This window comes from Ensifer sp. NM-2 (genome assembly GCF_003024455.1).
Taxonomy (GTDB): Bacteria; Pseudomonadota; Alphaproteobacteria; order Rhizobiales; family Rhizobiaceae; genus Ensifer; species Ensifer canadensis.
Map to the genome: position 1 here is coordinate 113,836 of NZ_PVZR01000012.1, position 98,558 is coordinate 212,393.

Consider the following 98,558-nt stretch of genomic DNA (forward strand, 5'->3'; position numbering starts at 1 on the left):
AAGACACGTCCCCCATGATCACAACCCCAGTTTGAAGTGACACTCTAACCCAGACGTGGGCATCGGTCAGTCTATTTCAAGCGGTCGTCGCAGATTTCGGCTTCAAAGCCAGCCGCTTAGCTCCCGGCGGACGACATGCTCGAGAACCATCATGCCCTCGGCCCTGTCGTTGAGACAGGGGATATGTGCAAACTTCTCACCGCCATTGTGATGGAAGCTCTCGGCCGCCTGCTCGGCGATTTCCTCGAGCGTTTCCAGACAGTCGGAAACGAAGCCTGGGTTGATCACGGCGATGCGCTTGACGCCATCCTGCGCCAGCTTCTCGACCGTCTTGTCGGTATAGGGCTGCAGCCATTCTTCCGGCCCGAAGCGGGACTGGAAGGTTACCTGCAGCTTGTCCTTGGACCAGCCGAGCTTTTCGCGCAGCAGGCGCGCGGTCTTCTGGCACTGGCAATAGTAGGGGTCGCCTTTTTCGAAGTAGCTTTTCGGGATGCCGTGGAAGGAGGTCAGCACCACTTCCGGCTCCCAGTCGAGCGTCGCCAGATGCTGCGTGATCGAGGTCGCCAGCGCGTCGATATAGACGGGATCGTCATGATAGGGCGGGACGGTGCGCAGCGCCGGCTGCCAGCGCATCTTGAGCAGGGCTTCGAATGCCTTGTCGTTGACGGTGGCTGTCGTTGCCGCGGCGTATTGCGGATAGAGCGGGAATAGCAGGATGCGCTCGCATCCGGCCTTCTGCAGGGCCTCCATCCGCGAGGCGATCGACGGCTGGCCGTAGCGCATGCCCCAATCGACGACGATGTGCGGCTGCTCGGCGAAGGCTTCCGCCATCAAGGTCGCCTGGTTGCGGGTGTAGGTGCGCAGATAGCTCTCGTTCAGATCCTTGTTCCAGATCATTTCATAGGCCTTGCCGACCTTGCCGGGGCGGGTGTTGAGCACGATGCCGTAGAGGATTGGATACCAGAACAACCGCGACCATTCGATGACGCGGCGATCGCTCAGGAACTCCTTGAGATAGCGGCGCATCGAGGTGTAGTCGGTGCCATCGGGCGTGCCGAGATTGACCAGCAGAACGCCGACCTTTCCGGATTTAACGGTCGGGTGATCGCTTTGGGCGGTCGCGGCGGGCGCGTTGGTCATCTCGGTCCTCGTGGTCACGTATAAGCAGGTGCATGCACTTTTCGTCACGTCCTTCTAAGAAGAAAAGCCGGCGCGGGGAAGCCCGCGCCGGCTCTCGAAGGAGAGGCAAATTGTCTTACTTTGCCGGAATCTCCAGTTCGGTTCCGACATGCAGGTGGCGCGGAGCCGGCTTGCCGTTGGCCGCCGAGATCTTTGCCCAGAGTGCGCCATCGCCGTAGAACGCCTTGGCGAGATCCCAAAGCGTGTCGCCCTTGGCGATGACGTGCTTCTGCGGACCGGAGGCCGTCGTGCTCGCGGCGGCGTCGGCTGCAGGCTGCGTTGCCGGTTCGGCAGTCGTGGCGCCGGCGGCTGCAGCAACTTCGGTGATGCGGCCATCCGTGTAGGGTTTGAACGGCTGGTGCGCGGCGAGATAGTCGGCCAGAACGGTTTCGAGGCCCGGACCGTAGTCGTAGGCGTTCTCACCCTTGTCCTTGAAGATTGCGTAGCCGTCGCCGCCATTGCGCATGTAGTTGTTGGTGACGATCGAATAAGTCTTTGCCGGATCGAGCGGCACGAAGCCTTCGCCTTCCTTTACCTCGACCGAGACGACGCGGCTGCCCACTTCCTTCGACTTGTCGAACGAATATTTCATGCCGGCCACCTGCGGGAAACGGCCGCCGGGTTCTTCAAGCTTGCTAAGACCGTTCTCAAGCGCGGCACGGATGCCGTCACCCTTGAGCTGGAAGGTCGCAACCGTGTTCTGGAACGGCAGCACGGTGATGGCTTCGCCCATCGAAACGTCGCCGGCATCGATGGAGGCGCGCAGGCCGCCGCCATTGGTGATGGCGATCGTCACGCCCTGGCCTTTGACGCGGTCGAGCATGGCGTCGGCAACGAGGCTGCCCATTTCGCATTCCCTGGCCCGGCAATTGTCACGCGAACCGTCGATCGGGGCCTCGGTCTTGCCGATGATCTTGGAGCGCAGCTCCTCGATCGGCTTGGCGAGTTCGGCCACGCGCGTCAAAACGGACTGATCCGGCTTGATGGAAGAATCGACCAGGATCGGATCGCCCTTGGCAGCCTTCACCACGCCCTTGTCGTCGAAGGTGACGACGAGATCGCCGAGGTACTTGCTATAGGAGGCGGCCTGGACGACCGGAACCTTGTAGCCACCCGGGTTGTCGACCATCGTCGGGTAGGGGCCTTCGGCCTTTGCGTCGGTGTTCGACAGCAGGCTGTGGGAGTGGCCGCCGACGACGACGTCGACATCGGGGATCTTTGCGATCGCGGCGAGGTCACGCGGGTAGCCGACATGGGTGAGCGCGATGATCTTGTCGACGCCCTGCTTCTTCAGCTCTTCGACCGCGGCGGTCGTGGTGGCGACGTCGTCACCGATCAGGATGTCCGGGCCGGGGGAGGAGAGTTCGGGCGTGTCGTTGGCGACGGCGCCGACGATGCCGATCTTCTGGCCGCCGACTTCGAGAACGATCGACGGCTTGATGCGGTCGCCGATCTTCGACTTGTGACTGGGCAATACGTTGGCGGTGACGACGGGGAACTCGATCTTATCGAGGAAGCCGACAAGGCCATCTTCGCTCTCGTCGAATTCATGGTTGCCGACCGTCATCGCGTCGAACTTCATCAGGTTGAGGAATTCGGCTTCGGCCAGACCCTTGTAGGTGGTGAAGAACAGCGAACCCTGGAAGTTGTCGCCGGCATTCAACAGCAAGACGTTCTTGCCGGACAGATCCTGGCGTTTCTGGTCGATCAGAGACTTCAGGCGGGCGACGCCACCGAAGCACTCGTTCTTGCCTTCCTCTTCGGCCGAGCAGGTCGAATCGAACTTGTTGATCGATTCGATACGGGAGTGGAGATCGTTGATGTGCAGGATGTTCAGTTCATAATCGGCGAAGGCTGCGCCCGAGGAGAGGGCAAGAATGGACGCGGTCATCAGGCCGGTCCGTATGTGTCTGATCATGATGTTCTCCTGTTTTGCCTGTTGTTTGCCGGCCGCTTTCAGACCCGCCGAAGCGGGTCCGGTCCCCGCGGCCGGGGTGGCTTTGCCGGTGCGAATGTTTTCATCACTTCAGGGCGACTTCAAGCACTAAAACCATCCTCCGGTTGCCGGATCTGCAACCACAGCGCCGCGCGCCTTTTCAGGCGCGCAAAGGTCGCTGTAGCGCTTTGAATTGCTGCATGTTTTTCCCCCTAAATCGGCTTCGATTTAGGGAAACATGCAGTAGGGTTAAGTCATACGAATGCACAAAAAAAGCCCCCTTGCGGGAGCTTTGATCCGTGCTCGAAGCTTGTCTCAGCCGCGTCGCGCCAGCGAGAACTGGGCGCCGGCATCGGTGGTGCAATTGAGCTGGCTCTGTGTGACCAGCGCGCAATTGACCTTGGACTGGGTATTGCGCACCAGCGAGGTCATGTTGATCTCGACGAGTGTCGGGCTGAGCTTCACGTAGTTGCCGGAAGCCAGCAGCTGGTTGCTGTCGGTGGTGCGGGTCGAGAAGGTTCCGCCTGCAAAGGTCGAAACGATGCCGTTCGGATCCGTCCATGAGCCTTCGACACCCGTTGCCTGGCGAGCGGGCTGTGCCCCTCCGGCTTCCCGGGGCGACGACTGGCAGGAGGCCAGGGTCGCGGCGGTCGCGAGAAGGGTCAGAATTGCGAATGGCTTCATTGGCGATTTCCCTCGCTTTGTGCCGAGCGTCCGTTTCATTTCGCCGAACCATGCCGCGATCAAGAGTTGAAAGCAAGAGTGGTCGGGCCGGCGCGCCGGGCTTTTCCCATATGAACAAAAAAAGCCCGGGGCAGAAATGCCCCGGGCCGGATGCTTCGCAATGTCAGCGGTTTAGCGAACGAGGATGTTCTTGAACTGCCAGGGATCCTTCGTGTCGATGTCTTCCGGGAACAGGCCCGGGCGACCGTCGAGCGGGGTCCAGTCGGTGTAGTGTCCTTCGACCGGGCCGAGATAGGGCAGCTGCACTTCGAGGCAGCGCTTGTAGTCCATCTCGTCGGCTTCGACGATGCCGGCCTTCGGGTTTTCGAGCGCCCAGACCATGCCCGCGAGCACGGCAGAGGTGACCTGCATGCCGGTGGCGTTCTGGTAGGGGGCGATGCGGCGGGTCTCTTCCAGCGACAGGCGCGAACCGAACCAGTAGGCATTCTTGTCATGGCCGTAGAGCAGGACGCCCAGTTCGTCGACGCCTTCAACGAGTTCCTTCTCGTCAAGAACATGATGGACTGGCTGCGAATTGCCGCCGTTGCCGAACATTTCGTGCAGCGAAAGGACGGCGTCATTGGCCGGATGGTAGGCGTAGTGGCAGGTCGGGCGATAGGTAACTTCGCCGTCCTTGTCGCGGACGGTGAAGAAGTCGGCGATCGAGATCGACTCGTTGTGGGTGACGAGGAAGCCGTATTGCGGGCCAGGCGTCGGGCACCAGGTGCGCACGCGGGTGTTGGCACCCGGCTGCTCCAGATAGATGGCCGCCTTGCAGCCCTTCTTGTGCTTCTTGGCGTTCTTCGGCATCCAGTTCTCATGGGTGCCCCAGCCGAGTTCAGCCGGCTGCAGACCTTCGGAGATGAAACCTTCGACCGACCAGGTGTTCCAGAAGACGTTGAGCGGCTTCGGCTTCTTGGTCAGCTGGGTGTCGCGCTCGGCGATGTGCACGCCCTTGACGCCGACCTTCTTCATCAGCTTCGCCCAGCCTTCGCGGTCGTCCTGATGTGGTTCGTCGTATTTCACGCCGAGGTCGTTGGCGAGGTTGAGGAGTCCCTGCTTGACGAACCACGAGACCATGCCCGGGTTGGCGCCGCAGGTCGAAACGGCCGTGGTGCCGCCCGGGTTCTTTTCCTTTTCCTTGCGCATGGTTTCGCGCAGGGCATAGTTGGTGCGCGAGGCGTTGTCCATTTCGGCATCGAAGTAGAAGCCGAGCCACGGTTCGACGACGGTGTCGATGTAGAGAACGTCGAGCTTGCGGCACATCTTGATCAGGTCGAGCGAGCCGGTATCGACCGACAGGTTGACGCAGAAGCCCTGGCCTTCGCCTTCGGTCAGGAGCGGCTTCAGCAGCTCCTTATAGTTGTCCTTCGTCACATGGGCGCGAACGTGGCGGACGCCATGACGCTCGAAGATCTCGTTGTCGGCAGCATCCTCACGCGGCTCGACCACGATCAACCGGTTCTTGTCGTATTTGAAGTGGCGCTCGATCAACGGCAAGGTGCCGCGGCCGATCGAACCGAAGCCGATCATGACGATCGGGCCGGTGATCTCGCCGTAAACCGGATAGGTGGTGTCTGCCATTTTGGTCTTAACTCCTGAGGAAACTTTCCCAGTGACGGTGTTGAAAGTGTCTGAAAATGAGGCTCGCGCCGTGTGATAGGCCCTAGAGCATAGTTTGCTGTCACAATAAAGGGCCGCCGGGTCAACGCTGATCTGCGATATTGTTTAACCAGCGATGGAAATGAGGGCCGAATTGAGAGCGTCCCGCTTGCTGACGAGGCCCTTGTAGGCCGCCTGCGGCAGGTCGAGAGAGCGCAATTGCTCGATGAAGGAAAGGGCCAAAATCCCCGCATCCGCCCGCTGTCGCAACAGCGCCAAGGGATCGGAATAGATCCGGATGGTGAAGACGATCGCGCCGCTTCGCGGCAGCTTGCGCAACGTCTGGCGCTCGATGCGGATGAAGGTGCGCTCTTCGGTCAGCTCGATCGCGCCGGCCGACACCCCTTCCGATTTGGACTTCGGCAGATGCAGGGAGCCGTCGACATTGACGGCCCAGTTGAAGCGTTCGACGAAGCGGCCAGGCGGCAGGTTATCGAACATGCGGCTGATGAGTTCGGCGTTGCGCGTGCCGTCTCCGAAGCCGGGGACCGGGGCGTGGATCTCGTCCATCGTGCGCCCGAACTTTTCGGCGAGCGACCAGGACGAGGGGAAGGCGATGTAGGCGGCGCCAAGGCGCCAGCCGCGGTCGTCGCGCTGCATGATCGCCAGGTCGTCCTGAACGAGCGAGCCCGCTAGCACAAGCGCGTCGTCGCCGGACAAGGGTACCCGTCGCCCGCCGACCATCATTGTTTCGTCCTGCCGACTGTAGATGTCGGGATACCGTGTCGGCAGATAGTCGGAGAGGATCTGCAGCAGCTCGCTTTGCGCATCCTGCGTCCGGTCGTCGGCGGCAAAAACCACGTCGCGGGACTGTGCGAGCAACTGGGCCTTCTGGTCGAGATAGTGCTGCAGCTGGTCGTCCGGCTCGATCCAGCGATCGGGATCGAGCTGCGTGAGGCCGATGGTAAAGGGCTTGGAGGAGCCGTCGTAGGGCGTGTGTTTCATGCGGGATGACCGGATCATTCTCGCGATTTAACCATATTCCCTTTCGTTTCGCATGGGCCGAAGCTTGTCACAAGGACTTCGTGCTATAGCTTTGATACAATCATCCGCTACGCGCCATGATTGTTGTTTCCTTCCCCGACCTGGAGGCGTCGCAGACTGAACGTGACCGGCGACCATATAAAGACCTTGATGGGCCTGCAGGCCCAAACACCCGTGCTGATGGCGCTCTACGATCAGCACGACCGGCTGCAATTTGCCAATGATGCCTTTCGCGCCGCCTATTTCATCGAGTCGGACGAGGCGCCGACCTGGGCGGAAATCATGCGGCGCAACCATGCCGCCGGTCGCGGAACCGTGCTCTCGACCAGCGACATCAATGCCTGGATAGCCTCAACGATCAATCGGCGCGGCAAGATCCCGTTTCGCGCGATGGAGACCGACCTGCATGACGGCCGCTGGCTGTGGATGACGGAAACGGTCGATGCCAGGGGATGGATGCTGTGCGTCGCCGTCGACATCACCACCATTCGCGTCGAGGAGCGCGCGCTGCGGCAGGATCGCGATTTCGCGCTGCGCGCCTCGCAGGTCGATGAACTCACCAATGTGCCCAACCGGCGCTACACCATGGGGCGGCTCGGCGAATTCATCGCCAATTGCGCCCAGAACCCGCATATGTGGGGCTGTGTCGCCATCATCGACATCGACTATTTCAAGGCGATCAACGATCGCTATGGTCACCATCAGGGCGATGAGGTCCTGCTCGACTTCGCCCGCCAGATGCAGGAGTTCGTGCGTCGCTCCGATTGCTTCGGCCGCATCGGTGGCGAGGAGTTCATGCTGATCCTGCCAGACACCACGATCAGCGAAGGCAACATGATCCTCGACCGCTTGCTCGACAAGGTGCGCAGCGCCAGGCCGCTCGCGAGTATCCCGGAGTTCTACTACACCTGTTCGGTGGGGCTGGCCGAGTATCGGGAAGGCGACGGCGTCAAGGACATTTATGCCCGCGCCGACGAGGCGCTCTATCTCGCCAAGCGCGACGGGCGCGACCGGGTGAAGCGGTACACCTTGCCGGGTTCAGACCCAGAGCTTCGCCCGGATCAGGCCCCGTAGCGAATTCCCGACATAGAGCTCGCCTTTTGCCAGATCGTCGAGCGACAGGCGGGCGGCGCGCGCCCGTCGCTGGCAGATGAGTTCGGTTCGGAGCACGCCGGCCAGAAGCCCGCAGGCGATCGGCGGCGTTTTCAGCGTCCCGCTGCCATCGTCGAGGAAGATTGAGGTGATCGTTCCCTCGCAGACCTCGCCCTTTTCGTTGAGGAGAAGAACTTCGTCGACCTCGGTTGCCGGGTATTCAGCGCGTGCCGTCTCGTAGATGTCGCGCCGGGTGGTCTTCACCCGCACCAGCTTGTCTTCGGAAGAGAGCCGCGTTTCCGCAAAACGCACGCGCCAGACAGTGTCTTCTGCAAGGGGCGTGAAAGTCGCCGTGGTCACGGCGACGGCGCCGTTGCGGTCAAGCGTCAGGCGGACACGCAGCGGGCCTGTTGCACCCTGGACGGCGGCTTGCAGCTCAGCCTGCGCCCGCTCGGCGCCGGCAAATCCCAATCTTCGCGCCGATCGTTTCAACCGGGCGAGATGTAACCTCAAGCGAACGAATCCAATATCGGGTTCGTAGCGCAGGGTCTCGATCAGGGAAAAATCCGTCATCGGGCGATCTCGGCATCGCCGATGGCAAAGCGCGCCTTGAGCAGGCATTCGTCATATTCGGACTGGGCGCCGGAATCAAAGACGATGCCGCCGCCGACATTGAAGACGGCTTCGCCGTCGGCAAACAGCGAGATGGTGCGGATCGCCACGCTGAAGCGCATGATGCCGTTCGGCGCGATAAAGCCGATTGCGCCGCAATAGGCGTCGCGCGGACCGTCTTCGAGATCGTGCAGGATTTCCATCGCCCGCATCTTCGGCGCGCCGGTGATCGAGCCGCAGGGAAAGAGTGCGGCGAAAATATCGGTGATGCCGACATCCGGCCGCAGCTTGGCCCTGACATGGCTGACCATCTGGTGAACGGTCGGATAGGTCTCGATGTCGAACAGTTTCGGGACGTCGAGCGTTCCGACCTCGGTGATGCGCGAGATGTCGTTGCGCAAGAGGTCGACGATCATGCGGTTTTCGGCCTGGGTCTTCTCGTCAGTGCGCATGGCAGCAATGATCTCGGCGTCCTCCTCAGCCGACGCGCCGCGCTTTGCGGTGCCCTTCATCGGATGCGTCTCAATCCATCGGTCAGCGTCGACCCGGAAGAAGAGCTCGGGCGAGCGCGAGACGAGGAACGGACCATCCAGCGCGACGAGCGCGCCGTATTTTACCGGTTGCCGTTCGATCAGTGACCAGAAGGCGGCGCGCGGATCGCCGGTCCAGCGGGCGCGGATCGGCATTGTCAGGTTCGCCTGATAACAATCGCCCTGGCGCAGATGCTGATGCAGGCGGTCGAACCGCTCGCGATAGGTGGGAAAATCCCAGGCGGCACGCGGCTCGGCAAGGAAAGGCTCGTTCTCCATCCGACGTTGCGGCTCGCCAAGCGGATGGTCGTCGCTCGGTGCGTCGAAGATGCCGAAGGACATCAGCGGCGTTTCGCGCCCCTCCTCGGCAAAGGGGCTCAGCTTCTCTTCGAAGATATGGCCCGCCTCATATGCCATGAAGCCGGCAATCCATTTGCCGGCCGCATGTGCACGCTCAAGCTCGGCGAGGCCGCGGCGGAATTCGGCTTTGGTCCGCGCCGTGACGACGCGCTCCGGATCAGTGAAAACCGTGGTCCGATTTTCGCTGTCGTCCCGGAAAAGCACAAAAGGTGCGTTTTCGTTCATCGATGCCGCTTCGCACTTTTCCTTGAAAGTCTCTGGAGCGCGGGCTCGGCCCGCGCCGGATCACGCCTTATCAAGCGCCTCGAGTTCGTCGATCAGCCCCTCGATCATCGACAGACCCTGTGCCCAGAACGACGGATCGGTGGCATCGAGGCCGAAGGGAGTGAGCAATTCCGAATGGTGCTTGGTGCCGCCGGCTTTCAGCAGCTCGAAATACTTTGCCTGGAAGCCCTTTTCGGCGTTCTGGTAGACGGCATAGAGCGAGTTGACCAGGCAATCGCCGAAAGCATAGGCATAGACGTAGAACGGCGAGTGGATGAAGTGCGGGATATAGGCCCAGTAGGTCTCGTAGCCCTCGGAAATCCGGATCGCCGGCCCGAGGCTTTCCGCCTGCACCGAAAGCCACAGATTGCCGATATCCTCGGCGGTCAGTTCGCCTTCCTTGCGGGCCGTGTGCAGCTTGCGCTCGAATTCGTAGAAGGCGATCTGGCGCACGACCGTATTGATCATGTCCTCGACCTTCTGGGCGAGCATGGCCTTGCGCTCGCGCTTGTCTTTGGTCTGGTCGAGAAGCGCACGGAAGGTCAGCATTTCGCCGAACACCGATGCCGTCTCGGCGAGGGTCAGCGGCGTGGAAGCCATCAGCGCGCCCTGCTCGCCGGCGAGCACCTGGTGCACGCCGTGACCGAGTTCGTGGGCAAGCGTCATTACGTCGCGCGGCTTGCCCATATAATTGACGAGCACATAGGGGTGCGCGGAGGGAACGGTCGGGTGGGCGAAGGCGCCGGGGGCCTTGCCGGGGCGCACCGGCGCATCGATCCAGCGGTCATCGAAGAAGCGGCGGGCAATTGCGGCCATCTCTGGGGCGAAGGCATGGTAGGCCGAAAGCACCGTATCCTTCGCCTGGTTCCACGAGATCAGCGCATTCGGCGTTTCCGGCAGCGGCGCGTTGCGATCCCAGAACTCCATCTGTTCCATGCCGAGCCACTTCGCCTTCATGGCATAGTAGCGGTGCGAAAGGCGCGGATAAGCTGACTTCACCGCTTCCGCGAGCGCATCGACGACCTCGCGCTCGACGCGGTTGGCGAGGTGCCGGCTGTCGGCGATATCCTCGAAACCGCGCCAGCGATCCGAGATTTCCTTGTCCTTGGCGAGCGTATTGGTGATCAGCGTGAAGGTGCGGATATTGGCCCTGAAGGTTTCGGCAAGCGCCATCGCCGCCTTCTTGCGCACCTCGGTCGAGGGATCCTGCAGCAGGTTCAGGGCCATTTCGAGCGGCATCGTCTCGCCGTCGACGGTGAAGGTCAGCGACGTCATGGTCTCGTCGAACAGGCGGTTGAAGGCGGCTGGCCCGGTCATCGATTTCTCGAGGAACAGCTGCTCGAGCTTGTCATCAAGCTGGTAGGGCTTGTCCTTGCGCAGGTCGAGTAGCCAGGGCTTGTAGTGCGCCGCCAGGCCGTCGTTGGTAAGCGCTGCGTCGATCACCGCATCGTCGATGCGGTTGAGTTCGAGCGAGAAGAACAGGAGATGCGCCGACATATCGGTCAGCTTCGACTGCACGTCGCCGTAGAGCTTGCCGTTTTCCGGCTTGGAGGTGTCGGAGAAATAGGTCAGGCCGGCAAAGGACGCGATGCGCCCCATGATGTCTTCCAGCGCTTCGAATTCTTTCACGGCAGCACCGATGCCTTCGTCGCCGGCCTTCGTCGCGGCGGCGGCAAGCTTGCCTTTCCACTTGGCCTCAAACGCAATCGAATCCGCCTCGGCCTTCTTCATGTCGGAACGGAAGGCGTCAGAGGTTGCGGACGGATAGAGATCCTCCAGCCGCCAGGAGGGCAGATCGCCGAGCTCGGCCACAGCGCCTTGGGCGGGGCCGGTGGCGGCACGGACGATGGTTTTCTCGAGGGCGAAGGTGCGGAAGGTCATCGTCGGATTTCTCTCGTTCGTGGCAGGAAGAGGCAAGCGATACGGGTTCCATTGCTATCGCCGCCAATGGATAAAATGCAAGCATTTCTCAAAAGATGATGTTCAGCCCTTTATGGCACAGATGCCTGACGTGATTTGGCACATGACGTTGGCCAAAAAGTACCGCGTGTCCAAAGCAGGAGGCTTCCGTGACATCACACATTCTTGTCATCGATGACGATCCGGTGCAGCGCCGGTTGCTGACGAACATGATCGAGCGTCTCGGTCATGTCGCGCATCTCGCCGACAATGGCCGCAGTGGCCTGGAGCTGCTCGAGCGCAAGGGCGGCATCATCAACGTCATCCTTCTCGATCTGCTGATGCCCGAAATGAACGGCCACGGCTTTCTCGATGCGCTGGCGGAACGGGGCGTCGATACGCCCGTCATCGTGCAGACGGGGCAGGGCGGTATCGAAACCGTCGTCCATGCGATGCAGGCCGGTGCCTTCGACTTCCTGGTCAAGCCGGTTTCTCCGGAGCGGCTGTCGGTGGCGCTCGGCAACGCGCTGAAGATGGCGAGCCGCGACGGCAAGGTCAAAACCTCGCGCCGCCCGCGCGGCGGTGCCGTCGGTTTCGATGACGTCGTTTCGGCCAGCCCGGCGATGATCCGGGTGATCGATCTCGCTCGCCGGGCTGCGCAGTCCAACATTCCGATCGTGCTCGAGGGTGAATCCGGCGTCGGCAAGGAAATGGTGGCGCGGGCGATCCAGTCGGCCAGCGACCGTTCGGGCAAGCCGTTCATCACCGTCAACTGTGGCGCCATCCCGCACAATCTGGTCGAGAGCATTCTCTTCGGCCACGAGAAGGGCGCCTTTACCGGTGCCACCGAAAAGCACAGCGGCAAGTTCGTCGACGCCGACGGCGGCACCCTGTTCCTCGACGAGATCGGCGACCTGCCGCTCGAAGTGCAGGTGAAGCTGCTGCGTGCGGTCCAGCAGGGCGAGATCGAGACGATCGGCGCGCGCCATCCGCATCGGGTCAACGTGCGATTGATCTCGGCCACCAACAAGGACCTCATCAACGAGGTGCGCGAAGGCCGGTTCCGCGAGGATCTCTATTACCGCCTCAACGTCTTCCCGATCACCATTCCGGCGCTGCGCCGGCGCAAGGAGGACGTCCCGGTCCTGGTGCGCTCGTTCGTCGACCGGTTTGCGTCCGAGCAGAGGCTCAGCACGCCGCTCACCGTTTCGAGCGGTGCGATGGCGCTGCTCACCGCCTATGACTGGCCGGGCAACATCCGCCAGCTGGAGAACGCGATCTTTCGTGCGGTCGTTCTGGCCGACGGCAACGAGCTGACGGTCAAGGACTTCCCGCAGATCGCCACGCAGATCCCCGGCTACGTCGTTTCCGACCGCAGCGGTTTCTCCTGGGGCGATGCCGGCCCCGAGCGCACCGCCGCTGCCGATCCGGCCGCAAGCGTCTATCCCGATTTTGCCAGCACGGCGAAATCGATGGAGGCCGATGCCACGCATGATGGCCGTATGGAGAACGCAATTGCCAGCGTCGACGAGGGCGGAGACGTGCGCAAACTCGCCGAAGTCGAGGAGGAACTGATTCGTTTTGCGCTGAAATTCTATCGGGGCCAGATGAGCCAGGTGGCGCGCAAACTCGGCATTGGCCGGTCGACGCTCTACCGCAAACTCAAGGATTACGGCATAGATCCGGACAATCCCTTGCGCGAGGCGGCATAAAATCGACGCATTCACGCCTCACTAGCCGTGCGATTCCGTCACCGCCGTTTAGACCTTGTTAGTGAAGTGTTCACTATATTATAAGGGGCGGTGACGACTGTGGCATATATGCCATCCTGTCACCTTATTTGACAGTCATCTGAGACAGCGAAGCACGGTTGTCCGTCGGACGGGGATTGAATGCCAAATTTGTTCAGTTTTAAGAAGCCTCTCGGCTCCTTAGCTAGCAGACTCTGCTCGGCGATGACCCGTAAGGTGCCGCAGGTTCTGACATCCATCGCCCTTGCGGTGTCTCTGGTTACGCCTGGCATGGCACCTCCCGTCGAGGCCGCCGGCCAGACGCGTACGCTCAAGCTCTATTTCATCCACACGCAGGAAAAGGCGCAGATCACCTTCAAGCGCAACGGCCGCTATGACCCGAAGGGCCTGCAGCAGATCAACCGGTTCCTGCGCGACTGGCGTCGCAACGAGCCGACCAAGATGGATCCGCGCCTGCTCGACCTCGTGTGGGAAGTCTACACCAAGAGTGGCTCGCGCGATTATATCCACGTCGTTTCGGCCTATCGTTCGCCGGCCACCAACGGCATGCTGCGTTCGCGTTCCAAGGGCGTTGCCAAGAAGAGCCAGCACATGCTCGGCAAGGCGATGGACTTCTACATTCCCGACGTGAAGCTGAAGACGGTGCGCGAAATCGGCATGAAATTCCAGGTCGGTGGCGTCGGCTACTACCCGACCTCAGGCTCTCCGTTCGTTCACATGGATGTCGGCGGCGTTCGCGCCTGGCCGCGCATGACCCGCAACGAACTGGCCCGTCTCTTCCCCGACGGCAAGACCATGCACGTTCCGTCCGACGGCAAGCCGCTACCGGGCTATAACCAGGCTGTTGCCGACTACAAGCGTCGCGTCGGCGCCTCGGCGATCGAAGTTGCCGGTGGTGGTGCCAAGGGTGCGGGCGATGCCGAGGGCGGCAAGCGCCGCGGTAACCTGTTCGCCATGCTCTTTGGCGGTGGCGGCGACGAGGATGAAGAACCCTCGGCAATCGCGGCCGGCCCCGGCGATGAAGAAGCCGCTCCGGCAAAGGTCCAGACGGCGTCGGCTCCTGCCGCCCAGGAAGCACTTCCGGGTGTTGCCGGTTCGGTCGCAGCCGAGACCACCACAGCCGAGACCACCACAGCCGATCAGAACATCAATGCTCCGGTTCCGGCCGTTCGTCCGGCCTTCAAGGATGCGCCTGAAAATGGCGGCGTAGCCGTGGCCCTGGTCGCGCCGCAGAAGAACGCGGCCCAGGACGCGCTTGCTGCCGCCCTGCCGCAGACGCCGGAAATGCCGAGCGAATTTGCGGATCTGACCTCGGTCAAGGTGCCGGTCCCGCAGATGCTCGATCGGGGTGGCGTGAACGCTGCTGCCGGCGAGACGCTTGTGGCATCGGTCGATCCGCTGGCAACGGACATGCAGGCGCTTGGCTTCGTGCCGGTTCCGGCCATGCGCCCGGCGGGTGATGCGGCTCTTGCCGCTGTCGCGGATGCCAAGGTTGCCGTGCCTGCCTTTGCAGAGCGCCCGGTTCTGGCTTCGGCCGAGCCGCCGCGTGACACCACGGCTCAGGCATCGACACGCGTCGCGCTTGCCGCGCCGACACAGGCAGAGCGCGAGCCAGTCGCCCAGCCAGTCGAAATGGCCGCCTATGCGCCGCAGGCCTCGACGAATGGCCGCGCCAATGCCTTTGATGGCGCCTTCGACACCCAGGCCGAAGCCCCGGCAAAAGGTGGTCGTCCGAAGAAGCATGATGCCGACGCCGCGACCCGTTCGTCGGTTCGCACCGAGCCGAAGCTGACGCAGAAGATCATCTCCGAATGGGCCCTTTCTGCCGGCCGCGTCGCGACGCTTTCCAAGCCCGTGAAGGCACCGCGCTTCGTCAGCAAGACGCTGCGCACGGCCCCGACGACTGTTTATGCTGCGGGCTTCAACAGCACGGCCGGAACAACGGTCGATACGGCCCGCTTCAGCGGCAACGCCGTCAACTTCATGGAAGTGAAGAAGTTCAGCACCAACTGAGTTTCGAGCAAATAAGACTCAACACAAAAAAAGCCCGCCGGTGATACCGGCGGGCTTTTTGCTGTCTATGGCAGGAGAAATTATTCTTCTTCAGCCGCGGCCGGGATCATGCCGAGCGCCTGCAGGTAGGTGTCGAGGATCGCTTCCTGTTCCATGCGCTCATCGGCGTCCTGCTTGCGAATGGAGATGACCTTCCGCAGGATCTTGGCATCGAAGCCGGTGGACTTGGCTTCGCCGTAGACGTCCTTGATGTCGTCGGCGATGGTCTTCTTTTCTTCTTCCAGGCGCTCGATCCGTTCGATGAAAGCGCGGAGTTGGTCGCGTGCGACGCCGTGTGCATCTGACATGGTCTTCTCCTTTTGCGGGGAATGAAATTCTTGGGTGCCGTGACGTGCCGCGAACGGCGGCCAAGGTCAAGGGCCATTGCGCAACAACGCTGGCATTTCCGTGGCGGTGGCCCGGCGCAGAGGTTTATTCCTTGGGGCGGTTGGTTTCGAAGGCGGCTTTCTGCTCGCTCGAGGCTTCCCTCTGATGCAGCGCCCGCCATTCCTCATAGGGCATGCCGTAGACGATCTCGCGGGATTGCTCCTTGTCGAGTGTCATGCCGGCCTCGTTGGCCGCGTCCCGATACCAGTTGGACAGGCAGTTGCGGCAGAAGCCGGCAAGGTTCATCAGGTCGATGTTCTGCACGTCGCTGCGCTCGCGCAAGTGCGCGACCAGACGCCGGAAGGCGGCGGCCTCGAAGGCGGTCTGCTGGTCCGGGGTGAGCTCGGTCATGATCTTGTCTTTCCTGGTCTCAAATGTCGTAGGCGCCGGTGCGCGACGGGTGCTGCTCATAGCGATGCAGGTCGGGCCGGGTATTGAGATCAGCAAGGATCGGGGCGAGCCGATCGGCCCATGCGGCGACGCCCGCCTCGTCTGCGATCAGATCCTGTCGAACCTCGATCAGGGCATGGGGAATGCCCGGTGCCATGCAGTGCCGGAACATCGTATCCCCGCGCAGCGCCCCGTCATAGGGCTCGTTGTTGCCGACGACGATATCGCCCGATGCTTCGAGCTTTTCGATCAGCGGCAGCACCGCGCGCGGGTCGTTGTCCCAGAGCACGGCCGCGTGCCACGGACGGACGGCACCCTTCCAGGCGGGCGTAAAGGAATGGATGGAGATGACCAGCGGGGCGCTGCCCGTGGCCACGGCACTGCGCTCCAGTGTCTCGGCGACTGCGCGGTGATAGGGCCGATGGAAACGGTTCAGCCGGTTGTCCCATTCCTCCTCGCTGATCGGGTGGTTTCCCGGAATGATCGCGCCGTCGGAAATCTTCATGATCAGGGTCGGATCGTCCTCGCCGCGATTGGGGTCGATCAAAAGTCGCGAGAAGCACCCTAGAACTGCCGGTGCGTCGAGTGCGGCCGAGAGCCGGCGGACGAGATGTTCGACGCCGATGTCATAGGCGATGTGACGTTGAAACGCGGCTGCCGACAGGCCGAGGCTGCCATATTCTTCCGGCAGGCGGTTCATGGCGTGGTCGGCGAGTAGTACGAGGCCGGTTGTGGGGTTGGCTTCGATAATCTCATAGGGCGAATAGTGCTGCATGCCGTTCCAGTCTGCTTTTGGGGGGGGGTATGCTTTTGATTGCACGCGTCGGCGACATTCACAAGAAAAACGCAACTGTTTTGCGCAATCGACACCTAATTAGCCCGATGTAATCGATTAGAGTTACGTTGACTTTCCGGGCTGGTCGTCGCAAGAAAGGCCACGCAAATCAAAACGGAGTTCCATCGGAAACCGTGTCCAGATATCCATTTTCCAAAGCGAAGCCGGGGCTGTCGACATTGGGGGGGATCCTCCTGTTTTCCCTGGCTATTTCAGGCTCATTTCTATTTGCCGGTGAGGCTCGCGCCGATTTTCGCGTCTGCAATGGCACGCAAAATCTGGTCGGCGTGGCGATCGGTTACCGCGCCAAGGAAGGCTGGGTAACCGAGGGGTGGTGGCAGGTTCCCGCGACCACCTGTGCGACCCTGATCGAGGGCGAGCTCGAATCGCGATACTATTATCTCTACGCTGAAGACGCGGCCCGGGGTGGCCGTTGGACCGGCGACGTCAACATGTGCGTCGCCGAAAACGAATTCAAGGTTTCGGGCGTGCAGGACTGCTTTGCCCGCGGCTTCCAGCGGATGGGATTCAAGGAATATGACACGGGGCGACAAGGAAGCTGGATGGTTCAGCTCTCCGATACGCCCGGCACGCAGGAAAGCCAGAATTGATGAAGCGGAACAGAAAAGTCAAAATCCTCGCCACGCTCGGACCGGCGTCTGCCGACGAGCAGATGATCCAGAAGCTGCACGAGGCGGGGGCTGATCTGTTCCGTATCAACATGAGCCACGCAAGCCACGAAGTGATGCGCACGCTGGTGCAGCGCATCCGCGCGGTCGAAGCGCGCTGTGGCCGCCCGATCGGCATTCTCGGCGACCTGCAGGGTCCGAAGCTGCGCGTCGGCAAGTTTGCCGAAGGCAAGGTCGACCTCAAGGTCGGTCAGACCTTTACCCTCGACAACAAGGACGAGCCTGGCGACAGCACCCGTGTGTTTCTGCCCCATCCGGAAATCCTCGAAGCGGTCAAGCCTGGCCATCGCCTGCTGATCGATGACGGCAAATTGCACCTGCGCGCCGAAAAGACCGACGGCAAGAGCATCGTCACAACGGTTGTTGCCGGCACGAAGATTTCCGACCGCAAGGGCGTCAGCCTGCCCGACACGCTGCTGGCCGTCGGCGTCCTGACCGACAAGGACCGCTCGGACCTCGATGCGATTCTGGCAACCGGAGAGTTCGACTGGGTGGCGCTGTCCTTCGTCCAGCGTCCCGAGGACCTGGCCGAGGTTCGCAAGATCGCCCGCGGCCGCGTCGGTCTGATGTCCAAGATCGAGAAGCCGCAGGCGCTCGAGCGCATCGACGAGATCATCGAGCTCTCCGACGCGCTGATGGTTGCACGCGGCGACCTTGGCGTCGAAATGCCGCTCGAATCTGTGCCTGGCCTGCAGAAGCAGCTGACGCGCGCCTGTCGCCGCGCCGGCAAACCGGTGGTCGTGGCCACGCAGATGCTGGAATCGATGATCTCCGCGCCGGTGCCGACGCGCGCTGAAGTCTCCGACGTGGCGACTGCCGTCTTCGAAGGCGCCGACGCCATCATGCTGTCGGCTGAATCCGCCTCCGGCGAGTATCCGGTGGAAGCCGTCTCGACCATGGCGTCGATCGCCAGCAGCGTCGAGCGCGACCCGCACTATTCCAGCATCATCTACGCGCAGCGCACGCCGCCCGAGGCGACCGGTGCCGACGCGATTTCGCTGGCCGCCCACCAGATCGCCGAGACGCTGCGGTTGTCTGCAATCGTCTGCTACACCTCGTCCGGCACAACGGGCCTTCGCGCCGCGCGCGAGCGCCCGCAGGTTCCGATCATCGCGCTGTCGCCGATCGTCCAGACGGCTCGCCGGCTTTCGGTCGTCTGGGGCCTGCATTGCGTCGTCACCGAGGATGCGACCGATCTCGACGACATGGTCAACCGTGCCTGCCGCATCGTTGCTCATGAGGGTTTCGGCAAGCCCGGCGAACGGGTCATCATCTCGGCCGGTGTGCCGCTCGGCACCCCCGGCGCCACCAACATGCTGCGCATCGCCTATATCGGCTCGGACGGCCTGAGCGGTATCTGAGGCTCGCCGCTCGTTTCAGAATGCCAGGAGGCCATGGGAGCAGTGAACCTGCTCCCGTGGCCTCTGTCTTTCTATTGGGCCAGGCCGATCTGCTTCATGAAGCCCTGAGTGTCCCAAAAGAGGTATTCCTCATCCATCACGCCTTCCTTGGTCCAGTGACCTGTTCACAGAGCCGGGCCAACTCTTCTACGAACGTGCCCGGCAGATACTCGCCGACATCAGCGAGGCCGAGGCGCTGGTGGGCGAACACGTGACCGTGCCCACCGGGCTGCTGCGCATCAGCGCGCCGCTCTCCTATGGGATCGGGCCGCTCGCCCGCGTCTTGCCGGGCTTCCGGGCGAAGCATCCCGGCCTGCGTCTCGACATCGATTTGACCGACATGCTCGTCGATCTCGCCCACTCCGGTGTCGATGTCGCCTTGCGTATTGCCCGCGCGCCCAGCGCCAGCCTTATCGCGCGTGAAATCGCACCGGTGCGGATGATCGTTTGTGCTTCGCCAGATTACCTCGCGCGCCGCGGCACGCCGCAGCAACCGTCCGATCTCGGCGGCCATGAAACGTTTAGCTATTCCTATCTCTCGCTCGGGGATAGCTGGATGTTTTCCGATGTCGAGGGGCGCGAGACGCAGGTTCGGATTCATCCGGTCGTGCATGCCACCAATGGCGATCTGCTGCGCGCGCTGGCACTCGTCGGCGGCGGGGTCATCGTACAGCCGGACTTCATCGTCGGAGACGATATCGCCTCCGGTCGGTTGGTCCCCTTGCTGGAAAGCTGGCATATGAGCGCGTTCAACCTCTATGCCGTCTACCTCAGCCGACGTCACCTTTCGCCCAAGGTTCGCGTGTTCATCGATTATCTCGTCGAGACGCTGGGAAGGCCGACGGCTCAGGTCGGTTGAGATAAAACTTCCGCTCCTATCAATGCGCCTTGCCGTCGGTGAGCCTCTCTTCGGCGAGCTTCACCGCTGCGCGGAGATCGCCGGGTTTGCCCACCAGTTTCTCCACTGCGGCGACAATCACGTCGGTGACGACATAATCGGGCTTGTGGCCGAGGTTGCCGATCCACAGCAGTTCCGATCCGGCAATGTCGCGCGCCAGGCTGCGCGAGTGAATATCGGCCAGCACGATGTCGTCGCTGTCGCCGCTGACGATGATCGTTGGTGCGGCGATCTCCTGATATCGCGGCGCGACCTCGGTGACATAGGCATGCAGATTTGCGACATCGACGGCGTTGTTGCGGAAGGCCAGCGGCCGCAGCACGAGGTGCGGCGCGGTCTTGTCGATATAGTCGGCAGGCCGCGGATTGGGATGGAAGACCGAACGCGTGCCGCTTTCGATGCGTCTCAGTCCGACCGGTGCGGCAACCGTATGCGCGAACAGCCAGCCGACATAGGGCAGGGCCGTTAGCCGATAGTACCAGTCGATGCCGCCCGGCCAGGGATGGGTCGCGGGCGCCAGCAGGATGAGGCCCGCCGTCTTCGCCGGATGGCGAAGAGCGAAGCTCGCGGCGATCGCGCCACCGAAGGAATGGCCGACGATGATCGCCCGGGTTATGCTTCTCTTCTCCATCAGCTTTGCAATCGCATCCGCCTGGCCATCGGGGCGATCATTCGCCCGCCCGCCGCGCTCGGAGTATCCGTGGCCCGGCCGGTCGACGAAAAGCATCTCTGCGCGGCCTTCGAAGACAGGAGCAAAGGCATGCATCTGATCGAGCAGGTTGCCGCTCGCACCGTGGATGAAGACGAGAGGAGCTAGGTCGGCCCCGGCTGTCGCCTGCAGGTGGACGCTGTTCATGCGGAAGCCGCCGACGTCGATCAGTTCGCCTGTGTTCGGGAACCGCGCGCTGATGTTTTGTGCGCTACGCAGGCTGTAGGCAATACCTGCGAGGGTGAGGGCAACGATCAACACGACGGCTAGAACCATTGTCTCGGCGGCTCCTCTTACTCGGCAGTGTACACGAACATCCCAGGGATAGGGTCAATGGTCTTCTGCTATTGCAGAGCCATCGTGGCCAGATTTCGTTCAGCGCGCGCTGACGGGTCAGAATGAACTCAGGCAATGCAGTGACGCGGTCGCCCTTGCCGTAGCGGCGATCGTGTCGATCGACGATGTGCACGGGCGGAGCGCCGAACTGGTCGGCCGTAATATCGACGATGACGTTGCCGCACTCGACCCGGGCGTGGCTTTGCCAGCCGGCGTCGCCAAGGAAGCCGAAATCGCCCAATTCCGGCCCGGAAGATGACAGGCGGGGCGTGCCGCTTGCCCATGAAGCCTCGAAACCTTCAGCCGCCAGGGCACGCGACAGAAACAGACTTGTGCGCCCGCATGTCCATTGAGAGGGCGTGACCGGCGCATCGCCGTTCCAGGCGCTATGCCATTCCAGCCAGATCGGCTCCATGAACTGGCGCGCTGCCGTGGCAAGGTTGCGGATAGCGGCCAGTTCCGTGGGAGGCGTCATCGCGGGGCCTGCGCTTGCTTCGGCATCCGGCCGGTTTACGTCTTGCTGCCCGCGAGCTTTTCGGTCAGCTCGCCCAGTTGCTCCTGTGCCTTGCGATCGGCTGGATAGATTGCCAGGAACTGCTCCCAGGCCCTGAGCGCCAGCTCGTCCTTGCCGGCGGAGCCGAGGATTGCGGCCATGCCGGCGAGCGCGCCGAAATGCCGAGGCTCGAGCGACAGGACATGATTGATGTCCGACATCGACTTGCGATAGTTGCCCATCGTGTAGTGCAGGGTCGCGCGGCGGTTCCAGCCTTCGACGTAGCTCGGGGCCAGCGTGATCACCTGGTCGAGGATATCGAGGGCTGCCGCCGGCTTATTGTCGGTGATGGACTTGTCGGCCCACTGCATCAGCAGGTTGACCGTCGCGCTGCCGGAATCCTGCCATTCCAGGCGGATCTGGTTGGCGAGTTCGCGCGCCTTGTCGGCGTCCCGTTCCTTCTTGAGGTCGGAGAACAGGGCGTCGAGGCGTTGCTTTGGGGTGGTGAGGCTGGCGGCCTCGGTTTCCGGTGCCGTCTCTGCGGCGAAAGTCAGGGTGCCGGCTCCAACTGAGGCGGCGAGAAGGGCGGAACACGCCAGAATCAAGGGTACAAAAACTCGCATGGCGAGCATGTTAGCTCGCCACGGAATAAGATCAAAATCAATTTTGGGACATCGCCGAAGCGAGACGCCAAACAGAAACCAGTCTGGGCCTCAGCCCTGACGTGCCTTGAAGCGCGGGTTCTGCTTATTGATGATGTAGATACGGCCCTTGCGACGAACCAGACGGTTTTCGCGATGGCGGGTCTTCAGCGACTTGAGCGAATTCTTGATCTTCATTTTCCTGATCCGCAGGTTTCGGGGAAACAAAATTCGCCCGGTATTTCTAACAATCAAAAGCGCGCCATTCAGCGCGCTCCATAAGGTGGGATGGCAAATACCGTGTCACCCCTGTTGTGTCAACCGCAAGACACCGGATTTTGGCGCCTTGCCCCGCATTTCTGTGGCTTTGAGGCTCACGTCAAGCGGGTGAGGTGACCCATCTTGCGGCCCGGTCGCGCTTCCGTCTTGCCGTAGAGATGGACGAAAACGTTATCCTTGGCAAGCCAGGCCGGCACATCGTCGATGTCGTCGCCGATCAGGTTCTGCATCACGCAGTCGGAGTGGCGAACGGGATTGCCGAGCGGCAGGCCGGCCACGGCGCGAATGTGCTGCTCGAATTGCGAGACGATGCAGGCCGCCTCCGTCCAGTGGCCGGAATTATGCACGCGCGGCGCCATTTCATTGGCGACGAGGCTACCGTCGGCAAGCACGAAGAACTCCACGCCGATGACGCCGACATAGCCGAGCGCATCGAGGATCGCCTTGGCCGCAGTGCGCGCGGTCTCGGCGGTGGCAGGGCCAATGGCGGCGGGTACGGTGGAGGTATGCAGAATGCCGTTGCGGTGAACGTTCTCTGCCGGATCGAAGCAGGCGACGGCGCCATCAACCGAGCGGGCAGCAATGATGGAGATTTCCCGTTCGAACGGCACGAAGCTTTCGAGGATCAGCGGCACGGAGCCGAGCGCCGCGAAGGCGCCTTGCGGGTTGTCCTGCCCGGAGCGGAACACGCGTTGGCCCTTGCCGTCATAGCCGAGGCGGCGGGTCTTCAGGACGCCGGAACCGCCGAAATCGGCAAGTGCTGCTTCAAGATCGGCCTGGCTGTCGACGGCATGGAAACGGGCGGTGACGATGCCGCTGTCGTTGAGGAAGCGTTTTTCGACCAGGCGGTCCTGGGCGGCTTCCAGTGCCTTCGGCGGCGGGAAGACAGGTCGGGCACGGGCGAGCCTCTCGGCGGCCGCAACCGGCACATTCTCGAATTCGTAGGTGACGATGTCGCAGGCGGCCGCCAGCGCATCGAGCGCGCGCTCATCGTCATAGGCGGCAACGATCTGTTCGTTTGCCAGCTGCGCTGCCGGACAGTCGGACTGCGGCTCGAGGATGATGGTGCGGAAGTTCAGCCGTGCAGCAGACATGGCCAGCATGCGGCCGAGCTGGCCGCCGCCAATGATGCCAATGGTTGTCATGCGTCGTCCACCGGATACTCGGCGACGGCGACGGTCTGCTGTTCGCGCCAGTCGTCGAGACGGTCGGCAAGGTCGTTGTCGCTGAGCGCCAGTACGGCTGCGGCGAGTAGTGCCGCGTTGACCGCGCCGGCGCGTCCGATCGCCAGTGTTCCGACGGGAATGCCGGCCGGCATCTGGACGATCGACAGCAGGCTGTCCTGCCCGGACAGTGCCTTCGACTGCACCGGCACGCCGAACACCGGCAACGGCGTCATCGAGGCGCACATGCCCGGCAGATGGGCGGCACCGCCGGCACCGGCGATGATGACCTTGAAGCCTTCGTCGCGCGCGCCCTTGGCGAAGCTTACCAGCCGATCAGGTGTGCGGTGTGCAGAAACGATGCGAGCCTCATAGGCAATGTCGAGCGCGTCGAGCGTATCGGCGGCGTTCTTCATCGTCTCCCAGTCGGACTGGCTTCCCATGATGATGGCGACGGGTGGGGTCGTGGTGTCGAGCACGTCTTTAAAGTTCCGCTTCAGGCGATGATGTCGGGGATGATCTGGTCTTCGAGCTTGGTGATTTTGTCCTTGATGACCAGCTTCTTCTTCTTCATGCGCTGAATTCTCAGCGCATCGCAGCCGGTCTGAATCATGGCGTTGATCGCAGCATCATAATCTTCATGTTCCTGCCTCAGCCGCGCGGCGGTCAATCTGAGTTCGGCCTGGTCCTGGTCCGGCATGCAAAGCGATCCCCATCAGCCCGGTTGCGAAGTCCTCCTCGAACCGGAATTTCATGCGCCGCTCTATCACATCTTGGGCGGTAACGGGAAGTTATCCGTCGTCATCATTTCGCCTTCGACAAATGAAAAATGGCATGGCACAGTAGTAAGGTTACAACCATGGAACATCCGGCATTTACCTGCCGGATGCAAGCAAAAGGAAGGGACTGCCAATGACCATTGAGGCTCATCTTGCAACGCTTGAGAAAAAACATGGCGCACTGGAGCAGGAGCTCCATGCAGCAATGAACCAGCCGTCCATCGAGGACGAAATGATCAGCGACATCAAGCGAAGGAAGCTGCGCATCAGGGACGAAATCGAAAGGATTCGCTCCTCGACTCACTGATTATAAACGGTATTTCCCAGTAACAACGGGAGGTGTCCTCTCCGCGGAGACGACGCAACAAGGTTCACAACCAATCCCCTCAACGGAAGATACGGATCGCTCGACCGGGTTTGAGACCCGGTCGATTTGTGTCAGGCCGCGGTTACGCTTCCGTCCGGCTGTCAGGCCCAGAATTGATCCAACCATAGGTTGAGCCTGTCGAAGCCAGGGCGGTTGATCGCATATATCCGCCGCGTACCGTTGGCCGAAACCGAAACCAGATTGCAGTCGAGCAGGGCCTTCAGGTGCTGTGATACCGCGGGCCGGCTGATCGGCAATCCTTCGGCCAGTTCGTTGACCGTTTTCGGCGCGCGCCGCAGTTCCTCCAGCAGGTAACGCCGGTTGGGATCCGCGATGGCATCGAAAGGGTCCGCAATGGTCATGACCGGACGTTAAGCGAAATCACCGCGGGCGGCAAGAAATTTGTGCGCTGCGGCATTTTCGTTTTGCTTTGCAATATGATCGATCGCTTGAATGCAGTCAGGCGCCGGCCAGCAGGCTGTTGAGGCTGTCCCACAGCAGCTTCAGCCCGGCGATGAAAGCCATGCTATACATGAACGGATAGAAGATCTGCGGCTTCATGCGGCGAACGATGAAGGCACCGCAGACGGTGGCAACGATCGCCAGCGGAAACAGCGTCGCGGAGATCTTGAGATTGCTCATGTCGAGCTGGCCAAGCGCGAAATAGGGAATGAGCTTGACGGCATTGAGGATGGCGAAGAAGCGCACGATGGTGCCGGTGTATTCGCGCGGATCGAGCTGAAGCGGCAGGGCGTAGATCTGAAAAGGCGGGCCGCCGGCGTGGGCGACAAAGCTGCCATAGCCGGCAAACGAGCCCCAGAGTGTTGCGGGACCAGCCCGCTGCTGCTTGGGCGTGATCGTTATTCCGTTGCGCATGCGCCAGACATTGTAGACATAGCGCAGGACGAACAGCACGGTGATGAGGCCGATGATCAGGCGCAGATAGTCGCGCGAGACATAGGCCGACGTCGCCCAGCCGATGAGAATGCCGGCGATGGCGCCGGGCAGGAGCATGAACAGGGTTTTGCGATCGCCGTGCTTGCGCCACATCCAGAGCGAGACGAGGTCCATCGCGATCAGGATCGGTAAAAGCAGCGCGGCCGCCTGAACCGGCGAGACGGCCATCGACAGGATCGGCACGCCCATCAACGAAAGGGCCTCGCCCATGCCGCCCTTGCTGAGGCCAACGAGAAGAACCGCCGGGATGGCGATGAGATAGAAGTCCAGGTCGGGAAGCATCGGTGGCGGTTGATCCTTTTGACGTCTCCGTCTATCGGTTTTCCCAAACGAAATCGAGCGCTGGTTTCCGCCGACATGCGGGCACAGCTAGAAATGGATGTCATGAGCAACACAATAGAACGCTGCCGCCTGGTGCTGATTGCGCCGGATATCGCTGATCCGGCGGATCGCGCCAAGGTGCTTGCCGACGCCTTGAAGGGCGGCGACGTCGCTTCGGTGATCGTGCCGCAATATGGCCTCGATGACGCCGAGTTCCAGAAACACGCCGAGCGCCTCGTGCCGATCATCCAGGAGGCTGGAGCCGCTGCGCTGATCGAGGGCGATTCCCGGGTCGCCGGACGCGCCAGGGCCGATGGCCTGCATATTTCCGGCAATGCCGAAGCACTTGGCGAGGCGGTCGAGAAGCACACGCCGAAGCTTATCGTCGGCGGCGGCAATGCGGCCGATCGCCATCACGCGCTTCAAATCGGCGAAGTGCGTCCGGACTACGTGTTCTTCGGCAAGACGGATGGCGACATCAAGCCGGATGCGCATCCGAAGAACCTGGCGCTCGCCGAATGGTGGGCCTCGATGATCGAGATCCCCTGCATCGTCATGGGTGGCACGGATCCGCAGTCCGCATTGGCGGCGGCCGAGACCGGCGCCGAATTCGTGGCGCTTCGCCTGGCCGTCTTCGGCGAGCCCGAGCAGGCGCCGTCGGTGGTCGCCGCCGTCAACGCGCTTCTTGACGAAAAAGCGCCACGGTTTGAAGCTTAAGACGTGTCGATGTTGAACCGCCTGTCGTCAAAGCTCAGTTGGGGCGTTGCCCTCCTTGCCGCCACCGCTGCCGTGGCGACGCCGGTGCGCGCGCAGGAAAAGCCGGCTCCAGTGCCGGAGCTGGGCGTCAACGCCGATGATAGTGGCGCTGCAAAGCGCGGCCGCATCACCCCCTTCAATGGCGCGGCGCTGCCTGAAGAAGGCACTGGCAAGCCTGGGGCCAAGCCGGCTCATCCGGCGGACAAGAAGAAGGCTGGTGATGGCACGGTGCCTTCGCAGGGCGTCAATGTCTTTGACCGCATGGGCGCCGAACTGCCGGCACTACCTGCGGAAAAGCCATTCGCCGGCAAGGTCGACGACGCCTACGGCGCTTTCCAGCGCGGCTATTATCTGACGGCGATGGATCTCGCACTTCCGCGCGCGCAGCTCGGCGATCCTGCCGCGCAAACGCTTGTTGCCGAAATCCTGCAGCAGGGCCTCGGCGTGGTGCGCAATGCCAAGCAGGCGGCGTTCTGGTACGGACAGGCGGCTGAAAACGGCGACCCGGCCGCCATGTTCAAATACGCGCTGATCCTGATGGAGGGGCGCTACGTCAAGCGCGACCGCAAGAAGTCCGAAGAACTGATGAAGAAGGCGGCCGATCTCGGCAATGGGTCGGCCCAGTTCAACTATGGCCAGACGCTCGTGGCCGACAGCCCCGGACCGAAGGGTCTGAAGGCCGCTATGCCCTACTACGAAAAATCGGCCGAGCAGGGGATCGCCGACGCGCAATATGCGCTGTCGCAGATCTATCTCAACGTCGATGGCATTGACGAAGGCAAGCGGGCGCGGGCCAGGGAATGGCTGCTTCGGGCGGCCCATGCCGGCTACGATACGGCGCAGCTTGATATCGCCATCTGGATGATCGAAGGCATTGCCGGCGATCGCAACCTGGAGGACGGTTTCGGCTGGATGAAGCGGGCGGCGGAAGGCGGCAATGTCGTGGCGCAGAACCGGCTGTCGCATCTCTATGTCAACGCCATCGGCACCCGGCCCAATCCGGTCGAGGCGGCGAAGTGGTATGTGCTGTCGCGCCGGGCCGGCCTCAAGGACGATGCGCTGGAAGACTTCTACCTCGGTCTCAACGAGCAGCAGCAGAAGGCGGCACTCAGCGCAGCCAACAAGTTCCGCTCGAGCTGACCGGCATTCCACTGCATGTATCCTTAAATCCTATTCGATTTAAGGATAAAAACATGCAGCAAAAATCAAAGTGCTACAGCGACCTTTGCGCGTCTAATAAGACGCGCGCCGCTGTAGGCGCCTGAATCTCGGCTGTTCGGCCGAGCCAGGCGCTATTTCTCTTGAACTTCCGGGATTTTTGTGGTCTTGAAGCCCCGGTTTTTGCCCCTGGCGCCATGGTTTTCCGGCACGCCCCGGGCGGAGTGATCTTCACTCGGTTTTTTGACGATGGGACTCGATGACAGGCATTGCCCGATCGGCAGGTGCTATCCCCGTGTTCCGTCACACAGGTTCAATGTCCGATCGAGAAGGCTCGATCGGCCTTCGCTTCACAAGGATCGCCAGATGGCCCGTTCAGCTCTCCTCAATGTCATGGTCCAGGCCGCCTTCAAGGCCGGCAAGTCGCTGGCGCGCGATTTCGGTGAAGTCCAGAACCTGCAGGTCTCGCTCAAGGGACCGGGCGACTACGTGTCCCAGGCCGACCGCAAGGCCGAAAAGCTCATCCGCGAAGAACTGCTGAAGGCGCGTCCGACCTATGGCTTCCTCGGCGAGGAAGGCGAGGAGATCATCGGCACCGATGGCGCCCATCGCTGGATCGTCGATCCGCTCGACGGCACCACCAACTTTCTGCACGGCATTCCGCATTTTGCTGTCTCGATTGCGCTAGAGCGCCAGGGCGAGATCGTCGGCGCTGTCGTGTTCAACCCGGCAACCGACGAACTGTATACCGCCGAGCGTGGTGGCGGCGCCTTCCTCAATGACCGTCGCCTGCGCGTCGCTGCGCGCAAGGCCTTATCGGATGCAGTGATCGCCACCGGCACGCCGCATCTCGGTCGTGGCAATCACGGCAAATACCTGATCGAACTGCGCCACGTGATGGGCGAAGTCGCCGGCATCCGCCGCATGGGCTCGGCGGCACTCGATCTCGCCTATGTTGCAGCCGGCCGTTTCGACGGCTACTGGGAGCGCGACTTGGCCGCCTGGGACATTGCGGCCGGTGTGCTTCTGATCCGCGAAGCCGGTGGCTGGTCGACGGATATCGATGGCGGAGCCAAGCCGGTCGACGAGGGTTCGATCGTTTGCGGCAACGAATACATCACCAAGGCGCTGCGCGACGTCGTTCACCGTCCGATCCCGTCGAAATAATCGACGGCCCGTCCGTTTCCTGCTTGCCAAGCCTCCGGCGCTCCATGTGTCGGAGGCTTTTTGTTTTTTCCTTCAATTCGGCGCAAAGCTCCACTACAGCGCCACACGTTAAACAGGACGCGCGATGGATGCTGCAGCGCGTTAACTTGCTGCATAACTTTCTCTTAAATCGATTCCGATTTGAGGAATTATGCAGTAGGCTCCGACGCGTCGCGGCACCGTTCCGCCAAATGCAACCGGGAGAATGGTATACCCATGACGAAACTGCATCTGTCCGGGTGGGACGGTCGGGAAGGGGTGGAAGCAGACTACAATCCGCATAAGCTTTCGAGCCCCATGCATTTTTTCTGGACCATGGTGATTTTCCTGATCATCGTCGGTTTCGTCGGCGCGATCCTCTTTCGGCAGGCACACAATGCCTTCCTCGCCAATCCCGGCCTGAACGGCCTGATCCTCGGGGTGCTGCTGATCGGCATCCTGCTGGCGTTCAACCATGTGCTCGGGCTTCGTCCAGAGGTGCGCTGGTTCAATTCTTTCCGCGCCGCCGGCAGCGCCGACAAGGTCGGGCGGGATCCGGTCCTGCTGTCGCCGATGCGCGCGCTGATCGGTGGCCGCCAGACGGCGATCTCGACGACGGCGCTGCGGTCGATCCTGGATTCGATTGCAACACGGCTGGATGAATCGCGCGACACGACGCGGTATCTGACCGGTCTGCTCGTCTTCCTCGGCCTGCTCGGCACCTTCTGGGGTCTGCTCGGCACGATCGGCTCCATCAACACCGTCATCCAGTCGCTGGATGCCGGTTCCGGCAGCACCGAGGACGTGCTGGGCGCTCTCAAGAACGGCCTGTCGGCGCCGCTGACCGGCATGGGAACGGCGTTCTCGACGTCGCTCTTCGGCCTTTCCGGCTCGCTGATCCTCGGCTTTCTCGATCTGCAGGCGGGTCGGGCTCAGAACCGTTTCTATACCGAGCTTGAAAACTGGCTCTCCTCCGTCACCGATGTCGGATCGGAACTCTCGATTGCCGGCGACCTGTCGACCGGCGCGCCGGTCGAGGAGCTGAAGCGCCTGACGGACCAGCTCGTCCGCCTCAACCATGAAGGCGGTTCCAACCAGCGCACGACGGCGGCAATGGCGAGCCTGGCTGAAGGTATTCAGGGTCTGGTCAAGAACATGCGCGGCGAGCAGCAGATGCTGCGCGACTGGATCGAGGCGCAGCAGGAAGAGGCGAAGGCGATGCGCAAGACGCTGGACAAGCTCACGACGCGCATCGGCCACTCCGAGCGCATTTCAGTGAACAGCGAGAAGTCCGGATCGCAGGCCAAGCTCAGCCATGCGGACGATACCGGAGGGGAATGATCCATGGCGCTTGCCCGAAAAGGCCGTTCACAGCGCACGATCGACTATTGGCCCGGTTTCGTCGACGCATTGTCGACCCTGCTCCTGTCGATCATGTTCCTGCTCAGCGTCTTCGTGCTGGCGCAGTTCCTGCTCAGCCGCGAAATCAGCGGCAAGGACGAGGTTCTGACCCGGCTGAACAGCCAGATCAACGAGCTGACACAGCTGCTCGCGCTCGAAAAGAGCGGCAAGCAGGATCTGGAGGATTCACTCGCCAATCTCCAGGCCTCCCTCTCCCAGTCGGAAGGCGAGCGTTCTCGCCTGAAAGCCTTGCTCGACCAGGGCGCCGGCAGCACGGATGCCGCCAACGAGAAGCTTGGGCGTGTCGGTGCCGAGCTTGACGCCGAACGCCAGACCAGCGCCCGTGCCATGAGCCAGATCGAGCTTCTCAACCAGCAGATCGCGGCGCTGCGCAGCCAGATCGCGGCGATCGAAGAGGCATTGCAGGCGTCGGAAGCCAAGGACCAGTCTTCGCAGACGAAGATCGCCGATCTCGGTCGCCGGCTGAATGTCGCGCTGGCGCAGCGGGTGCAGGAACTAAACCGCTATCGTTCCGATTTCTTCGGACGGCTGCGCGAAATCCTGTCCGATCGCGAAAACATCCGCATCGTCGGCGACCGCTTCGTCTTCCAGTCGGAAGTGCTTTTCCCCTCCGGCGGCAACGAACTCAATCCTGAGGGCCAGACTGAAATGGCCAAGCTCGCCTCGGCGCTGCTCGACCTTGCCAAGGAAATTCCGGCGGAGATCAACTGGGTGCTGCGCGTCGACGGGCACACGGACAATGTACAGCTTTCAGGCACCGGCCGTTTTGCCGACAACTGGGAGCTTTCGTCCGCCCGTGCCACATCCGTCGTCAAGTTCCTGATCTCCAAGGGCGTGCCGGCCGACAGGCTGGTCGCCGCCGGTTTCGGCGAGTATCAGCCGATCGCCGAGGGCGAGAGCGTCGAAGCGCGGTCGCAGAACCGTCGTATCGAGCTGAAGCTGACCGAGAAATAGGCTCAAGGATAGCCCTCGGTCCGACGCCCTTGAATTGACCTTGACGTGCGCGTAACACTTGCATCCACAACATGCAGGGGGAAGCTTGCATCTTGGCGGATGCAGGGGAGGGCGCCGTTAATGGATTGCGATGTACTGGTCGTCGGTGCTGGGCTTGCCGGTCTTGTGGCCGCGTCTGAGGCAGCAGCGCTTGGCCGCAAGGTGATCGTTCTCGATCAGGAGGGGGAGCAGAACCTCGGCGGTCAGGCCTTCTGGTCGCTAGGCGGTCTCTTTTTCGTCGACAGTCCCGAGCAGCGGCGCATGGGTATCAAGGACAGTCGCCAGCTCGCCCGCCAGGACTGGATGGGCTCGTCGCAATTCGATCGTCCCGAGGACCACTGGCCGCGATTGTGGGCCGATGCCTATCTCGATTTCGCTGCCGGCGAGAAGCGCAGCTGGCTGCATTCGCTCGGCATGCGCTGGTTCCCCGTCGTCGGCTGGGCCGAGCGCGGTGGCGGCCTTGCGCATGGGCATGGCAATTCTGTTCCGCGCTTCCACGTCACCTGGGGCACCGGCCCGGCTGTTATCGAGCCGTTCGTGCGGCTGACGCGCGAGGCGGAAAGCCGCGGCCTCGTGCGTTTTCGCTTCCGCCACCGCGTCGACGAACTGGTGACGACGGATGGGGCGGTCACCGGCGCGCGCGGTTCGGTGCTCAAGGCCGATCCGGTCGGCCGCGGCCAGCGCAGCTCGCGTGATGTCGCCGGCGATTTCGAGATTTCGGCGGGCGCGGTGATCGTGACATCGGGCGGCATCGGCGGCAACCATGAGCTGGTACGGCGCAACTGGCCACGCAAGCGGCTGGGCCAGCCGCCGGCGACGATGGTCTGCGGCGTGCCGCATCATGTCGATGGCCGCATGCTGGAGATTGCCGGCCGCGCCCGCGGCTCGGTCATCAATTCCGATCGCATGTGGCACTACACCGAAGGCCTGAAGAATTTCGATCCGATCTGGCCGGATCACGGCATCCGCATCCTGCCCGGTCCGTCGTCCTTCTGGTGCGATGCTGACGGCAATCGCTTTTCAGCGCCAGCGATGCCCGGCTTCGATACGCTCGGCACCTTGCAGGCCATCCGCGAAAGCGGCCATGACTACAGCTGGTTCATCCTGACGCGGGCGATCATCAAGAAGGAATTTGCCCTATCCGGTTCCGAACAGAACCCTGATCTGACCGGCAAAAGCATCTCTCTCCTGCTCAAGCGGCTGGGCAAGAACCCGCCCGGACCGGTGCAGGCTTTCATGGACAGGGGAGAGGATTTCATCGTTCGCGATCGGCTCGACGATCTCGTGCCGGCGATGAATGCGCTGACGGCTGAGAACCGGCTGTCGGTCGATCACCTGCGCGAGCAGATCGAGGCGCGCGACCGCGAGATCACCAATCCCTTCTCGAAGGATGCGCAGGTGACGGCGATCCGCGGGGCACGGTCCTACCGCGGTGACCGGCTGCTGCGTACCGCCAAACCGCACCGCCTGCTCGACCCCAAGGCCGGGCCGCTGATTGCCGTCAGGCTGCATATCCTGACGCGCAAGACGCTCGGCGGCCTGCAGACCAACCTGGCCGGCCAGGTGCTGGAGCAGTCGGGCGAACCGGTGCCGGGCCTTTACGCTGCAGGTGAAGTCGCAGGCTTCGGCGGCGGCGGCATGCATGGCTACAACGCGCTGGAAGGCACGTTTCTCGGCGGCTGCATCTATTCCGGCCGTGTCGCCGGGAGGCATGCGGGTGCGGTCTAAGCGGGCTGAATCGGCTATCGTTGTCCGCGTGTCGGGCCCCTCACCCTAGCCCTCTCCCCGCAAGCGGGGAGAGGGGACGCATGCTGCAGTCGGCCCAGCGCTTGTTATGGCCAGAGCTTCCCGGAAAAGTGCGAAGCGGTTTCGGCCAGGGAATGCGAAATACATGAGCGTTTTGATGGCCCCGCCTAAGACGGAGACGCTCGAGATCGGCGAGCGCGTGCCACATATCCCTTCTCCCCGCAGGCGGGGAGAAGGCGGCGGCAGCCGGATAGGGGCCGATCCGGCAGATGGGGTCAAGTAACTCTGATCAATCCATCTGGATGTTGGCGTCGCGAACGACAGGCGTCCATTTTGCGAGCTCGGCCTTCACATGCGCGGCAAGCTCCTGCGGCGTAGAGCCGACGATGGTTGCGCTGAATTCCTTCATCCGCTCGACCACGGCCGGGTCCGCAAGCGCTTTGTTGGCGGCTTCGTTCAGGCGGGCGACAACCGGCTCGGGCGTGTTGGCCGGTGCAAACAGCGCGTTCCAGGTATAGGTTTCGTAGCCCGGAATGCCTGCCTCCGCGACCGTCGGAACGTCGGGGAAGGATGGCGCGCGTTCGGCGGTCGTTACCGCAAGCGCCCGCAAGGTGCCGGCCTTGATGTGGCTGGAGGAGGACGGCAGGTTGTCGAACATGATCGGCACCTGGTTGCCGATGACGTCGTTGAGCGCCGGTCCGGCGCCCTTGTAGGGGATATGCTGCATGTTGACGCCGGCCATCTTCTTGAAGAGCTCGCCGGAGAGGTGCAGCGGCGTGCCATTGCCGGAAGAAGCGTAGGCATATTCATCGGGCTTGGCCTTGAGCAGTGCCAGAAGCTCCTCGACGGTCTTGGCCGGCAGCTCCGGATTGACCACCAGCACGTTCGGAACGACGACCAGAAGCGAGATCGGAGCGAAGTCCTTTTCCGGGTCATAGGGCTTGGTCTTGAGGATCAGCGGGTTGAGGGCGTGCGTCGCCACCGTGCCCATGAGGATCGTATAGCCGTCCGGGTCGGCGCGCGCGACATTGTCGGCACCGAGGTTGCCACCGGCGCCGGCGACATTCTGGACGATGACCTGCTGGCCGAGATCCTCCGACATCTTCTGCGCCACGATCCGCGCGACCACGTCGGTCGAGCCGCCGGCGGCAAAGGGAACGACAAGGGTGATTGCGCGATCCGGAAAGTCCTGGGCATTCGCCTGGATGCCGGAGCCGAGAACGGTGAGTGCGGTGAAGCCGAGGGCAAGCGCCGCCCGGCGGGTCAACTTCGAAAATGTCATTAGGTTCCTCCCTGAACAATCCACATCGGTCGTGGCGGCCGAAAAAAGCCGGCACCTATAGAATAGGGTCCGGCTTTCCAGCTGCAATGGCATGCCGGACATGCCGGCATGCGACTATGGTAGTGGTCGTCTTACTTCCCCGGGTTCAGGAACAGCTCCTCGGCGCCGTGGTTGAACTGCAAACGGGCCAGCTTGGCATAGAGCCCGTCCTGCCGGATCAGCGAGGCATGGGTTCCCTCTTCGACGATCCGGCCGTGTTCCATCACGAGGATGCGGTCGGCCTTCAAGACGGTTGCGAGCCGGTGGGCGATGACAACAGTCGTGCGTTCATGCAGCAAGCCTTCGAGTGCCTTCTGCACCAGTGTCTCGCTTTCGGCGTCGAGCGCCGAGGTCGCCTCGTCGAGCAAAAGGATCGGCGCGTTGCGCAGGATGGCGCGGGCAATGGCGATGCGCTGGCGCTGGCCGCCCGAGAGCGTGATGCCACGCTCGCCGACAAGCGTGTCGTAGCCCTTCTCCATCCGGCCGATGAATTCGTCGGCCTGGGCGGCGACGGCAGCGGCGCGCACCGCCTCACGGCTTGCACCCGGCAGGCCGAAGGCAATGTTGTCGTGGACGGAGGAGGCGAAGATGGTGACGTCCTGCGGCACGATCGCCAGGCGGTCGCGCAGATCCTTCGGGTCCACGGTGCGGATATCGACGCCATCGACCGTGATGGCACCCTTTGCCGGATCGTAGAACCGCAGCAGCATCGAAAAGACGGTGCTCTTGCCCGCGCCGGATGGGCCGACAATGGCGACGGTTTCACCCGGTTTGATCGCAAAGCTCAGGCCGTTCAGGCTCTTGTAATCAGGGCGCGCGGGATAGGCGAAATAGACTTCGTCGAAGCTGATGGCGCCGAGCGCCGGCGCCGGCATGGCGACGGGGGTTTCGGGCGCCTCGATTTCCGGGACTTCGGTCAAGAGCTCGTTCAACCGCTCGGCGGCACCGGCTGCCTGCGAGAGCTCGCCCCAGACCTCCGATAGCGATCCGAGGCTACCGGCGGCGAAGACCGAATAAAGCAGGAACTGGCTGAGGGTTCCGGCCGAGAGATTGTCCGCCAGCACGTCGCGCGCGCCGAACCACAGGACGGCGACAACGCTGCCAAACACCATGGTGATGGCGAAGGCTGTCAGCACCGAGCGGGCCTTGATGGCCGCGCGTGCCGCGCCGAAGGCATCTTCGACGGCGTTGCCGAAGCGGTTGTTGGCGATGTCCTCGCTGTTGAAGGCCTGAACCGTGCGCGAGGCGGCGATCGCCTCGCCGGCATAGGCCGATGCCATCGCCAGGGTGTCCTGTGCCTCGCGCGAGCGGCGGCGGACGGAGCGGCCGAAGCCGACCAGCGGAAACACGATCACCGGGATTGCCGCCAGCACCAGGCTCGACAGCTTCGGGCTGGTATAGACCATCATGCCGATGGCGCCGAGACACAGGATCAGGTTGCGAAGTGCTACCGATGCCGTCGCGCCGACGGCGGACTTCAGCTGCGTGGTATCGGCGGTCAGCCGCGAGACGATCTCGCCCGACTGGTTCACGTCGAAGAACGACGCGGAAAGGCGGGTGACGTGCTGGAAGACGTTGCGCCGGAGATCCGCGACAATGCGCTCGCCAAGGGTGATGACGAAATAGTAGCGGGCCGCACTGGCCAAAGCCAGGATGATGGCGAGCATCATCAGCATCGAGAAATAGGTATTGATGAAGCCGCTGTCGGAATTGGAGAAGCCGTTGTCGACCATGCGCCTGACGGCGAGCGGCAGCGTCAGGGTCGTCACCGCAGCGATAACGAGCGAAATCCCGGCGCCGATGACCAGATGGCGGTAGCGCTTGAGGTAGGGCAGCAGCGTGGCGAGAGGGCGAATGGATTTACGCGCTGGTGACTGGTTTGCTCGTTCGGACACATGACCCCCGTTCGCCAATCACGGAGGGGGCGGGTTTGCCCATGAGTCTTCCGCGCGGCACTTGTTATCCCGCGGACCTTGATGTATAGGCACGGCATCGAATTGGGAAGCCGTGGCCCATCAGCCGGTCCGCGGCTTCATTTACGTGTTCGGTCTCGAAGTCGCAATGCCTTGCGACAATTGGACCCTGGAACTCTAGGAAGATCGTTATGAAGGCAGACATCCATCCCGACTATCACCTGATCAAGGTGGTCATGACTGACGGCACCGAATACGAAACCCGCTCGACCTGGGGTTCGGCAGGCGCCACCATGAACCTGGAAATCGACCCGAAGTCGCACCCGGCTTGGACGGGCGGCAACCAGCAGCTCATGGACCGCGGCGGCCGCGTCTCCAAGTTCAAGAAGCGTTTCGAAGGCCTCGGCCTCTAATCGCACGCTCTCTTGGCGCGTTTTCGAAGCCCGGCTCTGCCGGGCTTTTTGTTGTGCGGATTTCCGTTCCGACTTAAGGCCGATCTTTGATCGTGCGAGCCGGCTCAAGCCGCGCATGAAAAAACCCGGCTAGAGGCCGGGTTCGTTTCGTTGGCAGCGAACTGCCGAATATCTTGAAATCAGTTGGTGCCGAAGGCCGTCTGCAAGAGCTTAATCTGCGCCTTGACGCCGTTCTGGTTATCAGGAACGAAGGTCGAGGCTTCCTGCGGACGGTAGATCTCGCGATCGAGCAGGGCGACGCGGTTCTGCAGGCGCAGTGAGCGCTCGATGAGGTCGCGGAATGCTTCCGGCAGCTCACTCCAGCCGGGCGCGCTGCGGTCGACGTTGAAGCTGTCGAGGCGAACCTTGCTCTTTTCCGACAGCACCTGGTCGCGGCTCATCTCGCCGTTGTTGACAGCGCGTTGAAGCAGGAGCCATGATGCCATCTGCATGAGACGCGTGGTCAGACGCATGGATTCTGCTGCATAGAGGACCGATGCCATGCGCGGCAGGACCTTGGAGGCCAGGCGACCGGGGCCGTCGAGATAGCTCGCGGTTTCTTCGACCAGACCCATGCCTTCCGAATAGAGCGCCTTGAACTGCGCCGACGCCGCCGCGTGTCCCGCGAAACTGACGGTATTCAATCCTCTTTCGGACATGACCTGTTTTCCCTGGTTCAAACGCATCACGACAGTCGGGTAACGGGCGGTTTTGGGAAAAGTTTCCTTGCCGCCTCTATGCCTGAAGAATGATGCCATAGCGCATTTCGCGCAAGAGCATTCTTAAGAAAGGGTTAATCTCCACAATTCTTTGCAGCGACATATATCAAAACAAAAAAAGAGCCGCGGAAAGCGGCTCTCAAGGTAAAACAGGGAGAAAAATCAGACCCATTCGCCAGTCGGAGAAATTGTCTGAGTCCGGAAAGCTCCGGATAAACAGACAATCGCAGAGAATGCTTAATATACCGTTAAGAAAGCGCCGTTTCGGGCCGTTTGTCCTTGTGCGATCGTCAGCGGAACAGGCCTTCGGCCGCAGATCGGCTTGCGGATTTGCGCTCGCGCTCCGCCTCGAGCCGGGCGATTTCCTCCTTCAGCAGCGCGATGCGCTGTGTGAGCTCGTCGACGGACAGAAGCGACAGGTCGCTGCCGATCTCATGCGCCAGCTTCTTCTTGGGTTGGTCTTCGTCAAACAGGCCCATTCGACTTCTCCTCCTGTTCGGGGTCGATATCGCCGTCGTCGTCATCATGTGTTTCATCGAACGGTGCTGCGCGCGGCGAGAGCTGCAAGCTCTCGGGCGTCATCGCCGTTCCGGCGTTGATCGGCGAGAAGGCATCGCGCTCGGCGACCGGAACCGGCGCGCGCATGCGGCTGCGGATGATGGCGTAGGCGGTGATGAGGATATGGGCGCAGGCGGTGATCATGAACAGCCCGTAGGGGCCGGTCGCAGTCATCACCGGGCCGCCGATGGTCGGGCCGATAATGGTGCCGATGCCGTAGAGCAGCAGCAATCCGCCGGAAACCTTGACGAAATCCTCTGCCGTCGCAAAGTCGTTGGCATGCGAAACGGCGATCGGGTAGAGCGCGTTGGCCGCCGCGCCATAGATCGCAATCAGGGTAAGCACGATCCAGACCTGGCTCGGTTCGACCAGAAAGATCAGGAGCCCCGCCAGCGCACCGACACCGGCAAGGGCGGCAAGCACGTAACGCCGGTCGATGCGATCGGACAGGCGCCCGGCCGGCAGCTGCATCACCGCGCCGGCAAAGATCGCCACGCTCATCATCGCCGCGACAGTGCTGTCGGAGAGGCCCGCCTGGCGGCCGAAGACGGCGCCGAGCGTGCCGAAAGCGCCGTTGGCGATGCCGACGAGCAGGATGCCGAGGAACGAGACCGGGGAATTGCGATAGAGCCCGCGCAGGTCGAGCTGGACCTGCTTCAGCGGCTGCGGCGAGGCGGCCTTCGAGAGCAGGGTCGGCAGCATAGCGACGCAATAGAGAATACCGCAGATCATGAAGAGGGTGCTGGTGGAGGTATCGCCGAACGGGATCATCATCTGGCCGCCGACGACGCCGAAGAGCGTGATGGCGATATAGAGGGAAAAGATGACGCCGCGGCTCTCATTGGTGGCGCGCTCGTTGAGCCAGCTTTCGATGATCATCGAGGTGCCGGCAGTGGAAAAACCGGTCAGCGCACGCAGGATCAGCCACCAGGTCGGGTCGATCAGGATGCCGGTCATCAACGCGACGATGGCAATCATCGAGGTAAAGACGCTGAAGGCGCGCACATGGCCGATGCGCTTGACGACATTAGGTGCAAAGAAGCAGCCAAGCACGAAGCCGGCCGCCCAGGACGTGCCGATCAGGCCAAGGATGGTGGTGGGATAGCCCTCGGCCGTGCCTCTGACCGGCAAAAGCAGGCCCTGCAGGCCGTTGCCCAGGAAGAGAAACAGCGTGCCCAGCAGGAGCGAGGCGACGGGGAGCAGGTTTTTTCTCATCATCCATCCGAAAATCGTTCTGCCGTCAGCAAGTTAGGGCGGTGTGCCCGGAATTGCCAGCCGGATTCTGTCCGGCCGGTCATTGCAAATCGGCGGCGGAAACAATAGCCCTCTAATGCATCATCCCAAGAATCGATATCGAATTTCGGGATCATAAGCAGTTGCGCGTGCTGACGGCCTGCGCTGCTACGACGACAAGGTGACGGCGGCGTGACAGTTCCGCCGAGTTGCGGGAATTTACCCGGGGATAGGCTGGATATGTCGAAGGCGCTGGCGCTCATTCTGCTTCTGGCGATGGCCATCCAGCTGATCTGGCCGATCGGCCTGCCCGGTCTGAGGCAGCGTCGCGATTTCTGGAAGATCGCAGTGTTTGCGATCGTCATGATGATGATCACGGTTCTTATTCGACCGTGATACGGCGAACGAAGTAATCCCATAGTGTTAGGATGGTGGTTTCCTTGGAAACTTCGCCATCTGGCCTAGTGTGTTATCCGGTTCTTCGGTCATTCGTCGTACCCAGAAAAGCGCGCAGGACAGATGATGAAGAACGCGCTAGATTGTATACTTCACCCAGGAGATGAAATCGGGGGTTACTTGGAACGCCGCCTTGCTGCCATCCTTGCTGCCGATGTCGTGGGCTACAGCCGCCTCATAGGCGCTGATGAGACCGGCACGCTGGCCGCCATGAAGCGGCACAAGAACGAGCTGGTCGATCCCAAGGTCAGCCGACACAAGGGTCGGATTGTCAAACTGACCGGCGACGGCATTCTGGTCGAGTTCGCGAGTGTCGTGAACGCGGTTGCTTGTGCCGTCGACATTCAGCGCGGCATGCTTATCCGCAACGAAGACGTGCCGCAGTTGAAGCGTATCGAACTGCGCATCGGCGTGCATCTGGGCGACGTGATCGTCGAGGACGGCGATATCTTCGGCGACGGCGTCAATGTCGCAGCCCGGCTCGAAGGCCTGGCCGAGCCCTCCGGCATTGCCGTCTCCGCCTCCGTTCGCGACCATGTCGGCTCGAGGCTGGATGTCGGCTTCGTCGACAAGGGACAGCACGCGCTGAAGAACATCGCAGCGGGTGTGCATGTCTATTCGGTGGCGCTGGGGGCGCCGACCAAGATCGCCAAGGTGTTGAATGGGTCCCATACGGTAACGGTGGACGATGGTTACGGGCTTTCCGTCGCCGTGCTGCCCTTCACCAATATGAGCCATGACCCGGAGCAGGAATATTTCTCCGACGGCATCACCGAAGACATCATCACCGACCTGTCGAAGATCTCGCAGTTGCACGTGGTCGCCCGCAACACGGTCTTTACCTACAAGGGACGGTCTGTCCGGGTCAAAACCGTGGCGCAGGAACTGGGCGTTCGGTTCATCCTCGAAGGCAGTGTGCGCAAGGCCGGCGCGCGGGTGCGCATCACCGGGCAGCTGATCGATGCGCTGACAGGCACGCATCTTTGGGCCGACCGCTACGACCGCGATCTCACCGATATCTTCGCCATCCAGGACGAGATCACTCACGCCATCGTCGACCAATTGCGCATCAAGCTGTTGCCTGAGGAGAAGAAGGCGATCGAGAGCGATCCGACGACGAGCGTCGAGGCCTACACTTACTATCTGCGCGGGCGGCGATTCTCGCACGCCTGGACCCGTTCCTATCTGCTGCTCGCCCGACGGATGTTCCTGAAGGCCGTCGAGCTCGACCCGAATTTTGCCCGCGCCTATGCCGGCATCGCCGATTGCGAATCCGCTCTTCGCGACTGGCACGAGCACGAATTCCCGCTCGAGAGCATTCTGAGCACGAGCGAGCGGGCGCTGGCGCTCGATCCGAACCTGGCGGAAGCGCACGCTTCCCGGGGATTGGTCCTGCACCAGGACGGGCAAAGCGAAGAGGCCGTTGCCGAGTTTGAGCGCGCCTTGACGCTTGATCCGCAGCTCTACGAGGCAAACTTTCACTATGGCCGCTTTCTCTTCATGCGCGGCGAGTTCGAGACGGCGATCCAGTTCTTCAAGCGGGCCGCGGAAATCAGCCCGGATGACTATCTCTCGCCGATCCACCTGATGAGCGCCTACAAGTCGCTGGGCCAGGAAACCGAGCGGGGACACTGGGCGAAGATTGGTATTTCCCGGGCCGAGCGGGCGCTGGAGCTGCATCCGGAGAATTCCGGTCCGGCCCATCGCGGCGCCCTGGCGCTGGCCCATATGGGCGAAGCAGAGCGCGCGCGTGAATGGGCGGCGTGTGCGATCGCCATCGATCCGGATGATGTTGTCGCACGCTACAACACGGCCTGCGTCCATTCGATCCTCGGCGATGTCGACACGGCGCTCGACATGCTCGAGAGCCTGTTGCCGCAAAGTTCCTGTTACCAGCTGCTTTGGTTCAAGCAGGACTCCGACCTGGACGCCGTTCGCCACCATGTGCGTTTCGAGGCGATGGTGGCAGCGATCGCCCAGTGCGAGGCAGCAAAGCACTGACCACCTGAAATCAGTGCGCCCGGTAGGACCCGACCGGCGCGACTGCACGTTTCCTTAAATCGCATTCGATTTAAGGATAAAGACATGCAGCAATTCAAAGTGCTACGGCGAACTTTGCGCGTCTAATAAGACGCGCGGCGTTGTAGGCGATTGCCGCGCGTAAACCACCAGATGCCGGCGCCGGTGGCAAACAGGAGGCCTGTTGCCAAAAGGACGACGGCGACGAACGCCTTCTCGAAGGCCGCTTTGGCGAGTGCCACTAGATTTTCGGCATCATTCGACGACAGTTTTTCCGCCAATATCAACGCCTCGTCCAGGCTGTCGCGTGCGATTGCCGATATGCCCGCCCCTTCCGGCAGCATGACGAAGGCGGTGTAGACCGCCGACATCACGCTGCCGAGCACGGCGATGCCGATGGCGCCGCCAAGTTCGAAGGAAACCTCCTCGATGGAGGCGGCCATGCCGGCGCGTTCCGGCGCGGCGTTGGACATGATGGCGCTGGAGGCTGCCGTCATCGAAGCGCCAATGCCAAGGCCGAGCACGATGAGGCTGACGATCTGAGCGAGCACGCCGGCTTCGTGCACGGCAAGAAACGCGCCGAGGCCGGCGGCTGCGGTGATAAGGCCGGTGCGCAGCACCATCTCGGCGCCGAGGCGCGGCAGCATCATGCCGGTAAGCGGACCGGCGACGAAGGCCGCAAGCGGGATCGGCAGGATGAAAATGCCGGCGTCAAGCGGCGAATACCCGGCGACAAGCTGCAGCCGCTGGCTGAGCACGAGCTCGGCGCCGACGATGGCCGCGGATGCGACAAGGGCTGCGGCGACGCCCGAGGAGAAGGCGGCGTTGCGGAACAGGCCGAAGTCGATCATCGGGTGCGGGCTGCGCCTCTGTCTGCGCACAAAGAGGAGAAGCGCTACGACGCCGATGGCGGCGGCGATGAGCCCGGCTTCAGCCGAGGGTTCGCGCTTGCTCATCTCCTTGATGGCATAGGCAAGCCCGACCAGGCCGACCATGATCTGGACGGAGCCGAGCGGATCCCACGGGTGATCCTTGTTGCCCTTGCTGTCGGGAAGCACGACAACGCCGAGCAGCAAGGCCACGGCGACGATCGGCACGTTGATGAGAAAGACCGAGCCCCACCAGAAGTATTCGAGCAGGAACCCGCCGAGCACCGGGCCGATCGCCGCGCCACCCGAGGCGATGGCAGCCCAGACGCCGATCGCCAGCGCCCGCTCACGTTCGTCGGTGAAGGTCAGCCGGATGATCGAAAGCGTTGCCGGCATCATCAGCGCGGCGCCGACGGCAAGAAGCACGCGGCCGGTAATCAGGATCGACGGGTTCGAGGCATAGGCCGCCAGCAGTGAAGCGAGGCCGAAGACGGCAAGACCGGCAATGAACGGCCGCTTGTGGCCGAGCCGGTCGCCGAGCGTGCCGAGCCCCGGCAGCAGGCCGGCAACGACCAGCGCATAGGCATTGACGATCCAGAGCTTTTCCGACGCGGACGCGCCAAGATCGTGGGTCAGCCGGGGCAGCGCCGTGTAAAGCACGGTCATATCGACAACGATCAGCAGCAGCGCGCTCGACACGATGGCAAGAATGAGCCAGCGATTATGCGGGGACATGGTACACCTCTGTGGCCGACCCTGCCTGCGGGACCTTTGGCCTTGTTGACGTCAGAGCGATTATATAAATACATACGTATGGAATTGAAAGTGGGAATCTGAAATGGGACGACGCCGGACGATCGATCGCGACAAGGTGCTGGATGCGGCGGAGGCGACCGTCAGCGCCATCGGTGCTGCCGGCCTGACGATCGACGCGGTGGCCAAGGCGGCGGGCATCACCAAGGGCGGGGTTCAATATTGCTTCGGTAACAAGGACGGCCTGATCGACGCGATGATGGAACGCTGGTTCAACGAGTTCGACAGCGCGGTCGCCGCCGAAGTCGGAGACGAGACGGATCCGGTAACGGCGATGCGTGCGCACGCGGAGGTGACAGCGCGCATGAACACGGCGGAGAATGCCCGCACGTCCGGGATGATGGCAGCGCTCCTGCAGCGCGAAGACCATATGGAAAAGAACCGGGCCTGGTATCGCGGGCGCCTCGACAGCCTCGATCTGTCGACCGAGGAGGGGCGCCGGGCGCGTCTTGCCTTTCTCGCAACGGAAGGCGCCTTCCTGCTGCGCAGTTTCGGTTTTGCCGAAATGGACGATACCGAATGGCAGGATATTTTTGCCGATATCGTTGCCCTGGTGCCGAAAGAAAACGCCTGACTGCGACCCCTCGACCGCCGGGCACGATCCGGCAAGCGACAGGGCTTCGAGCAAAGGGAAGAGCATGCCGACGCTGGTCGAAGTCATCGCCTACGACGATGCGTGGCCGCAGGCGTTTGCGGAGATGTCGAAGCATCTGGCGAGCCTGCTTGGCTCCGCCACGATCGCAATCGACCATATCGGCAGCACTGCAGTTCCCGGGCTCATCGCCAAGCCGATCATCGATATCGATGTGACGCTGTGCAGGCCGGAAGCGATTGCCGCCGGCGGCGCGGCGCTCGTCGCCGACGGCTTTATGTCACGGGGGAACAGATATGACGATGGTGTCTGGGCATTCGCCAAGCAGGGATCGCCGGGACAGCGCGTCTATCTCTGTCCGCCACACAACGACACCCATCGCCGTCGCCTGATCTTTCGTGATCAGCTTCGTCAAAGCCGCGAGACGGTCGACGCCTACGCAGCGCTGAAGCGAAGCCTTGCCGCGACATTTGCCTTCGATGGCGACGGCTATACCGCGGCCAAGACGCAGTTTATCGAGCAGGTGGTCGAGTGCGCCGGCCGGAGTTGAACGGCCCTCTCCCCCTCGCGTGGCGTCAGCTACGGGCTGCCGCCAGTTGGGCAAGGTGGCCGGGCAGGTCGGTCCCGCGACCGGCGGCGTTGATCGTTTCGAAATAGTCGTGCCAGCCGGCCGCCGCGATGCCCGAGACCAGGGCATCAAGCGCTGCTTCATCGGGGAAGCGTCAGATGGCGAAATAGGACTGCGATGCGGCATGAAGCTTGCCGGCATCCACCTCGCCAAAGGCGATAGGCTCGACCCCGAGATCCGATAACTTGGCCATGCCATGGCCGACGGTCTCGAAAAACTGCTGCCGCGCGACGGCGTCAAGCGACAGCCATGTTCGCTTCGAGGTATAGAGTTCGCTCAGATAGTGGGGCATGCATTCTCTTTTCAGGATCAATCGATGGACCGAAGTGCGCGCTTGCAGATCCGGGCGGTGGCGGCGCTGTCTTGCTTGCGTTGCCAGGAGGCGCAGAGATCGCGAACCCAGTCGGGCCGGTCCTTGGCCGCGTCGTTCAGCCAGTTGCCGACGGAGTCCTGAACGTAGCGCGAGGGGTCGGCGTTCAACGGTTCGAGGATGATTAGTGCCATTTCCGGATTGTCTTTGAGCGTCGGGATATGGCTGCACCAGACCCCGCGGGGGCGCGTCGCTTCGCTTGCAAACCGGCGCAGACGGTCGGAGCGGGAGGCGGTCCAGCGGCCAAGAAGCGTTATCGCCGCTTTGAGATCGGCGGCGAGATGCGGCCGCACGGCCATCCAGGCCCATTCACGCACGCCGAAGTGCGGGTCGTCGGCAAGCGGCCGGATCGCTTCGAGGCGTTGTTCAAGCGTGAGCGCTGGATTTGCGCCGATCACGAAGCACGCCCAGCCCCTGACCGTGTCGGACTGGTGTTGCTGCAGCCTTGTCACTGCGCCATCGCCAAGCCGGCCGCGGATCAATCCTGCTGCGAGCGCCATGCGTTTGGAAATGCCGGTGCCGGCTATGGCGCCGATGCTGGCGAGTGCATCGTCGCCGACTTCCGGTACGGCCGACCGCATCAGCGCCGCGAAATCGACCGCGAGGCATTGGGTCAGCGTCGAGGTTTGCGCCGCTCCCGCATTCAACAGCGCGAGCCGTTGCGGGTCGATATCCTGCACGCGCCGTGGGGCAGGGCTCACGGCTCGATCTCGCTTCCAGCCGTCGTCAATACGGCCTTTCGGCCGGCGTCGGTGTTGCGCCACGCGCGCTGGATGAGCGTACTTAGCGTCTGTCGGTCGCGCTCGTCGAAACCGGCAAACAGCGATGCAATCCAGCGCGTGTGCGTGTCGAACAGCTCGCGCGCTGCATGCTCGCCCTTCGGCGACAACTGCACCAGCACCTTTCGGCGATCGTCCTTGCTCTGCTGCCTCGCGAGAAAGCCGTCCCGCTCCAGCCCGTCCAGAAGTCCGGTAACGGTTGCGCGTGTGACGCCGGCCCGATCGGCAAGCTCATATGGTGACAATCCCTGCGGCAGCTGGTGCAGCAGGAAAAGCAGAACGAACTTTCCCTCTGAGAGATTGTGTGGCGCGAGGCGCGCAGCACAGTCGCGATCGATGGCGGCGGCAAGTGCCATGACTTCGAAGCACAGACGCAGGTTGGCGGTTGGTAGGTGTCCGCGCTGTTCGGCTTCGGTGATCAGGGCGAGGTGCTTTTGCTCAAGTATATCCATAAGGCGCCATATAGTATGGCGCCAAATTAAGAGTCAATGGGTTCGCCGAAGGCACGCATGCGGGTTCGCTCGCGCCGCCGGTCAGCGTCTTGCGGGTGTTTAGAGCGCGATGGAACCGCGCATCGCAGTCATGCAGGCGCCGGCAATGCTGGTTTTGCCTACGGTGCCGCGTTGCTTGCTGACGCTGACCTCGATGATGCTTCGGCGCCCCATCTCGAAGCCTTGCTCGATCGTCAGATCGACGTCGATGGTCTCCTCGGGCAGAAGCGAGACGAGATAGGCGCCAAGGGCGGCTGAGGCGCTGCCGGTCGCCGGGTCCTCAATGACGTTGTCGAGCGGCGCAAACATGCGGGCGCGCAGCTGCCATGGATTTTCGGCCGAGCGGGCATAGAGGAACAGGCTGAAGCTGTCTTCGTCTGGCTTGTAGCGCCGATTGGCGGCCTCGAAGGCGGTGACGTTGGGACGCGCCGCCGACAGCGCGGCTACGTCTTTCAGTTCCGCGACCGCGAAGGGCAGGCCAACGGAAACGCGCACCGGTGCATGGTTGGCGGTGCTGACGACATCGGGTGCGACCATGGCGCAGGCGGCGATCGTCTCGACATCGATGCTGGGTCCGATGCTCAAGGCGCGCGGCACGACGATACGCGCCTCCTTCACCGCGCCATCGGCGCGCGACAGGGCGACCTCGACCAGGCCGGCGAGCTCTTCAAACCGCAGGTGATCGCCGGGCGCCCGGCCGAAAATCTCCGCCTGCTGGCCGAGCACGAAGGCGGTGCCGACATTCGGGTGTCCGGCGAAGGGGATCTCCATCGTCGGCGTGAAAATGCGCACCCGCGCGCTGTTGGCAGGATCCTCCGGCGGCAGCACGAAGGTGACTTCGGAATAGCCGAACTCGGTTGCGATCGCCTGCATCTGCGCATCGTTTAAACCCCGTGCGTCCGGGATGACGGCAAGCTGGTTGCCGGCGAAACGATTTTCAGTGAAGACGTCGACGGTGATGTAGTCGACGGAGTGCACGGGGGCAAAAGAAGTCATGAACGCTCGCTTCCGCTGGATGCGGCGGCGATCAGCGCCGCCTGATGGCCTGGATCGAAAGGCTTAAGGCAGGCGGCGAAACCGGCAAAGACACCAACTTGTCTTGGTGACAAGATCGGCATTTACACTCTACGGCGAGCGGCAAACCATGCGGGGGCCGCACGAAAAGGGGCCAATAAATGGCCCCTTGCGTCGTCTTCGACTTGGCTGACGGCGGCGCTCAGGCGGCCTTCTCCAGGTCCTTCTTCCAGCTGCCCTTGGCGGCCAGGCTGCACATTTCGGCGCGGTGCGAGAAGGCCCGCTGGCCGGCAGCGACGTTCTCGGCCTTGCCGTTCCAGGCGGACAGCGCTTCCTGCTGCAGGGCGCGGCCGTAGGAGAAGGTGAGCTTCCAGGGCAGATTGTGGGTCGCATTCATGGCCGAGAGATGGGCCGTCGCCTCCTCGGTCGTCTGGCCACCGGAAAGGAAGGCGATGCCGGGAACGGCTGATGGCACCGTGCGTCGCAGCACCTTGATCGTGCGTTCGGCGACTTCGGCGACGGACGCCTTGCGCGCCTTCTTGCCATCGATGACCATGCTCGGCTTCAGGATCATGCCTTCGAGCTTTACACGCATCTCGGCGAGCGCCTCGAAAGTGACGCGCAGCGTCCATTCGGTGACCTCCTGCGACCGGTCGATCGAGTGATCGCCCGGCGCGCCATCCATCAGCACCTCCGGCTCGACGATCGGAACGATGCCGGCTTCCTGGCAAAGGGCGGCGTAGCGCGCGAGCGCATGGGCGTTAGCCCTGACGGCACCTGGGCTCGGCAACGTGTCCGAAATGGCAATCACGCCACGCCATTTGGCAAAGCGGGCACCGGCCTCGTAATATTTCGTCAGGCGTTGTGCGAGCCCGTCGAGACCTTCGGTGATCGTTTCCGCCGGAAAATTGGTCATCGGCTTGGCACCGGCATCGACCTTGATGCCCGGGATCGACCCGGCGGCGCGGATGACGTCCACCAGCGGCGTGCCGTCGGCCGCCTTCTGGAACAGTGTCTCTTCGTAGAGAATGACGCCGGAAATGTACTTGCGCATCGCCTCGTCGGCGCGAACGAGCATTTCGCGATAGTCGCGCCGCGATGTCTCGGTCGATTCCAGACCGATGCCGTCGAAGCGCTTCTTGATCGTCGCCGTGGACTCGTCGGCGGCAAGCAGACCCCGGCCGTTTGCGACCATGGCAACTGCGATGTCTTCCAGTCTTTCGCTCATGTTTTTCTCCCTAGGTCACGATGATTTGGGCCGGGCCGGACCAAATCATAACCGTGATCGTTCCCAATAAGTAGAGCGGGATACGGACGGAAAAAGCAGGCGTTTTCCTCATCCCGCTCAGCGCCGATCAGCAAGGATCAGGCAACCACTGAAACCGTTTCGGGGCAATCGGTGCGCACGTGACCGCCACGCCCCCAAACAGGGCGTGAGTAACAGGGGAAATTGTCCGGGAAAAAGGCAGGAAAAGCGACTGAAACGATTTAAATAATTTTAATCGTTTGAATTATCTTGGTTTTTTCTGTGTCTCAGGCGCGCGGGTAACCCGCGCGCCTGAGCGCCTGACTTACTTCTGCTGCTTGAGGATGTCGACGCCCGGCAGCGGCTTGCCTTCCATCCACTCGAGGAAGGCGCCGCCGGCGGTCGAGACATAGCTGAAATCGTCCGTGACTTCGGCGTGGTTGAGGGCTGCAACCGTATCGCCGCCGCCGGCGACCGACACGAGCGATCCCTGGCGGGTGCGGGCAGCCGCATGCTTGGCAACGGCGACCGTCGCCTTGTCGAAGGGGGCGATTTCGAAGGCGCCGAGCGGACCGTTCCAGACCAGTGTCTCGGCCTTGGAGATCCAGTCGTTGACCGCAGCGATCGACTTCGGACCGACGTCCAGCATCATCGCATCCGCCGGGATGGCGTTGATCTCCACCACTTCATTGTCGGCGCCGGCCTTGAATTCGCGGGCGACAACGCCGTCTTCCGGCAGGACGATGGCGCAACCGGCTTCAGCCGCTGCAGTGATGATCGCCTTGGCGGTATCGGCGAGATCGTGCTCGCAGAGCGACTTGCCAACATTGACGCCCTTTGCGGCGATGAAGGTATTGGCCATGCCGCCACCGATGACGAGGGCGTCGACCTTCTTCACGAGGTTCTGCAGCAGATCGATCTTGGTCGAGACCTTGGCGCCGCCGACGATGGCAACGACCGGGCGCTTCGGCTGGCCGAGACCCTTTTCAAGTGCCTCGAGCTCGGCCTGCATCGTGCGGCCGGCATAGGCCGGCAGGTGGTGGGCAAGGCCCTCGGTCGAGGCGTGGGCGCGGTGCGCGGCCGAGAAGGCATCGTTGACATAGATGTCGCCGTTGGTGGCGAGTGCCTTGACGAAGTCTGGTTCGTTCTTCTCTTCGCCCTTGTGGAAGCGGGTGTTTTCGAGCAGCAGCACGTCGCCGTCGTTCATCTCGGCAATGGCGTTTGCGGCCTTGTCGCCGATGCAGTCGGCGGCAAAGTGAACGCGCTGGTCGAGGATGTCTTCCACTGCCGGTGCAATGGTCTTCAGCGACATTTCGGCGACCGGCTCACCCTTCGGGCGGCCGAAATGCGCCAGCAGAATGACCTTGGCGCCCTTTTCCGACAGTTCGCGGATAGTCGGCGCGACGCGTTCGATGCGGGTTGCGTCGGTGACCACGCCGTCCTTGACCGGCACGTTGAGGTCGACACGCACAAGCACGCGCTTGCCGGCAATGTCGGTCAGGTCGTCGAGGGTCTTGAAAGTCATCAGATTGTCTCCGGTGATAGTCTCTGGAAAAGGGTGGGGTAGTCGATGACGAGGCCGTCCTCGTCCACGGGCAGGTCTGCGGCAAAGCTGCGGTCCTCGGCCCCGTAGCGATAGAGCCTGCCATCATCGAAGCAGGTATAGTGCTGGCCGTCGACCACCGGTTCAAAGGTGTCGAACGGCACGTACAGCATTTTCAGCCGCGCCTTGCCGGCCTTGCAATCAAGGCCGAGACGGCGGATCGGCAGGGTGTTGGTGAAGGGCGTGCCGGCAAGGTCGATGTCGATGCATCCGTCGAATTCGGGCAGCGCCGTGCCTCCCGACGTCGCCCATTGGCCCGGAGCATCCGAGCGCAGATGAAGGCTCCGGCCATCGGTCGTATCGACCATGAGCTTTCGAACCAGCCATCCGGCATCGCAATCGATCCGGTAGCGCACACCGTAGGGCGTGCCGCCGCGGTTGCCGATCAGAACGCCAACGGCGCGGATGACCGCGCCGTTGGCTGTGTCGATTTGCGTCAGCGTCAGATGTTCGAGCCCTTCCCCCTCCAGCGGACGCCAGCGGACCGTCGTTTGGGAAAGGGCGCGAAACATCGGAGTTAGATGAGCTTGCTGAGCGCAACCGCAGTGTCGGACATGCGGTTGGAGAAGCCCCACTCGTTGTCGTACCAGGTCAGGATCGACACGAACTTGCCTTCCATCACCTTGGTCTGGTCCATGTGGAAGACCGAGGAATGCGGGTCGTGGTTGAAGTCGATCGAGACGTTCGGAGCGAGCGTGTAGCCGAGGATGCCCTTGAGCGGGCCGTCAGCAGCTGCCTTGATCGCAGCGTTGATCTCTTCCTTGGTGGTTTCGCGCTTGGCGACGAACTTGAGGTCGACGACCGAGACGTTCGGGGTCGGAACGCGCATGGCGAAGCCGTCGAGCTTGCCCTTCAGTTCCGGCAGAACCAGGCCAACGGCCTTGGCAGCACCGGTCGAGGTCGGGATCATCGACAGGGCTGCAGCGCGAGCGCGGTACAGATCCTTGTGCATCTGGTCGAGCGACGGCTGGTCGTTGGTGTAGGAGTGGATCGTCGTCATCATGCCGTGGTCGATGCCGATGACGTCGTTCAGGACCTTGGCGACCGGTGCAAGGCAGTTGGTCGTGCACGATGCGTTGGAGATGACGAGGTGATCCTTCGTCAGCTTGTCGTGGTTGACGCCGTAAACGACGGTGAGATCGGCGCCCTCGGCCGGAGCCGAAACGATGACGCGCTTGGCGCCGGCTTCCAGGTGTGCGGCTGCCTTGTCGCGGGCGGTGAAGATGCCGGTGCATTCCATCGCGACGTCGACGCCGAGTTCCTTGTGCGGCAGTTCGGCCGGGTTGCGGATCGCGGTGACCTTGATCGGCTTGCCGCCGTTGATGATGATCGCATCGCCTTCGACCTTCACATCAGCCGGGAAACGGCCGTGGATGGAATCGAAACGCAGCAGGTGTGCGTTGGTCTCGACCGGGCCGAGGTCGTTGATGGCAACGACTTCAATATCCTTGCGGCCGGATTCAACGATGGCGCGCAGCACGTTGCGGCCGATGCGGCCAAAACCGTTAATGGCGACTTTCACTGTCATATCGGGTCTCTCCCTGTCTGAATGGCATGGTCGGAAAAAAGCGGGGCGCGCTTTCACGCGCGCCCCGCGGCTTGATCAGGAAAGCTTGGCTTCCGCAGCGGCGACGACCGCCTCAGGCGTGATGCCGAAGTGCTTGTAGAGTTCCTTGTAGGGACCGGAAGCACCGAAGGACGACATGCCGATGAAGGCACCGTCGCTGCCGATGAAATGATCCCAACCCTGGCGGATGCCGGCTTCGACGGCGATCTTGACCGGCGAGTTGCCGATGATCGCCTGCTGGTAGTCTTCGCTCTGCTCGGCAAAGAGTTCGAAGCAGGGGACCGAGACGACGCGGGTCGCGATGCCCTTGGCGGTCAGCGCCTGGCAGGCCTTGACGGCGATTTCGACTTCCGAACCAGTGGCGAAGATCGTCACCTTGGCGTCGCTTGCCGAGATCAGGTCGTAGGCGCCGCGAGCGCAGAGGTTCTCTTCCTCATACTCGGTGCGCACGGCCATCAGGTTCTGGCGGGTGAGCGCGATGCCGGACGGACGGTTGTGGCTTTCAAGCGCCAGCTGCCAGCACTCGGCCGTTTCCGTGGCGTCGGCCGGGCGGAACATCAGGAGGTTCGGGATGGCGCGCAGCGCCGCCATGTGCTCGACCGGCTGATGCGTCGGGCCGTCTTCGCCAAGGCCGATGGAATCATGCGTCAGCACGTGGATGACGCGGATGCCCATCAGGGCGGCCAGGCGGATCGACGGACGGCAGTAGTCCGAGAAGATCAGGAAGCCGCCGGAGTAGGGGATGATGCCGCCATGCAGTGCCATGCCGTTCATCGCTGCCGCCATGCCGTGCTCGCGCACGCCGTAGTGGATGTAGCGGCCGGAGAAATCGTCCGGGGTGATCGACTTGGTCTGGCTGGTCTTGGTGTTGTTGGAGCCGGTCAGGTCGGCCGAGCCGCCGATCGTTTCGGCCAGAACGCCGTTGATGACTTCGAGCGCGTCTTCGGAAGCCTTGCGGGTTGCCGGCGACGGCTTGGTCTCGGCCAGCTTGCGCTTGTAGTCGTCGATGGCCGACGACAGGCGGCCTTCGAGTTCGCCGGAGAAGCGGCGAACGAACTGTGCCTTCTTCTCGGCGTCGCTCTTGTCGAGGCGCTCTTCCCAGTCCTTGCGGGTCTTGGTCGAACGCAGGCCGGCCAGGCGCCAGGCGTCGAGCACGTCGGACGGAACGACGAAGGCTTCGGATTCCCAGTTCAGTGCCTTGCGGGTGGCGGCGATTTCCTCGGCGCCGAGCGGCGAACCGTGAACCTTGTGGGTGCCGGCCTTGTTCGGCGCGCCGAAACCGATCGTCGTCTTGCACGCGATCATGGTCGGCTTGTCGGACTTCTGCGCCTGTTCGATCGCAGCGGCAATGGCTTCCGGATCATGGCCGTCGACGGCAATGGTGTTCCAGTTCGAGGCGCGGAAGCGGGCGTGCTGGTCGGTCGAGTCGGCGATCGAGATCGGGCCGTCGATCGAAATGTTGTTGTCGTCCCAGAAGACGATCAGCTTGTTGAGCTTGAGGTGGCCGGCAAGCGAAATCGCTTCCTGGCTGATGCCTTCCATGAGGCAGCCGTCGCCCGCGAGCGCATAGGTGTAGTGCTCCATCAGGTCGGCGCCGAACTCGTCGCGCAGCTTGCGCTCGGCGATCGCCATGCCGACGGCATTGGCAATGCCCTGGCCGAGCGGGCCGGTGGTCGTCTCGATGCCGGCGGCGTGGCCATATTCCGGGTGACCGGCGGTGCGGGCGCCGAGTTGGCGGAAATTCTTGATCTCTTCGATGGAGATGTCTTCGTAGCCCGTCAAATAGAGCAGCGAATAAAGCAGCATCGAGCCGTGACCGGCCGACAGCACGAAGCGGTCGCGGTTCGGCCAGGAGGGGTTTTTGGGATCGAAGCTGAGGAAGCGCGTGAAGAGGACTGTCGCTATGTCAGCCGCACCCATGGGCAGGCCGGGGTGACCTGAATTTGCCTTCTCGACGGCGTCCATGGAGAGGAAACGGATCGCATTCGCCATCCGGTCGTGTTTTTCGCGAGAGATCATGACTGTTCCGTTTTGAGTTCGGTGGTCAGGGGACGGTCTCTATCCTCCAAAGACCGTGCAAGAAGCGGCAGACAAATAGCATCTGCGCCGCGCGAGTCAACAAATACAGGCCTTTTGCGGCCATTGGCAGCATGGTTTTCAAGGGGTGATATCGCGTCGCAGCAGAGTTTTTGCGCTGCGGCCGGATGAGCCGGCTATACAAACCATCCACAGCTTCCGTAATGCTTTGCTACAGTTGGCATTGTTGAGATTTGCGTAATAGGTTTAAAAAGGAGTGAGCCGAAGCGGCGGACGGGATGCTGGCGATTCGGCCTCACGGGCGAGGTATCGAAAAACATGCCGGCAAAGACGGTCAAAGCGGCGATCGACGAACTGAAGAACGCGGTTCAGTCCCTGGAAAACGCGATCGACAGCCGTTTTGACAGGGAACGCGATCTCGGCGAGTTCGAGGGCGAGGTCCGGCGGGTCAATTCGGACCGGTCGCGACTGGCACAGGAACTCGACCAATCCCAATTCCGGGCAAACCGACTTGAAGAGGTCAACCGCGAGGTTTCCCGACGCCTCGTGACGGCGATGGAAACCATTCGAGCGGTGCTCGACCGCTGAGGTTTAAGCGACATGGCGCAGGTGACAGTATCGATCGACGGCAAGGCCTATCGCATGGCCTGCGAAGAGGGACAGGAAGATCATCTGATCGAACTGGCCACCAACTTCGATCAGTATGTCGGTCATTTGAAGACGCAGTTCGGCGAGATCGGCGATCTGCGGCTGACGGTCATGGCCGGCATCATGGTCATGGACGAACTCAGCGAAGTGAACCGCCGGCTGAAGGCGCTCGAAGCGGAAGTCGACACCCTCAAGCGGGGGCGCGACAGTACCCTCACCGACCAGGCAAGAAGCGAGGAGCTCCTGGCCTCGGCGCTGAGCGAAGTCACCTCGCAAATCCACACCATTGCCGCCAAGCTCAATGGCCGGGCAACGTCTTCGACAAACTGAGCTCTTTCGTCGGGCTGCCACTGGCGCGAAGCAGGGATAGGCTCTATATGTCGGATGCGGTCTGCGCTTCCCGACAGGATCCACAATCCCCGGGGCCTTACTCGATCTCAAGGGAGCTGTCCCTGGCCGGGCTTGTGGGCTCGGACATATGGCGCCCACCTACTTTGTAGGCACCCGGGATCGTAAAATATCCATCGGTTGGGTGGATCGCACCTCTTCCCTCTTCTCCATCAGTCTTAACCGGCGGCAAAAGCGCTGCGGATGGCGTCGGCCATCGCGTCGACGGTCTGCGAGCGCTTGCCGGGTCGGGTGCGCAGTACGACGTTGGAAAAATCGATGACGCTGAAGCCGTCTTCTTCGGTCAGTTCGCGGCAACCGGCCGGTATGGCGCTGCGCGACAACGGCGCAATGGCAAGCCCCGAGATCACGGCGGCGATCAGGCCGTTGCTGGTCCGGCTCGCATAGGCGACGCGGCTTTCGTGCCCACGATTCCACAGGCTCTTCATCGCAAGGTCATCGCACCACCCTCCTGCCAGATAGGTATAGGTGGCGATCGGCAGGGGCTGGCGTTCATGGGCCGCGTGCTGGTCCGAGGTCACCCATACAGTGGGATCGATCATGAGGACTTCGTTTTTCGTCGGTCCGCCAGGCTCGAAAACCACGGCGATGTCGATTTCGCCGGCAGCAAGGGCGTTGACGTTCGACATCGACACACCCTGCTGTACCGTCACCTCCACGCCGGGATGAACGGCGGCGAAGGCGCCCAAGGCTTTCGGAAGCGTGGAGTTGATGTATTCCTCGGAGATGCCAATCCTGACCGTTCCGTCGAGCGCCGGCTGGCGCATCGATGCCGCGGTATCGTCGAGCAGAGCCACGATCCGCCGGGCGTTGTCGACGAGACGCAAGCCCTGCGCCGTCGGCACCACGCCGCGCGAATGACGCTCGAACAGCGGGTCGCCGAGCATGTCCTCGAGTTTCTTGAGTTGCATGCTGACGGCGGACTGTGTGCGGCCGATGCTGTCGGCGGCGCGTGTCAGATTGCCGGCGTCGGCAACGGCGAGAAAGGTTCTGAGCAGATCGCTGTCGAGGGGGACGGACATTGTCTCTACCATCAGAGTTTCTGATGGCAGTCATGCTTGCAATTCGTTTGTCAGATGTCAACGAGGCGAGGACAATTAGCCGGTCCTATAGACATCAAGGCTGTCCCCGATGAGCGTTCTTGCTCTTGTCTTCTTCTCCGATCTTCACACCACCATCCGTGCCCGGCTCGTGTCATCAAGTCGCTGGATGCTAATAGCCGCTTCCGTGGAGCCGCGGCCTGCGATCCCACGCGACAAGCCGCATCTGCTGCACGATGCAGGGCGCCGTGAGCTGCGGTTCGACGACCGCTGGCGGGAGGGTTTGGGCAGGGATGCGGTCTATCGGTCGCTCTGGATGTTATGAAATAATATCGAGACGGGCGGCGCGGAAAATCGCTTCTGCAAGATTGCCCGCCTGCAGCTTGCGCATGGCGTCCTGCAAGGCCCTGTCGATGCGGTCGAGGGGAATGTCGGTCTCGCGCATCATGTCCTGACGGGTGCGGCCGCGGGCGGCCAGCGTCAGGCAACGCAATTCCAACGGATCGAGTTCGATCATCTGGTCCTTCATGGACGTCGGCTTTTCCACTGCTGCCTGCAGGAGCGCGTCCATACATCGAACGCGGGCATTAGTTCCTGCTAATTATTTGAAATCACGACTGTATTTGCACGCGGCCCCACTCATGAGAAAGCGGAACCGTTGTCCATGATGAACGGAACGCTAACTCTGTGCCGTTGCGGGAATGCGCTGTTCGACTGTCGCAAACTGTTGCAAAACCGGCGGTGACGTGGTTCGAGCTAAAGGCCGCAACGCGCTATGCCACAGGCGTCGAGGCGGGAAATCGATCGGTCCACGATGTTCTGTTTCATTTTGGGAAAAGAATGTGCGGGCGGTCGAATATTTGCGCGCAGTCTGTCGGAGGGGAATGATGTCACCAAAGGATCTGAAGGCCGCTCTGCGCAAGGAGAAGCTGGCGCTTCGCGACGCGATGGCGCCGGAGAGCCGCATCGAGGCAAGCCTGACCATGGCCGATCACGCTGGCGACGTCATTGCGCTCGATCCCGGCCATATCGTTGCCGGCTTTTGGCCGATCCGTTCCGAGATGGACATCCGGCCGCTGATGGCGCGCCTTCGGGATCGCGGCGCGCGGCTCTGCCTGCCCGTAATCATCGACAAGAAGACGATCGTGTTCCGCGAATTGCTCAATGGCGCTTCCGTCATCGAGACCGGTTTCGGCACGACGGGGCCTGGCCCGGATGCGCCGGAACTCGACCCCGATATCATGCTCGTGCCACTGTCGGCCTTCGATGCGACCGGTCATCGCATCGGCTACGGCGCCGGATATTACGACCGCGCCATCGACAAACTGCGCAACAAAGGGCATCTGCCGAAGCTGATCGGGATTGCATTTGACTGCCAGGAAGTGGCATCAGTGCCCGCTGAACCGCACGACGTCGCGCTGGACGCCGTCCTCACGGAGAGCGGATTTCGACATTTCTAGAGGGTTTCAGGCAATCTACGGATTCGTGGAAACGCTCTATCTCTTTGTTGTTTTACGCAGTTCCGGACGCAAAACCTCCTGGAACTGCTCTGGTGGGATTGAACGGGCATGAGGCTTTTGTTTCTGGGAGATATGGTTGGCAAGACGGGCCGCACGGCGGTCTGGGAGCGTCTTCCGGGGCTGGTCGGTGACCTCAAGCTGGACTTCGTCATCGTCAACGGCGAGAACGCCGCCGGCGGCTTCGGCATCACCGAAGATATCTTTCTCGAGACGATCAATGCCGGTGCCGATGTCGTCACCACAGGCAACCATGTCTGGGACCAGAAGGAGGCGGTCGTCTTCTGCGAGCGGCATGACCAGTTTTTACGGCCGGCCAACTATCCGGCGGGCACGCCCGGGCGCGGATCGAACCTGTTCTTTGCCCGCAACGGCGCACGCGTGCTGGTTGCCAATGTCATGGGTCGCGTCTTCATGCACCCCGAACTCGACGATCCCTTCAAATCGGCCGAAGCGATCCTCGATGCCTGCCCGCTCGGCGAGCAGGCGGATGCCATCGTCTTCGACTTTCATGCCGAGGCGACGAGCGAGAAGCAGTGTTTCGGCCATTTCGTCGACGGACGGGCAAGCCTCGTCGTCGGCACCCACACCCATGTACCGACGGCCGATCATCAGATCCTCAACGGCGGCACCGCCTATATGAGTGACGCCGGCATGTGCGGCGACTATGATTCCTCGCTCGGCATGGACAAGGAAGAACCGCTGAACCGGTTTATTTCGAAGATGCCGAAGGGGCGTTTCGAGGCGGCATCGGGGCCGGCGACCATCTGCGGCCTCGGCGTCGAGATTTCCGACCGCACCGGCCTTGCCGAAAAGATCGCGCCGCTGCGCCTCGGTCCGAGATTGACCGAAACGATCCCGGATTTCTGGGCCTGAGCCATCCTCAGGTTGACGATTTTTGGTTGCCTGATCGTCTCGCCCGCGCCTGACCAAGGCGCGGGTTTGCACACGTATCACCTTCCCGGAATTGATTTTTTTCAAGGTGACAAGCCGGCGAAATGATGGCAGGGTAACGCCACGTCAGCGCCGTTCGGACACGGCTGACGCTCGCAAGTCTTCCATACTGAGTACCATCCGCAGCACAGGATTGCGGGTTCGAAATGTCGCCGCAGGTACTCGGACGACCAATGTCCCGTGCCGGGCGTTCTCGATTTTACTGCATAATTCCTTGGATCGGCGTCGATTTGAGGAGCAAATTATGCGGCGAGTTTCAAGCGTGACAGCGTCCTTTTGCGCTTCATATATGACGCGCGGCGCTGTCGGTGCATTCGGAGAGCGTGCATGTATTCAAGATGGCATTTGCCGATGATTTTCGGCGTTTCGATTTCCCTTTTCTCTGCAGCCAACGTCGTCGCGCAGGATGCGCAGCTTCCCACCGTCACTGCCGCCAAGCCGGTCGTTCGCGATGTGATCGACAGCGACGAGTTCATCGGTCGCTTCGAGGCAGTCGATGAAGTTTCCGTCCGCGCCCGCGTCGGGGGCTATCTCGACGAGGTCAACTTCACCGACGGTGCCCTGGTGAAGAAGGGCGACAAGCTCTTCGTCATTGACCAACGCCCCTATCGCACCGCGCTATCGCAGGCGGAGGCGACGCTCGAGTCGACGCGTTCGTCTCTCGCCTTTGCCGAGACACAGTTCAAGCGCACGGAATCCCTGACTGGAACCGGCACGCTCTCCGTCTCGACGCTCGATGACCACCGCCGGGAATTGCTTTCGGCGCAAGCCGCCGTGCGCGGAGCGGAAGCCGCGGCCGAGCGCGCCAAGCTCGATCTCGACTATACGACGATCATCGCACCGCTGACCGGCCGCGTCGATCGCCGCCTGATCTCGACCGGCAACCTCGTTCAAGCGGACCAGACCGTGCTGACGACGATCGTTTCGCTCGATCCGATCGACTTCTATTTCGACGTCGATGAGCGTCGCCTGCTTTCCTATGCGCGTGTTGCTCGCGAACGCGGCAGCGCACTTCAGGAGGGCGGCGGCGCGCTCGATGTCATGGTCACCATCGCTGATTCCAACGAGGCGCCGTTCAAGGGCAAGCTCGATTTCGCCGAGAACCGGCTGGACCAGGCAAGCGGCACGATGCGGGTGCGTGCGCGCTTCGACAATCCCAACTACGTGCTGCAGCCGGGTCTCTTCGGTCGCGCCGAACTCGAGGGCTCGAACACCTACAAGGCTGTGCTCATTCCTGATGAAGCGATCGGCGCCGACCAGAACGAACGCATCGTTTATGAGGTGCGCGAAGACGGCACCGTTGCGACCAAGCCGGTGCGGCTCGGACCGAAGCTTCATGGCTATCGTGTCATCCGCAGCGGCATGACCGGCGACGAAACCATCGTGGTCAACGGCTTGATGCGGGCACGTCCGGGCACGAAGGTGAAGCCCGAGATCGTTGAACTGCCTCCTGAAGCTCAAGCGGCGGGGAGCGCTCAATGAGGTTTGCCCATTTCTTCGTAGACCGCCCGATCTTCGCATCGGTGCTTTCGATCGTGTTGCTGATCGTCGGCAGCATCGCCTACTTCCAGCTGCCGGTGGCGCAGTATCCGGAAATCGCACCGCCGACCATCGTCGTTCGCGCCGCCTATCCGGGCGCTGATGCCGAAACCATCGCCAACACGGTGGCAACGCCACTGGAACAGGAAATCAACGGCGTCGAGAACATGCTCTACATGTCCTCCTATTCGACCGCCGACGGTTCGATGGCGCTGACCATCACCTTCAAGCTCGGAACGGACCTCGATCAGGCCCAGGTTCTCGTGCAGAACCGCGTGTCCATCGCCGAACCGCGCCTGCCCGAAGATGTCCGGCGCATCGGCATCACTACGGCGAAAAGTTCACCCGACCTGATGATGGTCGTGCATCTGCTGTCGCCGAACGAACGTTACGACCAGCTCTACGTCTCGAACTATGCCCGCACCCGCATCCGCGACCTGCTGGTCCGTCTCGACGGCGTCGGTGACGTCATCCTGTTCGGCGAGCGTGAATATGCGCTGCGCGTCTGGCTCGATCCGGAAAAGCTCTCGGCCTACGGAATGACGGCAGGCGACGTCGTGCAGGCGCTGCGCGAGCAGAACGTGCAGGTCTCGGGCGGTTCGATCGGCGCACCGCCGACACCGGGCGACAGCGCGTTCCAATATACTGTTACCACCGACGGCCGCTTCAGCGATGCCCGCCAGTTCCGCTACGTCATCGTCAAGGCGACGGAGAGCGGACGGCTGGTGCAGCTGCAGGACGTGGCGCGCATCGAACTCGGCGCCCGCGAATACGTCAACAACAGCTATCTGGACGGCAGCCCGGCCGTGGCGCTCGGCATCTTCTCGCGGCCGGGTACCAACGCGCTCGACGCGGCCGACGCGATCCAGAAGGTGATGACGGACGTTTCGAAGGACTTTCCGGAGGGCCTCGAATACCGGATCGTCTACAATCCGACCGAGTTCATCTCCGAATCGATCAACGAGGTCTACAAGACGATCGGCGAAGCCGCCATTCTGGTGGCGCTCGTGGTTCTCATCTTCCTGCAATCCTGGCGCACGGCGATCATCCCGATCGTGGCGATCCCGGTGTCGCTTGTCGGCACCTTCGCATTCCTTTACGCCTTCGGCTTCTCGCTCAACATGCTGACACTGTTCGGCCTGGTGCTGGCGATCGGCATCGTCGTCGACGATGCCATCGTCGTGGTCGAGAACGTCGAACGAAACCTGGCGCGCGGCATGACCCCGCGCGAGGCGTCGCACGTGACCATGGACGAAGTGGGGGCAGCGGTCATCGCGATCTCGCTGGTGCTGACCGCCGTCTTCATCCCGACGGCCTTCATCCCGGGTATTGCCGGCCAGTTCTATCTGCAGTTCGCCGTCACGATTTCAGTGGCGACGGTGATTTCCGCCTTCAATTCGCTGACGCTGTCGCCGGCGCTCGCGGCAATCCTGTTGAAACCGCACGAGAACAATCACCACGAAAGCGGCAACCCGCTCACCCGGTTTGGTCGGTCGCTGGCAAACGGCTTCAACAACGGTTTCGACCGCATGGCTGAAGGCTACGCCTGGATCGTGCGCAAGCTGATTTCGACAAAAACGGCGCTCGCTGCGGCGCTCGTCGTCTTCGTCGGCCTGCTTGGCGCCACCTGGTACATGGCGCAGATCGTGCCGAGCGGCTTCGTACCGACCATGGACCAGGGTTATGCCATCGTCGTCATCCAGCTTCCCGACGGCGCGTCGCTCGATCGGACCGATGCGGTGGTCAAGCGCGCTTCGAAGATCATCCAGGAAGTGCCCGGCGTGAAAAACGCCGTCGCCTTCGCCGGTTTCAACGGCGCGACCTTCACCAATGCGTCCAATGCCGGTGTCATCTTCGCGTCCTTCAAGAGCTTCGAGGAGCGGCTCAAGCACGGCGAGAGCGCCAACCAGATCATCGGCCAACTCTATGGCAGCCTGCAAAGTATCCAGGAGGCCTTCATCATCGCCGTTCCCCCGCCGTCGGTGCGTGGCATCGGCAACTCCGGCGGCTTCAAAATGCAGATTGTCGACCGGCAGAGTGCCGACATGCGCCGCGTGCTGGGGCTGGCCTACCAGATGATGGGTGCTGCCAACCAGACCGAGGGGCTGACCGGCGTCTTCACGACGTTCTCGGCGTCGAGCCCGCAATACTTCCTGGCGATCGATCGCGACAAGGCGAGGACCTTGAACGTGCCGATCCCGAATATCTTCGAGGCACTGTCGATCAATCTCGGCACGTCCTATGTCAACGACTTCAATGCCTTTGGCCGCGTCTATCAGGTGCGGGCACAGGCCGACCAGCAGTACCGTCTGGAGCGCGACGACATCCTGGCGCTGAAGGTCCGCTCTGCCACCGGCGCACTGGTGCCCATGGGCACGCTGGTCGAGATTCGCGACACTGCGGGTCCCGCCCTGGTGCAGCGATACAATATGTATGTCTCGGTACCGTTGCAGGGCAACCCGGCGCCGGGTGTCTCGACCGGCACGAGCCTCGACAAGATGGAGGTGCTTGCGGCCCAGATGCTGCCACAAGGCACATCGTTCGAGTGGACGGAACTCGCCTTCCAGGAGCGCCAGACGGGCAACACCGCGGTCTTCATCTTCGCGCTGTCGGTCGTCTTTGTGTTCCTGGCGCTGGCAGCGCAGTATGAAAGCTGGGTCCTGCCGCTGGCGATCATCCTGATCGTGCCGCTCGGTGTGCTCTCGGCACTCATCGGCGTTTTCCTACGGGGGCTCGACAACAACGTGCTGACCCAGATCGGGTTGATCGTGCTGATCGGGCTTGCGGCGAAGAACGCGATCCTGATTGTCGAGTTCGCCCGCCAGGGCGAGGATGAGGGGAAAACACCGATCGAAGCGGCGGTCGAGGCCAGCCAGTTGCGTCTGCGGCCGATCCTGATGACTGCCTTCGCCTTCATCCTCGGCGTCGTGCCGCTGATGATCGCCACGGGACCCGGTGCCGAAATGCGCCAGTCGCTCGGAACGGCGGTGTTCTCCGGCATGCTCGGCGTGACCTTCCTTGGCCTGTTCCTGACGCCGGTCTTCTACGTTACGCTGCGTTCGTTCCGCCGGCGCAAGCCGGTTGCGGCGACCGAGCCGATGGCGACGCCGGCCGAGTAACACGAGCGCTGTTGCTTGTGATCCAACGCCCCGGTGGCAGCGCCGGGGCGTTTCGCTGTGAACAGGACGCGCGACGCTGTTCGCAATGCCAGCACAATGACGCAAACGTGAGTGCTTGACGCAGCTTTGTCGCTGGACGTTACGGCGCGCTTGCACAATCCTCCTTTCGCCCGTGACGGCAGCGTTTCTCGAATTGACGTGTTCGCTGCCGATACTCTCAAACGGCCGCATGACCTGTACCCAAGCCGAATGGGCTTGAGCACAGGTCATGCGTGCGCGGTGTGAAAGGTGATGGATGATGCTCCGCTACCTTGCCTACACTTTTGCCGCCATCTGGCTTCTGCATGCCTTCTGGCCGTCGGCCGCGCATGCACAGGCAGCGCCCGCACAAGTGAGCCAATGCCAGGCGATCGCCGAGGCGTTGCCTCAGACCGCGTTCGCCAGTTTTACACCGGCCGCCGCAACGAAGGGGCAGACGGCCGCTGGTGAAGTGACGATCAGCTATCTCGGCCACTCGACCTTTCTGATCGAGACGCCGGGCGGCGTGTCGATCGCCACGGACTATAATGGCTGGTTCCGTCCGTCGGCGCCGCCGACCGTGGTGACGATGAACAAGGCGCATTCCAGCCACTACACATTGACGCCGGATCCGGCGATCCGCACGGTGCTGCATGGTTGGGGTGAAGACGGCGAGCCGGCGCGGCACGACCTCGTCGTCGGCGATGCCTATATCCGCAATGTCACCACGGACATCCGCTCCGGCGCCGTGACGATGGAGCATGATGGCAATTCCATCTTCATCTTCGAGGTGGCGGGTCTGTGCATCGGCCATCTCGGCCATCTGCACCACGAGCTCGATGACAGCCACTACCGGCAGATCGGCAGGCTCGATGTGCTGATGGTGCCGGTCGATGGCGGGCTGACGATGGGGGCCGAAAGCATGAGCCGCGTCGTTTCGCGGCTGCGCGCGGCGCTTATCCTGCCGATGCATCGGCGCGGTCCCCCGATCGACGCCTTCCTCGACATGTTCGGCGACGATTTCGACAAGAGCTTCGCGACCGGAGCGAGCGTCAAAGTCTCGCTGCGTTCCTTGCCAAGCAAACCGCTGATTTATATCCTCCAGGGCGTCTGAACATCGGGATTGCCCAATGAGATCGTTTGCAGCCGGCGTCGTTGCGTTTCTGTCCTTTTCAACAATGGTTTTGGTAACGGCGGCTCTGGCTGGAGGCGCGCCTGCGCCGCGCATGCCGCCTCCCGACACCCAGCACCCGCAAGCTGTTCCCCAGGCGACTGTCGCGCCCGTTGCCGAGCAGGAAGAGTTCGTGATGCCATCGGGCAATATCGGCTGCATCTACACACCCCCGGGCGGCACGCCGACCTATCAGCCTGCCGACGGCGGGCCGGAGCTCGCCTGCGATATCATCGCGCCGCGTTACGTCAGGGCAACGCTCGGACGGGCCGGCGCGGCAACGATCAATCGCGAGGTCGGAGATCCGAGCTGCTGTTCGGCCGGGCCGATCCTCGAATATAGGGCGACATGGCAGGGCGGGCCCTTTTCCTGCATCTCGGAACGAACGGGCCTTTCCTGCCGCCGCGAGGACGGCCATGCCTTCGTTCTCAGTCGCGGGCGCATCTCCGCCAACTGAAAAGAAACGCCCCCTGCTGGACGGAAAGCGGCAATAAAACTATAAGGCGCCCCATTCCATTCAAATTCATGCATGCAGAGGGTGCCATGGCTGGCCATTCACAGTTCAAGAACATCATGCACCGCAAGGGCCGTCAGGATGCGGTGCGCTCGAAAATGTTTTCCAAGCTCGCGCGCGAAATCACGGTTGCGGCGAAGACCGGCATGCCCGATCCGTCGATGAACGCGCGCCTGCGTCTGGCGATCCAGAACGCCAAGGCGCAATCGATGCCGAAGGACAACATCGAACGTGCGATCAAGAAGGCCTCCGGCGGCGACGCGGAGAACTACGAAGAAGTCCGTTACGAAGGTTATGGCCCGGGCGGCGTCGCTGTTATCGTCGAGGCGTTGACCGACAACCGCAACCGTACCGCCTCCAACGTCCGCTCGACCTTCACCAAGGCCGGTGGCGCGCTTGGTGAAACCGGTTCGGTTTCCTTCTCCTTCGACCGTGTCGGCGAGATCACCTACAAGCTTTCGGTCGGCGACGCCGACAAGGTGATGGAAGCGGCGATCGAAGCCGGTGCCGACGACGTGACCACCGACGAGGACGGCCACACGATCATCTGCGGCTTCGAAGCGATCGGCGAAGTCTCCAAGGCTCTGGAAGACACGCTCGGCGAAGCCGAAACCGTCAATGCGATCTGGAAAGCCCAGAACACCGTGCCTGTTGACGAGGAGAAGGCGCAGTCGCTGATGAAGCTCATCGACATTCTTGAAGACGACGACGACGTGCAGAACGTCTATTCGAACTTCGAAGTGTCCGATGAGGTCATGGCGAAGCTTTCGGCCTGATCCGGATTTTTTCAGGCCTACTGCATGTCTCCTTAAGTCCCATCCGATTTAGGGACAAAAACATGCAGCAATTCAAAGTGCTACAGCGACCTTTGCGCGTCCAATCGGACGCACTGCGCTGTAGACGTCTTGATCTACCCGTGTCCTAAAGGGCACGGGTTTTTCTTTGGGCGTCACCGATGGGATGTGACTGATGACGTATGAGTTCGCGATCTTCGACTTCGACGGTACACTCGCCGATACGGCGGAGCTGTTCATGGCGGCGAGCAACCTTGCCGCCGCGCGCTTTGGGTTTCGCCAGCTCACGGTCGAGGAGTTCAAGGGGCTGCGCGCCATGGGCAGTCGCGAGATCATCGCGCATCTCGGCGTACCGATGTGGAAACTGCCGCAGATCGCCACTTTCATGCGGCAGGAAATGGCCGCCCAGGCTCGGGCCATTCAGCTTTTCCCCGGCGTTTCGGGCATGCTGACGGCGCTGAAGTCGGCTGGCATCGGCATCGCGGTCGTCAGTTCGAATGGCGAAGCGGCCGTTCGCAAGGCGCTGGGCGAGACCGCTGGCGCTATCGACCTGTTCGAATGCGGCGCCACACTGTTCGGCAAGGCGCAGCATTTCAAGAGGGTCGTCAAGTTTGCCGGCATCGATCCTTCGCGGATGCTTGCGATCGGCGACGAGGCTCGCGACATCGAGGCAGCCCGCAAAGTACGCATTGCGGCGGGCGCCGTCGGCTGGGGCTACGCCGATCCGGCGTTCCTGAAATCGCTCGGGCCGGATCGTTTCTTCGATCGCATCGACGAGATCCTGCCGGCCTTTCGGGTCGCGGGGCGGGGCTGACCAACTGATCAGGCCGCCTTGGCAAGCTCCTGCTGCGCCTCGGCGAAAAGCCGAAGCGACTTGAGCCGGGCATCCATGTCGAAGATCGGCATCGAGATGATCAGTTCGTCCGCCTTCGTTTGGTCAAGGAACGTTTCGATCTTTCTGCGGATGGTCTCCGGTCCACCGACGATGGCATAGGACATCGCGTGATCGACAAAGATCTTCTCATCCGAACTCCATAGCCCATCCATGGACGCCACCGGCGCCGGGAACCGGCCGCGGGCGTTGCGCCGCAGGGCGACGAAGGATTGCTGCATCGACGTGAAGAGGTAGTTCGCCTCCTCGTCGGTGGCAGCTGCCACGCCCATGACGCCGACCATCACGTGCGGCTTGTTGAGCGTCTGCGAAGGCGTGAAGCGCTCGCGATAGATCTCAAGCGCCGACAGCAGCATGTCGGGCGCGAAATGCGAGGCAAAGGCAAAGGGCAAACCGAGCATGCCGGCGAGATGGGCGCTGTAGTGGCTCGATCCGAGCAGCCAGATCGGCACATTGGTGTCGGAACCCGGAACCGCGATGATCTTCTGATCCTCGGCGACGGGGCCGAGCAGTGCCTGCAGTTCGACGACGTCATTGGGGAAGTTGTTGGCGCTCGCCTCCATATTGCGGCGAAGCGCCTGGGCGGTGCGCATGTCGGTGCCCGGCGCGCGGCCGAGCCCGAGATCGATGCGGCCGGGATAGAGGGCGGCAAGTGTGCCGAACTGCTCGGCAATCACCAGCGGCGAATGGTTCGGTAGCATGATACCGCCGGAGCCGACGCGGATCGTCTTCGTTCCTGCGGCGACGTGGGAAATGACGATCGAGGTCGCCGCGCTGGCAATGCCCTTCATGCCGTGATGTTCGGCCAGCCAGAAGCGCTTGTAGCCGTTTTCTTCGGCCGCCTGCGCCAAGAGCCTCGAGTTTTCGAGCGATTGGGCGACACTGCCGCCTTCGGTGATCGGGGAGAGATCGAGGACGGAGAAAGTCGCCATGAGCCAGGCCTTTATTGAGCGAAATTGATTGAATGGCTATGTAAGGTCAAAATTCCTCAATCCAAGGGTAGCGCTTGAGATTTCCGACAGCCGCGCTTGCCTCATGTGGATGTTTTTGTTTTGTTCACTTTTTGCTGGCAGCGTCCGGACACGCAGCATAGGGTGAAATTCATGCAAACCACGATTCGCATCATCGGCATCGATCCGGGCCTCCGCCGTACCGGCTGGGGCATCATCGAAACGCTTGGCAATTCGCTGCGTTTCGTCGCCTCCGGCACGGTGACATCCGATGGCGACATGGATCTCGCTTCGCGGCTCTGCCAGCTGCATGATGGCCTGGCGGAAGTCGTGCACAGTTATCAGCCAGACGAGGCCGCGGTGGAGCAGACCTTCGTCAACAAGGATGCAACGGCGACGCTGAAGCTCGGGCAGGCGCGCGGCATCGCCATGCTGGTGCCGGCGCGCGCGGGCTTGAGGGTTGCCGAATATGCGCCGAACGCGGTCAAGAAGGCCGTCATCGGTGTCGGCCACGGTGAAAAGCAGCAAATCCACATGATGCTGAAAGTCCTGATGCCGAAGGCCGAGTTCAAGGGCAACGATGCTGCCGACGCGCTCGCGATTGCCATTTGCCACGCGCACAACCGCCTGTCGGTGACCAGCCGGCTTGCGGCCCTGATGGGGTAGTTGCGCTGGTGCCGTTAATTTCCGATGGTCGGTCCGATCATCCCGCAATCCATCCATGAGAGACGACGCCACATGATCGGCAAATTGAAGGGTACTATCGACGAAATCGGCGAGGATCATGTCGTTCTCGACGTGCATGGCGTCGGCTATGTCGCCCATTGTTCGGCGCGCACATTGTCGAAGCTCGGTTCGGCGGGAGAGGCGGCGGTGCTGTTTATCGAGACCTATGTGCGCGAGGACCAGTTGAAGCTGTTCGGCTTCCTGACGGCGCTGGAGCGCGAGTGGTTCCGGCTGTTGCAGAGCGTCCAGGGGGTGGGCTCCAAGGTGGCGCTCGCTCTTTTGTCGACGCTGACGCCGGGCGAGCTTGCAAACGCGATTGCGCTACAGGACAAGACCTCGGTGTCGCGCGCGCCGGGTGTCGGCCCGAAGGTGGCGGTGCGCATCGTCACCGAACTGAAAAACAAGGCACCGGCGTTTGCCGGCGAAATGTCCGGCACGATCGGCCTCAAGCAGGAGCTTGGCGAGGGTGTTGCCTCGGCGCCGGTTTCAGACGCGGTGTCGGCGTTGACCAACCTCGGCTATTCCCGCGACCAGGCTGCAAATGCGGTTGCCGCGGCGCTGAAGAACGGCGGCGAGGACGCCGACAGCGCCAAGCTGATCCGGCTTGGCCTCAAGGAGCTGGCGCGATGATTCCTTGCGTTGTCGTGCCGGCCGATGCAAAACGGGCATTCTCTTTAACACCACGCGCAAGAATGCCCGATCGATTGGAACGGATGGATGACTGAAGCCGCACGCCTGATAACGCCGGAAAAGCGCGGCGAAGATCTCGATGCGACGATGCGTCCGCAGTCTCTGGACGAATTCACCGGCCAGGCGGAAGCCCGCGCCAACCTGAAGATCTTCATCGAAGCGGCGAAGAACCGCGGCGAAGCGCTCGATCACGTGCTGTTCGTCGGGCCGCCCGGTCTCGGCAAGACGACGCTGGCGCAGATCATGGCCAAGGAGCTGGGCGTCAACTTCCGCTCGACCTCCGGGCCTGTTATCGCCAAGGCGGGCGATCTGGCAGCGCTCCTGACCAATCTCGAAGAGCGCGACGTTCTGTTCATCGACGAAATCCACCGGCTCAACCCGGCGGTCGAGGAAATCCTCTATCCGGCGATGGAAGACTTCCAGCTCGATCTGATCATCGGCGAGGGACCGGCGGCGCGATCGGTGAAGATCGATCTGTCGAAGTTCACGCTGGTCGCTGCAACCACCCGTCTCGGCCTGCTGACGACGCCGCTGCGCGACCGCTTCGGTATTCCGGTGCGGCTCAATTTCTATACGGTCGAGGAACTGGAATCGATCGTGCGCCGCGGCTCCCGGCTGATGGGGCTCGGCATGACCGACGACGGCGCACGCGAGATTGCGCGGCGCGCACGGGGAACGCCGCGGATCGCCGGCCGCCTGCTGCGTCGCGTGCGTGATTTTGCCGAAGTGGCCCGGGCCGAAGCGGTGACCAAGCAGATCGCCGACGAGGCGCTGACGCGGCTTCTCGTCGACAATATGGGGCTCGACCAGCTCGACCGGCGCTATCTCTTCATGATCGCCCAGAATTTCGCTGGCGGGCCTGTCGGCATCGAGACCATTGCCGCCGGGCTTTCCGAACCGCGCGATGCGATCGAAGACATCATCGAACCCTATCTGATCCAGCAGGGTTTCATCCAGCGCACGCCGCGCGGCCGCATATTGACCGCCAATGCCTGGAAACATATCGGCCTCAATCCGCCAAAAGAGGTCGAGGCGACCCAGTTTCGATTGACGCTCGAGGACGAGTAAATGATCACGCGCCGTGGGCTTCTGAAGTTTCTCGGCGGCGGGATTGCCAGCATGGCGGCGCTTGGCGGCTATGCCTTTGCCATCGAGCCGCTCGCCCGGCTGAGCGTGACGCGTTATGCGCTGACGCCGCCGGGCTGGTCGCCGGGCTTGAAGCTGCGGGTGGTGGCACTTGCGGACATCCACGCCTGTGAGCCATGGATGTCCGCCAACCGCATCGCCTCGATCTGCCGGCAGGCCAATGCGCTTGGTGGCGATATCACCGTCCTTCTCGGCGACTATGCCGCCGGCATGAACCTGGTGACACGCTATGTGCATTCCAGCGAATGGTCGAAGGCGCTCGCGACGCTTGAGGCGCCGCTCGGCGTGCATGCGATCATGGGCAATCACGACTGGTGGGAGGACAGGACCGCGCAGAAGAACAGCGGCGGCCTCACCTTCGGTCACAAGGCGCTCGCCGACGTCGGCATCAACGTCTACAGCAATCGCGCCATCCGCCTGGAAAAGGATGGCCTCGGCTTCTGGCTCGCCGGCCTCGAAGACCAACTCGCGTTGGTGCCGGGCAAGAAATGGATGCGCAAGCATATGCAGGGCCTCGACGCTCTCGATGGCACGCTGGCACAAGTAGAAGACGACGCGCCGGTGATCCTGCTTGCCCATGAGCCCGACATTTTTCCGAAAGTGCCTTCGCGCGTTGCCTTGACGCTCTCGGGCCACACCCATGGTGGGCAGGTCCGGTTTCTCGGTCATGCTCCCGTCTTACCCTCGCGCTTCGGCGATCGGTATGCGTATGGTCATATGGTTGAAGACGATCGCAGCCTGATCGTTTCCGGCGGGCTCGGCTGCTCGATCGCGCCGGTCCGCTTCGGCGTGCCGCCGGAGATCGTCGTCATCGACCTCGGCTGAGGGGATTCCGGCCGCATGGCTTAGGCGCGCGGCCAAATGGCGTATTTCGGCGTGGCGGCGGGCTCGCTATGATCCGCGACAGCGCCACGCGTCTCATGAGACGCGCAGAGGTCGCTGTAGCACTTTGAATTGCTGCATGTTTCCTTGAACCGGATACGATTTAAGGAAACATGCAGTAGGGAAAGAGCCGGCCGTCGACGTTGGACGAGCGCTTTCCATTACCTGCATCGCCTCGATGAAGGTGGCAGGCGGCTTGGCGTCCATCCATTGAAGGGAAGAGTGAATGCTGGCGCGGCGCGGGTTCCTCAAGCTTCTCGGCGGGCTGGTGATGGCTGGGTTTGGCACCAGCGCCTATGCGGTGGGGGTCGAGCCGTTGCAGCGGCCGCTGGTGACGTCCTACGCTTTGCGGCCTGCCAACTGGCCGCCAGGCCTCAAGCTCAGGGTCGTCGTCCTGGCCGATATCCACGCCTGCGAACCCTGGATGCCTGTGCACCGGATTGCCGGCATCTGCGATCAGGCCAGTGCGCTTGGTGGCGACATCATCCTCCTTCTCGGCGACTATATGAGCAGCCTGCGCCTGACCGGTTTCATCGAACCCGCCCGTTGGGCCGAGGCATTGGCGCGGCTGAAAGCGCCTCTCGGGGTCCACGCGATCATAGGCAATCACGACTGGCTCAACGATCCGGTCGCCCGTCTGGCCGGGCATGGTCCGACGCTAGCCCACAGGGCGCTTGCCGGCGTTGGCATCCCGGTCTACGACAATCGTGCGCTGCGGCTCGAAAAGGACGGACGATCCTTCTGGCTCGCCGGTCTGGCCGATCAACTCGAGCCAACCTACCTGGCTCCCGACGGCTCAGGCATGATCCCCGGGCTCGATGACCTGCCCGGCACGATGGCCGGCATGGATGGTGACGATCCGATCATCCTGATGGCCCACGAGCCGGACATCTTTGTCGACGTGCCCCGGCGTGTATCGTTGACACTCGCCGGCCATACCCATGGCGGGCAGGTCAGGATTCTCGGCTATGCGCCGCTTGTCCCGTCGCGATACGGCAACCGCTATGCCTACGGCCACGTCGTCGAGGACGGTCGTCACATGATCGTCTCCGGTGGATTGGGTCTTTCGAATTTGCCGATCCGGATCGGATCGCCGCCGGAAATCGTTGCCATCGATATCGGCTAATGACAGCGTCGACTCAAGCAACGGGCTCGGTGATCTTGCCGAAGGTGAAGATGCAGATCGGCCGCTTGCTGATGGAAGGCATGTCGACCAAGCAGCGCAGCACCTTCCTCGTCTCCGGTGTAATATCGGCAACCTCCTGGTGCGTGCCGTTGATGCTCGGCGCATTGCCACAGCTCAATTTCGTCGTTCCGATGATGGTGATCCTGATGGCCTATGGCCTGCTGCTTGCCGCCGCGATCGTTGTCTCGCACAGCCTTCTCTTCGTGCTTCCGGCGGATAAAACCGGCAAATTCGATGAAAGCGCGGATCGAGCCGATGATGGGCCTGCTGTCGGTGGCTTGAGTTGGGGGATCACGGGTCTGGTTTGACCCGTGATCAGAAGGAAAGGCCCGTGACCTGAGACCCTGAACTTCCTCCAAATTTTGGTAGAGTCCGTCACATTGAGGAGACGGACGGAATGAAGCGTGCACGGTTCACGGAACAGCAGATCATCGGGATACTGAACGAGCAGGAGAGTGGCCAGAAGACGGCCGATGTCTGCCGCAGGCATGGGATATCGGAGGCAACCTTTTACAAATACAAGGCGAAGTATGGCGGCATGGATGTTTCCGACGCCAGGAAGCTAAAGGCTTTGGAAGATGAGAATGCCAAGCTGAAGAAACTGCTCGCCGAAGCAATGCTGGACAACGCGATCCTGAAGGACGTCGCATCAAAAAAATGGTGACGCCCGATGTGAAGCGAGATGCGGTGGCTCATGTCTGCAAGGAGCATGGTGTGAGCCAGCGTCGGGCGTGCGAGGTTTTGTCCATTGACCGGTCGAGCATGCGATATCGCAGTATTCGGCCTGATGACGCCCATATCCGGGATGCCATGAAGAAGGTAGCGTCAGAGCGCCGCCGTTTCGGCTATCGGCGCATCCACGTGATGTTGGATCGGCAGGGTATCGTCATGAACCTGAAGAAGCTCAGGCGGCTCTATCGGGAAGAGAAGCTGACCGTCCGCAAACGCGGCGGGCGCAAGCGTGCCCTGGGAACCAGGCGGTCGTTGGCATTGCCATCGCGTCCCAATGAGCGCTGGAGCCTGGACTTCGTTAGCGACGCCTTCACCGATGGTCGCCGCTTCCGCGTCCTGGCCGTTGTCGACGACTTCACCCGTGAGTGCTTGGCGCTAGTCGCCGACACGTCACTCTCAGGGCTGCGGCTTGCTCGGGAGTTGGATACGATCATCGCACGGCGCGGAAAGCCAAGGACCATTGTCTCTGACAATGGCACGGAAATGACCAGCATGGCCGTTCTCAAGTGGTGCCAGGGCACACACGTCGAATGGCATTACATCGCACCTGGCAAGCCGATGCAGAACGGTTTCGTTGAAAGCTTCAATGGCAGCTTCCGCGACGAATGCCTCAACGAAACCCTCTTCTCATCGCTGACACAGGCGCGGACGGACATCACAGCGTGGAAGGAGGACTACAACCGAAACAGACCACACTCATCGCTCGGAAATATCACACCCAGCGAATTCGCAATGAAAATGGCTATGGAAAAACAGGCCGCTTGAAGTCAGATTGAAACCAACGACTCTCCTGAAAAATGGAGGGAAGATGGGTCTCAGGTCACCCGGCGTCGAGCGCGACGCCGGGCCTTTCTGTTTATGGGTGTTGAGCAAACCGCGTCAGGCGGCCTTGCCGAAGAGATTTTGTAGAGCGCTACGCAAGCCGGGTACGACTTCATAGGTGTCGGTTACCAGAAGCAAACCATCCGCGCACTCGAACCAATCTCCTGCCATCCCCGCGATCCCTTTGATTGATGTGCTGAGCTTGGCAACCTCGATCGAGTTGGGCGGGGTGCTGATGACCCGCTCTGCAATCCAGGCGTCAAGCCAGCTTTGGTTCGCGGGTGAGACAGCCTCCAGCGCGGTTTGTGGGTGTTTGTCGAAATAGTCCTGAATAGCGATATTGGTCGGTGCGATGACGATCTGGTCGAGATTGCTGTCCCCGAAGGCATCGATGACGCGTGAGCGTTCAAGCGCCATCAGGAAGGTATCGGTCTTGCCGTCCCGGCCGGTTGTCGCCGCGAGAGAGCGTAGCGTCTCCAGTATCGTCGGAAGCTGTTGTTCCTGTTGCGCGTCGTCGGCGCCGGTCTTGATGAGGGACTGATAAACGAGGTCGATGCCGGGGGTGAACGACCGCTTGCGGATGCCGCGTGTCCAATTGTATTCGAAATCCACTTCGAAGCGACCTTTGAGATTGGGCACTGCGCCCTGCGGCACCTCGATGATCACGGCTGGGTTCCAGATATAGCCGGCATAGGATGGGCGGCCGGGATTTGCCGGCATTCCCGACGACACCCAGCCGACATGCGGCAAGCTGGTGTGCCACTCGATTGATCGCGATTCCGGGCGGGCCGCGAACGAGACCTCGGAAGCGGTGAAGCTGACGCCGACATTGGCGCTGAGCGAAGCGCCCGCCTTCGGGCCTTCCGAACTATACTCGGCGCTCAGTTCGCCGCCGATCGAGAAGCTGATGGTTGCCTGCTCGACCGTGCTGTTCGGCCCGAACGTCAAGAGACGTGCCTGTGCCGAGGTCGTTTCAATGCGCAGATTCATGTGGTTGGCATAAAAGCCGACCGAGACCCAATTGGACGACGGCTTGGACGGCGAGCCCTGAATGCCGTGGTAGACATCGCCGGCAACGAGATAATAGTCGCGCGTCAGATTCTGATCGCCGTGTATCAGCTTGTAGACCGATAGCAAGGCGTTCGCGGTCAGGGTTTGCGATGAGGTTTTGACCGTACCCCATCCAAAATCCTTACCGCCGTTCGTTCTCCATTCACCGTTCAAAGTGCCGACAAGCTTCCAGACTTCAGGATTCAACGTCTCGATAGGCATCGTTTTGTTTCCTTCGAAGCGCCGTCGATCGACGGGAGGTTGAGCTGTGGAGCGAGACCGGAACCGGCCCGCGCAGCCACCTTAACGCAGATATTCGAAGACAACCTAAGGTAATTATTTGTGCATTAAAGCTCTTTAAACGAGTCCTAAAATTAGACAAGCAGGACTCTGGTCCTATGCGCTTGCGGCGTCAGGCAAGCAGCGTTCTGACCGTTGCCCGCAATCGCTCCAGCCCACCCGGCTGCCAGCCAAGTGCCCGGATCTTCTCGCTATTCATGGCGTTGAAGGCAGTCAGGGTGGCCGGGCGCGGAAGGGCGTGCTTGGATCCGGTGATCTGCTGAACGATTGCCAGAATGGCACGGTTGTCGACGAGGACATCGGAGATATTGAACACGCGGCTCGTCAGGCGGTCGAGCGGTGCTTCGAGGGTGAGGCGAACGGCGGCGGCCACATCATCGCCATGAACTTCCGTGCCGGCGCGTGGCGCAATCTCTCGGCCCGCGAGATAGTCATCGAAAAGCGGCTGCCATTTGTGAGCGGCACCTGTGCCGGACCGTCCGTAGACGCCGGTCACACGCAGGCTCACCGCCTTGAATGCGTTCGTGCCTAGTGCGGCCAGTGCATTTTCGGCTTCCAGCTTGAGGCTGCCATAGAGGCTTTCGGGATGGCAGGGCGTATCTTCAAACAGTTCTACGCCCGGCAGTTCGTCGCCATAGACGGCGCGGCTCGACAGGAAGACGCAACGCTTCACGCCGTGGTCGCGGGCGGTTCGAAACAGGCGGACGGAGCCGTCCAGATTGCTGCGGCGGAACCCTTCCGGGTCATCGCCTTCGCCGCCCCGATAACGCCCGGCGACATGCTGGAAGGCGGCATGGACGAAGTGGTCGACGTCACGGAAGGCGACGCTCTGATCGATATCCGGGTCGAGAGCGAGCGGAACGAAAGCGACAGGCTTCGAGAAGAAGGCGGGAGCGGGCGGAGTGCGGCCGCCGGCAACAACGTCATACCCGGCGGCCATCAGATGTTCGACGATGAAGCGGCCGACGAAACCGGTGCCACCGGAGACGAGCACGCGCGTCATGACTGAGCCGGATTCGCAAGGGTTGCTATGTCTGGAATATTCTCGCCGGTTAGGTAGGCGGACCAGAGGTCGATCAACGGACGAAGCTGCTTGGTGCGGGGATGGTCCTTCTCCCACGGCTTTTCGTACTGGTAGTGCAACACGCCGATCGACGACCAGTCCCAGAGTTCTGGCAAATTGAACCAGACATATTGCAGCATGTTCATGGTCACCGGCAGGCCATGCCATTCGGGAAAAAAGCTCTGCAGGAAGGTCTGGTCGGTGCGGGGCCAGAAGGCTTCGGGCGCGTCGAGCCTTTCGACCATGGCGCGGAACGTCGCGATGGATGGCTCGGCAACGAAGACGCCGGAATTCAAACGGTGAAAATCGGCAAGACCTTCATAGACATTCGGCGCGGCGGAAAACTCCGGATAGCCAAACAGCCGGTCGATGTTTCTGAGAACGATCGCATCGGCGTCGATGAACACGCAGCGGCGATATTCTGTCAGCTGCCAGAGCCGCAGCTTGCAGAAATTGTCGAGCGGCGAATGAAAAGCCGGCTTGCGCCCCTTGGTGAAGGGCGCTTTGTCGTGGACGTTGCGCTTGCCGTGGCGCTCGTTGAAGGCTTCCGAGAGCGGCAGCAGCTCCGTTTCGATGAGGCGGCAGCCGAAGGTTGAGATTGGCGCAAGGACGTCGGCGGCAACACCGCCGGTGTGGAGAACGACGATATCGGCCAGGGTGTTCGTCAGGCGGATCGAGCGGACGAGCGCGCGGGCGCCGAGCGCATAGTCGGCATTGGTCACGAGCGTCACGAATGCATGATCGGACGAGGCAGGGGAGGAGGGGCGGAGCCCCTCCGGGTGATCGTCAAGTGATGTCATGAAACGGATTTCAGCCGCTTGCCCTCAGGGTCGTGGTTGATGCGCATCGCGATATCCTTGGTCCAGGCGGAGACGGCCGGAACGCGCGAGCGATCGACGCGATAGGCAAATTTCCTGGCGACATCGACGATTTCGGAAAGCAGACCATCTCTGAGACGGATCGGATCGAGGCCGAGCCCCAGGAACTTTTCGTTGTGCACAACGAGTTCATTTTCCGCCGCTTCCTTGCGCGGGTTGGGCAGCCAGGCAATCTGCGAACCGGAGATCGTGGCGATCATTTCGGCGAGGTCCCGCACCCGGTGGGTTTCCGTCATCTGGTTAAAAATTTCGACGCGGCTGCCACGGGCCGGCGGGTTCTTCAGCGCCAGTTCGATGCAGCGCACGGAATCCTGGATATGGATGAAGGCGCGTGTCTGGCCGCCGGTACCATGCACGGTCAGCGGATAGCCGATCGCCGCCTGGATGAGGAAACGGTTCAGCACGGTGCCATAGTCGCCGTCATAGTCGAAACGGTTGATCAACTGAGCGTGCCTGCGGGTCTGCTCCGTGTGGGTGCCCCAGACGATGCCCTGGTGCAGGTCGGTGATCCTGAGGCCATCGTTCTTGGCGTAGAACTGGAAAAGCAGCTGATCCAGGCACTTGGTCATGTGGTAGATCGAGCCGGGATTCGAGGGATAGAGGATGTCCTGGGTCACGGTTTTGCCCGCCATCGTCTCGATGCCAACAGGCAAATAGCCCTCGGGGATCGCCGCGCCGACGGTGGAATAGCCATAGACGCCCATGGTGCCGAGATGCACCAGATGTGCATCGAGTTCGAGTTCGACGAGGGCGTTCAGCAGATTATGCGTGGCATTGACGTTGTTGTTGACGGTGTAGTTCTTGTGCCGGTCGCTCTTCATCGAATAGGGCGCTGCGCGCTGTTCGGCGAAATGCACGATCGCGTCGGGGCGGTGTTCCGTAAGCCAGTTCTTCAAAAGCTCGTAGTCGCGGGCAAGATCGATCAGGTTGAAATGAATGCGACGGCCGGTTTCGGCATGCCAGATGCGGGTACGCTCCTGGATCGAATCCATCGGGGTCAGAGACTGCACGCCGAGCTCGGTATCAATCCAGCGGCGTGAGAGATTGTCGAGAATATGGATGTCATGACCGGCGTCGGACAGGTGAAGGGCCGTTGGCCAGCCGATGAAACCATCACCGCCGAGGATCGCAATCTTCATGCACGGTTCTCCTGATCAGGAAGGAAAGCTGTGTCACGTGTAGGATAGGTTTGTGACAAAGCTGCAATGCTTGCAAATGCCTTTTTGTTCCTGCACAGGATTTGGGAAATTCTTGTCGGAGAGAAGCATGTCCCTGATCTCGATTGCAGGCGAACTGACCGAAGGCGGCCATCGACTGGTCCAGCGCGTTTATTACGAAGACACCGATTTTTCCGGCGTCGTTTATCACGCCCGCTACTTGCATTTCATGGAGCGCGCCCGCACGGATTTCCTGCGGCTGCTCGGCGTCGAGCAGGCGACGCTGGCGATCGAGGGGGACAGCGAGGGTCTCGTCTTTGTCGTGCATCGCATGGAGATCGACTTCAAGGCGCCGGCGCGCATGGACGACATCCTGACGATCGGCACGGTGACGGAGAAAGCGGGCGGTGCCAAGATGGTGCTGCTGCAGGAGATCCGCCGTGATGGGCAATTGCTGATCGCCGCCAAGGTGATTATCGCGGTGATCAACGGCCAGGGCCGTCCCCGCCGCCTGCCCGAAGCGCTGGCGACGAAATTCACACAGGCAAGGCAAAGCGTGGGTTAAGCCGGCACGTGCTGTTGCATGCATCGAAGCGTCCTTTCTGAAGGGCGCTTTTTTCGTTGCCAGGAGGTTAGTTGCAACCCGTACCGCTTGTGCAGCTGACGATCATGCGGACGTACGTATGGATCGAGGGCCTGCGGCAGGTGGCGGCCTAGCCGCCCCGCTTATTCGGCCAGCGTATCCAGTATCTTCTTGGTCAGGGACTGCCTTGTATCGCCAAGCTCAGACCAGGGTTCCATTCCATTTTCGATGCGCTGGAGGATATCGGCGATATGGAAACCGTTGGCTGCGTCGAGGTTGGAAAGCTCGCTCCAGCTGACGGGCGTTGCCACCGGTCCACCTGCGCGGGCTCGGGTGGAATAGGGAGCGATCGCTGTCGCGCCGCGTTCGTTCCTCAGCCAGTCGATGAAGATCCTGCCCTGGCGCTTTGCCTTCGACATGGTGGCAATGAAATTATCCGGATCGCGGTCGGCAAAGCCCTGCGCGAACGACTTGGCGAAGCGTTTCGCGTCCTCCCATGGTGCGCGTGGCGCCAGCGGAACGATGACATGCACGCCCTTGCCGCCGGTAACCATGGGAACCGATTGGAGGCCGATGTCGTCGAGCGCGTCTCGAAGGCGGAGTGCGGCGTCCTTGACGGTTGAAAAATCGACGCTTGGGTCGGGGTCGAGGTCGAACACCAATCGGTCCGGCGTCTCGATCTTGTCGACCGGCGATCCCCAGATGTGAAATTCCAGCGTTCCCATCTGGACCGCCGCAACAAGACCCTTGGCATCACGCACATACATGTAGTTCTCGGTGTCGCCGGAGGATTCCTTCACCGGTGTATCGCGGATCTCGGCCGGAAAACCCTCGCTGGCATGCTTCTGGTAAAAGCATTGGCCGCGTCCGCCCTGCGGGCACCGCATCAGCGACAGCAGGTGACCGCTGGCAAAGGGCAGCATCTTGTCCGCCACGACGGCGTAGTAGCGGGCGAGATCGAGCTTGGTGATGCGCTCTCCCTCGAACAGCTCGCGCTCCGGATGGGTGATGCGAACGCCGAGAACGGTGTCGTCCGTAACCGAATTCGCCGCGCTCGGCGTTTCGCGCGAGGCACGCTTCGCGTTGCCCTGCGCACGCACTGCTTGGTTCGGCGCACGTTTCGCATCGGGTTCGGGCTCCTTCGTCATCTTCGGTCTTTCCTGTGTCACGGCCTTGGCCTCCTTGTCGCGGCGCAGCCCTTCGAAGCGCCGTGGCGAATGTGTCCATCGTCAGAGAACTCGGCTAAGTCGAACTAGGCCACCAGATCCGGCGTGTGCCGGCGGGGCCCATGCCGTCGAGCAATGCTTGCAGCTCGTGCCGTCGCTTGATGAGCGGGTTCTTGCGCAGGTCAGCGTTCTCCGTTCAGCGGTTTGGTGCCTGACGCGCGGACTGCGTCTTGGGCGAGGGCCTGCTCGATGCCCGCGATATCTTCGCTGGTGATGGCAGGGATCGGATCGGAGATGATTGCCTGAAGCACCTCGCTGGATAGGACGCCGTTGGCGAGTGCCTCTTCCAGCGCGGCGCGGGTTTCCCGCTCGGCCTTCAACTGCGCGTAGAGTGCCAGGATCAAGCGATCGCGCTGATCGAAGTGCTGCGGGGTGGACCGCCGGTCGCGATGTCGTGTCGTTTGCGTGGTCATGGCGAGAAAACGCCCGCCGACGAGGGAAGTTCCGTGATGGGCGCTTGGCCTCAAGGTGCGGCCGGAAAGACACAGCGCGGTAACACTCCCTTAACCATAATGGTGTCTTAATCAGCCCATCAGGATTTGTGCAGTGCACGTCATCCTTTGACCAAAATTGACGGCAAGAAGGCAACCATAAGCTAATAAAGGTCGCGATGGTGCGACCAGCGGCGGCGCCGGGGCATTCTTGCAACAGGACGTTTGGGCTACCCGGTCACGAGCATGAGCCGCTCTTGCCGGGTGTTTGGATTCGGGGACTGAAAACGATGGAACAGGTTGGATTGGCCGCTGCGACGCACGATGTGACCCTCTGGTCGCTGTTCATGCAAGCGGGCTTTGTCGTGAAGTTGGTCATGCTGGGGCTGATTGCAGCTTCGGTGTGGACATGGGCGATCGTCGTCGACAAGACGCTGAACTACGGCCGTGTCCGTCGCCAGCTCGACGGCTTCGAGCAGGTGTTCTGGTCGGGCCAATCGCTCGAAGAGCTGTACCGCACGCTCTCCGACCGTCAGACGGCGGGCATGGGTGCGATCTTCGTCTCGGCGATGCGCGAATGGAAGAAAAGCTTCGAGCGTGGCGCGCGTTCGCCAATCGGTCTGCAGATGCGTATAGACCGGGCCATGGACGTGACGCTTGCGCGTGAATCGGAATCGCTGGAAGCGCGCCTCGGTTCGCTCGCGACCATCGGTTCGGCGGCACCCTTCATCGGCCTCTTCGGTACCGTCGTCGGTATCATGACCTCGTTCCAGGCGATCGCCGGTTCGAAGTCGACCAACCTTGCAGTTGTGGCCCCCGGTATCGCCGAAGCGCTGCTGGCAACGGCCATCGGCCTGCTCGCCGCTATTCCCGCGGTTATCGCCTACAACAAGTTTTCCGCTGACGCCGGCAAGCTGTCGGCGCGTATGGAAGCCTTCGCCGACGAGTTTTCCGCGATCCTGTCGCGGCAGATCGACGAGAAACTGCAGAACCCGCGCCAGGCCGCGCAGTAATCGCCAGAGAGCACGGAGACCACGCTGATGGGTATGTCGGTTGGCGGAGCCAAGGGGTCGGGCGGCGGTCGCCGCCGCCGCGGCGGCAAGAAAGCGATCATGAGCGAAATCAACGTCACGCCCTTTGTGGACGTGATGCTGGTGCTGCTGATCATCTTCATGGTCGCCGCACCGATGATGACGGTCGGCGTGCCGATCGACCTGCCGGAAACGCAGGCCAAGGCGCTTAATTCCGATACGCAGCCGATCACCGTTTCGGTCAACCCCGCCGGTGAGATCTTCCTGCAGGAAACGCCGATCGCGATCGAAGAGGTCGTGCCCAAGCTCGAGGCGATTGCCACCACCGGCTACAACGAACGCATCTACGTGCGCGGTGACACCAATGCCGACTATGGCACGGTGATGAAGGTCATGGCGCGCATCTCGGCTGCAGGGTTCAAGAACCTCGGCCTCGTGACGCTGCAAGAACAGGAAAAGTGATCCTTGGCCATGAAGGGCAGTCTCGCCACATCTGGTCTGCTTCACGCTCTGGTTCTGACCTGGGCGCTGGTTTCGCTCGGCAGCCCGGCTGACTTCCAGGTCGCCGACGTCGAAGCCTTGCCTGTCGATATCGTACCCTATTCGGAAATGACCCAGGTCCAGCAGGGCGACAAGAAGGCACCGAAGAAGGAAACATCGTCGCCGGTTCCGACCAAACGTCCGGAAACGAGCCAGCCGGCCGAGAACATCGGCGACAACGACACGGACCTGAAAACGCCGCCGACGCCGAACGCCAAGCCGTCGAAGAGCGAGGCCACGGCCTCGCCGGAAAAGAACGAGAAGCCCGAACCGACGCCCGATCCGGTCGAGCAGGAAATCAAGAAGGTCGAGGAGACGAAGCCTGCTTCCGAACCGGCGACCGAAGTCGCGGCACTGCCGGAAGCCAAGCAGGAAGTAAAGCCCGAAACCAAGCCGGAACCGGCGCCGGCCGAAGAAAAGCCGGCCGAAAATCCGGAAGCCGAAGCGTTGCCCGAAAAGGTGCCGACGCCGGCTGCCAAGCCCAAGGTCGAAAAACCGGCACAGTCGGCAAAGACACCTGACCGCAAGAACGAGCAGACGCCGAAGGAACAGAAGAAGGCGGCCTCCACTGAGGAGAGCAAGTTTAACGCTGACGAAATTGCCGCCCTTCTCAACCGGCAAGATCCCTCTGCCGGTGGCGCCAAGCGCTCGACGCAGGAGGCGGCTCTCGGTGGCAAGAAGACCATCGGCGTGGGCTTGAGCGCCAACGAGATCGACGGTGTGAAGGGTCAGATCCAGGACAAATGGTCGCTGATGGCCGGTCTCACAGGCGTCGAGGAAGTGCGCGTCTCGATCCGGGTGCAACTGGATCCCTCGGGCAACATCGTCGGTGAGCCGGAGGTGACCGCCACGGGGGGGCCGGAAGGAACGCGCCGCGCCGTCGAGAGCAGCACGCTGCGCGCGCTCCGCCGCTCGGCACCGCTACAGAACCTGCCGCCTGAAAAATATGACGGCGAAAAAGGATGGAATACCCTCGTGCTGAACTTCGACCCCTCGGATTTCGCACTCTAGAGCTGCCGGGATTGGAATCATGCCGGATAGCAAACCAACCCTGCAAACCCTTCGTACTAAGCTGAAAGGCTTGTCTCTATGATCAAGAGCTCTTTTTTCCGCGCCCTGATGGTGGCAGCGGGTCTGCTGGCCGCCTTCGTGGCGGCGACGCCGGCGAATGCGGTCGTTGAAATCAACATCAACAAGGGCAATGTCGAACCGTTGCCGATCGCGATCACCGACTTCCTGCAGGGTGAACTCGGCAAGAAGATTTCGGACGTGGTCGCAGCCGACCTCAAGCGGTCGGGCCTGTTTAAGCCGATCGACCGCGGTGCCTTCATCGAAAAGATCAGCAACCCCGACGCCGCGCCGCGGTTCGAGGACTGGAAGGTCATCAACGCCCAGGCGCTCGTCACCGGTCGCGTGACGCAGGAGGCGGACGGTCGCCTGAAGGCCGAGTTCCGGCTTTGGGACACGTTTGCCGGCACGCAGATGACCGGGCAGCAGTTCTTCACCCAGCCTGAAAACTGGCGTCGTGTTGCCCATATCATCGCCGATGCGATCTATGAGCGCATCACCGGCGAAAAGGGCTACTTCGATACGCGTGTCGTCTACGTTGCCGAAAGCGGCCCGAAGACCGCCCGCAAGCGCCAGCTTGCGATCATGGACCAGGATGGCGCAAATCCACGACCGCTCACCAACTCCAACGACATCGTTCTGACGCCGCGCTTCTCGCCGAACCGTCAGGAAGTCACCTACATGTCGTTCGAAAACCAGCAGCCGCGGGTCTACCTGCTGCAGCTGGAGACCGGACAGCGGGAGGTTGTCGGCAACTTTCCGGGCATGACCTTCTCGCCGCGCTTCTCGCCCGATGGCCAGCGCGTCATCATGAGCCTGCAGCAGGACGGCAACGCCAACATCTACACGATGGACCTGCGCTCGCGCACGACGACACGGCTCACCAGCACGCCGGCGATCGATACGGCACCGTCCTATTCGCCGGATGGTGGCCAGATCGCCTTTGAAAGCGACCGCGGCGGACGTCAGCAGATCTACGTCATGGGTGCCGATGGCTCCGGTCAGCGTCGTATCTCCTTCGGCGACGGTTCCTATTCGACGCCGGTCTGGTCTCCGCGTGGCGACCTCATCGCCTTCACCAAGCAGTCGGGCGGCAAGTTCTCGATCGGCGTGATGAAGCCGGACGGTTCGGGTGAGCGCATCCTGACCACAGGCTTCCACAATGAAGGCCCGACCTGGGCGCCGAACGGCCGCGTTTTGATGTTCTTCCGCCAGAACGCCGGTGCCGGCGGACCGCAGCTCTACTCGATCGATCTGACCGGTTACAACGAGCAGGCCGTCCCGACACAGGGCTTTGCCTCGGACCCGGCCTGGTCGCCGCGGCTTGAATAGCAGGCTCGCCTTTGCGGCGGGGATTGTGGCGACGATGCCGCTTTCTCGCCGCAAAGTGCTGGTCTAGCAGGCGCCGAGCTTAAATTATCGATTTGTTAACCATAACTGTTGAATAGCGATTAACCGCTTCCGGTTACAGTCTGGCAACCGTGAATTCAGACACTTCTCAAGGAGACCGGCGCATGAGCCGAATTGACACCCCGGCCGCAGGCCGCATGCAGACCATCGCTCGCAACCCGGTCATGATCGCACTTGTCATGACCCTTGCCATCGCTGGCTGCGCCTCGAAGAAGAACATGCCGAACAATGCCAACGAGCTTGGTCTCGGCGCCGGCGCTGCAACGCCGGGTTCGCAGCAGGACTTCACCGTCAATGTCGGCGACCGTATCTTCTTCGACACGGACTCGACCTCGATCCGCGCCGACGCCCAGCAGACGCTCGACCGTCAGGCTCAGTGGCTGGCCAAGTACCCGAACTACGCCGTCACCGTCGAAGGCCATGCCGACGAACGCGGCACCCGCGAATACAACCTGGCACTCGGCGCTCGCCGCGCTGCTTCCACCAAGGACTATCTGATTTCGCGCGGCGTTCCGGCCAACCGCCTGAAGACGATCTCCTACGGCAAGGAAAAGCCGGTTGCCGTTTGCGACGACATCTCGTGCTGGTCGCAGAACCGCCGCGCCGTGACCGTTCTCGGTGGCGCCGGCATGTGATCTTCCGATCACGCATCGCTAAATTATAAGGGCGGCCTTGTGCCGCCCTTTGCTTTTTTACCACACTTTGGCCGAACTCCGTTGCTTTTTCAGGGTAATTGGAAAACTGTGCGGCAATCATCCAGATGAATCGGCGAGATGTATTGCGGGGCCCGATTCCAGGGTGGGAAAACCGGTATTCGAACAGGACAAATGAAATGAAGAAATTTGTCGTGGCTGGACTGCTTGGTCTCGCGGCCCTTTCGGGCCTGGGCCAGACAGTAAACGCCATGCCGCTTTCCGGGCTCATGGCCCGAACGACACACGCCGACACGGCAGGGGCGCACAGTCTTCCCGTCGTGAAGGTACAGGCGTCCGAAACCACACGGGTCGGCCAACTTGAAGAACAGATCCGCTCGCTCAACGGGCGTATCGAGGAAATGAGCTTCCAACTCCTGCAGATGCAGGAGCAGATCCGGAAGTTCCAGGAGGACAACGAGTTCCGCTTCCAGGATCTGGAAAGCGGCAAGGCCTCCCCGAAGAAGAGCGGCGCATTGCAGACGCCGAAGTCCAGCGATCAGGCGTCCGTCACCCCTCAGGTGACGGATAGCCAGACGATGGCGCCTGTCGATCCCGGCACCGGCATGGCCGCATCGGGTGCCAATCAGGGCACGACCGGTGCGGCACCGCCGACGACACTCGGCCAGATCGTCTTCGACGAGAGCGGCAATCCGATTTCGACGACGACAGACGCACAGCCTGGCGCCAACGCCACGCCTCCCGGTGTCGATCCCGGCGTAGCACTTCCGGGCACCGATGGCGGGCTCAACGCCAATCCGGATAGCCAGCGGCAGACGGCAGCGCTCGACAACCCCGGCGACCTCTACCAGTCGGCCTATGGGCACGTGCTTTCCGGCGACTACAGCACCGCCGAGCAGGAGTTCCGCGACTATCTCGACGTCTTCCCGCAGGGCGAAAAGGCGGCCGATGCCAGTTTCTGGATGGGCGAGGCGCAGTATTCGCAGGGCAAGTACAGCGAAGCTGCCAAGACGTTCCTCAATGCACACCAGGCGCACGCCAAATCGCCGAAGGCTCCGGAAATGCTGCTGAAACTCGGCATGTCGCTTGGCGCGCTCGACAACAAGGAAACTGCCTGCGCCACGTTGCGTGAGGTGAACAAGCGCTATCCGAAGGCCTCGCCGGCCGTGCGCGCAAAGGTGACGAGCGAGCAAAGCCGCTTTGGCTGCTGAGACGCCGGGGCACCTGGCCGTTCTCGAAACGGCGAAACGATTTCTTTCATTCTTCCATCGGCCCGCCCGACTGCTCGTAGCTGTCTCAGGCGGTAGCGATTCCAAGGGACTGCTTCTTGCCCTGCACCGGGCGATCGAGGCAACCGGCAAAGCCGACCTTTCCCTTGCCGCCTGCACGGTCGACCATGCCCTGAGGCCCGGCTCCGCCGATGAAGCGGAGGCGATCGCCGCCTTCTGCGCCAGCCTCGGCATTGCACATATGGTCAAACGCTGGGACGGCCACAAGCCGACGGCGGGAATTCAGGCCGCGGCACGTAACAAGCGCTATCAACTGCTGGCGAGCGCTGCCGATGAACTCGGGGCCACCTGCATCGTCACCGGGCACACCCTCGATGACCAGCGCGAGACGATCCTGATGCGGTCCGAGCGCGGGCAGGGGCCCGGTGGCGCCGGAATGGCCGACGCAACGCTCTACGACAAGCGCTTCTGGGTGTTGCGCCCGTTTCTCGGCCTTCGCCGCGCCGACATACGCGCTTTTCTGAGCGCGGAGGGCGTTGGCTGGTTCGACGATCCGAGCAACATGAATATGCGCTTTGAGCGTGTGCGCACCCGCGAGCGCCTCGCCGAAACGGGCGACGAAGTGGCTGCCGCATGGGATGCTGCGTCGCGGGCGCGCTCCTCGGCAAGGGCCGCCGCCTGGCTGAAGCTTCATGCGCGCGTTCACGAAAACCTCGTGGTGAGCTTTGCCGGCGCTGCTGTCGCCAGATGCGTCGACGCCGACTGCCGCCGCGCGCTTCTGGCAATGGCTGCTGTCGTCGGTGGCAGGACGCATCCACTGGCCGCGGAAACGGTGACGCGACTGATGGCGTTTCTCGAGCGGGACGAACCCGGACGGCTGACGGCGGGACGCGTCGTGTTCGACAGGCGTGCGACCGACCTTTACCTTTATCGCGAAACGCGCGATCTGCCGCTTCTGGCGCTGAGGCCTGGCGAGGCCGGCATCTGGGATGGCCGCTTTACGGTTCGAAATGTCGGAAATGGCATGGTGCAGATCGGCGCCACCAACGATGGCGGCCTGCAACAACAGAGACTTATTGCCGCAGGACTGCCACCGGGCGTTGCCAAGCGGGCGTCGGTTTCCGCGCCTTGTGTTGTATCCACAGACGACAATTGCGTCGCGAAGACCGACGTTGAGCCGCGCATAGGCCCCTACGACACCTTTTTGCCGGGTTTCGACCTGATCATGGCGGAGATGATTGCCGGATTGTTCGGGCGTCAGCCCTATGTTCGGTCGCCGGTTCACGATCTGTTGACAGAAATGGAACGGTAGTTGGCGGTTTGCCTTGGCAAGGCGTCGCCAGAACCCTATGTTAGGGGCAAGAAAGCGGCCCGGCGAAATGTGCGGGTCGTGACAGGTTCCGGGGAGTTCGATGAACCCTAATTTTCGTAATTTTGCCCTTTGGGCAATCATAGCGCTTTTGCTGATCGCGCTGTTTAGCATGTTTCAGCAACCGACCGAGCGCACCGGCTCGCGCGAGATTCCGTTCTCGCAGTTCCTCAAGGACGTCGATGCGAGCCGCGTCAAGGAAGTCGTGATCACCGGCTCCAAGGTCATCGGCAGCTATTCTGAAAGCGGCGCGACGTTCCAGACTTATGCACCTTCGGTTGACACCGCGCTCACCGAGCGTCTGGAAGCCAAGGACGTGACGGTAACCGTTCGTCCGGAAACCGATGGCTCCTCCGGGTTCCTGAGCTATATCGGCACGCTGCTGCCAATGCTTTTGATCCTCGGCGTCTGGCTGTTCTTCATGCGTCAGATGCAGGGCGGTTCGCGAGGCGCCATGGGCTTTGGCAAATCCAAGGCCAAGCTTCTGACGGAAGCGCATGGCCGCGTCACCTTTGACGACGTTGCCGGTGTCGATGAAGCCAAGCAGGATCTGGAAGAAATCGTCGAATTCCTGCGCGACCCGCAGAAGTTCCAGCGGCTCGGCGGACGTATTCCGCGCGGCGTGCTGCTCGTCGGCCCTCCCGGTACCGGTAAGACGCTGCTTGCCCGCTCGGTCGCAGGTGAAGCCAACGTTCCCTTCTTCACCATCTCCGGTTCGGACTTCGTCGAAATGTTCGTCGGCGTCGGCGCAAGCCGTGTGCGCGACATGTTCGAACAGGCCAAGAAGAATGCGCCCTGCATCATCTTCATCGACGAAATCGACGCCGTCGGTCGCCATCGCGGCGCCGGTCTCGGCGGCGGCAACGACGAACGCGAGCAGACGCTGAACCAGTTGCTGGTCGAGATGGACGGCTTTGAGGCCAATGAAGGCATCATCCTGATCGCGGCGACCAACCGTCCCGACGTTCTCGATCCGGCCCTTCTGCGCCCGGGCCGTTTCGACCGCCAGGTCGTGGTGCCGAACCCGGATATCAACGGCCGCGAACGCATCCTCAAGGTGCACGTTCGCAACGTGCCGCTGGCGCCGAATGTCGACCTCAAGGTTCTGGCCCGCGGCACGCCCGGCTTTTCCGGTGCCGACCTGATGAACCTCGTCAACGAAGCTGCCCTGATGGCCGCGCGCCGCAACAAGCGCGTCGTCACCATGCTCGAGTTCGAAGACGCCAAGGACAAGATCATGATGGGTGCGGAGCGCCGCTCCTCCGCCATGACCGAAGCCGAAAAGAAGCTGACCGCCTACCACGAAGCCGGACACGCAATCCTGGCGCTCAACGTTCCCTCGGCCGATCCGCTGCACAAGGCGACTATCATTCCGCGTGGACGAGCGCTTGGCATGGTGATGCAGCTGCCGGAAGGCGACCGCTATTCCATGAGCTACAAGTGGATGGTCTCGCGGCTCGCCATCATGATGGGCGGACGCGTCGCCGAAGAACTGACTTTTGGCAAGGAGAACATCACCTCCGGCGCTTCATCCGACATCGAGCAGGCAACCAAGCTTGCTCGAGCGATGGTGACGCAGTGGGGCTTCTCCGACCAGCTCGGCCAGGTTTCCTACGGCGAGAACCAGCAGGAAGTCTTCCTTGGTCACTCCGTTGCGCAGCAGAAGAACGTTTCGGAAGCGACCGCTCAGAAGATCGACAACGAAATCCGTCGTCTGATCGATGAGGCCTACGAGACCGCCCGCAAGATCCTCACCGACAAGAACCACGAGTTCGTGGCTTTGGCGGAAGGGCTGCTCGAGTACGAAACCCTGACCGGCGAAGAGATCAAGGCGCTGATCCGCGGCGAAAAGCCGGCGCGCGACCTCGGCGACGACACCCCGCCGCATCGCGGCTCCGCCGTGCCTTCCGCTGGCGTGAAGAAAGAGGGTTCGTCGGGTAACAAGGGCGAAGAATCCGAAGGTGGGTTCGAGCCGCAGCCGCAATAGCGGTTTTGGTTTCAGACGCTTAACTCAGAAGCCGCCGCGCCGGAGGGTGCGGCGGCTTTTTGTTGCTACTGCACGTTTTCCTTAAATCGCATTCGATTTAAGGATAAAAACATGCAGTAATTCAAAGTGCTACAGCGACCTTTGCGCGTCCAATAAGACGCGCGGCGCTGTACGTGCAGGATTGCACTTGGTAACGCGTTGTAATGATTTCTGATGCTATCGTCGCTGCCGTTTGCATTGGTTTTGTGTCAAAGAAGAAACGAAATACTCTCGGCCTTTGCTTCGGCATCAATGTCGCGGGGGCCACGGCAACAGCCGGAATGATATGAGGTCTGGTCAATGAAACCCAGTCGCGGAGCACGCAGACAGGTGAAGCAGGCAAAGCCTGCATTGACCCAGCAGAACGATGGAGTTCTTATGAAGCGCAAGTATTTCGGCACGGACGGTATCCGCGGTCAGTCCAATATCTTTCCAATGACGCCGGATCTCGCCATGCGGGTCGGCATTGCAGTCGGTACGATCTTCCGCAATGGCGCCCATCGCCACCGGGTGGTGATCGGCAAGGACACGCGCCTCTCCGGCTATATGCTTGAAAACGCCATGGTTGCCGGTTTTACGGCTGCGGGTCTCGACGTGTTCCTGCTCGGACCGATCCCGACCCCCGGCGTTGCCATGCTGACGCGCTCGCTGCGCGCTGATATCGGTGTGATGATTTCCGCGTCGCACAATCCGTTCCAGGACAACGGCATCAAGCTGTTCGGCCCTGATGGCTATAAGCTCTCCGACGATATCGAAGCCAAGATCGAAGCGCTGCTCGATCAGGATCTGTCCGGCCAGCTCGCCAAGGCGGAAGACATCGGCCGCGCCAAGCGCGTCGACGGCGACATTTATCGTTATCTCGAACACGCCAAGCGCACCCTGCCGCGCGACGTCACCCTTCAGGGCCTGCGGATCGCCATCGATTGCGCCAACGGCGCCGCCTACAAGGTTGCACCCCAGGCGCTTTGGGAACTCGGCGCCGAGGTGGTGTCGATCGGGACCGAGCCGAATGGTGTCAATATCAACCTCGATTGCGGCTCGACCCATCCGGCGGCCCTTTCCAGGAAGGTGCATGAGGTGCGCGCCGACATCGGTATCGCGCTTGATGGCGACGCCGACCGGGTTCTGATCGTCGATGAGAACGGCACTGTGATCGATGGCGACCAACTGATGGCTGTTATCGCCGACAGCTGGGCCGAGGATGGCACGCTGCGTGGCGGCGCGATCGCCGCAACCGTCATGTCCAACCTGGGGCTGGAGCGTTACCTCAAGGGCCGTGGTATCGAGCTGCGCCGCACCAAGGTCGGCGACCGCTACGTTGTCGAGCAGATGCGCCAGGACGGCCTGAATGTCGGTGGCGAGCAGTCCGGCCACATCGTGCTGTCGGACTTCGGCACGACCGGTGACGGTCTCGTGGCCGCCCTGCAGATCCTTGCGGTCGTCAAGCGCCTGGGCAAGCCGGTGAGCGAGGTCTGCCACCGTTTCGAGCCGGTGCCACAGGTCTTGAAGAATGTGCGCGTGTCCGCCGGCAAGCCGCTCGAGGATGCAGCCGTGCGCCAGGCGATTGCCGATGCGGAAGCCGAGCTTGCCAAGTCCGGCCGCCTGCTGATCCGTCCGTCGGGTACAGAGCCTTTGATCCGGGTCATGGCCGAGGGCGATGACCGCGGCCAGGTCGAGCGGATCGTCGACGGGCTGATCAATGTCATCGGCAGCGCGCGTAACGCTGCTTAAAAGCGTACCTTCAGAAGTTTCCTCCAGGGCCGGTGACAATCACCGGCCTTTTCTTTGCTCGCCAAAGAACAAGTTGCCGCAGCCCGGAGTATTAACGTTCCTTAATGCACACGGTAAACGTTTGTAGTTAATCGGAGTTTAACCTTTCCCCCTCATTATCCATAACCAACGTCAGGATTTGGACACCACTTTCATGGTGCACCAAGCAACCGAATGTATTGGAGTGGGCCATGAAGAGAATTTTGAGTGGCGTTGTTGCAGTCTTGCTCAGCGGCACGGCAGCTTTTGCTGCCGACATTTACCAACCGCCTGTCGAAGCGCCTATCGTCGAGCCAGTGATCCAGACCAGCGGCTGGTATCTGCGCGGCGACGTCGGCTACGCCTGGAACGACCTGCGCGGCGCGAATTACTACCAGGGAGGCCCGGGCGGCTCTATCGCTGAGTTCGCCTCGGCCGATATCGATGACTCCTGGGTCATTGGCGGCGGTGTCGGTTACCAGTTCAACAACTATCTGCGCACCGACGTCACGCTCGACTACTGGGGCGGTGGCGACTTCAACGGCTCGACCTTGGGCGGCTGCGGGATCGTCGCGGGTCCCTGCGTGTCAAGTGACACAAGCTCGGTTTCCGCCTGGAGCTTGATGGCCAACGCCTATGTCGACATCGGCACCTACGGCGCCTTCACCCCCTATGTCGGTGCCGGTATCGGTGCCACGCACGTGAAATGGGACGGACTGCGCAACACCAGCTGCAGTGTCAGCAATCCGGCAGATTGCGACCCGACGACGGATCACGGTGGCGAGAGCGATTGGCGCTTCACCTACGCGCTCATGGCCGGTACTGCGATCGACCTGACCTGCAATCTCAAGGCAGACGTTGGCTACCGCTTCCGCCAGGTCGATGATGGCGACATGTTCGGCTACAACAACGGCGGCGGCCCGGGCTTCGACGAGGGTTTCTACATCCACGAGGCACGCGCTGGTCTGCGCTACTCCTTCGGCAATGTCTGCGAAGTTCCCTACGAGCCGGAGCCGATCGTCTACAAGTAAGACATATGACGCTGAAATCATGAAGGCCGCCCCCGGGGCGGCCTTTGTCGTTTCGCCCAAAGCTTTGCCCAAATCCCAACGGGCATGGTTAACCGCGAGTTAACCTCCGTCTGCAATAGTTAACGCTGAACGAAGCAGCTGGTGGGTGGATCCTATTCGGCGACGGCAATGGCAGCGAAAGGGCATGGGCATGGAATGGCGAAACGGGATCTGCGGAGCCGCGTTCGGTGTCGGCCTGTTGCTTTCCGGTCCGGCAGTTGCCGCAGACGAGACCCTGATCGACGCCCCCGAAATCACGATTGCCCAGGAAGCAACCGGCAGCAGCGGCCTCTACCTGCGCGGCGACATCGGTTACGCCGGCTGGCGCGACGAAGGCGATCCTAGCTACCGCACCTTCGATCAGGGGACCGGTTACAGCAATATTCCGTTCGACGGTGCACGCTTCGATAAACCGCTTTCGGGCACCATCGGCCTCGGCTACCAGATCACCGACACTTTCCGCGCTGACCTCACGGTCGATTATTTCGAGGGTCGTTTCGACGGCTCGTCGCTGACCGCAAGCCCCTGCGCGGGGCAGGGTGCCGGCACGTCCTGCGCCTTTGCCGCGACGGCGGATTTTTCCGCGCTGGGCCTGATGGCGAACGCCTATGTCGATTTCGGAACGCTCGCCGGCTTCACGCCCTATCTCGGCGCCGGTATCGGCGCGACCAATCTGCGTTGGAATACCGCCTTTGCCAGTGAGAGCTGCGTTGCCGGCGGCGGCGCCTGTGCCGGCGCTCCGGCCACAACCTCATTTGACGGTCGCGACAGCTGGCGCTTCACCTATGCGCTGATGACCGGCGTCTCCTACGACCTCAGCGATCGTCTGAAGCTCGATGTCGGCTACCGTTACTCGCATATCGGCGACGGCGAGATGTTCGGCTTCGGTGCCGAGGCACTGGCGGGTGCGAGCGGGGCAAAGGGTTTCGACGATGGACTTTCCCGTCACGAGATCAGAGCCGGCCTGCGCTTCTCGTTCTGGTAACATTCGGTCGGCAGGCGCAGCCTCATCTTTGCTGATATTGCCTGCGACGCCATAAATATTCTCGATTGCGACACAAGTCGCTTGACTTCCTTCCGGACCCGCAATATTTCCGACGGCGGGACACCCTTCCCCAACGAAGGGCTATCTATCTGGAAGGATAGCACATGACGAAGCCTGCCAAGCCGGACATCCGTCCGAACAACACCCATTTTTCTTCTGGCCCTTGCTCGAAGCGCCCCGGTTGGTCGCTCGATGCTCTCTCCGACGCTCCGCTCGGTCGTTCGCACCGCGCCAAGGTCGGCAAGACGAAGCTCAAGCAGGCCATCGATCTTACCCGTGACATTCTTGACGTGCCGGCCGATTACCGCATCGGCATCGTGCCCGCTTCCGATACCGGCGCCGTCGAAATGGCGCTCTGGTCGATGCTCGGCCAGCGTGGCGTCGACATGGTCGCCTGGGAAAGCTTTGGCGCCGGCTGGGTGACCGATGTGGTCAAGCAGCTGAAGCTCGCCGATGTACGCAAGTTCGAAGCCGGTTACGGCGAACTTCCCGATCTCTCCAAGGTCGATTTCGATCGTGACGTCGTCTTCACCTGGAACGGCACGACCTCGGGTGTGCGCGTTCCGAATGCCGACTTCATTCCGGCCGACCGCAAGGGCCTGACCATTTGCGACGCGACGTCTGCCGCCTTTGCGCAGAACCTCGATTTCGCCAAGCTCGATGTCGTCACCTTCTCCTGGCAGAAGGTTCTGGGCGGCGAGGGCGCACACGGCGTCATCATTCTTTCGCCGCGTGCCGTCGAACGCCTGCTGACCTATGTGCCGGCCTGGCCGCTGCCGAAGATCTTCCGCATGACCTCCGGCGGCAAGCTGATCGAAGGCATCTTCACCGGCGAGACCATCAACACGCCTTCGATGCTCTGCGTCGAAGACTACATCGATGCGCTCGTCTGGGCTGAGAAGGTCGGTGGGCTCAAGGGCCTGATGGCGCGTGCCGACGCCAATGCCAAGGTGATCTTCGACTTCGTTGCAGCCAACGGCTGGATCGCCAATCTGGCGGTCAAGGACGAAACCCGCTCCAATACGTCGGTCTGCCTGAAGATCGTCGACACGGACGTCGCCGCACTGGATGCGGATGGACAGGCAGCCTTTGCCAAGGGCGTTGTCGCCCTGCTCGAAAAAGAAGGTGTCGCGTTCGACATCGGCCATTATCGCGATGCACCGTCCGGTCTCAGAATTTGGGCCGGTGCCACGATTGAGGCATCCGACATGGCAGCTCTGATGCCGTGGCTGACCTGGGCTTTTGAGACCCAGAAGGCGACGCTGTCGCTGGCAGCGGCCTAACCCAAGCGTTTGCTTCGCTCCCGATGGGGGAGCGAAGCCCTTGTACCGCATTCCCGTTCAGACCTGATCTTCTCAAGGAGGCCATCATGGCACCTCGCGTTCTCGTATCCGACGAACTGTCGGAAACCGCCGTCCAGATCTTCCGCGACCGCGGCGTTGAAGTCGATTTCCAGCCGAAGCTCGGCAAGGACAAGGACAAGCTCGCCGAAATCATCGGCAACTATGACGGTCTTGCCATTCGCTCGGCCACCAAGGCGACCGAGAAGCTGATCGCCGCTGCGACCAATCTCAAGGTCATTGGCCGTGCCGGCATCGGCGTCGACAATGTCGATATTCCGGCCGCTTCGCGCCGCGGTATCATTGTCATGAACACGCCCTTCGGCAATTCGATCACCACGGCCGAACACGCCATCGCGCTGCTTTTTGCCGTTGCCCGCCAGCTTCCGGCCGCCGACACCTCGACGCAGGCCGGCAAGTGGGAGAAGTCCCGCTTCATGGGTGTCGAAATCACCGGCAAGACGCTTGGCGTCATCGGCGCCGGCAACATCGGCTCGATCGTCTGCTCGCGCGCCATCGGCCTCAAGATGCATGTGCTTGCCTATGACCCGTTCCTGTCGAAGGAGCGCGCCGAAGAAATGGGCGTCACCAAGGTCGAGCTCGACGAGCTGCTGGCCCAGGCCGACTTCATCACCCTGCACGTGCCGCTGACGGACAAGACCCGCAGCATCCTCAATGCCGAAGCTCTGGCCAAGACCAAGCCGGGCGTGCGCATCATCAACTGCGCCCGCGGCGGCCTCGTCGACGAGAAGGCGCTGGCCGACGCGATCAAGTCCGGCCACGTTGCCGGCGCCGGCTTTGACGTGTTCGAGGTCGAGCCTGCGACGGAAAGCCCGCTCTTCGGCCTGGCGAACGTCGTCTGCACGCCGCATCTCGGTGCGTCGACCACGGAAGCACAGGAAAACGTCGCCCTGCAGGTCGCCGAACAGATGTCGGACTATCTCGTCAAGGGTGCCGTTTCCAACGCCATCAACATGCCCTCGATCACCGCCGAAGAAGCCCCGATCCTCAAGCCCTTCATCCGGCTTGCCGACGTGCTTGGCGCCTTCGTCGGCCAGGTGACGGAAAGCGCGATCAAGGAAATCGAGATCCTCTACGATGGCGCGACCGCAGCGATGAACACCAAGGCGTTGACCAGTGCCGTGCTCGCCGGTCTCATCCGGCCGCAGGTGGCCGATGTCAACATGGTTTCGGCTCCGATCATGATCAAGGAAAAGGGCGTCATTCTTTCCGAGGTCAAGCGTGACAAGACCGGCGTCTTCGACGGCTACATCAAGCTGACGGTCAAGACCGCCAACCAGACCCGCTCGGTCGCCGGTACGGTGTTCTCCGACGGCAAGCCGCGCTTTATCCAGATCAAGGGCATCAACCTTGATGCGGATGTCGGCAGCCACATGGTCTACATCACCAACACCGACGTACCCGGCATGATCGGCTTCATCGGCATGACCCTCGGCGATGCCGGCGTCAACATCGCCAACTTCCAGCTTGGTCGCGAGAAGGAAGCCGGCGACGCCATCGCGTTGCTCTATGTCGACGGCCCGGTTTCCGATGACGTGCTCGACAAGCTGCGCGCCAACGGCGCGATCCGCCAGGCAAAACCGCTGGTGTTCAACATCGATTGATCATGGATGCAGCAGCCTTGCGCACCGCCTGGTGCGCAAGGCTGAAGGGCGCAAATCGGCCATGATTTTGTGACCCATGCGCCAGCGAATGGCCGGCTCGCCAAGGCGGGCAGATGATTGAATTCGAGAACGACCAGGAACGCATCGGACAAGCCGGTGCGTTCTTTCGGTTTGAAACATTGATGACGGCAATGACACGACAGGCATTCCGCTGGCGCGAGGCCAGCCTTCCCGATCTCGTTTCGGTCTCCGAAATCCAGCTGGTGGTTCACGAGGCATTCCCCGAGGACGATCACGTGCTTGCCGATCGGCTGGAATTGAGCCCCGAGGGCTGCTTCATGCTGGAGGTCGGCGGCGTCGCCCAAGGCTATGTCTTGAGCCATCCCTGGCTCCGCCGTGCGCCGCCTTCGCTGAACGCGGTGCTGGGCGAGATCCCAGAAACCGCCGACACCTGGTACATTCACGATCTGGCGCTTTTGCCTGAGACCCGCGGATCCGGGGCAGGGGGCAACGTCGTGCCGCTGCTCGCCGTTATCGCCCGGTCGGAAGGCTACCACTCGATGTCGCTGGTGTCGGTCAACGGTTCGCGCGGCTTCTGGGAGCGGCAGGGGTTTTCCGTCCGCATGGACAAGCGGCTGGCAAGCAAGCTTGCAAGCTACGGCGAGGATGCGCTCTACATGGAGCGGTTGCTCGCCTGAAAGAGCGCCGGCTCGGCCGGAAGAGGTCAATATCCGTGCGGGTTGGTATTAGTGTTTCGGGCGGCCCTTCTCGGCAATGGCGATGCCGCCGAGAACAAGCAGCAGGGCGATGAAATGGAAGGTGTGGAAGGTCTCGCCGACCAGCATGACCGACAGCAGCGTGCCGAAGACCGGGATGGCATTGATGAAGAGCCCGGCACGGTTGGCGCCGATCATCTCGACGCCGCGGACATAGAGCACCTGCGACATCAATGACGGGAAGATGGCGGCGTAGAGCACGATGATCCAGCCGGTCGTGTCAGGAAAGATCGCCGTGCCGTTGCCGATCTCCCAGAAGAGCAGTGGAATGGCGCTGAGCAGGGCGCCGAAGGCGGGTGCGGCGATGAAACTCTGCCAATGCATCGTGGGCTTCCAGCGCAGTGCCACGGTATAGGCGGCGTAAACGATGCAGGCGGCGATCATCAGGGCGTCGCCGAAGTTGAACTCCAGTTGCAGCAGGCTGGCGATGTCGCCGTGCGCGGCGGTGATCAGCACGCCGATCAGCGTCACGGTGAAGCCGATCACCTGTGCGATCGAGGCGCGGGTTCGAAACAGCATGAAATTGAACAGGAAGATCAGCATGGGGATGCCGGCCTGCAGGATGACCGCGTTGATCGCGCTGGTATATTTCAGCGCAGAATAGAGCAGGGCGTTGAAGGTGGTGAAACCGATGACGCCATAGGCCAGCAGCTGCAGCCAATGCTGCTTGATCTTCTGCCAATCGCGGCGGATCTGCGGCGTCATTAGCACCAGGATGATGAGAAGCGCAAACACCCAGCGAAGGGTGGTGAGCATCATCGGACTGACATGCCCGACGGCCATTTTTCCGGCGACCGAATTGCCGCCCCAGAAGAGTGCGGTGACGCAGAGATAGAAATAAGCCCTGGAATTCACGATGCTGCAACCTGCTGGGATGACGGGGATTGATTGCCGCAAGGGCGGGAGAGACGCAAGATATAGGCGCTAAATCCAGCGCTTGTCATGCAAAAAGGGCGGAACGCCCGTCATAACGGGGTCGCTTTCCCGGTGACAACACAGTATAGATGCGCGGGTTTTGAGAACAGCGCAACCCTACTTGCGCGCGTCAACAGGAAGAGAATTATGACGAATGTCGTGGTGGTCGGATCCCAGTGGGGTGATGAAGGCAAAGGCAAGATTGTAGATTGGCTCTCGGAACGCGCGGATATCGTCGTGCGCTTTCAGGGCGGTCACAACGCCGGCCATACCCTGGTGATCGACGGCGTCAGCTACAAGCTGTCGCTGCTTCCGTCCGGCGTCGTGCGTCCCGGCAAGCTCGCCGTCATCGGCAACGGCGTGGTCATCGACCCGCATGCGCTGATCGCTGAAATCGACAAGCTCGGCAAGCAGGGCGTGACGATCACCCCGGAGAACCTGCGCGTTGCCGACAACGCCACGCTCATTCTTTCGCTGCACCGCGAACTCGACGGCTTCCGCGAAGACGCTGCCTCCAACAGCGGCACCAAGATCGGCACCACCCGCCGCGGCATCGGCCCGGCCTATGAAGACAAGGTCGGCCGTCGTGCGATCCGCGTGATGGACCTTGCCGATCTCGAAACCCTGCCGGCCAAGGTCGATCGCCTG

The 98,558-nt window shown here is 62.0% G+C and carries 96 protein-coding genes, 1 other RNA gene and 2 pseudogenes (1 of these 99 running past the window's edge); 53 read left to right on the forward strand and 46 right to left on the reverse strand.

Annotation, left to right across the window (positions count from 1 at the left end):
- From C6558_RS22675 to C6558_RS22700, 6 genes are all read right to left on the reverse strand, one after another.
- Window position 1, reverse strand: a 1-nt sliver of a protein-coding gene (locus C6558_RS22675) for an SPFH domain-containing protein (protein WP_025424808.1). It extends 998 nt beyond the left edge of the window; only 1 of the gene's 999 nt is visible here; its start codon straddles the left edge of the window (only 1 of its three bases is visible, at window position 1); its stop codon lies beyond the left edge, outside the window.
- A 101-nt stretch (window positions 2-102) separates the two neighbouring features.
- Complete coding sequence (hemH, locus tag C6558_RS22680) at window positions 103-1,140, reverse strand: ferrochelatase (RefSeq protein ID WP_057217947.1); 1,038 nt, start codon at window positions 1,138-1,140, stop codon at window positions 103-105.
- 115 nt (window positions 1,141-1,255) lie between these two features.
- Window positions 1,256-3,097, reverse strand: coding sequence for a bifunctional UDP-sugar hydrolase/5'-nucleotidase (locus tag C6558_RS22685; RefSeq protein ID WP_057217945.1), 1,842 nt, complete (start codon window positions 3,095-3,097; stop codon window positions 1,256-1,258).
- A 333-nt stretch (window positions 3,098-3,430) separates the two neighbouring features.
- The gene (gene omp10, locus C6558_RS22690; RefSeq protein WP_057217943.1) at window positions 3,431-3,799 is read right to left on the reverse strand and encodes an outer membrane lipoprotein Omp10; all 369 of its coding nucleotides are present in this window, start codon (window positions 3,797-3,799) and stop codon (window positions 3,431-3,433) included.
- 171 nt (window positions 3,800-3,970) lie between these two features.
- Window positions 3,971-5,422, reverse strand: a complete 1,452-nt coding sequence (locus C6558_RS22695; protein WP_025424804.1) for a homospermidine synthase — start codon at window positions 5,420-5,422, stop codon at window positions 3,971-3,973.
- Window positions 5,423-5,566: 144 nt separating this feature from the next.
- Entirely contained in the window at window positions 5,567-6,445 is an 879-nt protein-coding gene (locus C6558_RS22700) for a DUF3445 domain-containing protein (RefSeq protein WP_371412283.1), read from the reverse strand.
- A 162-nt stretch (window positions 6,446-6,607) separates the two neighbouring features.
- Between C6558_RS22700 and C6558_RS22705 the strand changes: the two genes are divergently transcribed.
- Window positions 6,608-7,558: a GGDEF domain-containing protein gene (locus C6558_RS22705; protein WP_082557447.1), complete on the forward strand. Its 951-nt coding sequence runs from the start codon at window positions 6,608-6,610 to the stop codon at window positions 7,556-7,558.
- On the opposite strand, the gene C6558_RS22710 is transcribed toward C6558_RS22705, so the two are convergent.
- Genes C6558_RS22710 through C6558_RS22720 form a run of 3 tightly spaced genes read right to left on the reverse strand, consistent with a single transcriptional unit; the run spans window position 7,523 to window position 11,223 of the window.
- A complete protein-coding gene (locus C6558_RS22710) occupies window positions 7,523-8,149 on the reverse strand; it encodes an aminotransferase class IV family protein (protein ID WP_057217940.1) in 627 nt (208 codons plus the stop codon). The two genes, C6558_RS22705 and C6558_RS22710, sit on opposite strands and share 36 nt — an antisense overlap.
- Window positions 8,146-9,303 (reverse strand): aminodeoxychorismate synthase component I, encoded by a 1,158-nt coding sequence (locus C6558_RS22715; RefSeq protein ID WP_057217939.1) that lies wholly within the window; start codon window positions 9,301-9,303, stop codon window positions 8,146-8,148. Before C6558_RS22715 ends, C6558_RS22710 begins: the two co-directional genes overlap by 4 nt.
- A gap of 60 nt (window positions 9,304-9,363) precedes the next feature.
- On the reverse strand, window positions 9,364-11,223 hold the full coding sequence (locus tag C6558_RS22720) for a M3 family oligoendopeptidase (RefSeq protein WP_057217938.1): 1,860 nt from the start codon (window positions 11,221-11,223) through the stop codon (window positions 9,364-9,366).
- A 248-nt stretch (window positions 11,224-11,471) separates the two neighbouring features.
- On the opposite strand from C6558_RS22720, the gene C6558_RS22725 reads away from it, so the two are divergent.
- On the forward strand, window positions 11,472-12,953 hold the full coding sequence (locus tag C6558_RS22725) for a sigma-54 dependent transcriptional regulator (RefSeq protein WP_234907910.1): 1,482 nt from the start codon (window positions 11,472-11,474) through the stop codon (window positions 12,951-12,953).
- Between the two features lie 180 nt (window positions 12,954-13,133).
- A complete protein-coding gene (locus C6558_RS22730; protein WP_057205658.1) occupies window positions 13,134-15,005 on the forward strand; it encodes a DUF882 domain-containing protein in 1,872 nt (623 codons plus the stop codon).
- Window positions 15,006-15,085: 80 nt separating this feature from the next.
- Here C6558_RS22730 and C6558_RS22735 read toward each other — a convergent pair whose 3' ends face one another.
- From C6558_RS22735 to C6558_RS22745, 3 genes are all read right to left on the reverse strand, one after another.
- A complete protein-coding gene (locus C6558_RS22735; protein ID WP_025424796.1) occupies window positions 15,086-15,352 on the reverse strand; it encodes a DUF2312 domain-containing protein in 267 nt (88 codons plus the stop codon).
- A gap of 124 nt (window positions 15,353-15,476) precedes the next feature.
- Window positions 15,477-15,782: a DUF1244 domain-containing protein gene (locus C6558_RS22740; protein WP_057217936.1), complete on the reverse strand. Its 306-nt coding sequence runs from the start codon at window positions 15,780-15,782 to the stop codon at window positions 15,477-15,479.
- A 19-nt stretch (window positions 15,783-15,801) separates the two neighbouring features.
- Window positions 15,802-16,596, reverse strand: a complete 795-nt coding sequence (locus C6558_RS22745) for an N-formylglutamate amidohydrolase (RefSeq protein ID WP_107027705.1) — start codon at window positions 16,594-16,596, stop codon at window positions 15,802-15,804.
- Window positions 16,597-16,790: 194 nt separating this feature from the next.
- On the opposite strand from C6558_RS22745, the gene C6558_RS22750 reads away from it, so the two are divergent.
- The 3 genes from C6558_RS22750 to C6558_RS22765 all read left to right on the forward strand — a co-directional run bounded on the left by C6558_RS22750 (window position 16,791) and on the right by C6558_RS22765 (window position 19,604).
- On the forward strand, window positions 16,791-17,267 hold the full coding sequence (locus C6558_RS22750) for a DUF1036 domain-containing protein (RefSeq protein WP_025424793.1): 477 nt from the start codon (window positions 16,791-16,793) through the stop codon (window positions 17,265-17,267).
- Window positions 17,267-18,706: a pyruvate kinase gene (gene pyk / locus C6558_RS22755; protein WP_057217934.1), complete on the forward strand. Its 1,440-nt coding sequence runs from the start codon at window positions 17,267-17,269 to the stop codon at window positions 18,704-18,706. The genes C6558_RS22750 and pyk overlap by 1 nt, the downstream gene beginning before the upstream one ends.
- Before the next feature lie 238 nt (window positions 18,707-18,944).
- Window positions 18,945-19,604 carry a substrate binding domain-containing protein gene (locus C6558_RS22765; RefSeq protein ID WP_057217933.1) on the forward strand — a complete coding sequence of 220 codons (660 nt, stop codon included), beginning with the start codon at window positions 18,945-18,947 and terminating at the stop codon, window positions 19,602-19,604.
- Between the two features lie 19 nt (window positions 19,605-19,623).
- Here the strand turns inward: C6558_RS22765 and C6558_RS22770 are convergent, their stop codons facing one another.
- The 7 genes from C6558_RS22770 to C6558_RS22795 form a co-directional block, all read right to left on the reverse strand.
- Window positions 19,624-20,628, reverse strand: coding sequence for an alpha/beta fold hydrolase (locus C6558_RS22770; protein WP_057217932.1), 1,005 nt, complete (start codon window positions 20,626-20,628; stop codon window positions 19,624-19,626).
- Complete coding sequence (locus C6558_RS39985; protein WP_156408100.1) at window positions 20,564-21,163, reverse strand: hypothetical protein; 600 nt, start codon at window positions 21,161-21,163, stop codon at window positions 20,564-20,566. The genes C6558_RS22770 and C6558_RS39985 overlap by 65 nt, the downstream gene beginning before the upstream one ends.
- Before the next feature lie 35 nt (window positions 21,164-21,198).
- Complete coding sequence (locus C6558_RS22775; protein ID WP_025424788.1) at window positions 21,199-21,813, reverse strand: hypothetical protein; 615 nt, start codon at window positions 21,811-21,813, stop codon at window positions 21,199-21,201.
- Between the two features lie 81 nt (window positions 21,814-21,894).
- Window positions 21,895-22,020 carry a type B 50S ribosomal protein L36 gene (ykgO, locus tag C6558_RS22780; RefSeq protein ID WP_025424787.1) on the reverse strand — a complete coding sequence of 42 codons (126 nt, stop codon included), beginning with the start codon at window positions 22,018-22,020 and terminating at the stop codon, window positions 21,895-21,897.
- A 176-nt stretch (window positions 22,021-22,196) separates the two neighbouring features.
- A complete protein-coding gene (locus C6558_RS22785) occupies window positions 22,197-23,246 on the reverse strand; it encodes a 5-(carboxyamino)imidazole ribonucleotide synthase (protein ID WP_057217931.1) in 1,050 nt (349 codons plus the stop codon).
- On the reverse strand, window positions 23,243-23,707 hold the full coding sequence (gene purE, locus C6558_RS22790; RefSeq protein WP_038576471.1) for a 5-(carboxyamino)imidazole ribonucleotide mutase: 465 nt from the start codon (window positions 23,705-23,707) through the stop codon (window positions 23,243-23,245). The genes C6558_RS22785 and purE overlap by 4 nt, the downstream gene beginning before the upstream one ends.
- 53 nt (window positions 23,708-23,760) lie before the next feature.
- Window positions 23,761-23,964 carry a YdcH family protein gene (locus C6558_RS22795; protein ID WP_025424784.1) on the reverse strand — a complete coding sequence of 68 codons (204 nt, stop codon included), beginning with the start codon at window positions 23,962-23,964 and terminating at the stop codon, window positions 23,761-23,763.
- 212 nt (window positions 23,965-24,176) lie between these two features.
- Between C6558_RS22795 and C6558_RS22800 the strand changes: the two genes are divergently transcribed.
- Window positions 24,177-24,350: a YdcH family protein gene (locus C6558_RS22800; protein ID WP_082557445.1), complete on the forward strand. Its 174-nt coding sequence runs from the start codon at window positions 24,177-24,179 to the stop codon at window positions 24,348-24,350.
- Window positions 24,351-24,511: 161 nt separating this feature from the next.
- Here C6558_RS22800 and C6558_RS22805 read toward each other — a convergent pair whose 3' ends face one another.
- Together C6558_RS22805 and C6558_RS22810 are read right to left on the reverse strand one after the other, a co-directional pair.
- Entirely contained in the window at window positions 24,512-24,772 is a 261-nt protein-coding gene (locus tag C6558_RS22805) for a helix-turn-helix transcriptional regulator (protein ID WP_025424783.1), read from the reverse strand.
- A 97-nt stretch (window positions 24,773-24,869) separates the two neighbouring features.
- Window positions 24,870-25,649 (reverse strand): sulfite exporter TauE/SafE family protein, encoded by a 780-nt coding sequence (locus C6558_RS22810; RefSeq protein WP_057217929.1) that lies wholly within the window; start codon window positions 25,647-25,649, stop codon window positions 24,870-24,872.
- Between the two features lie 102 nt (window positions 25,650-25,751).
- Here C6558_RS22810 and C6558_RS22815 point away from each other — a divergent pair, with 102 nt between their 5' ends.
- The 6 genes from C6558_RS22815 (at window position 25,752) to C6558_RS22840 (ending at window position 32,930) form a co-directional block, all read left to right on the forward strand.
- Entirely contained in the window at window positions 25,752-26,405 is a 654-nt protein-coding gene (locus C6558_RS22815; protein ID WP_057217986.1) for a thiamine phosphate synthase, read from the forward strand.
- 9 nt (window positions 26,406-26,414) lie between these two features.
- Window positions 26,415-27,584, forward strand: a complete 1,170-nt coding sequence (locus tag C6558_RS22820) for a tetratricopeptide repeat protein (RefSeq protein WP_057217928.1) — start codon at window positions 26,415-26,417, stop codon at window positions 27,582-27,584.
- A gap of 384 nt (window positions 27,585-27,968) precedes the next feature.
- Entirely contained in the window at window positions 27,969-28,769 is an 801-nt protein-coding gene (locus tag C6558_RS22825; protein WP_057217926.1) for an inositol monophosphatase family protein, read from the forward strand.
- Window positions 28,770-29,024: 255 nt separating this feature from the next.
- Window positions 29,025-30,128 (forward strand): MotA/TolQ/ExbB proton channel family protein, encoded by a 1,104-nt coding sequence (locus C6558_RS22830; RefSeq protein ID WP_025424778.1) that lies wholly within the window; start codon window positions 29,025-29,027, stop codon window positions 30,126-30,128.
- Window positions 30,129-30,131: 3 nt separating this feature from the next.
- On the forward strand, window positions 30,132-31,163 hold the full coding sequence (locus C6558_RS22835; protein ID WP_057205664.1) for a peptidoglycan -binding protein: 1,032 nt from the start codon (window positions 30,132-30,134) through the stop codon (window positions 31,161-31,163).
- A 120-nt stretch (window positions 31,164-31,283) separates the two neighbouring features.
- The gene (locus tag C6558_RS22840; RefSeq protein ID WP_057205666.1) at window positions 31,284-32,930 is read left to right on the forward strand and encodes an FAD-binding dehydrogenase; all 1,647 of its coding nucleotides are present in this window, start codon (window positions 31,284-31,286) and stop codon (window positions 32,928-32,930) included.
- A 307-nt stretch (window positions 32,931-33,237) separates the two neighbouring features.
- Here C6558_RS22840 and C6558_RS22845 read toward each other — a convergent pair whose 3' ends face one another.
- Window positions 33,238-34,230, reverse strand: a complete 993-nt coding sequence (locus tag C6558_RS22845; protein WP_025424775.1) for a tripartite tricarboxylate transporter substrate binding protein — start codon at window positions 34,228-34,230, stop codon at window positions 33,238-33,240.
- A 131-nt stretch (window positions 34,231-34,361) separates the two neighbouring features.
- Entirely contained in the window at window positions 34,362-36,164 is a 1,803-nt protein-coding gene (locus tag C6558_RS22850) for an ABC transporter transmembrane domain-containing protein (protein WP_082523471.1), read from the reverse strand.
- A gap of 209 nt (window positions 36,165-36,373) precedes the next feature.
- On the opposite strand from C6558_RS22850, the gene rpmE reads away from it, so the two are divergent.
- Window positions 36,374-36,595 (forward strand): 50S ribosomal protein L31, encoded by a 222-nt coding sequence (rpmE, locus tag C6558_RS22855; RefSeq protein ID WP_025424773.1) that lies wholly within the window; start codon window positions 36,374-36,376, stop codon window positions 36,593-36,595.
- A 179-nt stretch (window positions 36,596-36,774) separates the two neighbouring features.
- Here the strand turns inward: rpmE and C6558_RS22860 are convergent, their stop codons facing one another.
- The 3 genes from C6558_RS22860 to C6558_RS22870 form a co-directional block, all read right to left on the reverse strand.
- Window positions 36,775-37,293 (reverse strand): DUF1465 family protein, encoded by a 519-nt coding sequence (locus tag C6558_RS22860; protein ID WP_025424772.1) that lies wholly within the window; start codon window positions 37,291-37,293, stop codon window positions 36,775-36,777.
- A gap of 350 nt (window positions 37,294-37,643) precedes the next feature.
- Window positions 37,644-37,832: a DUF1192 domain-containing protein gene (locus C6558_RS22865; protein WP_057205668.1), complete on the reverse strand. Its 189-nt coding sequence runs from the start codon at window positions 37,830-37,832 to the stop codon at window positions 37,644-37,646.
- On the reverse strand, window positions 37,819-39,126 hold the full coding sequence (locus C6558_RS22870; protein WP_025424770.1) for an MFS transporter: 1,308 nt from the start codon (window positions 39,124-39,126) through the stop codon (window positions 37,819-37,821). Before C6558_RS22870 ends, C6558_RS22865 begins: the two co-directional genes overlap by 14 nt.
- 258 nt (window positions 39,127-39,384) lie before the next feature.
- On the opposite strand from C6558_RS22870, the gene C6558_RS22875 reads away from it, so the two are divergent.
- A complete protein-coding gene (locus C6558_RS22875; protein WP_107027707.1) occupies window positions 39,385-39,540 on the forward strand; it encodes a hypothetical protein in 156 nt (51 codons plus the stop codon).
- 126 nt (window positions 39,541-39,666) lie between these two features.
- Window positions 39,667-41,601 carry a tetratricopeptide repeat protein gene (locus C6558_RS22880; RefSeq protein ID WP_107027713.1) on the forward strand — a complete coding sequence of 645 codons (1,935 nt, stop codon included), beginning with the start codon at window positions 39,667-39,669 and terminating at the stop codon, window positions 41,599-41,601.
- Between the two features lie 122 nt (window positions 41,602-41,723).
- Here the strand turns inward: C6558_RS22880 and C6558_RS22885 are convergent, their stop codons facing one another.
- A complete protein-coding gene (locus tag C6558_RS22885; RefSeq protein WP_057205672.1) occupies window positions 41,724-43,223 on the reverse strand; it encodes an MFS transporter in 1,500 nt (499 codons plus the stop codon).
- A gap of 103 nt (window positions 43,224-43,326) precedes the next feature.
- On the opposite strand from C6558_RS22885, the gene C6558_RS22890 reads away from it, so the two are divergent.
- Window positions 43,327-43,875, forward strand: a complete 549-nt coding sequence (locus tag C6558_RS22890; protein ID WP_057205674.1) for a TetR/AcrR family transcriptional regulator — start codon at window positions 43,327-43,329, stop codon at window positions 43,873-43,875.
- A gap of 64 nt (window positions 43,876-43,939) precedes the next feature.
- A complete protein-coding gene (locus C6558_RS22895; protein ID WP_057205676.1) occupies window positions 43,940-44,443 on the forward strand; it encodes a GrpB family protein in 504 nt (167 codons plus the stop codon).
- A gap of 25 nt (window positions 44,444-44,468) precedes the next feature.
- Here C6558_RS22895 and C6558_RS22900 read toward each other — a convergent pair.
- The 9 genes and pseudogenes from C6558_RS22900 to tkt form a co-directional block, all read right to left on the reverse strand.
- Window positions 44,469-44,813, reverse strand: a pseudogene (locus tag C6558_RS22900) (DUF6616 family protein).
- Window positions 44,814-44,830: 17 nt separating this feature from the next.
- Window positions 44,831-45,592, reverse strand: coding sequence for a DNA alkylation repair protein (locus tag C6558_RS22905; RefSeq protein ID WP_107027708.1), 762 nt, complete (start codon window positions 45,590-45,592; stop codon window positions 44,831-44,833).
- Window positions 45,589-46,122, reverse strand: a complete 534-nt coding sequence (locus tag C6558_RS22910; RefSeq protein ID WP_057205682.1) for a MarR family winged helix-turn-helix transcriptional regulator — start codon at window positions 46,120-46,122, stop codon at window positions 45,589-45,591. The genes C6558_RS22905 and C6558_RS22910 overlap by 4 nt, the downstream gene beginning before the upstream one ends.
- A 99-nt stretch (window positions 46,123-46,221) precedes the next feature.
- A complete protein-coding gene (locus C6558_RS22915; RefSeq protein ID WP_057217982.1) occupies window positions 46,222-47,139 on the reverse strand; it encodes a PhzF family phenazine biosynthesis protein in 918 nt (305 codons plus the stop codon).
- Between the two features lie 238 nt (window positions 47,140-47,377).
- On the reverse strand, window positions 47,378-48,403 hold the full coding sequence (locus tag C6558_RS22920) for a class I fructose-bisphosphate aldolase (protein WP_057205684.1): 1,026 nt from the start codon (window positions 48,401-48,403) through the stop codon (window positions 47,378-47,380).
- A 343-nt stretch (window positions 48,404-48,746) separates the two neighbouring features.
- Window positions 48,747-49,946 (reverse strand): phosphoglycerate kinase, encoded by a 1,200-nt coding sequence (pgk, locus tag C6558_RS22925; protein WP_057205686.1) that lies wholly within the window; start codon window positions 49,944-49,946, stop codon window positions 48,747-48,749.
- Window positions 49,946-50,536, reverse strand: a complete 591-nt coding sequence (locus tag C6558_RS22930) for a putative glycolipid-binding domain-containing protein (protein ID WP_107027709.1) — start codon at window positions 50,534-50,536, stop codon at window positions 49,946-49,948. Before C6558_RS22930 ends, pgk begins: the two co-directional genes overlap by 1 nt.
- A gap of 5 nt (window positions 50,537-50,541) precedes the next feature.
- On the reverse strand, window positions 50,542-51,552 hold the full coding sequence (gap, locus tag C6558_RS22935) for a type I glyceraldehyde-3-phosphate dehydrogenase (RefSeq protein ID WP_057205689.1): 1,011 nt from the start codon (window positions 51,550-51,552) through the stop codon (window positions 50,542-50,544).
- A 75-nt stretch (window positions 51,553-51,627) separates the two neighbouring features.
- On the reverse strand, window positions 51,628-53,610 hold the full coding sequence (gene tkt / locus C6558_RS22940; RefSeq protein ID WP_057205691.1) for a transketolase: 1,983 nt from the start codon (window positions 53,608-53,610) through the stop codon (window positions 51,628-51,630).
- Between the two features lie 336 nt (window positions 53,611-53,946).
- Here tkt and C6558_RS22945 point away from each other — a divergent pair, with 336 nt between their 5' ends.
- The 3 genes from C6558_RS22945 (at window position 53,947) to ssrS (ending at window position 54,819) form a co-directional block, all read left to right on the forward strand.
- Window positions 53,947-54,216 carry a DUF4164 domain-containing protein gene (locus C6558_RS22945; RefSeq protein ID WP_025424756.1) on the forward strand — a complete coding sequence of 90 codons (270 nt, stop codon included), beginning with the start codon at window positions 53,947-53,949 and terminating at the stop codon, window positions 54,214-54,216.
- A gap of 12 nt (window positions 54,217-54,228) precedes the next feature.
- On the forward strand, window positions 54,229-54,606 hold the full coding sequence (locus C6558_RS22950) for a cell division protein ZapA (RefSeq protein ID WP_025424755.1): 378 nt from the start codon (window positions 54,229-54,231) through the stop codon (window positions 54,604-54,606).
- Window positions 54,607-54,661: 55 nt separating this feature from the next.
- Window positions 54,662-54,819: non-coding RNA, 6S RNA (gene ssrS / locus C6558_RS22955), on the forward strand.
- Between the two features lie 23 nt (window positions 54,820-54,842).
- On the opposite strand, the gene C6558_RS22960 is transcribed toward ssrS, so the two are convergent.
- Window positions 54,843-55,706 (reverse strand): LysR family transcriptional regulator, encoded by an 864-nt coding sequence (locus tag C6558_RS22960; RefSeq protein WP_063963232.1) that lies wholly within the window; start codon window positions 55,704-55,706, stop codon window positions 54,843-54,845.
- 109 nt (window positions 55,707-55,815) lie between these two features.
- On the opposite strand from C6558_RS22960, the gene C6558_RS22965 reads away from it, so the two are divergent.
- A complete protein-coding gene (locus tag C6558_RS22965) occupies window positions 55,816-56,049 on the forward strand; it encodes a hypothetical protein (protein WP_057205693.1) in 234 nt (77 codons plus the stop codon).
- On the opposite strand, the gene C6558_RS22970 is transcribed toward C6558_RS22965, so the two are convergent.
- Window positions 56,044-56,241, reverse strand: a complete 198-nt coding sequence (locus C6558_RS22970) for a transcriptional regulator (RefSeq protein ID WP_234907902.1) — start codon at window positions 56,239-56,241, stop codon at window positions 56,044-56,046. The two genes, C6558_RS22965 and C6558_RS22970, sit on opposite strands and share 6 nt — an antisense overlap.
- 370 nt (window positions 56,242-56,611) lie before the next feature.
- On the opposite strand from C6558_RS22970, the gene C6558_RS22975 reads away from it, so the two are divergent.
- The 8 genes from C6558_RS22975 (at window position 56,612) to C6558_RS23010 (ending at window position 66,164) form a co-directional block, all read left to right on the forward strand.
- On the forward strand, window positions 56,612-57,184 hold the full coding sequence (locus C6558_RS22975; RefSeq protein WP_057205722.1) for a 5-formyltetrahydrofolate cyclo-ligase: 573 nt from the start codon (window positions 56,612-56,614) through the stop codon (window positions 57,182-57,184).
- Window positions 57,185-57,292: 108 nt separating this feature from the next.
- Window positions 57,293-58,117, forward strand: a complete 825-nt coding sequence (locus C6558_RS22980; RefSeq protein WP_053249648.1) for a YmdB family metallophosphoesterase — start codon at window positions 57,293-57,295, stop codon at window positions 58,115-58,117.
- A gap of 405 nt (window positions 58,118-58,522) precedes the next feature.
- A complete protein-coding gene (locus tag C6558_RS22985; RefSeq protein ID WP_057205695.1) occupies window positions 58,523-59,677 on the forward strand; it encodes an efflux RND transporter periplasmic adaptor subunit in 1,155 nt (384 codons plus the stop codon).
- Window positions 59,674-62,853: an efflux RND transporter permease subunit gene (locus C6558_RS22990; RefSeq protein WP_057205697.1), complete on the forward strand. Its 3,180-nt coding sequence runs from the start codon at window positions 59,674-59,676 to the stop codon at window positions 62,851-62,853. Before C6558_RS22985 ends, C6558_RS22990 begins: the two co-directional genes overlap by 4 nt.
- A 295-nt stretch (window positions 62,854-63,148) precedes the next feature.
- Entirely contained in the window at window positions 63,149-63,985 is an 837-nt protein-coding gene (locus C6558_RS22995; protein ID WP_057205699.1) for an MBL fold metallo-hydrolase, read from the forward strand.
- Window positions 63,986-64,001: 16 nt separating this feature from the next.
- Entirely contained in the window at window positions 64,002-64,499 is a 498-nt protein-coding gene (locus tag C6558_RS23000; protein ID WP_057217925.1) for a hypothetical protein, read from the forward strand.
- 86 nt (window positions 64,500-64,585) lie between these two features.
- The gene (locus tag C6558_RS23005) at window positions 64,586-65,332 is read left to right on the forward strand and encodes a YebC/PmpR family DNA-binding transcriptional regulator (protein ID WP_025424746.1); all 747 of its coding nucleotides are present in this window, start codon (window positions 64,586-64,588) and stop codon (window positions 65,330-65,332) included.
- Window positions 65,333-65,525: 193 nt separating this feature from the next.
- On the forward strand, window positions 65,526-66,164 hold the full coding sequence (locus tag C6558_RS23010) for an HAD hydrolase-like protein (protein WP_057205703.1): 639 nt from the start codon (window positions 65,526-65,528) through the stop codon (window positions 66,162-66,164).
- Window positions 66,165-66,172: 8 nt separating this feature from the next.
- Here C6558_RS23010 and C6558_RS23015 read toward each other — a convergent pair whose 3' ends face one another.
- Window positions 66,173-67,174, reverse strand: a complete 1,002-nt coding sequence (locus C6558_RS23015; RefSeq protein WP_057205705.1) for an LLM class flavin-dependent oxidoreductase — start codon at window positions 67,172-67,174, stop codon at window positions 66,173-66,175.
- A 171-nt stretch (window positions 67,175-67,345) separates the two neighbouring features.
- On the opposite strand from C6558_RS23015, the gene ruvC reads away from it, so the two are divergent.
- The 7 genes from ruvC to C6558_RS23050 all read left to right on the forward strand — a co-directional run bounded on the left by ruvC (window position 67,346) and on the right by C6558_RS23050 (window position 73,319).
- Window positions 67,346-67,858 carry a crossover junction endodeoxyribonuclease RuvC gene (gene ruvC / locus C6558_RS23020; RefSeq protein WP_025424743.1) on the forward strand — a complete coding sequence of 171 codons (513 nt, stop codon included), beginning with the start codon at window positions 67,346-67,348 and terminating at the stop codon, window positions 67,856-67,858.
- A 72-nt stretch (window positions 67,859-67,930) separates the two neighbouring features.
- Window positions 67,931-68,548, forward strand: coding sequence for a Holliday junction branch migration protein RuvA (gene ruvA / locus C6558_RS23025; RefSeq protein WP_025424742.1), 618 nt, complete (start codon window positions 67,931-67,933; stop codon window positions 68,546-68,548).
- An 87-nt stretch (window positions 68,549-68,635) separates the two neighbouring features.
- Entirely contained in the window at window positions 68,636-69,676 is a 1,041-nt protein-coding gene (gene ruvB / locus C6558_RS23030; protein ID WP_057205706.1) for a Holliday junction branch migration DNA helicase RuvB, read from the forward strand.
- Complete coding sequence (locus C6558_RS23035) at window positions 69,677-70,579, forward strand: metallophosphoesterase (RefSeq protein WP_107027711.1); 903 nt, start codon at window positions 69,677-69,679, stop codon at window positions 70,577-70,579. It begins immediately after the preceding gene.
- A gap of 283 nt (window positions 70,580-70,862) precedes the next feature.
- A complete protein-coding gene (locus tag C6558_RS23040; RefSeq protein ID WP_057205711.1) occupies window positions 70,863-71,762 on the forward strand; it encodes a metallophosphoesterase in 900 nt (299 codons plus the stop codon).
- A complete protein-coding gene (locus C6558_RS23045; RefSeq protein ID WP_057205713.1) occupies window positions 71,762-72,130 on the forward strand; it encodes a hypothetical protein in 369 nt (122 codons plus the stop codon). The genes C6558_RS23040 and C6558_RS23045 overlap by 1 nt, the downstream gene beginning before the upstream one ends.
- A gap of 89 nt (window positions 72,131-72,219) precedes the next feature.
- Window positions 72,220-73,319 (forward strand): IS3 family transposase gene (locus C6558_RS23050; protein ID WP_107027712.1). Its coding sequence is split into 2 segments (ribosomal slippage): window positions 72,220-72,472 and window positions 72,472-73,319, totalling 1,101 coding nucleotides; the frame shifts between segments, so codons are not numbered across the junction.
- Window positions 73,320-73,433: 114 nt separating this feature from the next.
- On the opposite strand, the gene C6558_RS23055 is transcribed toward C6558_RS23050, so the two are convergent.
- The 4 genes from C6558_RS23055 to C6558_RS23070 all read right to left on the reverse strand — a co-directional run bounded on the left by C6558_RS23055 (window position 73,434) and on the right by C6558_RS23070 (window position 77,806).
- Window positions 73,434-74,648 (reverse strand): hypothetical protein, encoded by a 1,215-nt coding sequence (locus C6558_RS23055; protein ID WP_057206614.1) that lies wholly within the window; start codon window positions 74,646-74,648, stop codon window positions 73,434-73,436.
- 190 nt (window positions 74,649-74,838) lie between these two features.
- Window positions 74,839-75,729: an NAD(P)-dependent oxidoreductase gene (locus C6558_RS23060; RefSeq protein ID WP_057206611.1), complete on the reverse strand. Its 891-nt coding sequence runs from the start codon at window positions 75,727-75,729 to the stop codon at window positions 74,839-74,841.
- Window positions 75,726-76,589 (reverse strand): glycosyltransferase, encoded by an 864-nt coding sequence (locus C6558_RS23065; protein ID WP_057217920.1) that lies wholly within the window; start codon window positions 76,587-76,589, stop codon window positions 75,726-75,728. Before C6558_RS23065 ends, C6558_RS23060 begins: the two co-directional genes overlap by 4 nt.
- Window positions 76,586-77,806 (reverse strand): NAD-dependent epimerase/dehydratase family protein, encoded by a 1,221-nt coding sequence (locus C6558_RS23070; RefSeq protein ID WP_057206608.1) that lies wholly within the window; start codon window positions 77,804-77,806, stop codon window positions 76,586-76,588. Before C6558_RS23070 ends, C6558_RS23065 begins: the two co-directional genes overlap by 4 nt.
- 127 nt (window positions 77,807-77,933) lie before the next feature.
- Between C6558_RS23070 and ybgC the strand changes: the two genes are divergently transcribed.
- A complete protein-coding gene (ybgC, locus tag C6558_RS23075) occupies window positions 77,934-78,389 on the forward strand; it encodes a tol-pal system-associated acyl-CoA thioesterase (RefSeq protein ID WP_025424733.1) in 456 nt (151 codons plus the stop codon).
- A 161-nt stretch (window positions 78,390-78,550) separates the two neighbouring features.
- Here the strand turns inward: ybgC and ligD are convergent.
- Window positions 78,551-79,656 (reverse strand): annotated as a pseudogene (gene ligD, locus C6558_RS23080) (non-homologous end-joining DNA ligase); the annotation flags it as partial.
- A 99-nt stretch (window positions 79,657-79,755) separates the two neighbouring features.
- Window positions 79,756-80,046 carry a hypothetical protein gene (locus C6558_RS23085; protein ID WP_025424732.1) on the reverse strand — a complete coding sequence of 97 codons (291 nt, stop codon included), beginning with the start codon at window positions 80,044-80,046 and terminating at the stop codon, window positions 79,756-79,758.
- A 308-nt stretch (window positions 80,047-80,354) separates the two neighbouring features.
- Between C6558_RS23085 and tolQ the strand changes: the two genes are divergently transcribed.
- The 14 genes from tolQ (at window position 80,355) to C6558_RS23155 (ending at window position 96,917) form a co-directional block, all read left to right on the forward strand.
- Window positions 80,355-81,077, forward strand: coding sequence for a protein TolQ (gene tolQ, locus C6558_RS23090; RefSeq protein WP_025424731.1), 723 nt, complete (start codon window positions 80,355-80,357; stop codon window positions 81,075-81,077).
- 27 nt (window positions 81,078-81,104) lie between these two features.
- On the forward strand, window positions 81,105-81,557 hold the full coding sequence (tolR, locus tag C6558_RS23095) for a protein TolR (RefSeq protein ID WP_025424730.1): 453 nt from the start codon (window positions 81,105-81,107) through the stop codon (window positions 81,555-81,557).
- Between the two features lie 9 nt (window positions 81,558-81,566).
- Window positions 81,567-82,646 carry a cell envelope integrity protein TolA gene (gene tolA, locus C6558_RS23100; RefSeq protein ID WP_025424729.1) on the forward strand — a complete coding sequence of 360 codons (1,080 nt, stop codon included), beginning with the start codon at window positions 81,567-81,569 and terminating at the stop codon, window positions 82,644-82,646.
- 78 nt (window positions 82,647-82,724) lie between these two features.
- Complete coding sequence (gene tolB, locus C6558_RS23105; RefSeq protein WP_025424728.1) at window positions 82,725-84,035, forward strand: Tol-Pal system beta propeller repeat protein TolB; 1,311 nt, start codon at window positions 82,725-82,727, stop codon at window positions 84,033-84,035.
- Between the two features lie 182 nt (window positions 84,036-84,217).
- Window positions 84,218-84,748: a peptidoglycan-associated lipoprotein Pal gene (pal, locus tag C6558_RS23110; RefSeq protein ID WP_025424727.1), complete on the forward strand. Its 531-nt coding sequence runs from the start codon at window positions 84,218-84,220 to the stop codon at window positions 84,746-84,748.
- A gap of 197 nt (window positions 84,749-84,945) precedes the next feature.
- Window positions 84,946-85,977: a tol-pal system protein YbgF gene (ybgF, locus tag C6558_RS23115; protein ID WP_025424726.1), complete on the forward strand. Its 1,032-nt coding sequence runs from the start codon at window positions 84,946-84,948 to the stop codon at window positions 85,975-85,977.
- A complete protein-coding gene (gene tilS, locus C6558_RS23120; protein WP_057217918.1) occupies window positions 85,967-87,307 on the forward strand; it encodes a tRNA lysidine(34) synthetase TilS in 1,341 nt (446 codons plus the stop codon). Before ybgF ends, tilS begins: the two co-directional genes overlap by 11 nt.
- Before the next feature lie 100 nt (window positions 87,308-87,407).
- Window positions 87,408-89,351: an ATP-dependent zinc metalloprotease FtsH gene (gene ftsH, locus C6558_RS23125; RefSeq protein WP_025424724.1), complete on the forward strand. Its 1,944-nt coding sequence runs from the start codon at window positions 87,408-87,410 to the stop codon at window positions 89,349-89,351.
- 417 nt (window positions 89,352-89,768) lie between these two features.
- Window positions 89,769-91,121, forward strand: a complete 1,353-nt coding sequence (gene glmM, locus C6558_RS23130) for a phosphoglucosamine mutase (RefSeq protein ID WP_025424723.1) — start codon at window positions 89,769-89,771, stop codon at window positions 91,119-91,121.
- Window positions 91,122-91,351: 230 nt separating this feature from the next.
- A complete protein-coding gene (locus C6558_RS23135) occupies window positions 91,352-92,170 on the forward strand; it encodes an outer membrane protein (protein ID WP_057206601.1) in 819 nt (272 codons plus the stop codon).
- A gap of 190 nt (window positions 92,171-92,360) precedes the next feature.
- Window positions 92,361-93,194 carry an outer membrane protein gene (locus tag C6558_RS23140; protein WP_057206644.1) on the forward strand — a complete coding sequence of 278 codons (834 nt, stop codon included), beginning with the start codon at window positions 92,361-92,363 and terminating at the stop codon, window positions 93,192-93,194.
- A gap of 164 nt (window positions 93,195-93,358) precedes the next feature.
- Window positions 93,359-94,537 carry a phosphoserine transaminase gene (locus tag C6558_RS23145; RefSeq protein ID WP_057206599.1) on the forward strand — a complete coding sequence of 393 codons (1,179 nt, stop codon included), beginning with the start codon at window positions 93,359-93,361 and terminating at the stop codon, window positions 94,535-94,537.
- 86 nt (window positions 94,538-94,623) lie between these two features.
- Window positions 94,624-96,219, forward strand: coding sequence for a phosphoglycerate dehydrogenase (serA, locus tag C6558_RS23150; RefSeq protein ID WP_057217916.1), 1,596 nt, complete (start codon window positions 94,624-94,626; stop codon window positions 96,217-96,219).
- Window positions 96,220-96,332: 113 nt separating this feature from the next.
- Complete coding sequence (locus C6558_RS23155) at window positions 96,333-96,917, forward strand: GNAT family N-acetyltransferase (protein WP_234907901.1); 585 nt, start codon at window positions 96,333-96,335, stop codon at window positions 96,915-96,917.
- Between the two features lie 48 nt (window positions 96,918-96,965).
- Here C6558_RS23155 and C6558_RS23160 read toward each other — a convergent pair whose 3' ends face one another.
- Entirely contained in the window at window positions 96,966-97,850 is an 885-nt protein-coding gene (locus tag C6558_RS23160) for a DMT family transporter (RefSeq protein WP_057206595.1), read from the reverse strand.
- A gap of 207 nt (window positions 97,851-98,057) precedes the next feature.
- Between C6558_RS23160 and C6558_RS23165 the strand changes: the two genes are divergently transcribed.
- Window positions 98,058-98,558 (forward strand): adenylosuccinate synthetase (locus C6558_RS23165; RefSeq protein ID WP_199197043.1); only part of this gene is annotated, 501 nt, incomplete at its 3' end.

Excerpts from the sequence above, each read along its gene's own strand:
- C6558_RS22930 (WP_107027709.1), bottom strand. The coding sequence starts at position 50,536 with ATGTTTCGCGCCCTTTCCCAAACGACGGTCCGCTGGCGTCCGCTGGAG.
- C6558_RS22835 (WP_057205664.1), top strand. The coding sequence starts at position 30,132 with ATGGCGCTTGCCCGAAAAGGCCGTTCACAGCGCACGATCGACTATTGG.
- C6558_RS22715 (WP_057217939.1), bottom strand. The coding sequence starts at position 9,303 with ATGAACGAAAACGCACCTTTTGTGCTTTTCCGGGACGACAGCGAAAAT.
- C6558_RS22995 (WP_057205699.1), top strand. The coding sequence starts at position 63,149 with ATGATGCTCCGCTACCTTGCCTACACTTTTGCCGCCATCTGGCTTCTG.
- C6558_RS22725 (WP_234907910.1), top strand. The coding sequence starts at position 11,472 with ATGATCGAGCGTCTCGGTCATGTCGCGCATCTCGCCGACAATGGCCGC.
- ybgF (WP_025424726.1), top strand. The coding sequence starts at position 84,946 with ATGAAGAAATTTGTCGTGGCTGGACTGCTTGGTCTCGCGGCCCTTTCG.
- C6558_RS22875 (WP_107027707.1), top strand. The coding sequence starts at position 39,385 with ATGTCGAAGGCGCTGGCGCTCATTCTGCTTCTGGCGATGGCCATCCAG.
- C6558_RS22810 (WP_057217929.1), bottom strand. The coding sequence starts at position 25,649 with ATGCTTCCCGACCTGGACTTCTATCTCATCGCCATCCCGGCGGTTCTT.
- C6558_RS22950 (WP_025424755.1), top strand. The coding sequence starts at position 54,229 with ATGGCGCAGGTGACAGTATCGATCGACGGCAAGGCCTATCGCATGGCC.
- ruvC (WP_025424743.1), top strand. The coding sequence starts at position 67,346 with ATGCAAACCACGATTCGCATCATCGGCATCGATCCGGGCCTCCGCCGT.
- hemH (WP_057217947.1), bottom strand. The coding sequence starts at position 1,140 with ATGACCAACGCGCCCGCCGCGACCGCCCAAAGCGATCACCCGACCGTT.
- C6558_RS23040 (WP_057205711.1), top strand. The coding sequence starts at position 70,863 with ATGCTGGCGCGGCGCGGGTTCCTCAAGCTTCTCGGCGGGCTGGTGATG.
- tolA (WP_025424729.1), top strand. The coding sequence starts at position 81,567 with ATGAAGGGCAGTCTCGCCACATCTGGTCTGCTTCACGCTCTGGTTCTG.
- tolB (WP_025424728.1), top strand. The coding sequence starts at position 82,725 with ATGATCAAGAGCTCTTTTTTCCGCGCCCTGATGGTGGCAGCGGGTCTG.
- C6558_RS22985 (WP_057205695.1), top strand. The coding sequence starts at position 58,523 with ATGTATTCAAGATGGCATTTGCCGATGATTTTCGGCGTTTCGATTTCC.
- ybgC (WP_025424733.1), top strand. The coding sequence starts at position 77,934 with ATGTCCCTGATCTCGATTGCAGGCGAACTGACCGAAGGCGGCCATCGA.
- C6558_RS23055 (WP_057206614.1), bottom strand. The coding sequence starts at position 74,648 with ATGCCTATCGAGACGTTGAATCCTGAAGTCTGGAAGCTTGTCGGCACT.
- C6558_RS22860 (WP_025424772.1), bottom strand. The coding sequence starts at position 37,293 with ATGTCCGAAAGAGGATTGAATACCGTCAGTTTCGCGGGACACGCGGCG.
- C6558_RS22830 (WP_025424778.1), top strand. The coding sequence starts at position 29,025 with ATGACGAAACTGCATCTGTCCGGGTGGGACGGTCGGGAAGGGGTGGAA.
- C6558_RS22775 (WP_025424788.1), bottom strand. The coding sequence starts at position 21,813 with ATGCTCGCCATGCGAGTTTTTGTACCCTTGATTCTGGCGTGTTCCGCC.
- C6558_RS22695 (WP_025424804.1), bottom strand. The coding sequence starts at position 5,422 with ATGGCAGACACCACCTATCCGGTTTACGGCGAGATCACCGGCCCGATC.
- pal (WP_025424727.1), top strand. The coding sequence starts at position 84,218 with ATGAGCCGAATTGACACCCCGGCCGCAGGCCGCATGCAGACCATCGCT.
- C6558_RS23085 (WP_025424732.1), bottom strand. The coding sequence starts at position 80,046 with ATGACCACGCAAACGACACGACATCGCGACCGGCGGTCCACCCCGCAG.
- C6558_RS22845 (WP_025424775.1), bottom strand. The coding sequence starts at position 34,230 with ATGACATTTTCGAAGTTGACCCGCCGGGCGGCGCTTGCCCTCGGCTTC.
- ruvA (WP_025424742.1), top strand. The coding sequence starts at position 67,931 with ATGATCGGCAAATTGAAGGGTACTATCGACGAAATCGGCGAGGATCAT.
- C6558_RS22880 (WP_107027713.1), top strand. The coding sequence starts at position 39,667 with ATGAAGAACGCGCTAGATTGTATACTTCACCCAGGAGATGAAATCGGG.
- C6558_RS22965 (WP_057205693.1), top strand. The coding sequence starts at position 55,816 with ATGAGCGTTCTTGCTCTTGTCTTCTTCTCCGATCTTCACACCACCATC.
- ftsH (WP_025424724.1), top strand. The coding sequence starts at position 87,408 with ATGAACCCTAATTTTCGTAATTTTGCCCTTTGGGCAATCATAGCGCTT.
- tkt (WP_057205691.1), bottom strand. The coding sequence starts at position 53,610 with ATGATCTCTCGCGAAAAACACGACCGGATGGCGAATGCGATCCGTTTC.
- C6558_RS22960 (WP_063963232.1), bottom strand. The coding sequence starts at position 55,706 with ATGTCCGTCCCCCTCGACAGCGATCTGCTCAGAACCTTTCTCGCCGTT.
- C6558_RS22720 (WP_057217938.1), bottom strand. The coding sequence starts at position 11,223 with ATGACCTTCCGCACCTTCGCCCTCGAGAAAACCATCGTCCGTGCCGCC.
- tolQ (WP_025424731.1), top strand. The coding sequence starts at position 80,355 with ATGGAACAGGTTGGATTGGCCGCTGCGACGCACGATGTGACCCTCTGG.
- pgk (WP_057205686.1), bottom strand. The coding sequence starts at position 49,946 with ATGACTTTCAAGACCCTCGACGACCTGACCGACATTGCCGGCAAGCGC.
- C6558_RS23015 (WP_057205705.1), bottom strand. The coding sequence starts at position 67,174 with ATGGCGACTTTCTCCGTCCTCGATCTCTCCCCGATCACCGAAGGCGGC.
- C6558_RS22975 (WP_057205722.1), top strand. The coding sequence starts at position 56,612 with ATGTCACCAAAGGATCTGAAGGCCGCTCTGCGCAAGGAGAAGCTGGCG.
- ykgO (WP_025424787.1), bottom strand. The coding sequence starts at position 22,020 with ATGAAGATCAAGAATTCGCTCAAGTCGCTGAAGACCCGCCATCGCGAA.
- C6558_RS22815 (WP_057217986.1), top strand. The coding sequence starts at position 25,752 with ATGAGCAACACAATAGAACGCTGCCGCCTGGTGCTGATTGCGCCGGAT.
- C6558_RS23035 (WP_107027711.1), top strand. The coding sequence starts at position 69,677 with ATGATCACGCGCCGTGGGCTTCTGAAGTTTCTCGGCGGCGGGATTGCC.
- C6558_RS22890 (WP_057205674.1), top strand. The coding sequence starts at position 43,327 with ATGGGACGACGCCGGACGATCGATCGCGACAAGGTGCTGGATGCGGCG.
- C6558_RS22770 (WP_057217932.1), bottom strand. The coding sequence starts at position 20,628 with ATGGTTCTAGCCGTCGTGTTGATCGTTGCCCTCACCCTCGCAGGTATT.
- C6558_RS22785 (WP_057217931.1), bottom strand. The coding sequence starts at position 23,246 with ATGACAACCATTGGCATCATTGGCGGCGGCCAGCTCGGCCGCATGCTG.
- C6558_RS23140 (WP_057206644.1), top strand. The coding sequence starts at position 92,361 with ATGGAATGGCGAAACGGGATCTGCGGAGCCGCGTTCGGTGTCGGCCTG.
- C6558_RS22970 (WP_234907902.1), bottom strand. The coding sequence starts at position 56,241 with ATGATCGAACTCGATCCGTTGGAATTGCGTTGCCTGACGCTGGCCGCC.
- C6558_RS22910 (WP_057205682.1), bottom strand. The coding sequence starts at position 46,122 with ATGGATATACTTGAGCAAAAGCACCTCGCCCTGATCACCGAAGCCGAA.
- C6558_RS22735 (WP_025424796.1), bottom strand. The coding sequence starts at position 15,352 with ATGTCAGATGCACACGGCGTCGCACGCGACCAACTCCGCGCTTTCATC.
- C6558_RS22865 (WP_057205668.1), bottom strand. The coding sequence starts at position 37,832 with ATGGGCCTGTTTGACGAAGACCAACCCAAGAAGAAGCTGGCGCATGAG.
- C6558_RS39985 (WP_156408100.1), bottom strand. The coding sequence starts at position 21,163 with ATGACGCCTCCCACGGAACTGGCCGCTATCCGCAACCTTGCCACGGCA.
- C6558_RS23060 (WP_057206611.1), bottom strand. The coding sequence starts at position 75,729 with ATGACGCGCGTGCTCGTCTCCGGTGGCACCGGTTTCGTCGGCCGCTTC.
- C6558_RS23155 (WP_234907901.1), top strand. The coding sequence starts at position 96,333 with ATGATTGAATTCGAGAACGACCAGGAACGCATCGGACAAGCCGGTGCG.
- serA (WP_057217916.1), top strand. The coding sequence starts at position 94,624 with ATGGCACCTCGCGTTCTCGTATCCGACGAACTGTCGGAAACCGCCGTC.
- C6558_RS23135 (WP_057206601.1), top strand. The coding sequence starts at position 91,352 with ATGAAGAGAATTTTGAGTGGCGTTGTTGCAGTCTTGCTCAGCGGCACG.
- C6558_RS22795 (WP_025424784.1), bottom strand. The coding sequence starts at position 23,964 with ATGCCGGACCAGGACCAGGCCGAACTCAGATTGACCGCCGCGCGGCTG.
- C6558_RS22800 (WP_082557445.1), top strand. The coding sequence starts at position 24,177 with ATGACCATTGAGGCTCATCTTGCAACGCTTGAGAAAAAACATGGCGCA.
- C6558_RS22870 (WP_025424770.1), bottom strand. The coding sequence starts at position 39,126 with ATGAGAAAAAACCTGCTCCCCGTCGCCTCGCTCCTGCTGGGCACGCTG.
- C6558_RS22840 (WP_057205666.1), top strand. The coding sequence starts at position 31,284 with ATGGATTGCGATGTACTGGTCGTCGGTGCTGGGCTTGCCGGTCTTGTG.
- C6558_RS22825 (WP_057217926.1), top strand. The coding sequence starts at position 27,969 with ATGGCCCGTTCAGCTCTCCTCAATGTCATGGTCCAGGCCGCCTTCAAG.
- C6558_RS22805 (WP_025424783.1), bottom strand. The coding sequence starts at position 24,772 with ATGACCATTGCGGACCCTTTCGATGCCATCGCGGATCCCAACCGGCGT.
- C6558_RS23145 (WP_057206599.1), top strand. The coding sequence starts at position 93,359 with ATGACGAAGCCTGCCAAGCCGGACATCCGTCCGAACAACACCCATTTT.
- rpmE (WP_025424773.1), top strand. The coding sequence starts at position 36,374 with ATGAAGGCAGACATCCATCCCGACTATCACCTGATCAAGGTGGTCATG.
- C6558_RS22980 (WP_053249648.1), top strand. The coding sequence starts at position 57,293 with ATGAGGCTTTTGTTTCTGGGAGATATGGTTGGCAAGACGGGCCGCACG.
- C6558_RS22685 (WP_057217945.1), bottom strand. The coding sequence starts at position 3,097 with ATGATCAGACACATACGGACCGGCCTGATGACCGCGTCCATTCTTGCC.
- ruvB (WP_057205706.1), top strand. The coding sequence starts at position 68,636 with ATGACTGAAGCCGCACGCCTGATAACGCCGGAAAAGCGCGGCGAAGAT.
- C6558_RS22740 (WP_057217936.1), bottom strand. The coding sequence starts at position 15,782 with ATGACCGAGCTCACCCCGGACCAGCAGACCGCCTTCGAGGCCGCCGCC.
- C6558_RS22820 (WP_057217928.1), top strand. The coding sequence starts at position 26,415 with ATGTTGAACCGCCTGTCGTCAAAGCTCAGTTGGGGCGTTGCCCTCCTT.
- C6558_RS23000 (WP_057217925.1), top strand. The coding sequence starts at position 64,002 with ATGAGATCGTTTGCAGCCGGCGTCGTTGCGTTTCTGTCCTTTTCAACA.
- omp10 (WP_057217943.1), bottom strand. The coding sequence starts at position 3,799 with ATGAAGCCATTCGCAATTCTGACCCTTCTCGCGACCGCCGCGACCCTG.
- C6558_RS22885 (WP_057205672.1), bottom strand. The coding sequence starts at position 43,223 with ATGTCCCCGCATAATCGCTGGCTCATTCTTGCCATCGTGTCGAGCGCG.
- C6558_RS22990 (WP_057205697.1), top strand. The coding sequence starts at position 59,674 with ATGAGGTTTGCCCATTTCTTCGTAGACCGCCCGATCTTCGCATCGGTG.
- C6558_RS22895 (WP_057205676.1), top strand. The coding sequence starts at position 43,940 with ATGCCGACGCTGGTCGAAGTCATCGCCTACGACGATGCGTGGCCGCAG.
- purE (WP_038576471.1), bottom strand. The coding sequence starts at position 23,707 with ATGGGAAGCCAGTCCGACTGGGAGACGATGAAGAACGCCGCCGATACG.
- glmM (WP_025424723.1), top strand. The coding sequence starts at position 89,769 with ATGAAGCGCAAGTATTTCGGCACGGACGGTATCCGCGGTCAGTCCAAT.
- C6558_RS22745 (WP_107027705.1), bottom strand. The coding sequence starts at position 16,596 with ATGCAGCACTATTCGCCCTATGAGATTATCGAAGCCAACCCCACAACC.
- C6558_RS22945 (WP_025424756.1), top strand. The coding sequence starts at position 53,947 with ATGCCGGCAAAGACGGTCAAAGCGGCGATCGACGAACTGAAGAACGCG.
- C6558_RS22700 (WP_371412283.1), bottom strand. The coding sequence starts at position 6,445 with ATGAAACACACGCCCTACGACGGCTCCTCCAAGCCCTTTACCATCGGC.
- C6558_RS22730 (WP_057205658.1), top strand. The coding sequence starts at position 13,134 with ATGCCAAATTTGTTCAGTTTTAAGAAGCCTCTCGGCTCCTTAGCTAGC.
- C6558_RS22920 (WP_057205684.1), bottom strand. The coding sequence starts at position 48,403 with ATGAGCGAAAGACTGGAAGACATCGCAGTTGCCATGGTCGCAAACGGC.
- C6558_RS22710 (WP_057217940.1), bottom strand. The coding sequence starts at position 8,149 with ATGACGGATTTTTCCCTGATCGAGACCCTGCGCTACGAACCCGATATT.
- C6558_RS23045 (WP_057205713.1), top strand. The coding sequence starts at position 71,762 with ATGACAGCGTCGACTCAAGCAACGGGCTCGGTGATCTTGCCGAAGGTG.
- pyk (WP_057217934.1), top strand. The coding sequence starts at position 17,267 with ATGAAGCGGAACAGAAAAGTCAAAATCCTCGCCACGCTCGGACCGGCG.
- gap (WP_057205689.1), bottom strand. The coding sequence starts at position 51,552 with ATGACAGTGAAAGTCGCCATTAACGGTTTTGGCCGCATCGGCCGCAAC.
- tolR (WP_025424730.1), top strand. The coding sequence starts at position 81,105 with ATGGGTATGTCGGTTGGCGGAGCCAAGGGGTCGGGCGGCGGTCGCCGC.
- C6558_RS23065 (WP_057217920.1), bottom strand. The coding sequence starts at position 76,589 with ATGACATCACTTGACGATCACCCGGAGGGGCTCCGCCCCTCCTCCCCT.
- C6558_RS23070 (WP_057206608.1), bottom strand. The coding sequence starts at position 77,806 with ATGAAGATTGCGATCCTCGGCGGTGATGGTTTCATCGGCTGGCCAACG.
- C6558_RS23010 (WP_057205703.1), top strand. The coding sequence starts at position 65,526 with ATGACGTATGAGTTCGCGATCTTCGACTTCGACGGTACACTCGCCGAT.
- C6558_RS23005 (WP_025424746.1), top strand. The coding sequence starts at position 64,586 with ATGGCTGGCCATTCACAGTTCAAGAACATCATGCACCGCAAGGGCCGT.